Origin of the sequence: Amycolatopsis orientalis DSM 40040 = KCTC 9412 (assembly GCF_000478275.1) — a bacterium.
Taxonomy (GTDB): Bacteria; Actinomycetota; Actinomycetes; order Mycobacteriales; family Pseudonocardiaceae; genus Amycolatopsis; species Amycolatopsis orientalis.
On the sequence record NZ_ASJB01000017.1, the window covers coordinates 57,672 to 168,605 of the forward strand.

The following is a 110,934-nucleotide window of genomic DNA, read 5'->3' on the forward strand; positions in this document are numbered from 1 at the left end:
GCGGAGCTGGGCGAGCTGACCGCACGGGAACAGGAGATCACCGCGCTGGTCGGGGCCGGACTGTCCAATGTGGAGATCGCCGCCAAGCTGTTCATCAGCGCCGCGACAGCGAAGACGCACGTCAACCGCGCAATGATGAAGACCGGCGCCCGGGACCGGGCCCAGCTGGTCGTCTTCGCCTACGAGACCGGGCTCGTCGCCCCACGGAGCGCGCGGTGAGTCCGCCGCGGTGGTGGCACGTCGTGCTGCCCGCGGTGATCACCCTGCTGATCGGGGTGTTCCAGCTGGCCAGCCGGGACGACGCGGGGTGGGTCGCCCCGGACGGCTGGCAGGTCGTCGTGGCCGGCATGGGGAGTGCTGCGCTCCTGTGGCGCCACCGGTACCCGGTGCCGGTCGCGTGCGTGACCGCCGTGCTCGGTGGGCTGCTCCCGCTGATCCCGCCACACATCGTCGTGGTCGAGACAGCGTGCATCGTCGCGCTCTACACCGTGGCCAAGCAGGCCGACCGCCGGACGGCGTGGACCACGGCCGCGGTCACGACGGTGCTGCTCACCGTCAGTTCCGTGACCTGGCTGCCGGATCACCTGGCCGACCTCCGCGTCGTGCTGCCGGCCAACTACATCGTGATCGCGGTCGCCGTCGGTGAGTCGGTGCGCGCCAACCACGCGCTCCTGCGGCAGGCCCAGGAACGGGCCCGCGAAGCGGAACGAAGCCGGGAGGAGGAGGCGCGCCGCCGGGTGCGCGACGAGCGCGTCCGCATCGCCCGTGATCTGCACGACGTCGTCGCCCACCACATCACCCTGGTCAACGCCCAGGCCGGCGTCGCGCACCACCTGCTGGACCGGCAACCGGACAAGGCACGCGAGGCACTGTCCGGAATCAAGGACACCAGCCGCGCGGCCCTCGACGAGCTGCGCGCCACGGTGGGACTGCTGCGCCAAGACGACGACCCACCCGAATCCCTCCGGCCCACACCGGGATTCGCCGACCTCGGGGCGCTGGTGGAATCGTTCCGGTCGGCCGGGTTCGATGTCCGCGTGACCTCTCGGGGAACCGCCCTGCCCCTAGCCGGAGCCGCCGACCTCGCGGCTTACCGGATCGTGCAGGAAGCACTGACGAACGCCAGCAAGCACGGCACCGAGCGTCGCGCACACGTGGACCTGATCTACACCGGCGACGCCCTCCGGCTGACGGTGACCAACTCCGCGTCGCCCGGCCACCGCGGGCCCGGTACCGGGCACGGGCTGATCGGCATGCGCGAACGCGCCGGCAGCGCCGGTGGTTCGTGCACGGCGGGACTGCGTGCCGACGGGCAGTACGAGGTGCAAGCGGTGCTGCCGCTGCCCTAGTACCGCGGACGCGGTACGGTCCGATACCGCTCGGAGCCGACGTTTTCCGGCCCCGAACCGTCCACCATGGACTGGTGATCGAGAGTCGAAGCGACGCCCTCCCGTCCGTGAAACGCCGGACCGGGGCGAACACACTGATCCGCTGGGCGGCGGCGGTGGTCGTCGTGGTGGCGCTGGTGGCCTTCGTCCGCACGGCAGGCGCCGCCGACCTCGGAGCGGTCTTCGGGACCGCCGAGCCGCTGTGGGTCTTCGCGGCGGTGGTGGTCTTTCTCGTGCCGTTGCTGGGCAATGTGCTGGTGCTGCGGGCCGTCGCGCCGGTGCGGCTGCCGTGGGGGCTGACGACGGCCGCGCAACTGGCGGGCGCGGTCGGCAACCTGGCCGCGCCAGGGAATCTCGGCGGGATGGCGACCAACGTCCGCTTCCTGCACCGGCGCGGGGTGGCGACGACGGGAGCGGCGGGCGCGGTCGGGGCGGCCCAGGCCGCCGCGGTGGTCGTGACGGTGGCGCTGGCGCTGCCGGGGCTGATCGCCTCAGGCCGGCTCGCGGCCGCGGGTTCGGTGGTGTCCGGTCCGGTACTGCCGATCGCGGCGCTCGTGCTGCTCGCGGTCGGAGTGACGCTGCGGTGCACGGCGGCCGGCCGCCGGTGGGCGGGCCGGGTGCGTTCGGTCGCGGTGGCGACGCTCACGGCGTTCCGGCTCGCGCTGGCCGCCCCGGGCCGGGCCGGCCTCGCGGTGGCCGGGAACCTCCTGGTGACCCTCGGTTCGACCGCGGCACTGGCCGCGGCCGTCCGGGCATTCGGTGCCGCGGTGCCGTTCGGCGACCTCCTCCTCGTTGTGGCGGGCAGCGCGTTCGCCGGCCTCGTGCCCCTGCCCGGTGGGGCGGGCGGGGCCGAGGTGATCCTGGCAGCCCAGCTGACGGCGGTGGGGCTCCAGCCCCCGGTCGCCCTCGCGGCGGCCGTGCTTCACCGCGTGGTCACGTTCTGGTCCCGGGTGCCGGTGGGCTGGTTCGCCTTCGCATGGCTGCGCCGAGCCGGCCACCTCTGATCCAGGTTCTGTCGGGCGAAGAGGCGATGTGGTCGATCCAGTTTATCGACTGCGGGACCAAGCCGGCGGTGTTGAGCACGCGGTTGTGCCAGATAGCGGCGGCCATGGGGAGCGCAGGCGTTGTGCGATGAGGAGGTGACGCCGTCGGTGGAGTGGCCGCTGTGCAGTTCGAATCGGTGGTACTTCACCTCGGTCGTGTGATTGGCGGAATTCCCCTATAAGTTGAAGGCTTTTTCGAGCTGAATGACGGCGTTTTCGTGAGTTCCGTCTGCGGGTCCATGATCCACAGTTGGCTGGTGGTGGGGCGGAATCCGAGCGCGCTGCCCAGGTGCGGCGTACTTGCTGAGGGCCGGTTCGAAGGCCGAGTTGTCTTTGCGCAGGGCGCGGTCGAGGTCGATGGGGAACGGCAGCACAGCGACGAGTCGTGGGTCGTTGCAGACCCAGCGCAGCAGGCGGGCGGTGAGGAGCCGTCCGACTCCGCCGAGGCCGCGCCAGGCTGGTGCGAGCTGCACTCGATCGATGATGACGACTTTTGCGTAGTCTTCGCTGCGGGCATCGAGTGCGTCGTCGACGTGCTGGAGGTCGATGGTCAAACCGTTGGCTTCGAAGACCGTGACATCGGTGGATCCTCGTCGAGTTGTTTCGTCGAGAGTGCCGTGCCGTCGGCTTTGAACCAAGGTTCGATGCCGTCAGCTTCGTCCTCGTCCGGAAGGACCCGCACTGTGGCACTGGCCCGCCAGTCGCTGGTGCCGGGATCGGTCTCGTCGCTTCTGGCGAGGCTCGCCTGGCTGTCCAAATGAAGCTCAACCCTCTCAAGCTGAGCAAGTAACTGTCGCGAAAGGCCGGGGTCCCTGCGGAGTGCGGCCATGGCACCGTAGTGTTCGGATTTCTCTCTCTGCTCAAGATGAGATGTGTCGCAAACATTCCGGAGGCTGGTCGAGAAGGCTGATCTGCCGCCGGTGCGGTTCCACGACCTGCGTCACGGCGCGGCGACGCTATCCCTGGCCGCGGGCAACGACCTGAAGACCGTGCAGGCCCTGTTGGGCCAGCCAGCATCGTCCTGACGGCCGACACCTACACCAGCGTGCTCCCATCGCTGGCTCAGGTCTGCGCGGAGGCAACCGCGAGCCTGGTCCGCCGCGCCGGCTACGACCGACGCGGAAGATCTGCAGTTCAGGTGTTATGTCTACCCGGTAAGGGCGACGTCGAATCGTCGGACACAGCCCGCGCTTCAACCGTGCCGGCGGAACTCTGTGCCGGACCCACGACGGCCCCACCCCGGCCCCACAGATCAACAAAGCCCACCGACAGCGACCCTGAAACTGCAGGGAAACCGTTGGTGGGCTTTGATTCAGAACTGTGCGCCATCAGGGACTCGAACCCCGAACCCGCTGGTTAAGAGCCAGCTGCTCTGCCAATTGAGCTAATGGCGCCTGCTTGTTCCTGCCGCTTTGGTGTTCCCCTCGGCGACGTGGAAAACATTAACACAGGGTTGCTGGGGCCCGTTTCAGGGGGGTCCCCTTCGGTCGCCGTGGGCGTCGCGGGGACGGATTCGGCCATCCGGCCGCAGGCGTTGCGGCCGGTCAGGCAGACTATAGCCAGACGTTGGGGTTGGTACCACGCGAAACGGGCGGTGTGCATGAGGGTCTGGGGAGCGACGGGGCGGTCGCGGGTGGCTGTGGTGGCTGTGGTGGCCGGGTTCACACTCGCCGCGTGCAGCAGTACACCGTCGAGTGAATCGCCGTCGCCGGGTGGCGCTCCCGGAGGTTCGCAGCAGAGCAGTGCGGCCGCTCCGGCTCCGAAGCCCGCCGTGATGACGCTGACTCCGGCGCAGGGCGCGGCGGACGTGGCGCCCGGTGAGCCGGTCACGGTCGCCGTCGCCGACGGCAAGGTGGGCGAGGTCAAACTCGCCGGCGCCGACGGCAAGGTCGTCGCGGGCAAGCCGAAGGAAGACGGTTCGGGCTGGGAGTCGGCGGAGCCGCTCGGCTACGGCAAGACCTATACCGTCACCGCGGCCGCGACAGGGACCGACGGCAAACCGGTCACCGCGACCTCGACGTTCTCCACGGCCAAGCCGGGTCGCCAGATCGGTGTCTCGATCAACCTGGTCGAGGGCGAGACGGTCGGTGTCGGCCTGCCGTTGATCTTCACCTTCACCGCCAACGTGCCGGACAAGGCGGCGACCGAGAAGGCGCTGAAGATCGTCACCGAGCCGCAGGCCGAGGGCGCGTTCCACTGGTTCGGCGAGAAGACCGTGATGTGGCGGCCCAAGGAGTACTTCAAACCGGGCACCAAGATCTCCGTCAACGCGGCGATCTACGGCAAGAACCTCGGCAACAACACCTTCGGCCGTGAGGACAAGCCCGCCAAGGTGGTCGTCGGCGACAAACTGGTCGCGACCGCCGACGGTGGCACGCACCAGATGAAGGTCGTGGTGAACGACCAAGAGGTCAAGCAGATGCCGATCTCGATGGGCAAGCCGTCGAGCAGCACCCCGGCCGGGACCTACACCGTGATGAGCGAGCACACCGGCTACACGATGGACTCGAGCACCTACGGCGTCCCGACGGACAGCAAGGCGGGCTACCGGACCTTCGTGAAGTACGCGGTGCGGATGTCGAACAGCGGCATCTTCTACCACTCGGCGCCGTGGTCGGTCGGTTCGCAGGGCAAGCGGAACGTGAGCCACGGCTGCATCAACCTGTCGACCGAGAACGCGAAGTGGCTGATGGACATCTCGAAGAAGGGCGACATCATCACGGTCGCCAATTCGGGTCCGCAGGTGCTGGAGCCGACCGACGGCTGGTCGGTGTGGCAGATGTCGTGGGACGACTGGAAGACCGGCGGCGACCGGAACTGACCTGGCGTCATGAGGGGTCCCCATAGGACGGAATTCGTCCTATGGGGACCCCTCATGACGTTCCGGGCGGGAGAGGGCCGTTGAGGTACTCCCACTGCGTTTCGCCGCTGGTCTTGTAGCGGCACTTCTGCGTGGTGGTGTCCCAGATCTTCTCCGGGTCACGACGGCACTTCTGGTACTCCAGGTCGGCGAGGTACTTCTGCGATTGGGCCTTCGTGCAGTTCGGATAGCCGGGCTCGCATCGCCACGGTGACTTCGTGGCGGAGCTCTTGGCAGGCGGCGGAGCCGGGGTCACCGTGACCGTCACCGGCGGCGCCGTCGAGGTGGACGGTGGGGCGGTCACGGTCGTGACAGGTGCGGGCACTATCGGCGATGCGGGTGCTGGGTCCGGCGAGGAGGTCGTGCAGGCCCCGGCCAGCACACAGAGCCCGAAGACCCCCAAGATCGGCCAGCGTCCCATGGTGCCCTCCACGTGAGTTCGTCCTGAACTCGCGCCAGCACCACTCCGCGTTACCGATGACCCCGGAAAAAGCTAAACCCCAGCCTGTTGGGAGGGGCTCGCAAGAGCCCCGAACAGACTGGGGTGATGGGGTGAGCGACGGGTTTCGAACCCGCGACCTCCTGGACCACAACCAGGTGCTCTACCAGCTGAGCTACGCCCACCATCGCCGGGCTCGGGAAGCTTCCCCATCACCTCGGCCGCACTATATTAGCGTGCCCGTTTCCGGGGCCTGCAACGGGTTACGGTTAGTGGCGTTCCTGCACTTCAGCGGCCGCGGCCTTGGCCTGTTCGGTGGTCGGGCCGGGCTGCGGGACGAAGGCGACGCGGCGGTAGTAGTCGAGCTCGCCGATGGATTCCTTGATGTCGGCGAGCGCGCGGTGCGCGAGGCCCTTCTCGGGCTTGGCGTAGTAGATCCGCGGGTACCAGCGCCGGACGAGTTCCTTGATGGAGGACACGTCGACCATGCGGTAGTGCAGGTGGTCGTCGAGGGAGGGCATGTCGCGGGTGATGAAGCCGCGGTCGGTCCCGATGGAGTTGCCGGCGAGCGGGGCGACGTTGGCCTCGGGCACGTGGGCACGGATGTACTCGAGGACGCGCTGTTCGGCCTCTTCCAGGGTGACCGTGGAGCGCCGGACCTCTTCGGTGAGGCCGGAGCGCGCGTGCATTTTGCGGACGACCTCCGGCATACCGTCGAGGGTTTCGTCGTCGGTGTGGATGACGATGTCGACGCCTTCGCCGAGGACGTTGAGCTCGGCGTCGGTCACCAGCGCGGCTATTTCGATCAACGCGTCCTTGCCGAGGTCGAGCCCCGTCATCTCGCAGTCGATCCAGACTAGGCGGTCGTTCACCCCGGAACCCTAACCCGACCCGGGGATTCAGGGCGCGCGACGTGCGGGTCGGGCCGCTTACTGGCAGCGTGTGCATCCTCAGGTGAGCCGGATCACAGACCAGGGAGCGACAGTGGCCGAACAGGGTCCAGCCCAGGAGATCGCGCAGGGGTACGTGAGCGAGGGGGCGGCGGTCGAGCTCGGTGCCGTCGTGATCGACGGCAAGGCAGACGCCGGGGCGGCGGTCCGCCTGCCGCTGGCGACGCTGAACCGGCACGGCCTGGTCGCGGGCGCGACGGGCACCGGGAAGACGAAGACCCTGCAGCTGGTCGCCGAGCAGCTGTCGGCCGCCGGGGTGCCGGTGGTGCTGGCCGACGTGAAGGGTGACCTGTCGGGTCTGGCCGCGCAGGGCGAGAGCAACGACAAGATCGCCCGGCGTGCCGAAGAACTCGGTGACCAATGGGAGCCCGCCGCGTTCCCCGTGCAGTTCCTGTCGCTCGGCACGGGCGGGAAGGGCTCGCCGATCCGGGCGACGATCACGAGTTTCGGCCCGATCCTGCTGTCGAAGGTGCTGGGGCTCAACGAGACTCAGGAGTCGACGCTCGGCCTGATCTTCCACTGGGCCGATCAACGCGGCCTGGCGCTGCTGGACACGAAGGACCTCCGTTCGGTCATCACGCACCTGACCAGCGACGAGGGCAAAGAGGACTTGAAGGGCATCGGCGGCGTCTCGGCCGCGACGGCCGGGGTGATCCTGCGGGCGCTGTCCAATCTGGAGGCTCAGGGCGGGGAGGACTTCTTCGGCGAGCCCGAGCTGGACGTCCACGACCTGATGCGCCAGGTCGACGGCAAGGCCATGGTGACCTTGCTGGAGCTGGACAACCTCCAGTCGAAGCCCGCGCTGTTCTCGACGTTCCTGATGTGGCTGCTGGCCGAGTTGTTCGAGGAACTGCCCGAAGAGGGTGACCTCGACAAGCCGAAGCTGGTGTTCTTCTTCGACGAGGCGCATCTGCTCTTCAACGACGCGTCGAAGGCGTTCCTGGAACGGATCGAGCAGACCGTGAAGCTGATCCGGTCGAAGGGGGTCGGCGTCTTCTTCTGCACGCAGCTTCCGACGGACATCCCGAACAACGTCCTGTCGCAGCTGGGTGCGCGGATCCAGCACGCGTTGCGCGCCTTCACACCCGAGGATCAGGCGGCGCTGACGAAGACCGTGAAGACGTACCCGAAGACGAAGCACTACGAGCTGGACTCGGCCCTGACGTCGCTCGGTATCGGCGAAGCGATCGTCACCGTCCTTTCCGAACGCGGTGCGCCGACGCCGGTCGCGTGGACGCGGCTGCGGGCGCCGCGTTCGAAGATGGGGTCCATCGGCGCCGAAGCGATCTCAGCGGCGACGACGTCCTCGGAGCTGCACGCGAAGTACTCCGAGACGATCGACCGCGAGTCGGCCTATGAGAAGCTCGCCGCGAAGGTGGCCGTGCCGCCCGCCGGCGAAGCCCCGCCGGAAGCGCCTCCGGCTCCGAAACCGGAGAAGGAAGCACCGGGAATGGTCGAACAGGCCATGAAGAACCCGGCGGTGAAGTCGTTCCTCCGGTCCGCGGCGAGCGCGCTCGGACGGGAGATCACGCGAGGACTGTTCGGGAACCGGAGGCGCTGAGGAATACCTGACGGGTTCTGTCAGGTATCTCCGGCAGGGTGGGCGCCATGACCAACATCGCGACAGCGTCGTTCACCGTGGACGGCTGGGACCCGCAAGCCACCGAGAAGGCCGAGAACACCGAGTTCTCGCGGGTGCTGCTGACCAAGACCTTCACCGGCGGGGTCGAGGGCACCAGTGCCGTGGAGATGCTCACGGCGGTGAGCGGGACGTCGAGGGCGTACGTCGCCTTCGAGCGGCTTGCCGTGTCCGTCGACGGCCGCAAGGGTGGCTTCGTCCTGCACCACTCGGCGGGGGAGGACGGCCATCGCCTGATCGTCTTGCCGGGCTCCGGGCACGGCGAACTGTCCGGCACCACCGGCACCGCCACGATCACCCAGGACGACGAGGGGAACCACACCTTCACCCTCACCTATGAACTCTGAAAGTCCGTGAAGGCCTCCTTCCCTACCCTGAAGGTAGGCAAGGATGCCTTCACGGACAGTGCCGGCTGGGCCGCCCCCTGAATGCGGCCCAGACGGCCGGGTCAGCCGACGATCTGCTCGACGATCTTTTTCGCGTCGTTGATGGGGATCGCGAAACCGATGCCGATGCTGCCGGTCGAGGCCGGGTTGTACAGCGCCGAGTTGATGCCGATGACGTTCCCCTGCGCGTCCACCAGCGCCCCGCCCGAGTTGCCCTGGTTGATCGGGGCGTCGGTCTGGATCGCGGTGTAGCTCGGCCCGTTCTCGTTCGCGGTCCGGCTGTAGGGCGAACGCCGGTCCTGGCCACTGCTCAACTCGTCGAGCTTGCGGTTCAGCGCGCTCACGATCCCGGTGGTCACGGTGTTCTGCAGTCCGCCGGGAGAACCGATCGCGACGACCTGCTGGCCGGTGACGAGCTTGCTGGAGTCGCCGAGCGACGCGGGGGTCAGCCCGCTCGCGTCCTTCGCCTGCAAGACCGCGATGTCGGCCTTGGTGTCCGCGCCGACCACGCTCGCCTTGTACTGCTTGCCGTTCGACAGCGTGATGGTGACGTCGCCCTCGGCGTCGGCGACCACGTGGGCGTTGGTGAGGATGCGGCCGTCCGCCGTCAGGATGACGCCGGATCCGACGGCCTCGCCCTGCCCGGTGGTCACGTTCACCTGGACGACGCTCGGGGTCACCTTCGCGGCGACAGCGCTGACGTCACCCGAGGTGGTGTTCCCGACCAGTTGCCCGTTGGCGACCGCGGAGGCACCGGTACCGGACGCGGACGGCGTCGATCCGAGGCCGGCGATCGCCGCGCCACCGACCCCGCCGACGAGGGCGGCGCCGAGTGCCGTCGCGCTGACGAGGACGGCGACGCGGCTCGCCTTCTTGCGTGGCGCGGGAGCCGGGGCGGGCTGCGGGGTGAAGAGCGGATTCGGCGCGGCCTGCCAAGGGGTGCTGTATCCGGGGTGCTGCGGCGGCTGGTGCCCACCGGTGGAGGCGGGGCCGGGCCGACTCTCGTTCTCGGTCATGGCACCAGATTCGCGCCCGTACTTGTGAGCCGCCTGTGGAAATCCCCTCCGCTTTGCTGAGAAGAATCAGCTGAGAATTCTCAGTCGAAGAACGCCGGGACGTCCAACGCCCCGCCCGAAGCCTCGAACTCCTCGTGCACCGCCGCTCGGAGTTCCGCGTCGGCCAGGTAGTCGACGGCGGTCAGCGCCAGGCCGAGCGCACCGTCGACGACCGCGCGATCGCCGTCCGGGGAACCGGCCGCGGCCGCGAACTCCTTGGTGTGCAAGGCGGTCGTCGGCCCGGCGATGGCGATCATCGGGTGGATCGCTGGCATCCGGTAGGAAAGGTTGCCGAGATCGGTCGAGCCGGTGAGGAATTCGGGCACGATCCCCGGCGGCAGCGGTTTGCGGCCCGCGTCGACCTGGTGCACCGACCAGCGACCGGCGAGCGTGGTGTTGAACCGGATCGGCAGATACGCGGGCTGGGCGTCCCAGTGCAGTTCGACGCCGCAGCCGGTCATCTCCGCCGCGCCGCGCGCGACCGCCGAAACCCGTTCGGCCAGGTCTCGCAGCGTCTCCGGTCGAGCGGACCGCAGGTAGAACATCAGGGCCGCGCGTTCGGGGACGACGTTCGGCCGCGCGCCACCGTCGGTGAAGACGCCGTGGACACGGTCGCTGGAGGGCAGATGCTGCCGAAGCGCCGCGACGCCCTGGTACGCGGCGACGGCGGCGTCGAGCGCGTTGCGTCCCATGAACGGCTGAGCCGAGGCGTGCGCGCCGACGCCGTGGAACACCATCTCCAGCTGACGCCTGCCGAGGAACGGGTGCATGGCGATGTCGTGGCTGAAGGGGTGCAGCATGAGCACGGCGTCGACGTCGTCGAAGACACCGGCGCGGGCCAGGGTTTCCTTGCCGCCACCGCCTTCCTCTGCGGGCGTGCCGATCAGCGAGACCCGGCCGCCCAGGCGGTCGGCGACCGCTGCCGCGCCGAGGAAACCACCCGCGCCCGCGGTGCAGATGACGTTGTGCCCGCAGCCGTGGCCGAGTCCGGGAAGGGCGTCGTATTCGGAGAGGACCGCGATATGCGGGCCGCTGCCGGGAGTGGTCGCGACCAGGGCGGTGTCCAAGCCGCCCGCGCCGATCGTCACCTCGTGGCCATGGCGGGTGAGCAGCTCGCCGAGCGCGCGCACCGAGCGATGCTCGGCGAAACCCTCTTCGGGATGAGCGTGCAGGTCCTGGCTCAGGTCCACCAGTTCCGCCGTCAGCGCGCGGATCTCGGCGCCGACGGCGTCCCGCGTGGCGGCGTCCGCGCCGTCGTGCGGGGAACCGAGGGGCTCGGCCGCGGCGACGGCGTCGGCGGTCGCTTCGACCAGCGAACGGAGGTAGCCGTCGTCGGGGGGAATCGGCGAAGCGTGCTCAGAGCGGATCATGGCCGGATGTTAACCGGTAGCACTCCCGAGACGATCTGAGTGACACCGGAGAACCGCTCCTTCACGCGGTCGAATCCGCGCCGGGACAGCTTCGCCGCTATTTCCCCGCGGTCGAACATCCGTTGTCCGCTGAGGCCGCCGAGGACGGTGTCCGCCAGCCGCATCGGCTGGTCGTCGTGCCGGGCGCTGGTCAGCACCACCAGCGCGCCACCGGGTTTCAGCACGCGGGTGAACGAGTCCAGCGCCGCGTCCGGATCGGCGAACATGTGCAACGCGGCGAAGCAGCAGACAGCGTCCACAGTGGAATCCGCGAGGGGCAGGTCGACGGCGTCGGCACGCAGATAAGCCACCGAAGCCGGATTGGGCGCGGCGAGTGCCTTCTCCAGCATGGTGACCGAACCGTCGAGTCCGATCGAAAGCCCGTCCGGGCCGACCGCTTCGCCGAACGCGCGGGTGAACCGGCCGGTGCCGCAGGCGACGTCCAGCGCGATCTTGCCGGGGCTCAGACCGAGCGCTTCGATCGCGATGCGGACCTCGCCCGCCATGCTCGGACCGGTCAGTCCTTTCGCGACCCTGCCCAGCGCCGGACGCCAGTACCGCTCGTAGATCATCGGGACGGCGGACGTGCGCATCAGCCGTTGCGCGAGTCCGGTCGACGGCCCCGCCTGAGGGATTTCGCCCAGCAGATCGAGAAAACCGTCCCCTCCGCCGGTGGGTGCGGTGCCCGGCCGCAGCAGGCTCAGGAGACGTTCGCGTTGGTCAGGCATGGCTGCTCCCTTCACGTCCTCATCCGAGAATCTGCCATGACCGGCCCGTTCGCGACATTCCCGCCGCCGCGGCCCGAAACTGTCGGTGGCCGTCTCTAACGTCGGAGGGAGTCGCCGTTCCCAGCCGAAGGAGCCCGAAATGACCGGCTCGATCCTGCAGCAGACGACCACGCTCCGCATCCCGGTGCGCGGTCCGTTCGACCTCGAAAAGTCCATCCGGTTCCTGACCGATTTCCGGCCGGCGTGCCGCGCCGACGCCGCCGCCGAACCCGGCACCCTGCGCCTCGCCTTCCCGGCGGAAGCGGGCTGGGAACACGTCGGTGCGGCCGTCAGACAGAGATCACCCGGCTCGATCGAAGTGGAGGTCTTCGCCGAAGAAGCGCTCGCCGTCGAGGTCGGCGCCCAGGTGCGGCGGATCCTCTCGGTGGACATCGACGGCGTCGGGTTCGCCAAGATCGGCGCCGCGGATCCCGTGGTGCGCCGCCTTCAGCAGACGTTCCCCGGGCTGCGGCCCGTCCTGTTCCATTCGCCCTACGAAGCGGCCTGCTGGGCGATCCTGAGCCATCGGACCCGGATGTCGAACGCGGCCGTGGTGAAACGGCGGCTCGCGGAGGAACTCGGCAAGCCGGTGGACGTCGGCGGGCGGATCCTCAGGTCGTTCCCTGCGCCGGACGTTCTCGCCGGGGTGGAGGCCGGTCCGGGTCTCACGGAGTCGAAGGCCGAGCGGCTGCGCGCGGTGGCCAACGCCGCCAAGGACGGTCTGCTCGACGCTACGTACCTGCGCGCCATGCCGGTGCAGGAGGCCTTGCGCCGGTTGCAGCGACTGCCGGGGATCGGCCCGTTCTCGGCGCAACTGATCCTCATCAGGGGAGCCGGGCATCCGGACGTCTTCCCCGGTGACGAGCCCCGGGTGCAGGAGGCCATGCGGACCGCGTACGGCCTGCCGCGGGCGGAGACCGAGGAGCTGGAGGAAGTCGCCATGGCGTGGCGGCCGTTCCGCAGCTGGGTCGCCTTCGCGCTGCGCAACGACCGGGAGTTTCGCATGCGCGAGATCGGGGGTTCGATGACCGCCTGACACGGGACATATCCGGCTTGTGGTGAGCTGATGAGGTGAGCTCGTCTCCCGCCGAAACGGTTTCCGACATCGCCCAGTCCACCCCGCCCGGCACGATCACCCTGGTCACCGGTGGCCTCGCGCTGCTCGTGGTGCTGTCGGGCAGGCCATGGCGGATCGCCCGCAACCTGATCACGCTCGTCCACGAGGCCGGCCACGCGCTCGCGGCGGTGCTGGTCGGCAGGCGGCTGCAGGGCATCAAGCTGCATTCGGACACCTCCGGCGTCACCGTCTCCCGGGGCAAACCCGAGGGGCCGGGGATGGCGTTCACCGCGCTGGCCGGGTACCCGGCGGCCGCGGTACTCGGACTGGTGTTCGCCGGGCTGCTGTCGTCGGATCTGATCACCGTCGTGCTGATCGTGATGGCCCTGATGCTGCTGGGTGTGCTGGTGATGGTGCGCAACACCTACGGCGTGTTCGCGGTGGTCACCAGCTCGGTGGTGCTCGGCCTGGTCGCGCTGGTGGCGCCGTCGTGGTTCCAGGCGATCTTCGTCTACCTGCTGACCTGGTTCCTGCTCTTCGGCGGCGTCCGGCCGGTGTTCGAGCTGCAGATCAAGCGGCGCCGGGGCTCGGCGAGGGATTCCGACGCCGATCAGCTCGGCAGGCTCACCGGGATGCCCGCCGTGCTGTGGGTGCTGGTGATGGCCGTGCTGACGGTGAGCTGCCTCTTCGCGGGCGGGTTGTGGCTGCTGGAGCCGACCGTCGCCTGAGCGGGGCGGTACGGCAGACTGGTGGCTCGTTCCGCGCGGAAGGAGTCACCAGATGGACGAGGTCGCCAAGGCCGTCGAGGAATGCGCTCGATCGGCGAAACGGGCCGCGCCGTCGCTGGCCGCCGCGTCCGCGGAGGCGATCGACGCCGCGCTGAACGCCATGGCGGGCAAGCTGGTCGAGCACGCCGAAGCGGTACTGGAGGCGAACCAGGCCGACATCGCCAAGGCGCGCGAGGACGGGATGAGCGCGGGTCTGCTCGACAGGCTCACCATCACCCCCGAGCGGCTGACCGGCATGGCCGAACAGCTCCGTCTTCTGGCGGGTGCGCCGCACCAGGAGCGGTCCGTCGACGTGTCCACTTTGGACGGCGGGCTGAAACTGGTGGAACGGCGCCGTCCGGTCGGCGTGATCGGCGCGAACTACGAGGCGCGCCCGAACGTCACGGTGGACGTCGCCTCGCAGCTGGTGAAGTCGCGTAACGGCGGCGTTCTCCGCACGGGTTCCGCCGCGCTCGGCTCGGCCCAGCGGCTGCGGGAGACCGTGATCGCCCCCGCGCTCGTCGAAGCGGGTATCGACCCGGACGTCATCCAGCTCGTGCCTCGCGCGGAGCGCGAAGCGGCTTCCGCGCTGGTGCGTTTCCCCGCGCTCGTGCCGCTGGTGATCCTGCGGGGCAGTGGTGACAGCACCCGCGCGCTGGCCACCGAGGCGGCCGTCCACGGCGTCCGCACGCTGGCCCACGCCGACGGCGGGGGCGTGCTGTACGTCGACGAAGCGGCCGACACCGACAAGGTGCGCGACCTGGTCTTCAACAGCCTCGACCGGCTCGGTGTCTGCAACCGGCTGAACCTGCTGCTGATCCACGAGGGCGCCCACGATCGCGTCTGGCCCGCCATCTCCGGCGCGCTGGCCGAACGAGGCGTCACGCCGTCGCTCGCCCCGCACGAGCACGCCATCGGCTACGAATGGGCCCTCGACTCCGACCGCGAGGCGACCGTCACCGTGGCCAAGGTCGCGGACCTGCCCGAAGCGGCGGAGATCGCCAACGAGCGGACCTCGGGCCTGGCCGCCGGCATCGCCACCGAAAGCCGCGAAGCCGCCGACGCGTTCTTCGACGCCTACACCGGCACCGGTGTCTTCTGGAACGCTCCGACCCGGCTGCTCGACGGCTTCAAGCTCCTGGCCGTCCCCGAAACCGGCATCAACCTGGACAAGGTCCCCGGCCCGCGTGGCCCGGTCACCTACACCGACCTCTACGTGCGGCAGTACGCCGTGCTCCCTGCCTGACTTCCGCATCCAGAGGACTAAATGCGAGGTTGGCGCGAGAGCGTCAGCGCCGGCGGCGTCGCTTGGGGCGCGGCCGAGGCGGCAACGCGTCCGCCGTGGCGTCCTCGGCGCTCTCGGGCTCGGGAGCGTCCGAGGCGTCCGGAGCGGGAGGGATGCCGGGCACCAGTCCCAGCATCTCCGCGGCGAGCTGCTGCGAGGAGGCGAACATGCCGGAAGGCCGCTCCCGCGCTCGCCGCAGGGACGAAGGCCGCAGCCGGTTGTAGCCCCGCACCGACACCGGTCGCCGGGCCCGCACCTCGTACTCCTCGACCCCCGAAAGCTCGGTGGCCAGCTCCTTGTCGATCAGGATGGTGCCCGGCCGCGCGGTCGAGGTGAGGCGGGCGGCGAGGTTCACGACCGAGCCGTAGACGTCGCCGAACCGGCTGAGGATCCGGCCAGAAGCCATGCCCGCCCGCACACCGGGCAAGGTCTCGTCGGCCTCGGCGCGTTCGGACAGCGTCAGGGCGATCTCGGCGCCGTCGACGGCGGAATCGGCGACGAACAGCACCTCGTCACCGATCATTTTCACGATCCGCCCGTGGTGTTCGGCGACCACCTCGGTGGCGACGGATTCGAACCGGTCGAGGACGGCGCTCAGCTCGTCTTCGCCGATTTGCCTGGTCAGCCGGGTGTAGCCGACCATGTCGACGAAACCGACGACCTCGGTCCTCGCTTCGAGGTCTTCGTCGGGGAAGGCGAACGCCCGTCCCGCGTAGGCCGCGAGGTGCCGCCGCCAGACGAAGTTCTGCACCTTCTCCAGCTCGGGCAGCAGCCTGTCGACGAGCCGCGCGATCTGGCGTTCGCTGGTGCCGATGTCCTTGTTCTCGGTGATCATCGACCACAGCATGTGAACCTGCCACTCCGCGAGCCGCGAAAGGTGCTGGCCCAGCGCACGCGTCACCGCCAGCTCGATGCCGGGCTCGATCAGGCCCGAGTTCATCAGCTGGTCGGCGGTGCGGATCGCCTCGATGTCGGCGTCGGTGAAGACGACCTCGTCGTCATCGACGGTCGCGAAGCCCAGCGCACGCCAAAGCCGCCGAGAACGCTCTTCGGGAACGCCCGCCTTCTCGGCGACTTCGAGCCGGGTGTACTTGCGTCGGCCGCCGAGCAGGATCCGTTCGAGACGCTGCTGAAGCGCGTCGGGCTCGCCGGAATCGGTCATTAGGTGGTGTGGACGATGAGCACGTCCACACCCGACTTCCGGGCGACTTCGGACGGCACGGAACCCAGGATGCGGCCCGCGAGCGTGTTCAGCCCGCGGTTGCCGACCACCAGCAGGTCCGCGGAGCGGTCGGAGACGACCTTGCGCAGAGCGTCGACGGGATCGCCGACGACAGCGGCGGTATCGATGGCCTTCGCGCCGGCCTTGGCGGCCCGGTCCCGGGCGGAGAGCAGGGTGTCCTCGGCCGGTGCCGAGCCTACGACCTGGTACGCCTCGTCGCCGAGGACGTCCTGCGCCTTCTCCACGTCACCCTTGTTGGCGGGGTAGTAGGCGCACACGATGACCAGGGTCGCTCCGGAGTCCCCGGCGACGCTCGCCGCCCGGTCGACCGCGGCGAACGAGGAATCCGATCCGTCCGTGCCCACGACCACGGTCCGATATGCAGCCATCCGCAACCTCCACCGATCTGTCTGCCGCACCTGCGTGCGAGCAGCGACGATAACCGCTCGACGACCGGCCCGCAGGCCGTCGTGAGCACGGTCGGGTGAGAAGGTTACTCGCCAGTCGGTTTCTGCGCTGCCGCAGGTCGAGGTGAAGGCTTCGCGCCGGATGTGGCCTTCGGCACATCGGCCGTCCGCAGCTGCACGGTGGCCTCCGAGTCGGGGGACGGCTTCGCCTTCAGATCCGCCGGGACGTGCGGTTCGTCGCCGAGCACGTGCGTCGCCTCGGCGAGCGCGGTCCGCGCGGTGCGGACCTGCTCGGCCAGGCTGGAGCGCACCTTGCGGAGCGCTTCGACCCGTTCGGTGGCCTGGGTGATCCGCCGGTTGGACTCCTCGGTGGCCTGCCGGACGCGGCGGCGGGCCTCGTCGGCCGCTTCGGCGAGCCGGGCGTTGGCCTCGGTGATCGAGTCCTGCTTGCGCTTGTTGGCGTCGGCGACGGACTCGCGCTGGCGGCGTTCGATGTCGGCCTTGGCCGCTGTCTCCTCTTCGAGCACCTTCGCGCGGATGGCGGCGGCGTCCTCGGTGGCCTCGCGGACGCGGCGGGCGGCCTCGGCCTTGCTCGCGGCCTCCTGCTCGGCCAGCGCGTGCATGGCTTCGGTGCGCCGCGACGCCATCGCGATCTCGAAGTCCTCTTCGACCTGGGTGCGGCGCTGCTGCGACTCGGCGTCGAGCTTGTCGCGCTCGGCCTTCGCCTTGTCGGTGATCTCCTTGGCCTCGGCGCGGGCCTTCTCGAGCACGCCGCGGTGCTCGGCCTCCATCTCCTTGCGGCGGAGGTCGAGCTCGTTGAGCAGCTGCTCGTAACGGGCGCGCATGGCGCTCGCGTCGGTCTCCGCCTTGGCGCGGATGTGGCCGGCTTCGGCCTCGGCGCGCGCCTTGGTGTCGGCGGCCTCGTCCTGCGCGAGCCGCAGCATGCGCTGCAGGCGTTCGGAAAGACCTTCGACACTCGTCGGCGGCTGGGCCAGCCTGTCGACCTGGCCGCGCAGGTCCGCGATCTCGCCGCGCGCGATCTCCAGCTGCCGTGCCAGGTCGCCGGCTTGTCCGATGGCGGCATCGCGATCGGCGGTGAGCATCTTCAGATCGGCGTCCAGCCGCTCGAGATGTTCGTCGACCTGTGCACGGCTGTAACCGCGCTTCGCCACGTCGAAGCCGGCTCCCAGCGGCACTAGCTCCCGTTCCTCGCCAAGGCTCATCCTTCTACCGTAGTCGAGCTGGAGTCACGGAAGGGTGAGCACCCACTCCAACGCGGCGAAAGTGCGTTCTGGCGCGCTAAACGTTCCTGAACGCGTTGATCCCGTCGAGGTGCTTCTCGCGCAATTCGTGGTTCCGGACGCCCAAACCTTCTTCCGGCGCAAGGGCGAGCACGCCGACCTTGCCCTGATGGGCGTTGCGGTGCACGTCCAGCGCGGCCTGGCCGGTCTCTTCGAGTGAGTACGTCTTCGACAGCGTCGGGTGGATCAGACCTTTCGCGATCAGCCGGTTCGCCTCCCACGATTCGCGGTAGTTGGCGAAGTGGCTGCCGATGATCCGCTTGAGGTTCATCCACAAATAGCGGTTGTCGTACTGGTGCATGTAGCCCGACGTCGACGCGCACGTGACGATCGTGCCGCCCTTGCGCGCGGCGTAGACCGACGCGCCGAAGGTCTCCCGGCCCGGGTGCTCGAAGACGATGTCCGGGTCCTCGCCGCCGGTCAGTTCGCGGATCTTCTTGCCGAACCGCTGCCATTCCTTCGGGTCCTGGTTGTGCTCGTCCTTCCAGAATTTGTAACCCTCGGCGTTGCGGTCGATGATCAGCTCCGCGCCCAGCTTGCGGCAGATCTCCGCCTTTTCGGGGCTGGAGACCACGCACACCGGGATCGCGCCGCCGTTGAGCGCGTACTGCGTCGCGTAGGAACCGAGACCGCCCGAGGCGCCCCAGATCAGCACGACGTCGCCCTGCTTCATGTCGGCGCCGTTGCGCGAGACGAGCTGGCGGTAGGCCGTGGAGTTCACCAGTCCGGGGGAGGCGGCCTCCTCCCAGGTGAGGTGGCCCGGCTTCGGCATCAGCTGGTTCGCCTTGACCAGCGCGATCTCGGCGAGTCCGCCGAAGTTCGTCTCGAAGCCCCAGATCCGCTGCTCGGTGTCGAGCATCGTGTCGTTGTGCCCGTCCGGGCCTTCGAGTTCCACGTTGAGGCAGTGCGCGACGACCTCGTCGCCCGGCTTCCAGTTGTGCACGCCGGGGCCGGTGCGCAGCACTACGCCGGACAGATCGGAGCCGACGACGTGATAGGGCAGGTCGTGGCGCTTCGACAGCGGCGAAAGCCGTCCGTAGCGCTCCAGGAACTTGAAGGTCGAAACCGGCTCGAAGATCGAGGTCCAGACGGTGTTGTAGTTGATCGCGCTCGCCATGACCGCGACCAGCGCCTCGCCGGGGCCGAGTTCCGGTGTCGGGACCTCGTCCACGTGCAGCGACTTGCGCGGATCCTTGTCGCGGCTTTCGAGCCCCTGGAACATGTCGGCCTCGTCCTTGTGGACGGTCACGCCTCGGTAGGTCTCCGGCACGTCGAGCGACGCCACGGCGCCGAGGTCATCGTTCAGAATGGCCTGCTGGATCTCGCCGAGCTGCGACATCGGTACCTCCGCGAAAAGGGGGACGGCGTTAGCGGCACAAATTACTCACCGGTAACCAAGTCCACAACTGTACGAGACGTGGAGCACGTCCACATCCCGAAGTGTTATCGACCGGTCTTGACCGGCCGGCCAACCAAGCGGACCATCGACCTTGGAGATCTCTCCGACCTGCAGGTTTCGTCGATTCGCGGAGGTGAGCACGCATGAATGAACCCACGACGCGCCCCTGGACCCGTCCCCATGACTGGGCGGAGGTGGTCATCGGTGTCGTCGTCGCGCTTTCACCCCTCTGGATGACCACGGACAACACCGCCATGTGGACGCTCGTCATCCTCGGCGCGCTGGTCGCCCTCGACGGCCTCGCGTCGCTCGCGATGCCTGGCATGGTCTACGGCGAAGGCATCCAGATCGTGCTGGGCGCGCTGCTGTTCATTTCGCCATGGGTGATGGGCTACTCCGACCTCATGGGCGCGTCCTGGACCGCCTGGATCGGTGGCGTCCTGACCGTGGTGGCCGGGGCGGCGGCGATGCCGATCGCCCAGGCGACGCACAAGACGGCGAGACAGCACTGACCCAGGAGGAGACGGCGTGAAAGAGGATTCGGCGAAACAGCGCATCCTGCGAGCCGCGGAGGCGCTTTTCGCCGAATCCGGTTTCGACGCGACACCCACCTCGCGGATCGCGGAGCGGGCCGGTGTGCCCAAAGGGCTGGTGCACTACTACTTCCGGCGCAAGTCGGATCTGCTGGCCGCCCTGGTCGCCGAACTGCCCGACGCCCGGATCGAACCGGCCGTCGTGGTCGTCCCCGGCGACCTCGCGGGCAGCCTCCGCGGTCTCGTCATGGAACTCGACAGGCGGTTCAACCGGTCCTTGGCGCTGTCACACCTCTTGTGGCGCGAAGCCGACACGCATCGCGCGGTACGCGACGCGCTGGCCGAACGGTTCCAGCAGCTCGTCCGCCAGGTGAAGGCGGTGATCGTCGCCGCGAGCGGCGGCAAGCTCGCGGTCGCCGACATCGACTCGGCGTCGGGGCTGCTCGCGAGGGCGGTCAGCCACCGGCACGCGACGGCACGGCACAGCGAGGACGGGGACCCCGCCGAGATCGATCGCGAGGTCCTCTTCATCGCCGAGGCGCTGACGCGCGGTCAGTGACCGCCGGCAGCCGGTTCGACCAGCTCCACCAGCACACCACCGGCGTCCTTGGGGTGAACGAAGTTCACCCGGCTGTTGGACGTGCCGCGTTTGGCCTCGGCGTAGAGCAGCCGGAGTCCCTGCGCGCGCAGCGCGGCCGCGGCGGCGTCCACATCGGACACTCGATAGGCCAGCTGCTGCAGGCCGGGGCCGCTCTTCGCGAGGAACTTGCCGATCGCCGAGTCCTCGCGCAGCGGGGCGAGGAGCTGGATGGCGGTCTCGGTCCCGGCGGTGCCCGGTGCGCGCAGCATCGCCTCGCGGACGCCCTGCTCCTCGTTGACTTCCTCGTGCGCCACCTCCAGGCCGAAATGCTCGGCGTGGAAGGCGATCGCCGCGTCGAGGTCGGGTACCGCGATGCCGACGTGGTCGATGGCGGTCACGAACGGTTTCAGCGCCTGGTTCATGCAGAGCAGGATAGGTGCGCGGGCGGGCGGACCGGCGTGCGCCGCCTCACACTGGCTCCATCAAGAAGGCCGTGACGCGGGTATGGTCTCGAAGACCGCCTATTGCCCTTGCGCCGATGCTTGGAGGACGCCGTGTCCGGTTCCGTGATCCTGGGTGCCGCCCGTACACCGATCGGGCGATTGCTCGGTTCCTTGAAGGACTTCTCGGGTGCGCAACTGGGCGGATTCGCGATCAAGGCGGCACTCGAACAGGCCGGTGTCTCGCCGGACGCGGTCCAGTACACGATCATGGGCCAGGTGCTCACCGCGGGCGCGGGCCAGATCCCGGCCCGGCAGGCCGCGGTCGCCGGCGGCATCCCGATGACCGTCCCGGCGCTGACCATCAACAAGGTCTGCCTCTCCGGTCTCGACGCCATCGCGCTCGCCGACCAGCTCATCCGCGCCGGTGAGTTCGACCTGATCGTCGCGGGCGGCCAGGAATCGATGACCCAGGCGCCGCATCTGCTGCCGAAGTCCCGCGCGGGCTTCAAATACGGCGACACCACGCTGGTCGACCACATGGCCTACGACGGCCTGTTCTGCGCCTTCGACCAGGTCGCGATGGGCGCGTCGACGGAGAAGTACAACAGCCGCTACGGAATCACCCGTGAGCAGCAGGACGAGTTCTCCGCGCGCTCGCACCAGCGTGCCGCCGCCGCCATCGAGGCAGGCCGGTTCGACGCCGAGATCGCGCCGGTTTCGATCCCGCAGCGCAAGGGCGACCCGGTCGTCTTCTCCAAGGACGAGGGCGTCCGCGCCGACACCACCGTGGAAAGCCTCGCGAAGCTGCGCCCGGCGTTCGCCTCCGACGGCACCATCACCGCCGGTTCCGCGTCGCAGATCTCCGACGGCGCGGCCGCGGTCGTCGTGGCCAGCAAGGCCAAGGCCGAGGAACTGGGCCTGACCGCGCTCGCCGAGATCGGCGCGCACGGCGTGGTCTCCGGTCCGGACGCCAGCCTGCACGAGCAGCCGTCGAACGCGATCCTGGCCGCGCTGGCCAAGGAGAAGCTGACCGCCGACGCGCTCGACCTGATCGAGATCAACGAGGCGTTCGCCGCGGTCGGCCTGGTGTCGGCCGACAAGCTCGGCGTCGATGTGGACAAGGTCAACGTCGACGGCGGCGCCATCGCGCTCGGTCACCCGATCGGCGCCTCGGGCGCGCGGCTGGCCGTGCACCTGATCCACGAACTCCGCCGTCGTGGCGGTGGCCTCGGTGCCGCCGCGCTCTGCGGTGGCGGCGGCCAGGGCGACGCGCTCCTGCTCCGCGTCCCGTAGAGCCCTTGCCGGTACAGCTGGACATCGACGAACTGGTCGGTCGCGCGCGGGACGGCGTTCCCCGCGCGATCGCCCGGTTGCTGTCGCTGGTCGAGGACGCCCATCCGCGCTTGCCCGAGGTCGCGGCCAAGTTGTCGCCGCATACGGGCAACGCGCGGGTCATCGGCCTGACCGGACCACCCGGTGTCGGTAAGTCGACATCGACGTCCGCGCTGCTCACGGCCTTGCGGGCGCAGGGCCTGCGGGTCGGGGTGCTGGCGATCGACCCGTCGTCGCCGTTCTCCGGCGGGGCACTGCTGGGCGACCGGATCCGGATGACCGAGCACGCCACCGATCCCGGCGTGTTCATCCGGTCGATGGCCACCCGCGGGCATCTCGGCGGGCTGTCGTGGGCGACCCCGCAGGCGGTCCGCGTACTCGACGCGGCCGGTTTCGACGTCGTGCTGATCGAGACCGTCGGCGTCGGCCAGTCCGAAGTGGACGTCGTGAAACTGGCCGACACCACGGTGGTGCTGCTGGCGCCCGGGATGGGCGACGGTATCCAGGCCGCGAAGGCCGGGGTGCTGGAGATCGCGGACGTGTTCGTGGTCAACAAGGCCGACCGCGAGGGCGCGGACGCGACCGTGCACGACCTCAAGCAGATGATCTCCTTGGTGCGACGGGAGATCCGCGGCCCGAGCTGGCGTCAGCCGATCGTGCGAACGGTGGCCTCACGCGGTGAAGGCGTCGACGACGTCGTCCGCGCGCTGGCGGACCACCACGATTGGCTGGTCCAGCGGGAAGAACTGCCCCGGCGGCGCGCGGCACGGGCGCGGGACGAGGTCGAGGCGATCGCCGTCCAGCGGCTGCGCGCGGAGATCGTCGACCTGCGCTCCGGCGACCGGCTCGCCGAACTGGCCGAACGTGTCGTCGCGCGGAAGATCGACCCGTTCGCGGCGGCCGACGAACTGATAGCCGAACTCCGCTCGTGAGTGGTAATGACGGTTCTAACCATCATTACCACTCACGAGGTTTTCAGAGGATTTCGATGACGCGGACCTTCGGTGGACGATTCGGGAAACTGATATCGGTCCACCTGTTGATTCTCACGTCGGAACCGTTGCTGTCGTAGTAGATCAGATCGTTGTTGCCGGTGTAGATCCTGTCGATCCACCAGCCGCCGAAGCCGATCCTCCCGCGGTTGGCGTAGCAGTCGACGCTGGTGCTCCCGCCGAGGTGGGACCAGATCTTCAGGAAGTTCTCCCCGTCCCGGCACGGGATGTGGTCGATGGCGAACGAGGTGCCGGTCGGCACCAGCATGCTGAACGCGGCGGCAGCGGCGGCCGCCGCGGCCAGGACACGCCGGGCCGTCTTCTTGCTCGAGATCACAGAGTTCTCCTTTGAACGAAATGACGAAAGGAGTGTGCTTCGTGCGGAACCGAGCATCTCGATCAAGGGAGGACGGTGTCAATTTCCCGCGGTTTCACGGGTCCGTTGAGACAGGCAAGTCTGGCCGACCGGGCAGCTCTGTGCTCAGAATTCGACGTACATCTTGATGTCACCGAAGTCGCTGTCGAGGTTGTCCAGATGGGCGATGGCGTCCTCTTTCCAGACTTCGAGCTGGTTGGTCTCGCCGAAGGTGAGCTGTTCGCCGTCGGCGACCTTGTTGGCGTAGTTCGTGATCGTGACCGTCTGCCCCCGGCAGAACTCGACGCGCTCCAGGAACCTGTCCGCCATGTCGGGATCGAAGACGCGGCCCATCCGGACGTAGCCGTTGTTGATGTGCTCCTCGCAGTAGAAGTGGGCCGCGGCCGACGCGATCCACTCGGTCAGTGAAGGGTCGCGAGGCGGCCACTTCTCGCGGACGTGCGACTTGATCTCCCTGGCGAGCCGGATGACGCGGCGCCGTTCGAGATCGGTCAGCCCGTCCTCCTTGCGGAAGTCGAGGATCATGTCGTCGACGATCTTGGCCAGTCTGAGCACGCGCGGTTTGTCGAGTTCGGCCGGCTTGTCCGGCGGCAGCCCCGCCATGACCCTCTCGTGCACCAGGACGTACTGCGTGTACGCGTACAGGAAGGTCAGGGCGTTCAGCTGCCATTGGTGTCGTTCGGCGATCTCCACGACTCCGACCCTAACCGCGCACCTACTTCCGGACCTGTGGAAACGGCGGGGATTCACCCTATGCTCTCTTCTTCGTCCACGGCTGGGAGGCAGGAACCGTGCAGAGGATCGCGAAGGTCGTTGTGAGCGTGCTGGGTGCCGGGCTGATGCTGGCGGCCGGTACCGGGACGGCGTCGGCGGAGGCCGTGCCGCCGAAGGTCACGAAGGGGCCGTGCCAGTACACGGAGACTCCGGACGAGCCGGCCGCGCGGCCCGTCCCGCTGCCGCCGGACCCTCGGCACACGCCGAGCCGGGGCACAGTGCCGGTGCAGCTGAAGACGAACCAGGGCAAGATCGACCTGACCCTCGATCGGGCGAAGGCGCCGTGCACGGTGCAGAGTTTCCTGCATCTGGCGGTGCACCGGTTCTACGACCGCACGACCTGTCACCGGCTGACGGCGTATCCCACGCTGAAGGTGCTGCAGTGCGGTGACCCGAGCGGTACCGGCGAGGGCGGCCCCGGCTACAAGTACAAGGACGAACTGCCCGTCGGCCTGCCGCCCGCGCCGACCGACCCGACCGGCGCGCGGAAGGTGTACGCCCGCGGCGTGCTCGCGATGGCCAACGCGGGCCCGGCGACGAACGGCAGCCAGTTCTTCGTGGTGTACGGCGATTCCGCGCTGCGCCCGAACTACACGATCTTCGGCACCGTCGGCCCCGACGGCCTCGAAACCCTCGACAAGGTCGCCGCGGGCGGCATCCAGCCCACGCCGGAGAACCCCGCTCCGGTCGACGGTGCGCCCGCCCTGAAGACCGACATCCTGCGCGCCCGCCCCTGGTACTGCTAGGCCCCCATGCATTTCGTCCTCTGGATGCGGTGGTTGGCAGTGCGAACTAACGCATTCAGAGGACGAAATGCGGGTGGGGGGTGGGGGAGGGGCCGTCAGGTGACCTCGAAGATGGCTTCGCGCAGGGCTTGGGTGGCGCCGCTGAAGGCGTGCTTCGCGGCGGCTCCGTAGCCGATGATGAGCCCTTCGCGCTGGGGCTCGCCGATCCAATAGCCGCTGAGTCCTTCGAGTCCGATCGCGCGGCGGCGGCAGGCGGCCATCACCTCCATCTCCCTGGGCAGCTCGCCCGGGAACTGGAGCACCAGGTGCAACCCCGCCGAGATGCCCTGCGGCAGCACGGAATCCGGCAACGCCGCGAGCAGGCGGTCCCGCCGGGAGCGGTATTCGGCGCGGCAGCGGCGGATGTGCCGGTCGTAGGCACCCGACTCGATCAGTTCGGCCATCGCGAGCTGGTCCAGCAGCGGGGGTCGGGCCCCGCTCGCGGCCATCTCCGCGCGCACCGGTTCGACCAGGAACCGCGGCAGCACCATCCACCCCAGCCGTAGTGACGGCGCGAGCGTCTTGCTCGTCGTCCCCACGTACACGACCCGTTCCGGCGCCAGCGCCTGCAACGCGCCGACCTGCTGATGGTCGAACCGGAACTCGCCGTCGTAGTCGTCCTCGATGACGACGGCGCCGGTTTCCGCCGCCCAGCGGGTGAGTTCCGCCCGGCGCCCCGGCGCGAGGGTGACCCCCAGCGGGTACTGATGCGCCGGGGTGACCACCACCGCCGGACTGTCCAAAGCGGACACCGTGATCCCGTGATCGTCCACCGGGACACCGGTCACCCGGGGACCGTTGGCCGCGGCGATCTCCCGGTAGATGTGCAGTGACGGGTTTTCGAACGCGATCTCGTCCGCCCCGCGCGCGTGCAGGACCCGGGCCAGCACCGCGATCGCGTGCGAGAACCCGGCGCACACCAGGATGCGCTCGGGATCGGCGACGACGCCGCGGCTGCGGGCGAGATACGCGGCGAGCGTCTCCCGCAGTTCCGCCGCGCCGGACTCCGCCGTGTAGTCGAACGCCGACATCGGCGCCCGGTGCAGCGCCCGCCGGGTCGCCGCGAGCCAGGCCGCCCGGGGGAACGCGGACAGGTTCGGCCTGCCGGGACGCAGATCCCAGCGCGGCGCCGGATCGCGCGGGGCGGGCCTCGGTGGTGACGCGGGCAGCGCGCCCGCCGTCGCGACGCGGGTCGGCGCGCCCTGCGAAGTCCGCAGATAGCCCTCGGCGGCGAGGTCGGCGTAAACCCGGGTGACCGTTCCCCGCGCCACTCCGAGGTCCTGCGCCAAGGCCCTGGTCGAAGGCACCGCCGCGCCCGCCTGCCAGCGTCCTTCCCGGATGGCCGCGCGGATCGCCGCGGCGAGCCCGGTCCGGCCGCTTTCGGGACGCCAGTCCAGATGGACGTCTAATCCCGCACTGGACCATGATTCTGCCATGCGACTGGACCATACTCGTGGGCCAGTTGTCGCTAGATTCAAGGTCATGACCAAGCGAATCCACGTGGGCAAACGAGTGCCCGAGATCTACCAGGCCATGGCCAAACTGCAGGCCGAGGTCGAGAAGGCGGCCGCCAACGCCGGTGTCGACCAGAAGATCCTCGAACTGGTGAAGATGCGTTCCTCGCAGATCAACCACTGCGCGTTCTGCCTCGACATGCACTCCCACGACGCGCTGCAGATGGGCGAATCACCGCGGCGGCTGTTCGTGCTGCAGGGCTGGCGTGAGACCGAACTGTTCACCGAGCAGGAGCGGGCCGCGCTCGCGCTCACCGAGGCGATCACGAACGTGGCGACCCTGCACGAGGTCCCGGACGACGTCTACGAAGAGGCCACTCGCGTCTTCACCGAGGACCAGTACCGCGCGGTCGTGTGGGAGGCCATCGCGATCAACAGCTGGAACCGGATGTGCGTGACCAGCCACGCCCCGCTGCCCGAGCGCGCCGAATGACCGCGGCACGGCTCCGGGAACTGCACGTCGCGGGCACGCCGCTGCTCCTGCCGAACGCGTGGGACGCCGACACCGCGCGTCTCGTCGAAGCCGCCGGGTTCCCCGTCGTGGCGACGAGTTCCTTCGCCATCGCCAAGGTGCTCGGCTACGACGACGGCGAGAACGCGCCCGCCGCCGAGATGTTCGCGGCGGCCGCACGGATCGCGCGGGCGGTCTCGGTTCCGGTGACGGTCGACGTCGAATCCGGCTACGGGCTCGACGCGGACGAACTCGCGTCGCGGCTGGCCGAGGCGGGCGCCGTCGGCTGCAACTACGAGGACACCGATCACGCCACCGGAGGCCTTCGCGCGCTGGATGCGCAGGCCGAACGGATAGCGCGGCTGCGCAAGGCCGCGGGGGACGCGCTGGTGATCAACGCCCGCGTCGACGTCTTCCTGGGCGCGTCCGACGAGCGAGCGGTACTGGACGACGCGATCGCCCGGGCCAAGGCCTATCTCGAGGCTGGGGCGGAGTGCGTCTATCCGATCTTCGCGAAGTCGCCGGAGGTGCTGGGCGACTTCGTGAAGGCTGTCGCGCCCGGTGCGGTCAACGCCGCTCCGCTGCCCGGAGGCCCCGATCTCTCCGCGCTCGCCGAACTGGGGGTGGCGCGGATCTCGCTGGGCACCGGGCTGTGGAAGTCGGTCCGCGCCGATCTGCGGGCGAAACTCGCCGAGCTGACGGCGGGGAAGCTGCCGTACTGAGCCGGCTTTCCGGGGGTATGGAAACCGGGACGGTGCGGCCGGGGGGCGTAAAGGATGCCCGGCCGCACCGCCCCGGCGACTAGTGGGCGACCGCCTTTTCGGCGCCCGCACCGGTGAGGGAGCGGACCTCCATCTCGGCGTACTTCTTCTGGTTGTGCTCCTTCGACAGGACCGTGCCGAGCCAGCCGAGGAAGAACGCGACCGGGATCGAGACGAGGCCGGGGTTGTCGAGCGGGAACCAGTGGAAGTCGACGCCCTGGATCATGGAGGCGCTCTTGCCGGTCTTCGGGTCTACGGGCTTCCCGGAGACCGCGGGCGAGAAGACGATCAGCAGGACGCAGACCGCGAGGCCGCCGTAGATGCTCCACAGCGCGCCCTGGGTGTTGAACCGCTTCCAGAACAGCGAGTAGAGGATGGTCGGCAGGTTCGCCGAGGCCGCGACAGCGAACGCGAGCGCCACCAGGAAGGCGATGTTCTGCCCGTTGGCGAGGATGCCACCGAGGATCGCGACCGCGCCGATCACCAGCGCGGTGATCCGGGCGACCTTCACCTCCGAGGCCGGGGACGCCTTGCCCTTCTTGATCACGTTGGCGTAGACGTCGTGCGCGAACGACGCGGACGCCGTGATCGTCAGGCCCGCGACCACCGCGAGGATCGTCGCGAAGGCGATCGCCGCGATCAGGCCGAGCAGGATCGGCCCGCCGAGTTCGAGCGCCAGCAGCGGAGCGGCCGAGTTCACGCCACCCGGCGCCGCCTTGATCTTGTCCGCGCCGACGAGCGCGCCGGCGCCGTAGCCGAGCACGAGGGTGAACAGGTAGAAGACGCCGATCAGCGCGATCGCCCAGACCACCGAGCGACGGGCTTCCTTCGCCGTCGGCACGGTGTAGAAGCGCATCAGGACGTGCGGCAGACCCGCGGTACCGAGCACCAGCGCGATGCCGAGGGAGAGGAAGTCGAGTTTGGTCGTGCCGGTCTTCCCGTACTGGTTACCCGGTCCGAGCAGCGCTTCGCCGGCCTTGCCCGCCTTGTCCACGGCGCCCTGCAGCAGCCCGGAGAAGTTGAAGCCGTACAGCGCGAGCACCCAGACCGTCATCGCCAGCGCACCGGCGATCAGCAGCGCGGCCTTGATGATCTGCACCCACGTGGTGCCCTTCATGCCGCCGATGAGCACGTAGGCGATCATGATGATGCCGACGATCACGATGATCGCGGCCTGCCCGGCCTTGCTCTCGATCCCGAGCAGCAGCGCGACGAGGCCACCGGCACCCGCCATCTGCGCGAGCAGATAGAAGAACGAGACGGCCAGGGTGGACGTCGCCGCCGCGGCCCGAACCGGGCGCTGCTTCATCCGGAACGCCAGCACGTCGCCCATGGTGAACTTGCCGGTGTTGCGCAGCAGTTCCGCCACCAGTAGCAGCGCGATCAGCCACGCGACCAGGAAGCCGATGGAGTAAAGGAAACCGTCGTAGCCGTAGACGGCGATCGCACCCGCGATCCCGAGGAACGACGCGGCGGAAAGGTAGTCGCCCGCGATGGCGACGCCGTTCTGCGGACCGGTGAACGCGCGTCCGGCGGCGTAGTAATCCGACGCGGTCTTCGTGTTCCGGCTGGCCCGGAACACGACGAACAGCGTGACCAGGACGAAGAGACCGAAGATGGTGATGTTGAGCGCGGGGCTGCTGCCCTCGACTCCGGCGGCGAGGGTCATTTGGTCTCACTCTCGATGTCCGTGCGGATCTTCTCCGCGATGGGGTCGAGTTTCTTGTTCGCGTAGCGGACGTAGAGCCCGGTGATCAAGAAGGTCGATACGAACTGCAACAGGCCGAAGACGAGGCCGACGTTGATGTTGCCGAAGAGCTTCGTGCTCATGAAGCCGTGCGCGTAGTCGGCGAGCAGCACGTACAGCAGGTACCAGACGAGGAACAGCGCCGACACCGGGAACACGAACCGGCGCAGCCGTGAACGCAGCTCCTTGAACTCGGCGCTGTCGTGGGCCTTGTCCCAATCGGTCTCAGGCGGACTGGGTGCGTCCGTTTCGGTGCTCATGGTGGTCTCCTTGCTGTCCACGAGAACGAGCACGGCCGGGGGACCGGGGGAAGTCAGATGCATCCGTACGCACATCGCCTTCCCTTCGCCGCGCCGCGAATGTGTTCCGCGCCACGTTAAGGAGGGCTCAAGCCGACCGGAACCGTCAGCGGTTCAAACGCCTGCCGAGACGACGAACGGTCGACGAACGGTACTCAGACCACGACGAAGGGGTTTCGGCTGTGCGATCGTCCAGATGCAGCCGCAACATGGCGGCGGTTGACCAGGAAGGAGGCCTGCCCCGTAAGGAAACCACGAGCATTACGCCGAATGCCAGTGGAACCGACCACGGGGCGGGCTGCGACACCAGGATCGCGGGCAGGCCGCTCAGCGCGGGTCCGAACAGGGCCACGAGGATCGACCCGGACGACGCGACCAGTCCGGTGAGGACACCGCTGATCGCGCCCGCCGCGGTCAGCCGGTTCCACCAGATCCCGAGTACCAGCAAGGGACAGAACGTCGACGCGGCCACGGTGAAGCCCCAGGTGACGAGCACGCCCGCGTCCAATCTGGCCGAAGGCAGCGCGAGCAGGACCATCACCGCCGCCGCGCCGAGCACCGACCAGCGCAGCCGCCGCAGCCCACCGGGCATCAGGTCGTGCGCGACCGCGCCGGAGATCACCAGCAGGAGCCCGAGCGACGTCGCGAGGAACGCGGCGAACGCGCCCGCTGTCAGCAGCCCGGTGAACAGCGAACCGGCCCAGCCCTGGTCGACCTGCGACGGCAGCGCGACGACGACGAGGTCGGTCGCGCCGGAGACGTACAGCTCGGGCACGAGCACTCGGCCGAGCACTCCGTAAACCCCTGGGAACAGGTAGAAAACGCCGAGCAGGACGACGGTGATGGCCGCCGTCCGGCGGGCGGCGCGGCCGTCGGGGCTGGTGTGGAAACGCATCAGGACATGCGGCAGGCCCATGGTGCCGAGCATGGTCGCGATCAGGATCGCCCAGGTGCCGAGCAGCGGGTAGCCGTGGTCGCCGAGGTCGAGCAACGGCCGTTGCCAGTCCGGCCCGCCCAGCGGGGCGCCACCGCGGACGGCGGGAACCGGTGTGCCCTGGGCGAATTCCAGGACTTCACCGCTCCTGGCGGTCAGTTCTCCCGGCGGCACAACGCGTTTCTCCGGGCTGAGCAGGGTGGTCGGTTCGCGCAGGGTCAGCGTCACGTCGATCTCGAACGACAGCTGGGTATCGCGGGCGAAGTGGGTGAACTCCACCGGATGCACCGAAGCCGACCGCTCCTCGGGGGTCACCTGTGAGACCAGCCAGATCGCGGGAATGAGGAACAGCAGCAGTTTCAGCACGAACTGGAACGCCTGGACGTAGGTCGCCGCGCGCATCCCGCCGAGCGCCAGTGTCGCGCTGACCGCCGTGCCCGCGATGACGACGCCGACCCAGTACGGCGTCCCGCCCACCGCGGTGAGGACCAGCCCCGCGGTGCGGAACTGCGGTACCAGGTAAAGGGTTCCGATCACGAGGACGACGATGGCGGCGAGGCGGCGCAGCGCGGGCGAGGCGAGCCGCGCTTCGGCGAAGTCCGGCACGGTGAGCGCGCCGGACCGCCGCATCGGCGCCGCGACGAGCACCAGCATCGCGATGTAGCCCGCGGTGAACCCGACCGGATACCAGAGCGCGCCGATGCCGTCCTTCACCACCAGCCCGGCGACGCCGAGGAACGACGCCGCGGACAGGTATTCGCCGGAGACCGCGGCGGAGTTGACCAGCGGCGAGATCCGGCGGGAGGCGACGAGGAAGTCCGACGTCGTCCGCATGGCGGCGACCCCGCGCAACCCGATCAACAGGGTGATCAGGACGACGGGGGCCACCGACAGCACCGCGACCACTAGTCGTCCTCGATCTTTTCGGCCCGGCGCAGTTGCCACCACGACAGCAGCGCCATCGCCGGATACGGCAGGATCGCGATCATCAGCCAGGACAACGGGATGCCGGCCAGCCGCACCGAATCCAGCCCGGGGAAGACGCCGAACACCAGCGGGAGACCGAAGACCAGCCCGAACATCCCGGCCAGCGCGGGAAGCCCGCGACGGCGCTGGGCCCGGTAGAGCCTGTCCGCGCGTTCGGCGTCGTTCGCCGCCAGCCGGGGCACCCGCCAGCGGCCGCGCGACCGGCGCCGCGAATGCGCGAGCCGGGTCTGCGGGCTGGTGACGGCGACCCGTTTGACGCGGCTCACCGCCGGTTCCCCCGGCCCAGTTCACCGCGTTGCGCGGCGGCGAGCAGCCGGTCGCGCAGGTCACGCGCGTGGCGTCGGCTCACCGGCACGTCGCCTGCCTCGGTATGCGCGAGCAGTCCGCCGGTGGTGTCGCTGCGCAGTTCCAGCACCGCGTCGACGGCGACCAGGAAACCCCGGTGCACCCGCGTGAATCCGGTGCCCTCCCAATACTCTTCGAGCCGGGAGAGCGGCATCCGCGTGACGTGGACGCCGGATTTCGTGTGCAGCCGGACGTAGTCGCCGTGGGCCTCGACGAACTGGACGTCGTCGCGCCGGACGTACCGCGTGCGCCCGCCGGATTCCACCGGCAGCGCGGACATCGCGTCCGGTGCCGGTTTCGGCTCGTCGGCCTGGTTGCCCGCCATCCGGACCACTTTGGACAGTGCGGCGGACAGCCGTTCCGCGCGGACCGGTTTGAGCAGGTAGTCGACAGCGCCGATGCCGTAGGCGGTCACGGCGTGGCCGTCGTGCGCGGTGACGAACACGATCACCGGCGGCTCGTTCAGCCGGGCCAGCAGCGAGGCGAGTTCGAGCCCGTCGAGTCCCGGCATGGAGATGTCGAGGAAGACGGCGTCGAAATGACTGCCCTGCAACAGTTTGAGTGCGTTGAGCGCGTCACCGGCCGCGACCACCTCGGCGACTTCCGGTGCTTCGCGCAGCAGGCTGCACAGTTCGTCGAGGGCGGGCGGCACGTCGTCGACCGCCAGTACCCGGAGCCCGTTCGTCACGGCAGCACCCCCGGCTGGAAACGGGGCACGCGCACCACGACCCTGGTGCCCGCGCCGACCTCGGTTTCGACCGTCAGGCCGTACCACGGCCCGTAGACACTGCGCAGTCTCTTGTCCACATTGGCCAGTCCGACGCCGCCGTCGTCGCCGCGCCCGGCCAGGATCGCCGCCGCGCGGGCGGGGTCCATGCCGAGTCCGTCGTCCTCGACGCTGATCACGCAGTCGTTCCCTTCCGCCATTCCCTGTACCTGGATGAACCCCGCCTCGGAGCGCGGTTCGATCCCGTGCCGGATCGCGTTCTCCACCAACGGTTCCAGCACGAGATACGGCACCGCGACCGCCAGCACCTCCGGCGCCACCCGCACCTGGACCCGCAGCCGTTCCCCGAGTACCGCGCGCTGCAGCGCCAGGTAGGTCTCGATGGCGCGGAACTCCTCGGCGACCATCGTGTACTCGCCGTGCCGGGCGAGGCTGTACCGCGTGTACTCGGCGAAGTCGAGCATCAGGTCGCGGGCGCGATCCGGATCGGAGCGGACCAGCGAGGAGATCACGGTGAGCGCGTTGTAGACGAAATGCGGCGAGATCTCGGCCCGCAGCGCGCGCAGTTCCGCCTCCGCGGCCTGTTCGGCGGACGCCTCCAGCCGCCCGCGTTCGAGCGCGTGGACGACGAGTTCGGCGGCCTGGCGGGCGATGGCGTTCGTCCCGCCCGCGACCAGGAGGACCCCGGACAGTTCGTCGTGGACGTGCAGCGGCAGCGCCAGCAATCCGGGCTCGGACACCGGTGTCTCGGAGTGGAGGACCTCGTCGAGCGCCGCCACGACGACGTCGTCGGAGGCGGGACGGCCGGACCAGATCAGCGAACCGGAGAGGTCGGTCAGCCCGAGCCCGGGGACGCCGAACAGCCGCCGGAGACCGTGCGTCGCGTGGCGGACGCGGGGGCCGGCGAGACCGTCCATGAGATCGTCGGAGACCCGCTGGGCGGCGGCGAGTACCGGCACCGGATCGGCGGCCGGGGCGGTGCGCCAGGGCAGACGGGTGCTCATCGGCCACCTCCCTCCGCGACGTCGAGGGCTAGATCCTAACGTCGGTGCGTGGTTCCGGCGGTTACGCTCCGGGCATGGTCGTTGGGGATACCGTGGTGCTCCGGCTCGACGTCGTGATGCGACGGCTCGCGCTCGTCGGTTTCGTGGTCTTCGGCGGTGGCGGTGTGGCGGCCGTCGTCGTCTCGCTGACCGGGCTGGCGAGGCAGACCGGCTCGCAGGCGATGTACGGGGTGCTTTTCGGCCTGCTCAGCGTGGCTTTCGCCGGGCTGATCCTGCTCGGACTGCGGCGTTCGGCCGAGTTCCTGACGGTGTCCGCGGCCGGATTCGCCGTCGGGCGTCGTGAGGTGGACTTCGAGGTGCGGTGGACCGAGGTCACGCGGCTGCGGGTGTGGCGGGAGAAGCGGCGGGTGGGGCGGTGGATGCACTGGTGGCACTACCGGCTCGAATGGACCGGTTCCGGGCCGGACCTCCTGCTCGAGGGTGACGAGTACGTGTACGTGCTTGGGCACCTGGGTGGGGGCGCCAGGCTGTATGCGGCCCTCACGCTCTTCGCGCCTGCTGGAGTGGTCGAGCTCGCGGAGTGAGTGGGTCCCGAACGCCATGAAAGGTCCTTTCCTTGCAAAATTTGCAAGGAAAGGACCTTTCATGGCGTTACCGAAGCGCGTCAGCAGCTCTGCTTGTAGAAGTACTGCGCGTTGGCGTCCATGTTCGCCTTGGTGATCGAGTGCAGCGAAGCGGTCAGGTTGCGCGTGACCGGTTTACCCTCCAGCGCCGCGATGGCCTGCTGCACGCCCTGCTGTCCGATGGCGGCCGGGTCCTGCGCGATGAGGCCCTGGTACTCACCCTTGCGCAGCCCCTCGATCTCCGACGGCGAGGCGTCGAAGCCGATCAGGTTGACCGCGCCGATCTTGCCCGCGTTCCGCAGGCCGGTCGCGGCGCCCTCGCCGGTGTTGAGGTTCGTCGCGAAGATGCCGATCAGGTCCGGGGTGGACGCGAGCGCGGCGGTCACCTTGGACGCGGCCTGGTCCGGCTCGTTCTGGGTGAACTGCACGCCCGCCGACTTCAGGTTCGGGTAGTTCTTCAGCTCGTCCTCGAAGCCCTTCGCGCGGGTGTTCGTGGTCGAGGTGCCCGCGATGGTGTCGAGCACCAGCACCGAACCGGTCTTGCCCGCGGCCAGCTCCGACATCGTCTTGGCGGCGAGCTTGCCGCCCTCGGCGTTGTCCGAGGAGATGGACGACTCCGCCACGCTGGTGTCCTTCAGCGCGGTGTCGACCTCGATGATCTTCGCGCCACGCGACTTGACCTGCTGGATCGGGGCGAGCATCGCCTGCGCGTCGGTCGGCGCGATCAGCAGCGCGGCGGGCGGGTTGGAGCCCAGCGCGTTGACGAGCTGGGTCTGCATGGCCGCGTCGAACTTCTGCGGCGCCTGCGTGGTGAGCTCGTAGCCCGCCTTCTTGGCCTCGGCCTCGGCGCCGCACTGCATCGAGATGTAGAACGGCTCGGCCTGCACACCCGGGATCAGCGACAGTTTCTTGCTGGTGGTCTTGGCGCCGGAGTCGCCCGACGACGATCCGCCGACGGTGCCGCCGCCGCAGGCGGTCAAGAGGAGGGCCGCGGAAACGGCGGCACCGGTGACGAGCAGGGTCTTCTTCATGGTGATTGCACCTCTTTGTGCATGGATTCGGATTGACGTTGCGAAGCAGTTCCGTTGAGGGTGGTGGTGGGGCGGGGAGGGTCAACGAGAATTGCGGCGACGACGGCGCCGCTGGTCGAACCAGACCGCGGCGATCAGCACCGCGCCGACCGCGATCATCTGCCAGAAGTCCTGGACCTGCGTGATGTTGAAGCCCTTCTTCAGCACGGCCGGGATGAACACGCCGATCACCGTGCCCAGCACCGAACCGACACCGCCGAAGAGGCTCGTGCCACCCATCACCGTGGCGGCGATGGCGTTGAGGTTGTCCGTGGTGTGCGCCGAAATCGTCGTCGACGCGTAGTACGCCAGCGAGAGGAAACCGGCGATACCGGCGAGGAAACCGGTGAGCGTGTACACCTTCAGCAGATGCGCGGTCACCCCGATCCCCGCCCGGCGCGCGCCCTCGGCGTTGGAGCCGACGGCGAAGGTGTAGCGGCCGAATTTGGTGGTGTGCAACAGCCAGGCACCGATCAGGGTGATCACCACGGCCACCAGCACCAGGTTCGGCACCCCGCCGAACGAGGTCCCGTAGCCGAGCGTCTTGTTCAGCTCGGTCGGCACGCTGCGCACGTCGGACCCGTTGTTCAGCAGGTACGCGGCACCCAGTGCGGCACCCATCGTGCCGAGCGTGACGATCAGCGGCGGGATGTTGGCCACCGCGATCAGGAAACCGTTGATGAGGCCCCAGATCGTGCCCGCGACGACCGCCGCCACGAGCCCGGCGGTGATGACGCCCCAGCCTGCCTTCGTCGCGTCGCCGTCCGGGCTCAGCGCCTCCATCGTCTTGCCCGCCACCATGCCCGCGAAGATCAGCACGGAACCGACCGAGAGGTCGATCCCCGACGTGATGATCACGAACGTCATGCCGACCGAGAGCACCAGCAGTACCGAAGTCTCGATGAGCAGCGTCTGGAAGGTGAACAGCGTCGCGAACTCGGCGGGCGCGATCGCGGTGAACACGATGATGAGCGCCAGCAGCACCAGCGCGATCCAGAAGGTGTTGGCCCCGATCAGCCGCTGGCCGATCGATCGCTTGCCGAAGCCACCGTCCACAGAGGTCTGGATTTCGGGGTTCTTCTTCGTCGGAGTGGACACGGTCACGCCGCCTCCTCTTGTACGAGCGCCCCGGTCATGGCGGCGACCAGGTCTTCGAGTTTCGTGTCGGAGCCGGTGAACCGGGCGACGCGCTTGCCGAGCCGCAGTACCTCGATGCGGTCGGACACCGAAAGCACCTCGGGCATGTTGTGGCTGATCAGCACGACGGCGATGCCCTTGTCCCGCACCTTCTTGATCACGTCCAGCACGCGTTCGCGCTGCACCACGCCGAGCGCGGCCGTCGGCTCGTCCATGAACACGACCTTCGAGGCCCACACGACCGAGCGCGCGACCGCGACGCTCTGCCGCTGCCCACCGGACAGCGAGCCGATCGGGACGTCGGGACTCTGCAAGGTCACGCCGAGCCGCTGGAACTCGTCCACGGCCTGGCGGCGCATCTCCTTCTTGTCCAGCATCCCCAGTTTGCCGAGGATCCCCTTGCGGTGGATCTCCCTGCCGAGGAACAGGTTCGCGGCCGGGTCGAGTTCCGGTGCGACCGCGAGGTCCTGGTACACCGTCTCGATCCCCATCCGCCGGGCCGTGGTGGGGGAGTCCAGTACCACCTCGGAGCCGTCGAGCAGGATCTTGCCCGACGTCGGCTGCTCCGCGCCGGACAGGCATTTGACCAAAGTGGACTTCCCGGCGCCGTTGTCGCCGATCAGCGCGGTGACCTCACCGGCCCGCGCCTGGAACGACGCGCCGCGCAGCGCTTCCACCGAACCGTAGCGTTTGACCAGGTCCTGTGCGTCGAGCAGGAGTTCGCTCACGATCGCTCCCTCTTCTCCGGTGCCGGCGGCCTGCAGCGGATGACCGTGACGTCGCCCTCCACGCCTGCCTGACCGGCGTCGTACGGGACCACGTAGGTCTCGCCCTTGCTCAGTGCGTACTCGCCGCCGTGTTCGGTGCGGAGCGTCCCCGAGCCGTCCATGACGACCAGCACCGCGAACGACGGATCCAGTGACAACGTTGTCGACCTACCGGAAGCAGCGGGACGGAGCTGATCGGCGCGGAAGAACGCGTCACTGCCGTCGGCGAGCAGGTCCACAGTGGACGCTTCGTCACCGGCGGTGCGCTTGACGATCGAGCCGAGTCGTTCCTCGTCCCAGCCCGAGGTGTCCAGTGTCTCGATGGCGGTTTCGAATCCGATCCCGAGATGCGCCTTCTCCGGGTTCGCCAGGAAGTCGCGCCACTCCAGCGTCAGCGAGAAGTCGGTCGGCTGCTGGAGTTCGACGACGAACACGCCCTCGCCGATCGCGTGCGGCAGGCCCGCCGGGATGTAGACCGTGTCGCCGGGTGTGACCGCGACGCTGTTCAGGGCCCCGATCATGGCGGGCGCGTCCTGGGTGCGGGCCCATTCGTTGACCGTCGCTTTGTCGACGGTCTCCTGGAAACCGGGGTAGACGCGCGGGTCGTCGCCGTAGGTGCCGACCACGATCCACGCCTCGGTCTTGCCGAAGTGCGAGTCGAAGTGCCGCCGGGCGAACGCGTCCGACGGGTGGAAGTGCACCGGCAGCCGCTGGCCCGCGTCGAGCAGTTTCACCAGCAGTCCGGTCGAGTCGCCGAGTGCCTCGACGTGTTTGGCACCGAGCCAGGCGTTCGGGTTCTCGCGGACGGCGTCGCGCAGCCAGACCCCGCTCGGGAGCCTGGTCAGGCCGTTGGTCTCCTGGCCGAACATCGTGGTCGCCGAGCCGACCCAGTCTTCGGGGCCGAACTTGCTCTCGGAAGGGGCGCCCCGCAACGCGGCGATGGCGTCCCCGCCGCGGTAGAACTGCGGCGGCTGGTTCGCCGGCAGGCGGATCGGTTCGAGGTGGCCGCTCATGAAGGGGCGACCTCCCCGGAACCGCGGGCTACGAGATGCACGGGCAGAACTACCTTTCTCGGTGCGGATTGATCTCCCTGGACCCTGGCGAACAGCAGTTCCGCGGCCGCCCGGCCCAGCGCGCTCACGTCGTGCGCGATCACGGAGACCGGCGGATCCAGCAGATCCGCCAGTTCGAAGTCGTCGAAGCTGATCATCGCGGGACGCCGCCGCTCATGCGCCAGCGCGCGCAGCAGGTGCACGGCGACCCGGTTGTTGCCCGCGACCACCGCGGTGGCCGGATTCGGCCCGGTGAGCAGCCGCCGCACGGCGTCGCCGACGCTCTCGGCGGTCGGCGTCCGCATCACGACGAGGCTCTCGTCGTAGGGAATCCCGTTGCGGACGCAGCCTTCCCGGAATCCGCGCAGGCGTTCGCCCGCGGTGAAGATGTCCGGGCTGTCGGCGAGGAACGCGATCCGGCGGTGGCCGTGTTTCGCGAGATGGGCGACCGCTTCGATGGTGCCGCCGATGTTGTCGACCAGCACCGTGTCGGCCACGATGTCGCCGGCGGGCCGGTCGAGGAACACCACGGGCGTGCCCGCGCGCATCTCCGGGACCAGATAGCCGTGCTGCATCCCCGCCGGGACGACCAGGATGCCGTCGACGCGACGGGAACAGAACTCGAGGACCAGCTCGCGTTCGCGATCGGAGTTCTCCTCCGACGAACCGGTCAGCACCTGGCGCCCGAACGAGGTCGCGATCCGTTCGACGGCCCGGTTGAGTTCCGAGTAGAAGGGGTTCCCGACGTCCTCGACGATCAGGCCGATCGTGCCGGTGGTCGAACCGCGCCGCAGGTTCCGCGCGCCGAGGTTGCGCCGGAAGCCGAGCTGCTCGATCGCCGCCATGACCCGCTCGGCGGTGTCCGGATGGACGGCGGGCTCGTCGTTCACGACCCGCGAGACGGTCTTGATGCTCACTCCGGCGAGCCGGGCCACGTCGCTCATCGTGGCCCGTCGGCTGGTGGTGCGGTGGCCGTTGTCCGGGCCGCTGGAAGACAACGTTGTCATAGTGGCGGGAATTGAACGCCAGCGACGCGGTGATGTCAATGCCCGGTTCGCCGGGAAGACACTTTCCGAGTTCGAACCGTTATTGCCCACCTCGATACTGGCGTGATGAGCGAGTTCTACCGGCCGGTGTCCCCGGGGCCCGCGCTGGGCGAGCCCTTCGCGCCCGCGAGGCCGTCGGACTGGCCCGGCACGGAGTCCGCGACATGGGAGCCCCTGCTGCGCGCTTTCGTCACGCCGGGCCGGGTGCGGCTGATCGTCGAGACCGTCGCGGGTGCGGGAACCGTGGGCCGCGTGCGCCTGCTGATCGACGGCGATTCGCTGGCCACCGAGCTGGGTGCGGGCGAGGACGTCACCCGCGAGATGGTCGAACTGGACATCGAGGACGAGCCGACCGAGATCGTCCTGGAAGGGCTGCGGCAGTCGGGATCCGGCACGGTGCGGGTCGCGGCTTTCGTACTTCCGCTGTCCTGAATCGGACAGGGTTTGGCGGACCTCTTGACCAGGTGGTCTGTTCTTGTCGAAGGTGAGCAGGCAGCGACAACGTTGTCAGGAGGCGGCCTTTCCCATGCCTGCACGCACTTCGACCCGCGTCGCCGGGTTGCTCACCGCGCTCGTCGTCCCGGCCGGGCTTTTCACGCCCGTCGCGGCGGCGGCGCCCGGCGGCGACCCCGTGGACGCGGTCAACACCTTCATCGGCACCAAGGACGACGGGAACACCTTCCCCGGCGCTTCGGCGCCCTTCGGGATGACCTCGGTCAGTCCGATCTCGTCGCATTACGCCGGCTATCGCTACGACGACACCGCGATCCGCGGCTTCGGGCATTTCTTCCTGTCCGGCGCGGGCTGCTGGGAGCAGGGCGGCCTCGTGTCGACCTTGCCCACCACCGGCGCGGTCGGCCCCGGCGCGGCGTTCGACACGGGCAAGCCCGAGACCTTCGACCACAAGAAGTACGCGTCGCCCTACACCCACGAGGGCGAGGTCGGGAAACCCGGCTACTACAAGGTGCGGCTCACCGGCTACGGCGGCGTCGACGCGGAGACCACCGCGACCACGAGGACCGGCGTCGAGCGGTACACCTTCGCGAAATCCGGGGACGCCAACGTCTTCGTCAACGTCGGCCAGGCCAACGACAAGGAGCCGGTGACGGCGAGCCAGATCCGCGTCGTCGGGGACCGGACGGTCGAGGGAATGGTGGAGTCCCAGGCGTTCTGCGGCGGGAAGCCGTACAAGACCTGGTTCACCACGACGTTCGACAAGCCGTTCAAGTCGTTCGGGACCTGGTCGCCGACGGGCGGTACGCCGGGTTCGAAGGAGTCCGCCGGCGGCGAGGGCCTGCGCGGCGCTTGGCTGACCTTCGGCGGTGGCCAGGTCACCGCGACGACGGCGATCTCCCATGTGGACGCTTCCGGCGCCCGGCTCAACCTCGCGTCCGAGAAGAACCGGTCGTTCGACGCGGTCCGCGACGGCGCCCAGCGCGCCTGGCGCAAGGAACTGTCCTCAGTGGACATCCACGGCGCGGCCAAGGACGACCGCACGGTCTTCTACACCTCGCTCTATCACGCGCTGCTGCAGCCGTTGACCGGCAACGACGCCGACGGCCGCTACCGCGGTTTCGATGACAAGATCCATCGGGCGCTGGGTTGGACCTACTACGAGTTCTTCTCGCTGTGGGACACCTATCGCACACAGAACCAATTGCTCGCGCTGCTGCGGCCGTCGCGCGCGAAGGACGTCGCCAAATCCGTGCTCGCCATCCACGACCAGGGCGGCTGGCTGCCGCGCTGGGCGTACGCGAACCAGGAGACGAACACGATGACCGGCGACCCGGTCACACCGTTCCTGGTCGACCTGTGGCGGTTCGGCGCGCTGTCCGGGCAGGAACTGAAGGCGTACCAGGCGCTTCTGCAGAACTCGCGGGAGATCCCGCCCGCGTCGTCGCCGTTCCAGGGCCGTTCGGGTAACGCGAGCTACCAGAAGGACGGGTTCGTCCAGTACGACCCGGACTTCCCGAAGAAGGGTCAGGACACCGACCCGAACCACGGCGCTTCCGCCACCTTGGAGTACGCGCTCGCCGACTGCTCGCTGTCCATCATGGCCGCCGGCCTCGGCAAGACGGCGGACGCGAAAGCCCTGTCCGACAAGGCCCGCACCTATCGCACCCTGTGGGATTCCTCGGTGACCGACCGCGGTTTCACCGGGTTCTATCGGCCCAAGGTCTCCGGGGGAGACTGGTTCAGCCCGGTGGGCAAGCCGTTCGACCCGCAGAGCCAGGACGGATTCCACGAGGGCACGTCGTGGCAGTACCAGTGGCTGACCCAGCAGGACGTCCCCGGTCTCGTCGAACGCATGGGCGGCAAGGAGAACGTCGGCAAGCGGCTCGACGACTTCTTCGCCTACGGGGATCTGGTCAAGGATCCGGCGAAGACCGTGCGCGAGGAATGGGTCGTCGGCCCGTACAACTACTACAACCAGTTCCGCTACAACCCGAACAACGAGCCGGATCTGCACTCGCCCTGGATGTACACGCTGACCGGGCAGCCGTGGAAGACCTCGGCCGTGGTGCGCGCCGCGCACACGTTGTTCACCAACGCGCCGAACGGAGTCACCGGTAACGACGACCTCGGCACCATGTCCGCGTGGTACGTCTTCAGCGCGCTCGGCCTGTATCCGGCGGTGCCGGGGACCGGGCAGTTCGTGCTGAACGCGCCGAGGTTCGAGAAGTCGGTGGTGCATCTGGAGAACGGCCGCGACATCACGATCAAGGCCGACGGTGCCGACCCGGCGAAGCTCCAATACGTCCAAGGGCTGGGAGCCGGATCGCAGCGGGCGTATGTCGGTTTGGAACAGTTGACGCGAGGGACCACTTTGGACTTCAAGCTCACCGGAGACGCGGCGAAGGCCACCTGGGCGACCGGCCCCGAAGGTGCGCCGAAGTCGCCCTGCGCGGGGTGATCCGACTGGTTCAGACCGGTTCGCACCGGGGGTCGTGAGAAGCATCACGGCCCCCGGTGTTCCGGTGAGGGGCGTCACGCCTCACACTGGTATTACCACGTCCGACAGCGCTGTTGACGTTCTTGGCGAGTCCGCCTTGGACAGTGCTCGTCGGACGTAGTCATGTGCACACACATAGTGGTGAGACCCCACAGGAGGAGAAAGTGTCCAGCAAGGCCGCTCTAGTATTCCGCGTGGCCGCGGTAGCCGAAGCCCTCTCCTGGGCCGGGCTGCTGGTCGGGATGTTCCTCAAGTACGCCGTCAAGCTCGGCGAGGGCGGCGTTCCCGTCCTCGGCATGGTGCACGGTGTCGTGTTCGTCCTCTACGTGCTGGTCTCCCTGTCCGTGGCGAAGCCGCTCGGCTGGCGCCCGAAGACCCTGATCCTGGCGCTGCTCTCCAGCATCCCGCCGCTGTTCACCTGGCTGTTCGAGTCCTGGGCGCTGCGCAACGGCAAGCTCGACGGCCCGCAGCGGCTGTCGCACGGCGGTGTCGGCCTGTTCGCCAAGACCCCGGAAACCGTCGCGGCCTGATCTTCCTTTAAAGCGCGTGAAGGCCCCCTTCCCTCGGTTGAGCCGAGGGAAGGGGGCCTTCACGCGCTATTCGGTGAAGTCGCCGGTGGCCTTGCGGACCTTGGTGAGCAACTCGGTCAGCTGCTCGGTCTGCTTGCCGGTGAGCCCGGTCAGCCCGAAGTCGATTTCGGTGACCGCCTTGGTGGCCTCTTCGCGGCGTACGCGGCCTTCGTCGGTGATCTCGACCAAGGTGGTCCGGCGGTCGGTCGGATGCGGGACGCGCTTGACCAGCCCGTCCTTTTCGAGCCTGTCGACGATGTTGGTGACGCTCGTCGGGTGCAGCTGCAGCCGCTCGCCCATCACGCGCATCGGCAGATGGGACGCGCGCGCGAAGGTCAGCAGGACCAATGCCTCGTACCGGGCGAAGGTCAGCCCGTGTGGTTTGAGCGCGCCGTCCACCGCGGACTGGATGATCTGTTGCACGCGCATGATCCCGGTCACCGCGGCCATGGTCGAGGACGGCCCGATGCGGGCCTCCCACAGCTGCGCCGCGCGGGCGATCGGGTCGAACGGCAACGGACGGCTCATGGCGTTCGAAGTTACCAGCGGGTACCCGTGCCACGCCGCACGACCGGGTGTTATGCGTGGGAAAAGCGTCTGAACGAGGAGCAGAACATGATCGTCGCCTTCAGTGTCAGCCCGTCCGCGTCCGAGGAGGACGGTGGGGTCAGCGAAGCGGTCGCCCGTGCGGTGAAGGTGGTCCGCGAGTCCGGCCTGCCGAATTCGACCAACGCCATGTTCACCAACATCGAAGGCTCCTGGGACGAGGTCATGGACGTCGTCAAACGGGCCGTCGAAGCCGCGGGTGAAGGCTCGTCGCGGGTCGGGCTGGTGCTCAAGGCCGACATCCGGCCGGGTTACGAAGGCCAGCTGACCGCGAAGGTGGAGCGCGTCGAGAAGCACCTGAGCGAATAGGTCAGGGGAGTGGTGGGGTGAAGGAGACCAGCCACAGCTTGTCCTTGACCGCGATGGCGACCGGATAGCCGAAGGAACGGCCATCGCCCAGTTTCCCGCTGACGGTCGCCGAAGTCGGCGCGAGATCGTCCGGGGCGAACTTCACCGTGACGTCGTGGGCGCCGCGGTCGGTCAACGCGTCGATATAGGACTTCGCGAAGTCGCCCGCCGCCGCGGGCGGGTAGTCGATGAGCCCGGAGAGGGCCTCCACGTCGTGCCGGTTGAGCGCGGTGGTGAGGTCCTCCCGGAGCTGCCCCGGACTGTCGACGCCGGGGTCGGGCTGATGAGCGATCAGTACCGTGATCACCGCCACCCACGTGACGGCGATGGCGATCGCGACGGCCACGGTGGCCGTCCTGCGGGTCGGAATGTCGATCACCCCCTCCTGGCGAGCCTGCCGGAACGGGCCCGTCCTGCCAAGCGGGCAGCCGGGGGCACCTGCGGTGAAACGCTCGGAGATGCGTGCCAGGATGGAACCGTGACACACCCACGCGGATCAGCAGCGAAGACGGCGGCGATGTCCGCCGCGCTTTCCGGCGCGGTCGACCTTTCCGCGCTCAAGGCACGAGCAGAAGCGAGTCAGAAACAGCCCCCGGCGCCACCGCGGCCCTCGGCGGAGGGCGGCGCACCGGGCGGTCCGGCCGCGGGCGGCGCCGTGATCGACGTCACCGAGGAGACCTTCCAGGCCGAGGTCGTCGAGCGGTCCCTGCGGCAGCTGGTGGTCGTCGACCTGTGGGCCGAATGGTGCGGCCCGTGCAAGCAGCTCAGCCCGGTGCTGGAGCGCCTCGCCGCCGAATCCGGCGGTGCCTGGGTGCTCGCGAAGGTGGACGTCGACGCCAACCCGCGCATCGCGCAGCTCTTCGGCGCGCAGTCGATCCCGACGGTCATCGCCATCGGCGGCGGCCAGCCGGTCGACGCGTTCTCCGGCGCGCTGCCCGAACCCGAGATCCGCAAGTGGCTCGGTTCGCTCCTCGACGCGCTGCGGGACAAGCTCCCCGGCATCGCGGCCGCCGAGCAGAACGGCGGCGGCGTCGAACAGCCGGAAGACCCGCGGTTCACGGAGGCCGAAGAGGCCTTCGAACGCGGTGACTTCGCCGCGGCGCAGGCGGCCTACGAGCGCATTCTCGACGTCGAGCCGGCGAACGAGGAGGCCAAGACCGCGCTCGCCCAGGTCAAGTTCACCGCGCGCGCCGAAGCCGCGGGCCCGGACGCGATCGCGAAGGCCGACGCCGACCCGGCCGACCTCGACGCGCAGCTCGCCGCGGCCGACCTCGAGGTCGCCGGGCAGCAGCCCGAGGCGGGTTTCGCGCGGCTGATCGCGGCGGTGCGGCGGACGGCGGGCGACGACCGCAACAAGGTGCGGGAGCACCTGGTGGCGCTGTTCGAACTGTTCGACTCGGCGGACGAGCGGGTCATGAAGGCGCGACGGGATCTGGCGAGCGCCCTTTACTGAGGTATCGCAACCCCTGGATGAGATGAAAGGTCCTTTCCTTGCGAAATTTGCAAGGAAAGGACCTTTCATAGCACTTCAGGAAGCGACGACCGGACCGCTCACGATCAGCCGTACTGGGTCGAGCACACCGACGAGCTTTCCAGGTAGCCCTTCCGCAGTGCCTCGATCCGCTCGAAACCGTTCTCCACCCGCTTGCCGTTGACGTCGGCCGAGACCAGGCTTTCCGGGCTCAGCAGGTCGGAGATGGCCTCGTCGAGGTCACCGGCCGAAAGCCGCAGGGTCGCGCCCGGCACCGAGCTGGCCTTCGCCCACGCCCCGACCAGGCACGCGGTGCGCAGACCGGCGTTCGCGTTGTCGATCGACGCGCCGACACCCTTCTGGATGCCCATCGCGTAGCGGGACGCGATTTCCGAGAACGCGGCGAAGTCGCCCTTGCCCTCGCTGTGCCCGCTCTCCCATTCCGCCTGCTGATCGACCGGCTGGGCGAGTTCGCGCAGCTTGGCCATGTCGATGCTGACGGTGTTGTTCGACGCGCAGTACGACGCGGGCGGGGTGCTGACGCCGCCGGGGCAGCTGCCGTTGCCGTCCTCGGTGATCTCCGGGCCGGGGACACCGGCGCCCTTGAAGGCGTCGTCGAGGCTCTTCTTCAGGATCCCGATGATCTGGGCGTCGAGCTTCGAGTCGCCCTTGCCCTTGTCACCCTTGTCGAACGGGCGCTCGGTGATCCGCGCCTTGATGTTCTCCTCGTTCATCGCCGCGCATTCCTTCGGGCCCTTCTCGAACCCGACCTGGAACGCGTACGTGCGGTCGAACGCCGTGCCGTGCGCGCCCTGTTTGGTCGCGCTGGTGCCCGCCTGGTCGCGGATCAGGAACAGCGACGCCATGACCTGGTTCAGGCCCTCGGAGGTGGAGACGCGGTAGAACTTGCTCTTGTCCTCGGCGACCCAGCGGAAGTAGCCGCCGGCGAAGCAGTCGGCCTGCTGTTCCTTGACGATCGACGGGGTGTTCTTCTTGATGTTGGCCTTCTCGCCGAGCCGGTACTGCACGGCGTGGCCGAGTTCGTGCGCGAGCACGACGGCGCTCGCCATCTTCCCGAACCGTTCGCGCAGCATCGGCAGCAGCACGCCGCGGTCCCACGCCACCGAGTCGTCCGGCGGGCAGTAGAAGGCGTTGACCAGGCCCTTGACGCTGCCGCATTCGGTCTCTTCGGTGTCGGACCGCGCGCTGTAGGACAGCAGCGACTTCAGCGGCTCGTACTGCTGGCCGAAGTCACGCGGCATGACCTCGCTCCAGTAGGTCTGCGCGTCGGCGATCGCGGCGATGGCGAGCGTGTCGTCTTCGGAGCCGTCCTCGTTGCGGACCTGCAGGTCCGGCTTCGGGGCGTCCGGCTTCAGCCCGCTTTCGAAATGCGTGACCGGCAGTCCGGCGATGTCCCCGGCTCCCGGCTGGCTGCCGTCCTTGCCGGTTCCCGTGCCGCCCTTGTCGCTGCAGGCACTCAGCCCGAGGGCCAGCACCGCCACGACCGCGATCAGAGCCGGGCGCCGAAAGCCCAGCACTCCCCCTTGGATCATGTTCACTCGCTTGTCGTCAGGGCCCCGACCGGGCCGCGTACTCCGGCAAGCAGGGACCATACCCAGCGCTTATGGCGAGCGTGCAGGTAATCCCCGAAGTGGGTCTTGAGCGAGGTGGGGACTGTGGCGATATGGTCGCTCCTCATGAGAGCAGTCCGCCGGTTCACCGTCCGCGCGAGCCTGCCGGAGTCGCTCTCCGGCCTCGGTGACCTCGCCACGAATCTGCGCTGGACCTGGCATCCGCCCACCCGTGACCTGTTCGCGTCGATGGACGCGGAGCTGTTCAACCGGGTCCGCGACCCACTGCGGATGCTGACCGCCCTGCCACCGGCCAGGCTCGACGAGCTGGCCGTCGACGACGCCTTCCTCGCCCACGCGCGCGAGGCGGTCGCCGATCTGGACCGCTACCTCGCCGAGCCCCGCTGGTATCAGAAGCAGAACGACGCGGACCTGCCGTCCGCCGTCGCGTACTTCTCGATGGAGTTCGGTGTCACCGAGGCGCTGCCGAACTACTCCGGCGGCCTCGGCGTGCTCGCCGGTGACCACCTCAAGGCGGCGTCGGACCTCGGCGTGCCGATGGTCGGCGTCGGCCTGCTCTACCGCGCCGGGTACTTCCGGCAGGCGCTGTCGCTCGACGGCTGGCAGGTCGAGCACTACCCGGTCATCGACCCCAACGCCTTCCCGCTGGAACTGCTGACCGACGGCGGCAAGCCGGTGCTGGTCGACGTCGCGATGCCCGCCGGGCGCACGCTGCACGCGCAGATCTGGAAGGCCCGCGTCGGCCGGATCCCGTTGCTGCTGCTGGACACCGACACCGACGCCAACGACGAGGACCTGCGCGCGGTCACCGACCGGCTCTACGGCGGCGACGCCGACCATCGCATCCGGCAGGAGATCCTGGCGGGCATCGGCGGTTTCCGCGCGGTGCGGCGCTACTGCGAGCTGACCGGGCATCCGCAGCCGAAGGTGTTCCACACCAACGAAGGCCACGCCGGATTCCTCGGGCTGGAACGCGCGCGCGAGATCATCCAGGCCGACGGGCTGGCCTTCGACGAGGCGCTGCCCGCGGTCCGCGCCGGCACCGTGTTCACCACGCACACCCCGGTCAGCGCCGGGATCGACCGGTTCCCCGTCGACCTCGTCCAGCGGTATTTCACCGATGGCAGGCTCGTCCCGGACGTCGACCCACGCCGTGTGCTGGCGCTCGGCGCGGAGGACAACCCCGGTCTGTTCAACATGGCGCATATGGGATTGCGGCTCGCGCAGCGCGCGAACGGCGTCTCGGCGCTGCACGGCCGGGTGTCGCGGCGGATGTTCTCCCGGCTGTGGCCCGGGTTCGACTTCGACGAGGTACCCGTCTCGTCGGTCACCAACGGCGTCCACGGGCCGACCTGGGTGGCACGCGAACTGAGCGCGCTGCTCGGGCGCAACCACGAGGAGTGGGGTCTCGACGGCACCCAGGGCAGGCCGCTGCGCGACGGCGTCAGCGACGAGCAGCTGTGGGCGCTGCGACGGGAACTGCGGGAGAAGCTGGTCGCCGAGGTGCGGCGGCGGGTGCGGGCCGCGTGGATGCAGCGCGGAGCGTCCGCGCTCGAACTCGGGTGGACCGACACGGTCTTCGACTCCGACGTGCTGACCGTCGGCTTCGCACGCCGTGTACCGACGTACAAGCGGCTGACGCTCATGCTGCGCGACCCGGAGCGCCTGCGTGCGCTGCTGCTGGACGAGCGGCGCCCGATCCAGCTCGTCGTCGCGGGCAAATCGCATCCGGCCGACGAGGGCGGCAAGCAGCTGATCCAGCAGATCGTCCGGTTCGTCGACGATCCCGAGGTGCGGCGCCGGATCGTCTTCCTGCCGGACTACGACATGTCCATGGCCCGCTACCTCTACCGCGGCTGCGACGTCTGGCTGAACACGCCGGTACGCCCGCTGGAGGCGTGCGGGACCTCGGGGATGAAATCCGCGCTCAACGGCGGCCTCAACCTGTCCATCCGCGACGGCTGGTGGGACGAGTGCTACGACGGCAGCAACGGCTGGGCGATCCCGACCGCGGACGGCGTCACCGACCCGCTGCGCCGTGACGAACTGGAGGCCGCGGCGCTCTACGACCTGCTGGGCCACCAGATCGCACCGCTGTTCTACGACCGCGACGCCGACGGCGTGCCCGGCGGCTGGCTGTCGATGGTGTGGCACACGCTGGAGAGCCTGGGGCCGCGCGTGCAGGCGTCGCGGATGGTGCGGGAGTACGTCGAGTCCGGCTACCTGCCCGCGTCACGGATGGTCGCGGAGGCGACGGGCGACGGGTACCGCGGCGCGCTGTCGCTGGCCGACTACCGGACCAAACTCGACGTCTCCTGGCCGCGCGTGCGGGTCTTCGACACCGAACTGCTCGTCGAGGACAACGCGCCGATGGTCACCGGCACCGAGGTGACCATCCGGGCGCGGATCGATCTCGCCGGCCTCGATCCGTCCGAAGTGGACGTTCAGGCCGTGGTCGGGAAGGTGGGTGACGGGGACGAACTGAGCGACCCGGTCACCGTCGGGATGTCCGGCGACGGGATCGGCGCGTTCGCCGTCCGGCTGAAGCTGCCGCACCCCGGCTCGATCGGCTACACCGTCCGGGTGCTGCCCAAACACCGTCTGCTCGCGACTCCCGCCGAACTCGCCCGCGTCGTCCTGGCCTGACCCCCTCCCGCCTGCCGCATTTCGTGGGTTGTCAAGCCGGTGCCGAACAAAGGAAAACCCTGCTCTTCGCTTTCCATCGGACAATGGAGAAAACGCCGGTGAAATAGACTTTGCCGGGCCTGTCCTGAAACGCGGAGGAATGGTGGCTTCGGCGAAGGAAACGAAAGCGTCGCGCCGGGCCAAAGACCGGCTGCACCACATCCACGCCCGCGCCGGAATCCGGCAGGACGGGCTGGCCGAGGCACTCGGACCCGAACTGCGTGACATCTGGGGCATCGCCGAGGGCGCCGAACCCGGCAGGGTGCGCGAGATCGTCCTGTTGCGGCTGAACCGCGTCCTCGAACGGTTCGCCGACCCGCTCATGCCCGAGATCGTCTGGACCGCCTACAACCTCGGCGTGGATCCGGCGGACGGCGCGTCGGGCATGGTCGGCCGGATCCGCGCCATGGTGGGGCGCGGCCGGGTCGCGGTTTCCGAGCGCACCTGCACCCGGCGGTTTTACGAGTTCCTGGGGAACGTCAAGAACAGCCTCGACGGTTTCCAGGAGGACCTCACCGGCGAGGACTTCCGGCTCGCCGCACGGTGGATGGCCGGAAACGTCCGGCCGGAACGGGAGGCGCCCGCCCCCGGGCCCACGGCCATGCGGATGTTCCTCGACGGCACGGTGTGGGGCCCGGCGGACGAAGGGGGCGCACCGATCCCGGCCCGCCTCGGCGGGTACGGCGACTGGTTCTGCGTCTTCACCGACGAGCGCCTGCTCGCCGAGTACCGGGCGGCCACCGGCGCCGGCTGGGGCCGGGTCCGGCACCGGACCGGCCGCGAGGTCGTGCTCGCGGCCGCCAGACGGGGCATGTCGACCGGCGTCCTGGTCAACCCCAGTCCGGTGCCCGGTGCCGGGATCCAGGCGGCGCTTCCGCTTTCCCCGGACTCGATCGCGCGGCTGACGGTCCGCCGCTAGGGGACCGCGGGCGTGCCACCCTCCCGGACCGGAAGGCCCGCCGAGCGCCAGGCGCGGAACCCGCCTTCGAGGTCGGTCGCACCCGGCAGGCCGAGCCGCCGCAGGTCGGCGGCTGCCAGACTCGACGCGTACCCCTCGTTGCAGACGACGATCACCGTCGAATCGGCGTTCACCTCGGGCAGCCGCCACTCGCTGTCCGGCGCGAGGCGCCATTCGAGGTGGATCCGCTCGACGATCACCGAGCCCGGGATCTCGCCCTCTTCGGACCGGTTGACCTGCGGGCGGATGTCCACGATCAGGGCGCCGTCGCGTTGCAGCCGCGATGCCCGCTCGGGCTCCGGCCGGTCCACGCCGGACCGGGCGGAGGCCAGCAGTTCTTCGATCGAGCTCATGCGCCCAGTATCGGGGTCAGCGACGGGATCTCGGCGGGAACGTCGGCGAGGGTGACGTACTCACGCGTCGCCACCAGCGGCGGCGAGTACGCGTGGACACTGGCGGATGGCTCGGTGCCGATGCCGGTCACCTGGTGCGCGCGCCCCGCGCCGAAGCCGATGGCCTCGCCCGCGACATGCGTGCGGCGCCGGATCGGGCCGCCGGGGTAGCGGTACTCCTCGCCGAGTTCGCCCTGCAGCACGGTGAACGAACCGGACGCGCCGCCGTGGTCGTGCGGTTTGGTCTGCTGGCCGGGTAGCCAGGACAGCAGCCACAGTTCGACGCCGTCGGTCAGCGCGAGCCGCGCCCACCAGCGGCGTTCCTCGTCGAACCGCAGCAGGTCGCGCAGGCTCGTGGTCAGTTCGGTCACGACGGTGGAGGTCAGCTCGGCCAGCTCCCGGGGCGTCCAGAGCAGGCGTTCGGGACGCAGCAGGTCCGGGAGCAGCGGGTCGATCAGTCGAGGGTGGATCTCGAAGTCCTGGCGGGGCGTGATGGACGTGGTCAACGTAGGGCTCCTCGTGGAGGTTCGCGGGCTGGCGAAAGGGGGGCCGAACGCGGCGCGACACGGGACCACGGCACACGTGCCGTCGGAAGAAGAGGAAACTCAGCCGTGTCGCGCGGTGGTACACCCGCACGAGGCGACGAGGAGCAGGTCGATGGTCCGGCGGCGCCAGAAAGAGCCCCCGATGACGGGGAAGGCGGCGGACACGGACCTGATCACGATGCCGATGGTGCCACAGCCGCCGCGACCGGGTGGCCTCGTCCCACTCCCTGGACCAGCCGCTTTCCGCGGACCGGCGGCCCGGTGCACACGCGCGCGCGTGTGCGGACACAATGGGCGCGTGAGCGAGCCGATCCAGCCCAGCGAACTTGACGACCTCGTGGTGAGGATGACCGGTGTCGGGGTCCGCCGAACAGGCAACGACCTCCTCGCCGACCTCGACTGGACCGTGGAACTGGACGAGCGCTGGGTGGTGCTCGGCCCGAACGGCGCGGGCAAGACCACCCTGCTCCGGCTGGCCGCGGCCGAACTCCACCCGACCTCGGGAACGGTCGACCTGCTCGGCGACCGGATCGGCAAGGTCAACATCTTCGAGCTGCGCCCGCGGATCGGGTTCACCTCGGCCGCGATCGCCCAGCGGGTGCCAGGTGAGGAGCGCGTCCTCGACGTCGTGGTGAGCGCCGGATACGCCGTCGTCGGCCGCTGGCGTGAGGAATACGACAGCCTCGACACCGACCGCGCCCGCGAACTGCTGGCCGCGCTGGGCATCCCGCATCTGGCCGAGCGCACCTTCGGCACGCTGTCGGAGGGCGAGCGCAAGCGGACCCTGATCGCGCGGTCGCTGATGACCGACCCGGAGATGCTGCTGCTCGACGAGCCGGCCGCCGGACTCGACCTCGGCGGCCGCGAGGACCTGGTCGCGCGCCTTTCGGAGCTGGCGCTCGACCCGGAGGCCCCGGCCATGGTGCTCGTCACCCACCACGTGGAAGAAATCCCGCCCGGATTCACCCACGCGCTGCTGCTGCGCGACGGCCGCGCGGTCGCTTCCGGTCTCGTCGACGACGTCGTGACCAGCGACAACCTGTCCAAGACGTTCGACCAGGATCTGCTGCTCGAACGGTCCGGTGATCGCTTCTTCGCCCGTCGCCGCTGACGGGTCGTACTGACCGGTAGCCTGCACTCTGTCGTTGTGGACGGCCCGTTGAGGAGGACTGGCGTGGGAGAGTTCGTAAGCCTGGAGGTCGAAGGCGGGGTCGGTACGATCCGGCTGGACCGCCCGCCGGTCAACGCCCTGAACAACCAGGTGCAGGCCGAGCTGGCCGAGGCGGCCCGTGAGGCCTCCGAGCGCGACGACGTGCGTGCCGTGATCCTCTACGGCGGTGAGAAGACCTTCGCGGGCGGCGCGGACATCAAGGAGATGGCCGAGCGCACCTACCCCGAGATCGCGAAGTTCGGCGCGGCGCTGACCGCGTCGCTGGCCACCATCGCGAACATCCCGAAGCCGGTCGTCGCGGCCATCACCGGCTATGCGCTCGGCGGGGGCCTCGAACTCGCGCTGACCGCGGACCGCCGGATCGCCGGCGACAACGTCAAGGTCGGCCAGCCGGAGATCCAGCTCGGCGTCATCCCCGGTGCCGGTGGCACGCAGCGCCTCGCGCGGCTCATCGGCCCGAGCAAGACCAAGGACCTCGTGTTCACCGGCCGGTTCGTGAAGGCCGAAGAGGCGCTGGCCCTGGGCATCCTCGACGAGGTCGTGGCGCCGGACGACGTCTACGCCGCCGCGCACAAGTGGGCCTCGCAGTTCGCGAACGGCCCGGCCGTGGCGCTCCGCGCCGCGAAGGCCGCCATCGACGGCGGTCTCGACACCGACCTCGCGAACGGCCTCAAGCTCGAATCGCACCTCTTCGCCGCGCTGTGGGCGACCGAAGACCAGCGCAACGGCATGAAGTCGTTCATCGAGAACGGCCCTGGCAAAGCCACCTTCGAGGGGAAGTAGCGCGATGACCCAGGTCAACGATCCGGCGCCGAACCCGCACGCCACCGCCGAAGAGGTCAAGGCCGCCTTCGACGACCCCAAGCTCGCCAACGTGCTCTACCACGACTGGGAAGCCGGGACCTACGACGAAAAATGGTCCATCTCCTACGACGAGCGGTGCATCTCCTACGCGACCGACGTGTTCAACGCGGTCGCCGGTGAGGACGGCCAGCCGTACCCGACCGCGATGGAACTGGGCAGCGGCACCGGTTTCTTCCTGCTGAACCTGATGCAGGGCGGCGTGATCAAGAAGGGGTCGGTCACCGACCTCTCGCCGGGCATGGTCCAGGTCGCGCTGCGCAACGCCGAGAACCTCGGCCTCGACGTCGACGGCAGGGTCGCCGACGCGGAGCGGATCCCGTACGAGGACAACAGTTTCGACCTCGTGGTGGGGCACGCGGTGCTGCACCACATCCCGGACGTCCGTGCGGCGTTCGCCGAGGTGCTGCGGGTGCTGAAGCCGGGTGGCCGGTTCGTCTTCGCGGGGGAGCCGACCAAGGTCGGCGACTTCTACGCGCGCAAACTCGGCCAGATCACCTGGTACCTCACCACCAACCTGACCAAGCTCCCGGTGCTGAACGGCTGGCGCCGTCCGCAGGAGGAACTCGACGAGTCCTCCCGCGCGGCCGCGCTGGAGGCCGTGGTCGACATCCACACGTTCGACCCGTCCGAACTCGAGTCGATGGCCCGCGGCGCGGGCGCCCAGGACGTCCGCGCGGTCACCGAGGAGTTCGCCGCCGCGCTCGCGGGCTGGCCGATCCGGACCTTCGAGGCCGCCGTGCCGCAGGAGAAACTGACCTTGCGCTGGCGTCTGTTCGCGTACCGGCTCTGGTTGCGGCTGTCCGCTTTGGACAAGAAGCTGCTCGCCAAGGTGCTGCCGCGCGAGCTGTTCTACAACGTGATGATCACCGGTACCAAGCGGCCGTAGGTTGCCGTATCAGTTCACGCTCGACGACGTCGCCTTCCTGCGCTCCGGCGCGGGAAGCGCGGCGCTCGCCGAATGCTCGTCCCTGCCGCTGACCGACAAGACGCGTATCGCCGACGTCGCCGCCGTGCGCCGGATCGCCCCGGACCACGCGGCCGCGGTGCTGGAAACGGTGGTGCTGCGGCGGAAGTCGTCGTCCAAACTGGACTCGGCGACCTCGTGGCTGTTCACCGGCGACGCGCTCCAGCAGGCCAGCGCCACCGCGGTCGCCCGGCATCGGGCCGCGCGGCTGGCAGGCCGTGACGTCCACGACGTGACCTGTTCCGTCGGCGCGGACCTGATCGAGATCGCCCGCGTCGCCTCCCGGGCCCTGGGGTCGGATCTCGACGAGGTCCGGCTGGCGATGGCGCGGCACAACGCCACCGAGGCCGGGGTGTCGCCGGTCCTGGTGCGGGCCGACGCGCTGCGGCCGGTCAGCCGGTCTTCCGTCGTCGTCGCCGATCCCGCGCGCCGTGACTCCGCCGGACGCCGGGCGTGGAAGCCCGCCGATTTCCTGCCGCCGCTGGACGGCCTCGTCGAGGCGTACGCGGGCCGCGAGCTGTCGGTCAAATGCGCGCCGGGGCTCGATTTCTCCATCGCGCCCTGGGCGGACGAGGTCGAACTGGTCTCTTTGGACGGTCAGGTCCGCGAGGCGTGCCTGTGGCGCGGCGTGGGCTCGACGGTGTCGCGCCGGGCGACAGTGTTGCGTTCGGACGGTGCACAGTGGACGGTCACCGACGCCGACCCCGACGAGATCCCCCTGCGAGAGCCGGGTGAATGGATCGTCGACCCGGACGGTGCCGTCGTCCGGGCCGGACTCGTGCGGCATTACGCGGCCCGGCATGGGTTGTGGCAGCTCGACGAACGCATCGCGTACCTGACCGGGGACGTTCCGCCGCCGGGAATCCGGGCGTTCCGGGTATTCGAGTACGGACCGTACAGTGAGAAGAATCTTCGTGTACTGCTGAAAAAACACGATATCGGTCGGTTGGAGATCCTCGTCCGCGGTCTCGACATAGACCCGGATGCCTTGCGCCGCAAGCTGAAACCTCGCGGTGGTGAAGAAGCGACTTTGGTACTGACCAGAATCGGTCGTTCTGGAGTAGCGTTCCTTTGCCGCGCACAGCTGACGTGAGGAGCATTTCCATGAGCCGGTTCACCGGTCTGCTGAAACTGGCCGCCGCCGCGGCCGCCGGAGCCGTCCTCGCCGGCGGCGCCACCGCCGTCGCGAACACCGACGACGCCTCCTGGCGGCGTGGTCACGAGCCCGCCAACATCGGCCAGGTCAAACTCGACGTTAAGGCCTACTACGGCGATGTCGTCGGCAGCGACGGCAAGCACCGGTACTCCGACACCAGCCGGTTCGTCTCCGACACCAAGCGCCAGGTCGAGGACGCCGAACGCCACCTCGCCAGGCGGCTCGACCGCGGCGTCGAGAACCCCGCGATCGTGCTCGACGTCGACGACACCTCCGAGATCACCTACGGCTGGGAGGCCGACAACGACTTCGGCTTCGACCCGAAGAAGCAGCAGGAAGCGATCGACAAGGGCACCTTCGTCGCGAACAAGCCGGTGCTGGAACTGGCGAACTGGGCGGCGCAACGCGGCGTCAAGATCTACTTCCTGACCGGCCGCAACGAGTTCCAGGGCCCGCAGTCGCTCAAGAACCTCGCGAACGAGGGCTTCCCGGCGCCCGCGGGGGCGTTCTTCAAGCCGAAGACCACCGCGCCGGACTACCTGCCGTGCGGGCTCACCTGCACCACCGTGCAGTACAAGGCGGGCACGCGGAAGCACATCGCCGCGACGGGGGCGACCATCGTGCTCAACCTCGGCGACCAGTTCAGCGACCTCGAAGGCGGTTACGCGGAGTTCCCGGTGAAGCTGCCGAACCCGATGTACTACCTGCCCTGAGGGGAATATCCGCGCGGGCGCCGTCGCTGTGCCCGGTATCGGAAACCCCCGAGGGAGCTGATCCATGTCTGACAAGAAGGTGCTGAAGCCCAGCGCGGACCACCCGATCACGGTGGCGCCGAACAAGGCGCGGGTGGTCGTCACGGTCGGCGGGAAGGTCGTGGCGGACAGCGCGAACGCGCTGACACTGCAGGAGGCGAGCTACCCTCCGGTGCAGTACATCCCCCGCGCCGACGTCGACTTCGGCGTTCTGGAGCGGACGGAGCACTCGACGTATTGCCCGTTCAAGGGTGACGCGTCGTACTACAGCATCCGCGCCGGTGACGGCGTCGCCGAGAACGCCGTGTGGACCTACGAGGCGCCGCATGACGCGGTCGCCGAGATCAAGGACCACGTGGCGTTCTACCCGTCGAAGGTGGACGCGATCGAAGAGCGCTGACGCCGCGCCGCGCTGACGCCGCGCCGCGCTGACGCCCGCCGCGGCTGAAGGGCGCTGTGGGCTGAAGGGCGGCTGCGGGCTGAAGGGCGCTTTCCCCGCATGCGATGCGAGGAAAGCGCCCTTCGCCGCGTCGCATGCGGTGAAGGGCCCCTTCAGCCCTCTTTCGTCCTGGGTTTCGGGGGTCGTGAGTGTTAAGTGTCGTTAGAACGGCACTTGCCACTCACGACCAGGTCTTTCGGGAGCCGGTGACTTGGGCGCTCGTGCTGCACGCCGCTCCTGACCTCGCATTTAGTCGACTAAATGCGCCGGGCTTCACGCGTCGCATGCGGTGCGGGGAAAGCGCCCTTCGCCGCGTCGCATGCGGTGAAGGGCCCCTTCAGCCCCCTTCGTCCTGGGTTTCGGGGGTCGTGAGCGTTAAGTGTCGTTAGAACGGCACTTGTCACTCACGACCAGGTCTTTCGGGAGCCTGTGACTTGGGCGCTCGTGCTGCACGCCGCTCCTGACCTCGCATTTAGTCGACTAAATGCGCCGGGCTTCACGCGTCGCATGCGGTGCGGGGAAAGCGCCCTTCGCCGCGTCGCATGCGGTGAAGGGCCCCTTCAGCCCCGCCCGGGGGTCTTCTGGACTGCGGTCTGGGATCACTCCGCGTAGTCGTCAGGGGAGATGGTTGATCCGGTCGGCGTCCGCGGCGAGTGAGGTGTCGGGTTCGATGCGCCAGGCTTCCAGACTGGGTGCTTTGACGAGCGCGTCGATCAGGGCCTCCTCCCCGGCGACGAGGGTCGAGTCGAAGTCGACCTCGGTGGCCACGCACCACGCGCGGTCGTCCGGCCAGAAGAGGTTGGGCGACTGCGCCTCGAACCAGTTCGGCCGCGGCCGCCAGCCGAGTTCCGTCGCCGACGTCAGTGGTCCGGCGAACAGCAGGTAGTCGCGGCCGGGATGCCGCAGGCGTGGCGCTTCCAGCTGCTCGCGGGACAGGGTGGCCTCATCCGCCCAGCCGTAGCCTTCCCAAAGGCAGAACCAGGTGTCCGAAGTGGACGTATGGTCGCCGAGGACGGCCAGCAGGGCGGTGAGGCTGTGCGACGGCAGGCTGCCGCGACCGGGCGGGGAGCCTCGCCAGAGCGAGCCGGTGAGGTTCACCGGATCCGGGGAGCCCACGAGAGCGTGCCATTGCATGGTGCCGTGGACGCGCCGTCCGGTTTCGGCGGCGGCTTCGCTCCAGCTCGCCCAGCCACCGCGGTCGCGTTCGGCCGGATGGCAGATCCGGGCGTAGGCGGCATAGCCACGGGGGACCGTGCGGCTGGCCGCGCCGAACGTCCCGCCGAGCCTGGAGGATATCCACTCGGCGGGTGACGGGTCGAGGACGGGCCGCAGCACGCTGGGCAGTCTCCAGCAAGATCAAGTGACGCGCATCTTGTCGGTGGGCGGGGGCATACTGCCGGGCGTGGGTGTTCCGCTGCGTCGCCGTTCGGGTGGGTCGGTCTACCACGAGAGCATGCCGGTCGCGGTGGTCGCCGGGGTGGTCGAGAGCGCCTGGACGGGCCGGGTCGGCCGCGGCCGTCCGCTGCGGGTGTTCCCGGACGGCTGCGTGGATCTCGTCTGGGACGGGCGAGGGCTCACCGCGGTCACCACGGTGAGCGGTGTGCTGCGGCATGAGCTGCCGCCGGTCGACTGGACTGTCGGTCTCCGCCTGAGGTGCGGCGTCGGCGGCGCGGTGCTGGGGGTGCCGATGACGGATCTGGCGGCGGGAGCCACCCCTTTGCGCGAACTGTGGGCCGCGAGCGCCCGTCGCGCGGAATCAAGGCTGGCCGAATGCGCGACGCCCGCCGAGGCGCGGTCCGTGCTGGAGGTGCTGGTCGCCGAGCGGATCCGTGATATCGAGCTGGACGGCCTGCCGGTCGCGGCCGCTCGCGCGTTGCGTTCGCCCGGCGCTCGCACCGATCAGGTGGCGGCCGATCTGGGCGTCAGTGAACGTGGTCTTCGGCGGCACGTCCGGCACGAAGTCGGCGTCGGCCCGAAGGAACTGCAGCGGGTGCTGCGGTTCCATGGCTTCCTCAGGCGGGTCGAGGCAGTGGCACGGAAGCGTTCGTCGCTCGCCGACGTCGCCGCCGAGCTGGGCTACGCGGATCAGTCCCATCTCGGGCGCGAGTGTCGGCGCCTGTCCGGAGTGTCGCCTGGCGCGCTGGTGCGATCCTGGACTGGCCGAAACGTTCCAGACTGAGCAGGCGGCAGCGGCGAAGATCGTGCGGTGCTCGAACCTTTCCGCGTCACCATCGACATCCGCACGGACGACCTCGACATCAACGGTCACGTGCGTGGCCCCGCCTACCTCGCGTACGCGGATCACGCGCGCTGGGAATGTGTGTGGGCGGCCGGGGTGGATCCGTTGGCGCTCAAGGCCGCGAACCTCGGCCCGGTCAACCTCGAAACGACGATCCGGTTCCGTCGCGAGCTGCGCGCGCGGGCACGGATCGACATCCTGACCCGGTTCGACTGGGAGCCGGGCAAGGTGTCACGGGTCGTCCAGGACTTCCTCACGCCGGACGGTGTCGTGGTGGCCGAGGTGGAAAGTCTCTCCGGGCTGCTGGATCTCGAACGGCGGCGCCTGGTCCCGGACCCGGGACGGCATTGGCGAAAGTACGCGGTGCGGCCGGAAATCCTTGGCCTGGCACGGAGTTCCTGATCGGAGAACAGGAAACGTTTGACGAGGAGTGATTCCGGCGGTCAGATGGTCGTCGTGCACGCTGGACAGACGAATCCCGTCGACGAGCAGCTCGTCCGGAGGTTGATCGCGGCACAGTTCCCCCACTGGGACGGGCCGGCGGTCGAGCGGTGGCCGTCCGGAGGCACGGTCAATGCCATGTTCCGGCTGGGTGACGACCTCGTCGTGCGGCTGCCGCTCGGGAAGAGCGGTGCCGAGGACGTGGCGCTGGAGCAGAAGTGGTTGCCCCGTATCGCGTCCCTGTTGCCCGCCTCCATTCCCGAAGTGGTCGGGGAGGGAAATGCGGCCGAGGGCTACCCATGGCGGTGGTCGGTGTACCGCTGGTTGCCGGGGGAGAATCCTCGCGCGGGGGCGCTGAGCCGGCCCCGCCTGCTGGCCGAGGACCTGGCGGAGTTCGTGAACGCGATGCGACGGATCACTCTGCCGGGGGCACCACAGGCCTATCGCGGCGGGCCACCGGTGTGGTCGCTCGCCGATCTGATGCCGGGAAACCTCCTGGTGGACGACGGCAGGCTCGCCGCGGTGATCGACTTCGGCTGCCTTGGGGTGGGTGATCCGGCCTGTGACCTGTTTCCGGCATGGAATCTGCTGCCCGCCGAGGAGCGGAACGTCTTCCGCGATGCGTTGCGCGTGGACGACGCGACCTGGAGCCGAGGCCGGGGAAGGACGCTTTCGCAAGCGCTGATCGCCTTGCCGTACTACCGGAAGACCAACCCCACGATGGCGGACAACGCACGGCGGGTGATCCGGGCGGTGCTGGAAGAGGATGGCTAAAGGCCTCACTCCGGACACACCACCTGAGGACTGTTTCGCTGGCCACGACCTAAGGAATGCCTCGTAGTACGGGCCTCGTCGGGCAGGTGCGCGAGCAGTCGACCTTGTGCTAGCGTCGTCTTCGAGCCCCGTATGGGCCTATGCATGGAGGTAGCGGCTACTCAGCCACCCGGAGATCGGCACACACCGTCTCTCGTATTCCCCATCCCTTCGCGGTGGGAAGACGCCTCCATACGGTGTGCTCGAAAACCCCTGCGTACCAGTGGGTTCCTGTCGTCGTGCCCTTCTCGAGATGGCGGTGCCGCCCTCCTGTCGACACATCGACGGGAAAGGACCGCGTTGACCGGCTTCAACGATCAGGTGATCAAGGAATTCAGGCAGTACAAGGGAAAGCTCGGCGGGATGTTCGAGGGGCGGGAGCTGATCCTGCTCACCACCGTCGGCGCCAAGAGTGGCGAACGCCGCACGAATCCGTTGGGATACCTCGAAATCGACGGCGCGACCGTCGTCGTCGCTTCGAACATGGGTGCCCCGAAGAATCCTGGCTGGTACCACGACATCCGGCGCGACCACCGGGTCACGGTCGAGACGGGAACCGAGACCTACGAGGCGATCGCGGCCGTTCCGCCCGTGCAGGAGCGTGCCGCGTTGTTCGCGAAGGTCGTCGCCGCGGAGCCGGGATTCGCCGAGTACCAGGCGAAAACGTCGAGGGAACTGCCCGTCGTGATCCTGCACCGGATCGACGACCGGGTGCGGGGGATGGGGGACTTCGTGGTGGAGGTCCACGAGTGGCTGCGCGGGGAACTCGAGACGCTGCGCACCGGGATCGACGATGTCGTCGCCGGACGCACGGATTCGCTCAGTATGGGGAAAACCCTGCGAGCGCACTGTGTTTCGTTCTGCGAGGCACTGACCAAGCACCATACCGGCGAGGACATGGGCGCGTTTCCGATGCTGGCGCAACGGTTTCCGGCGCTCGCGCCGACGTTGACGAAGCTCGGCGAGGACCACGTCGTCGTCGCGACGCTGCAGAAGCGGATCCGTGACCTCGTCGAGGGGTACGTTCACGGCGAGAGTGACCCCGTCCGCTTGCGCGACGACTTCGACGCCCTCGCGAGCACGCTCGAAGCACACTTCGCCGCGGAGGAGGAAGCCATCGTCACCGCACTCAACGTGATGGTGCCCTCGAACGGCTGATCGGACGGACGCCCTGGGGTTTCGGCCCCGGGGCGTGTACCCTGGGAGTCGGCGCCGCTCTCGCAGCGTGACGCCGATCCGGCACGAGACGGGCGGAATTCGCCCCCGGCCTCGCCGAAGACCGCAGATGAGCGGTCCCCATTCGAAAGGTTTCACCGTCAAAACTCACAGCATGGACAGTGCGCTGTTCAGCCACCCGCTCGACACTCAGGTCGAGCGACACGACCAAGCCACTCCTCAGGGCGAGCGATACGTGGATCTTTTTCGCGAACCCTCTTATCCCGCACCGGAACCTTCGGCCGACGTCGTTCGTTGACCAGACGAGTCCAACGTTTTGGGTGTCGTGTTGACCAAGCACGCTCGCGCAGAATTCGTCGCGGGCGTCGCCTTCCCTGCGTCGCGCCGTGACACCGGCTGACACAGCCGGTAACAGTCCTGGCAATCGACAAGAAGCGACGAAATGACTTCAGTTCTAAGTACCCCGGACAGCGATGAGCGGCAGGCACCACAGCCCCTGTTGTCCGGGGAGCAGTCCAACACCGAAAACTTCCTCGTCAAGCTGTTCGCGGTGGTGCCGCTGCTGGCACTGGCCGCCTCGGTCCCCTTCGCGTGGGGCTGGGGGCTCGGCTGGGTGGACCTCGGCCTCGCCGCCGGGTTCTACTTCCTGACCGGCCTCGGCGTGACCATCGGCTTCCACCGCTACTTCACCCACGGTGCCTTCAAGGCCAACCGCGGCCTGCGGATCGCGCTCGCGGTCACCGGCAGCATGGCCATGCAGGGGCCGGTCATCGGCTGGGTGGCCGACCACCGGCGCCACCACGCCTTCGCCGACCGCGAGGGCGACCCGCACTCCCCGTGGCGCTTCGGCACCAGCCCGGCCGCGCTGGCCCGCGGCTTCTGGCACGCCCATATGGGCTGGCTGTTCGATCGCGAGAAGACCAACGCGCGACGCTTCGCCCCGGATCTGCTCGCCGATCGCGACATCGCCCGCGTCGACCGCCTGTTCCCGCTGCTCACCGTCGTGACACTGCTCGCGCCCGCCGTCCTCGGCGGCGTGATCACGCTGTCGTGGTGGGGTGCGGTCACCGCGTTCTTCTGGGCCAGCCTGGTCCGCGTTGCGCTGCTGCACCACGTGACGTGGTCGGTGAATTCGCTGTGTCACCTGATCGGCGACCGCCCGTTCGCCGCCCGTGACAAATCCGCGAACTTCTGGCCGCTCGCCATCGCTTCGATGGGCGAGTCCTGGCACAACTCCCACCACGCCGACCCCACCGGCGCCCGGCACGGCGTCCGTCGCGGGCAGCTCGACATCTCCGCGCGGCTGATCTGGCTGTTCGAGAAGGCGGGCTGGGCGACCGAAGTCCGCTGGCCGAAGGCCGACCGTCTCGGCCGCAAGCTCAACCCCGGTCACTCCTTGTCACTGCGGCGGAGCGCGCGGCAGGCCTGAGCCGCCTGTCAGCGGGCCGCTTCCACGATGGCGTCGACCAGCTCCGGCCCCTCGGAGAGCACCAGGTCGTTGTGGTCGGCGCCGGGGATTTCGATCACCCTGGCGCCGGCCGCTTTCGCCACTTCGCGGCTCTGCCCGGCCGGGACGATCGAGTCCGCGGCGCCGTAGACGACGGTGACCGGGGACTTCACGCGCGTGACGGTGTCCCTGGTCGGGAACTCGTCCCGCAGCAGCCATCGGACCGGCAGGAATGGGTAGTGCCGCTGCCCGACCGCCGCGAGGTCGGTGAACGGCGAGCGCAGGACGAGCGCGGTCGGCGGATGTTCGGTGGCGAGTTCGGTGACGACCGCCGAACCGAGGCTTTCGCCGAAGTACACCAACGGCGTCCCGGCCTCGCGTGCCAGGAAGTCCCGTGCGGCGCGGACGTCGAGCGCCAGCCCGTCTTCGGACGGTTCACCGGGGTTGCCGCCGTAGCCGCGATAGTCCAGGAGCAGCACCGAAAGCCCGCGCCCGGTCAGCGCGCGGGCGAGCGGTGCGCGGAACGACCGGTTCCCGGCGTTGCCCGGCGCGACGAGCACGGCCGCCTTCGCACCTGGCACGGGGAAGTACCAGCTCGCGAGGTTCAGCCCGTCCGACGTGGTGAATGTGACGTCCCGGCCGCCGGGCAGGATGACGGCGGCGGCGGGAAGCGGACCGCCCGTCGGCAGGTAGATCAGCTTGCGCTGGAAGGCGAACACGCCACCGAAGACCACACCGACGAGGGTGACGGCCACCGCCAGCCTGATCAACACCTTCGCGCGCATCCCTCCATCATGCTCATCCGGCGTCCGGTTTGCCGTTTTCGGTGATCGCGCCGGTCACCACCGCCACGACGACGCACAGCGCGATGACGACCTCCGCCCACAGGAAGGCCGTGTAGTCCAGCAGCGAGCCGATCGGTGGCGAACCCGGGGCGAGATTGCGGAATCCGGCGAGCGCGAACAGCGTCGCGGCCATGAACCCGAACGACGGCCAGACCAGGCCACGCCGTCGCGTGATCAGATGCCGCGTGCCGAAGAACACCGCGATGGCCAGTCCCCACATGGTGATCATCATGAAGACGGCGAAGACCAGCACGCTGGTGGAGCGGGCGAACCGGACGTCGAGTCCGCCTTGTGCGTCTGAGGCGCGGTAATCCTTGACGGAGAACGAGAACAGACTGTCCACTTTGTCCAGTGTGAACAGCACCGGGGCGGCTTCCCCGTTGTGGAGGGCGGCGAACTCGATCCGCGCCTCGTAGCCGTCGAAGGGGTAGTCGGTGACGGCTCCGCCGGTCAGCGCGATCGGAAGATCGAGGCTGGAAATCCGCTGATGCGCGGGGAAGACGTGGTCGCCGCGGAGGCTGGAGGAGTTCAGCAGCCGCAGCTCGCCCGCCGGGGCGACACCGTCGTCCTCGCCGAACCTGCCCACCGGGACGACCAGTACGCGCAGTACCGCCTCCCGTGCGGCGGCGTCCACCTTGAGCACGGACGCGTTGACCTCGATCCGGTCCGGGGTGCGCGAGCCCGCCCAGTGCCCGGTGTCGCCGGCGGTCCGGTCGGCGGCGTGCAACCACAGGCCGAGCCCGGCGGCGATCGCCACGGCCAGCACGGTGGCGACGGCCTTGACCACTGGATTGATCTTCAGCATGGCGGCCATCGTGGCAGTTCGGGCCCGGTCCGGCCGTCGTTGTCATGCTGAGGAGTGATCAGGGCTTCGTCAGCGGGAGGCCGAACGCCGGGAACAGGGCCGGGTCGAGGAACGAGGTGATCTCGCGGATCCGCTCGTCCCGGAGGGCGAGCACGTTGATCGACCAGGCCCGGTGCGTGGCGTCGGCCGACTCGCCGACGTAACAGGCGACGGCGGGCTGGCCGTTGGCGCTGATGATCTCGTTGCGCCAGCTCGGGCACCGGCCGATCGGGACCTCGACGGCGAAGTCGACGACGGCCTCGATGCCGCGGTACCAGTGCGTGAGCGGCGGCATGGACCAGGTGACGTCCTCGGTCAGCAACGCCACGAGCGCGTCGGCGTCGCCGCGGTCCAGCGCCGAGGTGAAGTCCGCGGCGATCTCGCGGATCCTGGCGTCCTCGAGTTTCCGCAGCGTCCGCTGCTGGCTGGGCGAGGGCACCTTCTCGGCCACGATCGCCCGCGCGCGCTGCAGTGCGCTGTTCACCGCCGCGACCGAGGTGGCCATTGTGGACGCGATTTCGGCGGCGGTGAAGCCGAGGACGTCGAAGAGCAGCAACGCGGCCCGCTGGTTGCCGGGCAGATGCTGCAGCGCGGCGACGAAGGCCAGCTCGACGGCCTCGCGCTGCTCGTACCGGGTGTCGGGGCCGGCCGGGCCGGGGCCGAGCGCCCCGTCGGGGTACGGGCCGAGCCACGCGACCTCGGTCACCGGGGCGTGTTCGAGGATGGCGTGTTCACTCGACGGGCCGAGGTCCATCGGCAGGGCGCGTTTGCCGCGCGCGGCGGCGGTGTCGAGGCAGGTGCGGGTGGCGACCGTGTAGAGCCAGGTGCGCATCGAGCTGCGGCCCTCGAACCGTTCCAGTCCCCGCCAGGCCCGCAGGAGCGCGTCCTGCAGGGCGTCGTCGGCGTCGTGGGTCGAGCCGAGCATGCGGTAGCAGTGGGCGTGCAACTCGCGGCGCAGCGGCTCTACCAGGCGGTTGAACGCCGCGTCGTCCCCGTTGCGGGCTTCGGCGACGTCCGGATCCTCGGCCCGCAAAATATCTTCGCTCACAATCGATGATTGTGCCCTTACTCGGAGCGAAGCGCGGTCACGGCCGGGGTGAACATCGTGGTCTTGATCGCGGTGAGGGTGCCGCGGTCCTTGCCCGCGAGCGGACGGACCACGTCGGCGGCGTACTCGAGCAGGGCGGATTCCTCGGCGACGGCGTCCACGAGCCCGAGATCCCGCGCGTCCGTGCCGCCGAAGCGGCGTCCCGTGGTCATCGAGGCGACCGCGGCGGCCGGCGTGACCTTGCCCTGGATCAGCGCGGCCATCCCCGGTGTGAACGGGATGTTGATATCCGCCTCGGGGAAGCAGAAGTACCCGCGATCGGCGCGCATCACCCGGAAGTCGTGCGCTATCGCCAGCATCGCCCCGGCGCCGAACGCGTGCCCGTTGATCGCGGCGACCGTGTGCACGCCGAGGGTGAGCACGCGGGCCAGCAGTTCGTGGACGTCGGCGACGTATTTCCCGGCCTGGTCACTGTGGGCGGTGAGCCATTCGAGGTCGAGCCCGTTCGAATAGAACTTCCCGGAGCCCGTGGTGACCAGCACCGCCGGGTCCGGATGTGCGACGACGGTGTCCAGCAGGGAGTGGACGGTCTCCAGCCACGACGGCGAGAAGCGGTTCTCGTCGTCGCCGAGGTCGAGTACGAACACCGGGGCTTCAGTGCGCAGCGTGGGCATCATCGTGGTCCTTTCGGGGTGGGAGCAGGAGTACTGCACGGACCGCGGCGGCGAGCCGGGCACGCGAGTCTTCGGAGATCGGCTCACCCGCGGTGAACGCGCGGCGGAACAGGGCCGTCGGCAGGTCGACCACGCAGGTGGTGAGGACGTCGACGGCCTGGGCGTCCCGCCGGTCCCACAGCCTCTCGGCGAGCCTGATCAGGAGGGCGACCAGGCGTTTGTCGAGGGCCAGGAGATCGCCGGCGAGGTCGTCGGGGACCTGCGGGCCGAGCAGGTCCTCCTTCTTGACGGTGAGGAGCAGCCAGGCCGCTTCCGGCCTCCGGTCGGCGAACTCGGCCGGTGCGCCCGCGGCGGCCACGACCGCCGAGACGGGATCTTCCGCCTCGTCCACCAGCTCGGTCTGGAGGTCGAGGAAGCCGCCCGCCGCGCGGAGCCAGACGCGGGCCAGCAGTGCGCCGAGGGAGCCGAAGGCGTGGTAGATCGTGCCGTTGGGGACGCCCGCCGCGGCCGCGAGGGACCGGACGGTGACCCTGGGGGCGCCGACCTCGACGACGAGCCGCTCGGCGGCGTCGAGCAGCCGGTCCAGGTCGTGCACACGGGGGCGGGCCATGGGGCGAGAGTAACAGAGCGTTTGCTCCAAAACTTGCTCACGAGGTTGTGAGCTGGTTCACGCGCTGTGCTGTCACATCGTTCCGGCGGCCGGGGTCAACCCGACGAAGCACCGGAAACCAAGGGAGAAAACGAAATGTCCACCGCTTACGTCATCGTCACCCTCGTCGGAGCGTTCATGGCCGCCTTCTCGGCCGCCTCGATCTTCTTCCGCGCCAAGTGGGTCGTGCAGCCGCTGGCCGACTACAGCGTTCCGCGGACCTGGTGGAACCGGCTCGGCGTCGCGAAGGCCGCGGGCGCGCTCGGCCTGGTCGTCGGCCTGTGGGTGCCCGCGATCGGGGTCTCGGCCGGGATCGGACTGGTGCTGTACTTCGCGGGCGCCGTGATCACCGTGCTCCGCGCGCACTGGCCTTCGCACGTCGCGTTCCCGCTGATGTACCTGGCCCCGGTGGCCGCGTCGCTGGTGCTCGGATCCGTCGCTTGAGACCGCGGCCGGAAGTCACTCCGGCCGCGGCGGAAACCTCAAACGCTGCGCAGTACCGAGACCACGACACCCAGTACGGCCGCGCGATCCCCGTCGATGACGTCGTAGGCGGGGTTGCGCGGTTCGAGGTACACGTGGCCGTCGCGGCGGCGGTACACCTTGACCGTGGCCTCCTCGTCGATCATCGCGGCGACGATCTGGCCGGAGTGCGCCTCCTGCTGTTGTTTCACCACGACGATGTCGCCGTCGCAGATCGCCGCGTCGATCATCGAATCCCCGCGCACCCGCAGCCCGAAGACGTTGCCCCGGCCGGTGAGTTCCCGCGGCAGGGTCATCACGTCGTCGACGTGCTCGACGGCCGAGATCGGCGTTCCCGCGGCGATGTCACCGACGACCGGGACCGGCACGGAGTCCTCTGTGGATTCTCGCGACGTGGTGCCGTGCAAGAACGCGCGTACGTCGATGGGGCGGGAGATCGAACTGCTGCGGCGGAGAAAACCCTTCTCCTCCAAGGCGGCCAGATGCTTCGACACCGAGGACGTCGACCGCAGGCCGACCGCTTCGCCGATCTCGCGCGTGCTCGGCGAGTACCCGTGCTCGACCACCCATTCGCGGATGGTCAGCAGGATCTTCTGCTGCCGCTCCGGCAGGGAAGCGGCTTCCTCGAACAGGTCAAGATCGTGGTAGGCGGTCATCCGCGGAATGGTAGTTCGTGCAGGCCGCCGCGATCGCCGCGGTGTCCCAGTAGAACGGCCGCACCTCGGTGATGCGCCCGGCTTCGACGGTGATCGTCTGCAGGATCGGGAAGTCCAGTTCGCGGCCGGTCGCCCTGGCCCGGACGTGCACGTGGGTCAGGACGACCAGTGGGCTGTGCTCGCTCAGGAAGCTCTGCTCCACCATGTCGAAGACTTCCCAGGTCTCGCTCATGGCGAGGAAGAATCGCTCCATTCCCTCGTGGCCGCGCCAGGTTCCGGCGTACGGCAGGCCGTCCGCCTGATGCAGCACCACATCGGGGGAGAAGAACGGGGCGAGCGGGGCGAAGGACGATTTGCTGGGACCGCCCGCGGCGAAGTAGCCGGTTTCCGCCGCGTACATGCCTTTGAGGACGGACAGGGCATCACTTGTTCGGGTCACGATCACACTTTCGGGGAAGGCGGGCCGCGGACGCTGGCGGGTATCCGCCGTGAAGATCGGCCGGATGGCCGCCCGGCGGGAACCGAAAGACCGATCCTCAGGCCGCTCGCACACGCTTGACTCGACCGTATGAACACGAAGAGCACCGCGGCGATACTCGCCGCCGCGACGGCGACGGTCGCGCTGACCGGATGCGGACTCAAAGAGGGCCTGACCGAAAAGGCGAACGGACACGTCAAGACCGTCGGCTACACGACCGGCGCGGAAGGCAAGCGGGACAAGGACGCCCGGCTGCCGGAGTGGGTGCCGGACGAGGCGGCGTCGATCACGGAGGTCATCCGGACCACGGGTTCGGAGCGGCTCCTGCGCTTCACCGGCGGGAACCTGCCCGCCATCTGCGCACCGGGCCCCGCCGCGACGCAGGCGGCCACGCTGGTCGCCCATTGGTGGCCGAAGGGCCAGGAAAGCCGGACGGACAAGGTCTGCGGTGAATGGCATGTCCTCGTCCAGGGCGGCGACGTCTACGCGTTCAAGCCGGAGACGCTGGTGAGTCCGAGGTCGTGAGCCGCGCCGGTCACTCGGTGTCCTGGGGCGTGAGCGCGTCGGCGCAAGCGATGAGATCTTGCAGCAGCCTGTCTCGCTCGTCGGCTGAAAACGGTTCGAGCATCCGGTTCTGGACCGCTCGCACGAGGCCACTGGCGGTGCGGAGCTGGGCTTGCCCGGCGGGGGTGAGCGTGCTGGGCAGGGCGCGGCCCTGGGGCGCGGTCGCCGGACGGGTGACCAGTCCGCGGTCCTGTAATCCGCGCAGCACCAGGTTCATCGACTGCCGGGTGACGAAGACGGCCCGCGCCAGTTCCGCGTTGCTCAGCCCCGGTCGCTGCGAGAGCACTTCGAGGCAGGAGTACTGCGGCACGGTGAGATCGAGCGGGCGCAAGGCGGTCTCCATGGCCACGCGCAGCGCCGTCGCCGCTCGTTTCAGCATGTACCCCACCGCCTGGTCCAGTGGGCCGACCGTCTCGTCTTGACTCATGTCAGCATCATGACATACGTTGTCGATGTCAACACACTGACATTGATGGAGGACGACATGACCGTGACCGGACCCGATTTCCTTTCGCTGCAGGTACGCGACCTCGACCGTGCGGCCGCGTTCTACGAAACGCACCTCGGCTTGCGGAGACTGCCCGTCGCGCCGCCGCACGCGGTGGTGTTCGGCACCGGGACGATCCCGTTCGCGGTGCGGGAACCCATGCCGGGGATGGATCTCGACGCCATCTCGCCGGGGCCGGGGGCCGGAGTCGCGCTCTGGCTCCACGCCGACGACGCGCAGGCGGTGCACGACCGGCTCGTCGCGGCCGGCGTCGCCATCCTCACCGAACCGTTCGACGGGCCGTTCGGCCGTACGTTCGCCTTCACGGATCCGGACGGCTACGCGGTCACCGTGCACGACAAGGCCTGACTCGCCTGACTCGCCTGCCGGAGCAGTGCGAGGGCCCGCGCGTCGGAGGAGTCCGCGGGGGTCGTGCACACGATCAGCAACTGGTCCGGTGACCTGGCGATCGACAACGTCTGCTGAGTGACCGTCACCGTGCCGACGATCGGATGACGTAGTTCGTACGCCGCGGCGTCGCAGGGCTGCACGCGGTGGTCGCCCCAGAGCGCGACGAACTCGGGGCTCTTCATCGTCAGCTCGCCGATCAGCTCCGCGAGCAGCGGATCGTCGGGATGCCTGCCGACGGTGATCCGCAGATTCCCGACCACCGCGCGGATCTTCCGCTTCCAGTCGGCGTACAGCTCCCGGCAGTGCGGGTCGAGGAACAGCAGTTTGCTCATGTTCGGCCGTCGCGCCGGGTCGTCCGGGGAGTGGAAGTCCAGATGCCCGCCCAGCAGGGCGTGCCCGAGGGCGTTCCACGCCAGTACGTCCGAGCGACGGCCGAGCACCAGGGCTGGAGCGTCGACGGTGCCGAGGAGATCCCGTGTCTCCTCGTGGAGCCTTTCGGGCCGTGGTCGGCGCGCCCGCGGGGTGCGGCGCGCGCTGCCGGCGAGCCGGTCGAGATGCTCGCGTTCGTGGTCGTCGAGCCGCAGCGCGCGGGCGATGGCGTCGAGCACCTCGGCCGAGGCTCCACGTGACATGCCCTGTTCCAGCCGCGCGTAGTACGAGACGCTGACCCCCGCGAGCTGGGCCAGTTCTTCGCGGCGCAGCCCGGCCACCCGGCGTCGCGGCCCGAAGTCGCGCAGGCCGACGTCTTCGGGCCGCAGCTGAGCCCGTCGAGCCTGCAGGAAGTCGCCGAGCGGGCCAGGTCCGTCCATGAACCCGAGTATCCAGAGCGCGGTGGACGTCAGCCACACCCTGTCGGTGGGAGGAAGAGCGGGGCGTGGTTCGCGCGCACTCGCGCGACCAGGCTCGTTCGAATGGAAGAGATCACCATCGGAGACGTCACGGTCACCCGCGTCAAGGAGTTCTACGGCTCGCTCGGCATGACACCGGCCGAGTTCCTGCCGGACAGCCCCGAAGGCTCGTGGGACGAAAACCGCGACTGGCTGGCGCCCGACTTCTGGAACACCGAGACGAACGAATGCCGCGCGGCGCTTCAATCGTGGCTTCTGCGCAGCGAAGGACGCACGATCCTCGTCGACACCGGGGCCGGCAACCACAAGGACCGGCCCTACGCGGCGGTGTGGAACCGCCTCGACACCGCCTACCTCGACAACCTCGCGGCAGCCGGGGTCCGGCCCGAGGACGTCGACGTCGTGGTCAACACCCATCTGCACATCGACCACGTCGGCTGGAACACCCGCCTCGACGGCCGCACCTGGGTGCCGACCTTCCCGAACGCCACCTACCTGATGCCGCGGCCGGACTTCGACTTCTGGAATCCCGCCGAGGAGCACGATTCCGTGCTGGGACGCGGAAATCAGAACGTCTTCGAGGACAGCGTCGCGCCGGTCCACGAGGCGGGACTGACGCGGCTGTGGGACGGCACCCACCGGATCGACCGGAACCTGCGTCTCGATCTCGCGCCCGGCCATACCCCCGGCTCGTCCGTGCTGACCCTGGAATCGAGCGGGGAGCGGGCGTTGTTCGTGGGCGACCTCGTGCACACCGCGCTGCAGATCGTGGAGCCGGACACCAATTCGCCCTATTGCGAGGACCCGGCCGGATCGAGGGCGACCCGGCACAAGCTGCTCGGCCAGGCCGCCGATACCGGCGCGCTCGTCTTCCCGGCGCATTTCGGCGCGCAGGGCGCGGTACGGGTCGAGCGCCGGGGTTCGAAGTTCGCGATCGCGCGGTGGGCGGGCTTCTCCCACCTTTCTTGAGGAGTGTTTCGTGTACGTGCAAGCAGAAACCCCGGCGGGCGCGGTCCTCGGCCGCCGCGATTCCTTCGGCGAGCTTTACCGGGCCATCCCGTACGCGGCGGCTCCGGCCGGTCCCGCCCGCTTCCGCGCGCCGGCCCCGCATCCCGGCTGGTCCGGCGTCCGCGACGCGACCCGGCCTTCGCCGACGGCTCCCCAGCCGGTGCGGGACTTCGGCGCGCTCGACATGAGCCCGTACTTCGGACCGGGCTGGGTGCGGGGCGAGGAGTACCTGACCGTCGACGTCCGGACGCCCGCCGCGGACGACGGCAGGCGGCCTGTGCTGGTCTTCGTGCACGGCGGCGGCTTCGTCACCGGCTCGACCCGCGCCGCGCTCTACGACGGGAGGGCGTTCGCCCGCGACGGTGTCGTCCTGGTGACGGTGAACTACCGCCTCGGCGTCCCCGGTTTCCTCGACATCGACGGCGTTCCGCCCAACCGGGGCCTGCTCGACGTACTCGCCGCGCTCGGCTGGGTTCGCGACACGATCGCGGTGTTCGGGGGTGATCCGGACGAGGTCACCGTCTTCGGGCAGTCCGCGGGAGCCACGCTCACCGGGGCTTTGCTGGCGACGCCGGAGGCCAGCGGGTTGTTCCGGCGGGCGATCGTCCAGAGCGGCAGCGGAACCGGGGCCTTCACGCCGGAGCAGGCGGGCCGGGTCACGGTCGCGGCGGCTTCGGCGCTCGGCGTCGAACCGACCGCGGAAGCGTTCGGAAAGGTGCCGGACGAGCGGTTCCTGGCGATCCTGCCCGCGCTGGCCGGTCTGGATCTGCGGACGGAGACCGCGTCGGATCCCTTGGCCGGGCTGAGCCCGTTCAGCCTGGTGCTGCCGGTCCAGCCCGCGGACTCGCTCGTCGCCAGGGATGTCGATCTGCTCATCGGCACCAACACCGAGGAAGGAAACCTTTACGGCGTGGCGAATTCCGACGAACTCGGCCACACGCTGTTCGGCGCGGGAACGGCACGGATGGCTCAGGCGCACGCGCGGATCCCGGGCGGCCGCACGTATGCCTACTCGTTCGGCTACCGCTCGACGGCGCTGGGCGGACGGCTCGGCGCCGCACACACCGTCGAGCTGCCGTTCGTCTTCGACGTCGCCGGCGAGCCGTGGCTGCACGGCGACGCGGGGCTCCTCGGCCCCGATCCCGCTCCGGAAGGCCTCGCGGCCAGGATGCACGGCGCATGGGTCGCGTTCGCGAAGACCGGTAGCCCCGGCTGGGCCGAGTACGACGCCGTCGAGTTCTTCGGCTGACAGGGCGTGCCAGGCCGGTGTCAGCGCCGTGTGCGCTGTCTGCCAGTGGCCGTCGGCAGTCTCTGGAATGTCATTCCAGTACTGACCGAGGAGCCACCATGTACACCCCTGTCACGATCATCGGCGCCGGTCTCGGCGGCCTCACGCTGGCCCGCGTCCTGCACGTCCACGGGATCCCGTCCGAGGTCTACGAGGCGGAAGCGTCGCCCACCTCGCGGCTGCAGGGCGGGATGCTGGACATCCACGACTACAACGGTCAGCTGGCCCTCGAGGCGGCGGGACTGATGGACGAGTTCCGCGGCATCGTCCTCGAAGGCCGCCAGGCTCTGCGGGTCTTGGACTTCGACGGCAGCGTCCTGTTCGAGCGAGGCGACGACGGTACGGGCGGCCGTCCCGAGGCGCAGCGCGGCGATCTGCGGCGGATGCTGCTCGACTCGCTCCCCGAAGGCACCGTCCGCTGGGGACGCAAGGTCGTCGGTGCCCGGACGCTCGGGGACGGCCGCCACGAGGTGACCTTCGCCGACGGCGGCACCGTGGTCACCGGGCTCCTGGTCGGCGCGGACGGCGCGTGGTCGCGGGTCCGGCCGTTGCTCACCGACGCGGTCCCCGAGTACAGCGGCACGTCGATCATCGAGACCTACCTGTACGACGCCGACACACGGCACACCGCCGTGGCGAAGACGGTCGGCGGCGGATCGTTGTTCGGCGCCGGGACCACGGCGGGCCGGAGCATCAACGCCCACCGCGAAAGCGGCGACACCCTGCACGCGTACGTGGAACTCACCAAGCCGCTGGACTGGTTCGACGACATCGACTTCGCCGACGCCGACGCGGCCAAGGCGCGGATCGCGGCGGAGTTCGACGGCTGGACACCGGAGCTGACCGCGCTGATCACCGAAAGCGACGGCGCGCCGATCCACCGCCCCGCCTTCGCCCTGCCGTCCGGGTGCCGGTGGGAGCGCGTTCCCGGCGTGACCCTGCTCGGCGACGCCGCCCATCTCGCGCTGGCCAACGGGGAGGGCGCCAACCTGGCGATGCTCGACGGCGCCGAACTCGGAAAAGCCCTCGCCGCGCGTCCCGACGACGTCGAAGCCGCACTCGCCGAGTACGAACTGGCCATGTTCGTCCGCGGTGAAACGCCCGTCCAGGAGGACTTCCTGATCGAGAGCATCTTCGGCGACGAGGTCCCCGAGCGGCTGCTCGCCATGTTCGAGAACGCGCAGCGGAAGTCCTGAGTCAGGCCCAGCCTGCCTTTTCGTAGAACGGCGTGATCCACGCGCGGAAGCGCTCCCCGTAAATCTCCTGAGCGGCGGCCACGACGCCGTCCGGATCCTCGGACGGCGTCAGGCCGCGTTCCCGAAGCCACTCGACGAAGTCCTCATGCGAGCCGCTGTGGCCGTCGTTCTCGTCCCGGTAGTAGTAGGCCGAGTCGTGGTCGACCGTGATCTCGGCGTCGAAACCCAGCAGCCGCAGGAACTCCCGGAAATCGCGGGCGACGACCTGTTCACCGCCCTCGTCGCCGAAGACCACCACGGGCAGCAGGGCGAGGTCCGGCTCGTCGGAGGACCGCCAGATCGCGTAGGTCGAGCCACTCCCGTTCGCCTGGGCGAACGGGATGACCCGCGACAGGAACTCCGGGTCGCTCAGTTCCGCGGGGAACCGGCCCTTGTCGTCGTAGTCGTACAGCTCGAAGCCGTCGGCGAGGAAGTCACCGGCCGAGTCGTGGAGGTCCTTCAGCTCGTTCAGGACGGGGATCGGTGAATACACGCGGCCACCCTACGGCCGATCAAGCCGTCGGGCGGCCCGCTCCGGCGTAATCGTCGCCCTGCTTCCGGTAGGTGTGCACCTGCACCGCCTGCCCGGTCTGCGGGGCGTCGATCATCTGCTGGTTCCCGATGTACAGCCCGACGTGGTGGATCTTCGTGTTCGGCTCGCCGTAGAAGATCAGGTCGCCCAGCTGGGGATCGGTCACCTTGTTCACGCTGTGGTACTGCGTGTGGGCGGTGCGCATGAGCTTGACGCCGGCACTCGCGTACGCGGCCGTCGTCAGCCCGGAGCAGTCGAAGCCGGGGTCGCCGCCGCCGGTGCCGTTGCCGCCCCAGACGTAGGGAAGGCCGATCTTGTCGATGGCGAAGTTGACCGCGCTGAGCGCCGCCGCGTTCGGCGGCTGCGGGCTCTGGCCGACCGTGCCGTAGACGTTCACCGTCGCGAGCGTGCGGTGCATCAGCAGCGGCGCCGGCTGCAGCGTGCTCACCGCGTTCCACCACGTCTGGCCCTGGCCGAGATCGCGTCCGCCCGCGCACAGGGCGCGTCCGGCGGTGAGGGTGGCGTCGTCGATGTTCTGCGGGTTCGGCTTCCCGCCGCTCGCCGAGGCCTGGAACCGGCTCCACACGGCAGGTGTCAGCTGCAGCGGGCCGCTCGCGTTCGCGGACGAGACGACCTTGTTGTAGAAGTCGCGGACCTCGACCGCGCCGAGCGGCGCGGTCATCACGCCGTCGGCGCCGAGGCCCGAACCGGTGACCCGGCCGTGGTCCGAAGCGATCTTCCCGAGCGCCGCCAGCGTCACCCAGGACAGGCGGCAGCCCGGCGTTTCCTTGCTCAGCGCCACGGTGGTCTTCGCGTAACCCGTCATCGCGCGCAGCGGGATGTCGAGCCAGCCGCTCGTCTTCGACACCCAGGCGTCGAATTCCTGGCCCATCTGCTGCGGGACCTTCGGCTGTTCCTTCGGCATTTCCGCGGGCGCGGACGATGTCGGCGGCGCGGGCGGTACCGACGACTGGACGGCGGCGGCTTCCGGTTTCGGCCCGTCCTTCGGTGCGAAGGTGATGGCCGCGACCAGCGCGGCGCCCGCGACGACGACGGCGGCGATGATCACCGGCAGTCTGCGGCGGCGGGAGGGAGCCTCTTCCATCAGAGACCCCCGGTGATGCGAGCGAGGACGAAGTCGCGGACGGCTTCGACATCGGCGGTCAGCGCGACGTCGATGGTGCGGCCCGGCACGGCCTGCGGATCGGTGCTTCGCAGCCTTCGCCGGTCCACGAGGGTCGCGCCGCGAGCGGGGCCGAAGCCGCATTCGACGTCCACCGGGTACGCCTCGGTGTCGAGGATGCCCGGCCGGATCGCCTCCGCGACCGCGACCGCGTCGTGCATGACCATCCCCGGGAAACCGAGGATCGGGCTGTAATGCTTGACGTAGGTCGGGGTGAGCGCTTCGAGTGCCGCGCCGAGCGGGCCGGACGCGGCGAGCTTGGCCAGCCAGGTGGTGTCGATCGAGCACTGGTGCGTGATGTCGAGCGGCACCAGCACCGTCGGGATGTCCTCGTCCGCGAGCACCCGGCGCGCGGCCTCGGGGTCGCTCCAGATGTTGAACTCGGCGGCCGTGGTGGAGTTCCCCCTGGTCACGCCGCCGCCCATGATGACGATGCGGCCGATCTTCTCGCGGAGTTCCGGATGGGCGGCCAGCAGCAGCGCGATATTCGTGAGCGGGCCGATCGGGGCGATGGTCACCGGCTCGTCGGCGGCTTCGAGCAGATCCGCCAGCAGGCGGACGGCGCCGCGTTCGTCGAGCGGGCGCGTCGGCTCCGGCAGCGTGCCGGCGTGGCCGGAAAGGCCGTCCTCGCCGTGGACGAAGCCGGCGGGTTTGGCGTTGTCGTAGACCAGCGGCCGCGCCGCACCGGCGGCGACGGGTACGTCGTCACGGCCGAAAAGCCGCAGCAGACGCCGCGCGTTGGCGGTGGTGTGGCTCAGCGGGACGTTGCCGAACACCGTGGTCACGCCCAGCAGGTCGACGTCTTCGGACTGCGTGGCCAGAGCCAGCGCGAAGGCGTCGTCGACCCCCGGGTCGGTGTCGATGATCAGCTTGGTGCCCATGCGCGTGCTCCCCTTTGCGGTCGGCGGCCTGATCACAGGTTACGGTCACCGGTATGACGTCCATGTGGGGTGCGCCCGCGTTGTCGAGGCTCCGCGCCTGGGGCCAGGCCCGTCGCGACCCGAGGCAGGCGAAGTTCCTGACCGCGGATTCGCTGCGCTGGGTGCTGCGAAACCGCGCGTACACACCTTGGTACCTGGTCCGGTACTGGCGGCTGCTGAAGTTCCGGATCGCGCATCCGCACATCATCCTGCGCGGCATGGTGTTCCTCGGCAAGGACGTCGAGATCCACTGCCGTCCCGGCTACGGGCGCCTGGAGATCGGCCGCTGGGTGCACATCGGCGACGGCAACGCGATCCGCTGCCACGAAGGTTCGCTGCGCATCGGGGACAAGGCGGTGTTCGGCCGCCAGAACGTGCTCAACGGCTACCTCGACATCGAACTCGGCGCGGCCACGCTCGTCGCGGACTGGGTGTACATCTGCGATTTCGACCATGTCACCACCGACATCACCGTCCCGATCAAGGATCAGGGCATCGTGAAGTCGCCGGTGCGGATCGGGCCCGACACCTGGATCGGCACCAAGGTGTCCGTGCTCAAGGGCACGCGGGTCGGCCGCGGCTGCGTCCTCGGCGCGCACGCCGTGGTGCGGGGCGACATCCCGGACTACTCGATCGCCGTCGGCTCGCCTGCCCGCGTGGTGCGGAACCGGCAAGACGACTACGCCGCCGACGCCGCGCGTCGCGAGGCTGTCGCGGACATGGCGCGTAAGGCGAACAAGGCGCTTCAGAAGACCCTGGGCGTCGATTCCTGACAGCGCGTCAGCCGGCCAGTGTCTCCAATGTGGCATTGGGGACACTGAGCGTCTCCAATGCCACATTGGAGACACTGGTCCGCGACTAGCCGCGCAGCTGCTCGCGGACCTCCATGAGCGCGAAGCCCAGCAGGTTCTGCCCGCGCCAGTAGTCGGGGCGCGTGGCGTTCTTGTCGTCGCGGGCGACGCCGCTGCCCCAGACCAGGTCCATCTTCGAGGCCTCGACGATCACCTTGTCGCCCGTGCTCAGCAGGAACTCACGCAGTTCGGCGTGCTGGCGGAACTTCTCCAGATTGCCGTCGACGACGATGTCGTAGCGGTGCCGTTCCCATTTCTCCGCGTCGAAGTTCGCGACCTCACGGCCGAGGATCTTGGCGGTCTTGGGATCCGGCGCCTGACGAATGGTCTCCGCGGCCTCGTAATCGCCGAACAGTTCGGCCTTGCTCGCCATCATGTAGTGCTCGGCCGTCGGGTACCGCTCGCCGCCCGCGACGAACGGCGCGAGCCACCACTGGCTCAGGCAGGCCGCGTTGACCCGGCCGCTCTTCAGCGGGGTGTGGCCGTAGAAGAGCTGGTACTCGGGCTCCGCGCCACTGTGGACCAGCTCGCGCAACGCATCGAGACTCCGGACTCCGTCGACCTTGCTCACCATGGCGACCAGTGGACCACAGACCACCGACATCCTTGCGCACCGGTCCTCGGAGCCTCCCGCTCAGACCACTCTCCGTCGTGGGCCGGGGCGGTCAGTACATTCAGCATCCGTGCAAGGGATCGAAACGGTGAGCGCCCGAACGGTCGAAGAAGCCGCGAAACGACTGGCCGGGGTGGTGACCCGCACACCGCTGGAACCGAACGAGCGGCTCTCGGCGCGGGTCGACGCCCGGGTCTGGCTCAAACGCGAAGATCTCCAGACCGTGCGCTCGTACAAGATCCGGGGCGCGTACAACTTCATCGTCCAGCTCGACGCGGACCGGCGGGAGCGCGGCGTCGTCTGCGCGAGCGCGGGCAACCACGCGCAGGGCGTCGCGTACGCGTGCCGCCGTCTCGGCGCGAACGGCCGCGTCTACGTCCCCGGCACGACTCCCCGGCAGAAGCGCGAGCGGATCGCGACCCTGGGCGGTTCGCATATCGAGGTCATCGTCGTCGGCGAGACGTACGAAGACGCCTTCACGGCCGCGAAGCAGGACTCGGAGCGCACCGGCGCGACGCTGGTCCCCGCGTTCGACGCGCCGGAGACGGTCGCCGGACAGGGCACGGTCGCGATGGAGGTCGTCGCGCAGCTCGGGTTCATCCCGGACGTCATGGTGGTGCCGGTCGGCGGTGGCGGGCTGCTCGCGGGTATCGCCGCGTGGGCCGCGGAACGCGCGCCGGAGATGCGGATCGTCGGCGTCGAACCGGCGGGCGCGACCTGTATGGCGGCCGCGCTGGCCGCCGGTGAGCCGGTGCGGCTCGAAACCGTCGACACCTTCGTCGACGGCGCGGCGGTCGCGCTGGCCGGATCGGTCACGTATCCGCTGGTCCGCGACGGCGGCGTCGAACTCACCGACGTCGCCGAGGGTGCGATCTGCACGGAAATGCTCGCGATGTACCAGTCCGACGGCGTGATCGCCGAACCCGCGGGCGCGCTCGCGACCGCGGCGCTGGGCACGACGGTGAAGATCGACCCAGGGCAGATCGTGGTGTGCGTCGTCTCCGGCGGCAACAACGACGTCAGCCGCTACGGCGAGGTGCTCGAACGGTCGCTGATCCACGAAGGACTGAAGCACTACTTCCTCGTGGGGTTCCCGCAGGAGCCCGGCGCGCTGCGGCGGTTCCTCGACGAGGTCCTCGGGCCGGACGACGACATCACGCGGTTCGAGTACGTGAAGCGCAACAGCCGTGAGACCGGTCCGGCGCTGATCGGCATCGAACTCGCGCGGGCCGGTGACCTCGAAGGGCTGCTGCACCGGCTGGAGGTGAGCCCGCTGCAGGTGGAGCGGGTGGAACCGGGCAGCCCGCTCTTCCACTTCCTGGTCTGACCTGGTCTGGTGTCCCCGCATTTCGTCCTCTGGATGCGGTAGTTACGTAACGCAAGTACCGCATCCAGAGGACTAAACGCGGTACTTGCGTGGGCGACCCCCGCATCCAGAGGACTAAACGCGGTACTTGCATGGGCGACCACCGCATCCAGAGGACTAAATGCGGGGGGGGGCGATCAGCGGAAGGCGGCCAGGTGCGCTCGCGCCCAGTCCGCGAACGGACGCGGCTCCCGGCCGGTGAGGTCCCGGACGGCGGAAGTCACCTCGGAGTCGTCGAACTCGCCCTCGGCGAAGAAGCGGAAGAAGGCGTCGACGTACTTCTCCGGCATCTCCGCGCTCATCGTCACCCGGGCTTCCTCGTCCGAGAGCGGCGACAGCCGCAGCTCGCGTCCCAGCAGCTCGCCCAGGATCCGCAGCCGCTCGGCCGGCCGGAGGGCCTCCGGTCCGGTGATCGCGTAGGCCCGGCCTTCGTGCCCCGGCGTGGTCAGCGACTCCGCCGCGACGGCCGCGATGTCGTACGGGTCGATGGTCGCCACCGGCACGTTCGCGAACGGCTCGCGGACGACGTCGCCCTCCTTCAGCTGCGGGATCCACTGCAGCGTGTTCGACATGAACCCGCTCGCCCGCAGGAACGTCCAGGCCAGCTCCGACGCGCGCACCGACGCCTCGGCCGCCATGTGCATCCCGGCGACGGCGTTGTCCGCGTGCCCGCCGACGACCGAACGTGACGAGAGCAGCGTGACCTGCTCCACGCCCGCGTCCCGCATCACCGCGAGCGCGCCCGGCATGTCGTCGTAGCCGCCGAGCAGGAAGACCGCCCGGACGCCGTCCAGGGCGGTCTTCAGGCTCGCTGGTTCGTTGAGATCGCCCGGCACGCCTTCGACGCCGTCGGGCAGCGGCCGCGGTGTGCGGACCAGCGCCCGCACAGGATGTCCGTCGCGGGCCAATATTCCGGTCAGTTCCGAGCCGACGTTCCCGCCTGCCCCGGTCACCAAGATCATGTTGTTCTCCCCAGTGCGGTGGCCGCCGTCGCAGGCGGCCGTCGTCGGCAACCCTGCCAGGGAGATCAAGGTGGCTCAAGGTGTCTTGGGCACCGCCGGGTACGGGACGAAGGTGCTCGTGTTCTCGTCCACGGTCAGCTGCTTGCCGATAGTGGGGAACGCGCGCTGCGTGCACGCCGGGCGTTCGCAGACTTTGCAACCCATGCCGATCGGGGTGGCCGCGGCGCGGTCGTCGAGGTCGAGGCCGGTCGAATAGACGAGCCGTTTCGCGTGCCGTAGCTCGCAGCCGAGTCCGACGGTGAACGTCTTCCCCGGACTGCCGTAGCCACCGATGTTGCGGGACACCGTCCGCGCGATCCAGAAGTAGCTCTTGCCGTCCGGCAGGGTCGCGATCTGGGAGAGGATCTTGCCCGGCTGGGTGAACGCCTCGTAGATGTTCCACAGTGGACAGGCGCCGCCGACGCGGGAGAAGTGGAAACCGGCCGCGGACTGGCGTTTCGACATGTTCCCCGCCCGGTCGACGCGCACGAACGAGAACGGCACGCCGCGGTTCTTCGGCCGCTGCAACGTCGAGAGCCGGTGGCAGACGGTCTCGAAGCCGACGCCGAAGTGATCACAGAGCCGCTCGATGTCGTAGCGGAAACGCTCCGCCGTGGCCAGGAACGGTCCATAGGGGAGGATCAGGGCGCCCGCGAAGTAGTTCGCCAGCCCGACCCTCGCCAGCGAACGCGCGGCGGGCCCGGAGAACGCCCACGAGTCGGCGAGTTCGGTGATCAGGTCGTCGTATTCGAGCAGCGCGATCTGCGAGGCCATCCGGAACGCCTGCTGCCCGACGCGCAGGCTCGGCGCCAGCCGCAGCACCCGCGGCCCCGGTTCGTACCGGTGCTGTTCGCCGTTGGCCTCGTCGATGCCTTCGCTCGTGACGTCGACGCCGTAGCGCTGGATCAGCGTCTCCTTCAGCGCCGCGAGCACCTGGCCGCGTTGCAGCGGGATGTCGTGCGCCATCCGCTCGGCGCGTTCGTCCAGCTCGGCGACGTAGTTCTCCCGTTCGTAGAAGAAGTCACGGACCTCCTCGTGCGGCAGGGCGGTCGCCGCGCTGCCGTGCAGGCCGAGGCCGTTCTCCGTGGTCAGCGCGGCGGTGTTCTCGACGGCGTTGCGGTAGCTGCGATGCAGTTTGACCAGGGCCTGGGCGATCGTCGGCAGGTTCGTGGCGAGGTCGTTCAGCTCGCTGGTGGTGACGTCCACGCCGACGACCTCGTCGAGCAGCGCTTCCTTCACGTCCGCGACCAGCCGGGCGGTGTCGTTGTTCGCGAAGAACTCGGTGTCCACTCCGAACGCCTGCGTGATGCGAAGGAGCACGGGAACGGTCAGCGGACGCGAGTTGTGCTCGATCTGATTGAGGTAACTGGGTGAGATCTCCAGCACACGGGCGAGATCCGCCTGGCTCATCGACCGGCTTTCGCGCAGATGCCGAAGCTTCGCTCCGGCGAAGGTTTTGTCCACGCATGCCTCTCTGTCCGCAAGGTTTCCGGGCCTGAACGATTCAGTGAACGGTCAAGCCCGTGGATTTTCGCTCAGCTTGCGAACCGGTGATTCGCAACCTTTGCAAGATGCTACGGAAGCTTCGCAGAAATTGGCAAATTGGAGACCTGGATCGGATTTCCCCTGTCGTGTCAGGGTCTGGTCAGGCAAGGCGATCAATCGCAAACTTCGCAACACCGGGAGAATCCGATGACTGAGCACGCGCAGCAGCTGGAGCAGGCGGCCGCCGAACTGACCAAGCAGTGGGAGACCGACCCCCGCTGGGCGGGCGTGCAGCGGTCGTACTCCGCGGCTGACGTGGTCAAGCTGCGCGGCAGCGTGGTCGAGGAGCACACGCTGGCCCGTCGCGGCGCCGAGAAGCTGTGGGACCTCCTGCACAACGAGGACTACATCCACGCGCTGGGCGCCCTGACCGGTAACCAGGCCGTGCAGCAGGTCCGCGCCGGCCTCAAGGCCATCTACCTGTCCGGCTGGCAGGTCGCCGCCGACGCCAACCTCTCCGGCCAGACCTACCCGGACCAGAGCCTCTACCCGGCCAACTCGGTGCCCGCCGTCGTCCGCCGCATCAACAACGCGCTGGGCCGCGCCGACCAGATCAACTGGGCCGAGGGCAACACCGACACCGACTGGTACGCCCCGATCGTCGCCGACGCCGAGGCAGGCTTCGGTGGCCCGCTCAACGCGTTCGAGCTGATGAAGGGCATGATCGCCGCCGGTGCCGCGGGTGTGCACTGGGAGGACCAGCTCGCGTCCGAGAAGAAGTGCGGCCACCTCGGCGGCAAGGTGCTCATCCCGACCAAGCAGCACGAGCGCACGCTGAACGCCGCCCGCCTCGCCGCGGACGTGCTGAACGTGCCGTCGCTGATCGTCGCCCGCACCGACGCCCAGGCCGCGACCCTGCTGACCAGCGACGTCGACGAGCGCGACCAGAAGTACACCACCGGTGAGCGCACCGCGGAGGGCTTCTACACCGTCACCAACGGCATCGACCCCTGCATCGACCGCGGCCTGGCCTACGCGCAGTACGCCGACCTGCTGTGGATGGAGACCTCCAAGCCGGACCTCGAGGTCGCCCGCCAGTTCGCCGAGGCCATCAAGGCGAAGTACCCGGACCAGATGCTGGCCTACAACTGCTCGCCGTCGTTCAACTGGAAGAAGCACCTGGACGACGCGACGATCGCGAAGTTCCAGCGCGAACTCGGCCACATGGGCTACAAGTTCCAGTTCATCACCCTGGCGGGCTTCCACGCGCTGAACTACTCGATGTTCGACCTGGCGCACGGCTACGCCCGCGAAGGCATGACCGCCTACGTCGACCTGCAGGAGCGCGAGTTCGCTTCGGAGGACCGCGGTTACACCGCCACGAAGCACCAGCGCGAGGTCGGCACCGGCTGGTTCGACAACGTCGCGACCGCGCTGAACCCGGCCAGCTCGACCACCGCGCTCGCCGGCTCCACCGAGGCCGAACAGTTCTGATCCGGTTCTGATCCCTCGCAAGCAGGTGCCAGGTGGCGGTCTCCCGACCCCCAGCGGGAGACCGCCACCCCCCTTCCCCCTCCTCACTCTCGCGAAGCCCAGCGGAGGCACACCATGGTTGAGAAGCTGAACTACCGGATCGACGTCTGCGGACCCACCGGTGACCGGTTCGACGAGATCCTCACCCCGGCCGCACTGGACTTCGTGGCCAAGCTCGACAACGCGTTCGCCGGCCGCCGCCGCGAGCTGCTCGACGCCCGCCGCACCCGCCGCGAGGAGCTGCAGTCCGGTGAGAAGCCGCTGGGCTTCCTGCCCGAGACGCGTTCCGTCCGCGACGACAGCAGCTGGTCGGTCGCCCCGGCCGCGCCCGGTCTCGAAGACCGCCGCGTCGAGATCACCGGCCCGACCGACCGCAAGATGACGGTCAACGCGCTCAACTCCGGCGCGAAGGTCTGGCTCGCCGACTTCGAGGACGCGACCTCGCCGACCTGGCACAACGTGATCGACGGACAGCTCAACCTGTTCGACGCGATCCGCCGCAACATCGACTTCACCACCGAGGCGGGCAAGCGCTACACGATCGGCGACGAACCCGCGACGATCGTCGCCCGCCCCCGCGGCTGGCACCTGGTGGAGAAGCACATCCGCATCGACGGCCGCCCGGTTTCGGCGAGCCTGGTCGACTTCGGCCTGTACTTCTTCCACAACGCGCGCCAGCTGCTGGCCCGCGGCAGCGGCCCGTACTTCTACCTGCCGAAGCTCGAAAACCACCTCGAAGCGCGACTGTGGAACGACGTCTTCCTGCTGGCGCAACGGGAACTCGGTATCCCGCGCGGCACCATCCGGGCCACCGTGCTGATCGAGACGATCACCGCCGCGTTCGAGATGGAGGAGATCCTCTACGAACTGCGCGAGCACGTCGCCGGGCTGAACGCCGGCCGCTGGGACTACATCTTCAGCGTCATCAAGAACTTTTCGTCGCACGGCGCGGACTTCGTGCTCCCGGACCGCGCCCAGGTGACGATGACCGTCCCGTTCATGCGGGCCTACACCGAACTGCTGGTGCGCACCTGCCACAAGCGCGGGGCGCACGCCATCGGCGGCATGGCCGCGTTCATCCCGAGCAAGGACCCGGAGATCAACGCGACCGCGCTGGAGAAGGTCCGCCAGGACAAGGAACGCGAGGCGAACGACGGGTTCGACGGCTCCTGGGTCGCCCACCCCGGTCTCGTCCCGGTCTGCCGTGAGGTGTTCGACGGCGTGCTCGGCGGCTGGCCCAACCAGCTCGGCAAGCTCCGTGAGGACGTCGTCGTCACGGCCGAGGACCTGCTCGACGTGGCCAGCGCGGGCGGCGAGGTCACCGAAGCCGGTGTCCGCGCCAACATCAACGTCGCGCTGCGCTACATCGACGCCTGGCTGCGCGGTACCGGGGCGGCGGCGATCCACAACCTGATGGAGGACGCCGCCACCGCGGAGATCGCCCGCTGCCAGATCTGGCAGTGGATCCGCAACGGCACGAAGCTCGAAGACGGCACCGCGCTCACCCACGAACTCGCCGTGTCCTATTTGGACGAAGAGCTGGCGTCGATTCGTACCGAACTGGGCGAGGGCAACCGGCTCGGCGACGCCTACGAGATCTTCACCGAGACCGCGCTGGGCGAGAAGCTGCCGAGCTTCCTCACCACCGGCGCGTACGCGCGGTACCTGACCACGCACTGACACCAGGCTCCGGCCGCCCCTACCTGACGCGGGGCGGCCGGGTTCCACACCGGTTTTGGGACGGTGTGGCCCATCGGGTCCGGCGGCGGAGGCTCCCCGCCGCCGGACCCGCTTCACGCGCGCTCTTCCGGTGGCGCTGTCGGGCGCGCGAGTGTCATGAGGGGTCCCCATAGGACGAAATTGGTCCTATGGGGACCCCTTATGACGTGTGGGCACTCGCCACCGGCCGCCACCGGTCTCCGCGCGGGACCAGGACGAACCGGTCACGGACCGCGAATAGGTACGGGTACCTAGTGATACCCCCGTTGTTTCGCGGACGGCTCGCGCGGATGCTCTGCCCCGGGTGCACTTTCCGCCCGGATTCCCGAGGAGCCACCATGAAGAAGCAGTTGAGAACCGTCTTGGCCGCAGCCTTCGCCGTCCTCGCCCTCGGCGTCGCCGCACCGGCGGTGTCCGCCTCGGTGACGGTTTCGGCGCAGCCGGACTGCGTCCGGCCCTGCCACTTCTGATCTTCGTCACCTAGAGCAGCCCCGGGGTCGCGCCCCTCGCGACCCGCGGGTGCCTGCGCCCGCCCCGCCGCCCGCGTTCAGTCCTCTGGATGCGGAGAAACGCATCCAGAGGACTAAACGCGGGAGGGCCGATCACGGCTCGAAGGCGTTCCCCGTCGCGATCTTCGGACGGCCCAGCTCCACCGGTTCCCCGACGCGAGCCCGCCGGTAGACCGCGACGGTCGCCTCCGCGATCCGGCCCCAGTCGAAGTCCGCGGCGAGGCGCGATTGCGCGGTCAGCGCCCGCCGGGCCGCGGCGACCTCGTCGTCCAGTACGGCCTCGACGGCGTCCCCGAGGGCGTCGACGTCGCCGGGGCTGAACGCCAGGCCGGTCTCGCCGTCGACGACGACCTCGCCGAGCCCGCCCGCGGTCGAAGCCACCAGCGGCGCCTTCGCGGCGGCGGCCTCCAGCGCGACGATCCCGAACGGTTCGTACCGGCTGGGCAGCACGACGGCGTCGGCGGCGGCCAGTACGGCGCGCAGCTCGCGATCGGACAGATGCCCGACGAAGTCCACCGCGCGGCGGACGCGCAGCTTGCGCGCCTGTTCGATGAGTTCCTCCAGATGCCTGCCCTTGCCGGCGACGACCAGCCGGGTCCCGGGTTTGGCGCGGCGGATCCGGGGGAGCGCGGCGAGCAGGTCCTGCACGCCCTTCTCCCACTCCAGCCGTCCGAAGTAGAGCAGCAGCGGCGCGCCGGACGGGCTGTAGGCCTCACGCGCGTGCGCGACCTCGTCCGCGGGCACCTGCCAGCTGCGTTCCTCGATGCCGTTGTGGATCACGGTGACCGCGTCGCCGTCGACCTCGAACAGGTGCGCCACCTCGCGGCGCATGGCCTGCGAACAGGTGATCAGCGCGTCCGAGCGGTTCGCGAGCCACCATTCGACCGAGTGAACCTGCTGGTTGAGCGGATGCGAGAGCCAGCCGGAGTGCCGTCCGGCCTCGGTGGCGTGGATCGTGCCGACCAGCGGTACCCGCGCGGCCTCGGTGATCGCGATCGCGGGGTGGGTGACCAGCCAGTCGTGCGCGTGCACGACGTCCGGCTGCCAGGTCCGCAGCAGATCGGTCGCGGCGCGGATCATCGCGTGCCCCATGGCCAGCGTCCACGCGACGAGGTCGCGTTCGAAGGTCACGTGCATCGGGTCCTCGGCGACCCGGATGATCCGCACGCCCTCGACCACGCGATCGGTCCGCGGATGGGTCTCGGCGTCGGTACCGGCCGTGTGACGGCACAGGACGACCACGTCGTGCCCCTGCCGGGCGAGGTGCCTGGCCAGGGCGTGGACGTGCCGTGCGAGTCCGCCGACGACCACGGGTGGGTACTCCCACGACAACATCAGCACGCGCATGGGTGGAGGTTACTCGTGAGTCGGTCTTCGCCGGGACGGGGCGATCACCCACGGCGGTAAAGTCGATCATGGTCTTCGTGAGGACGACAGCGACGGCGATCTTTGCCACCATCGGGCTGATGACGTCCTCGGTGAACGCGGCCGGACCGGCCTTCGAACCCGTCGAACCGGTGCTGTCGACCCCGTGGTCCGCGCAGGTCGGACCCGGTAACGCCCTGCCGGAATATCCGCGCCCGCGGCTGGTCCGCGAACGCTGGCTGAACCTCAACGGCGTCTGGGAGTACGCGGGGAGCCGCTCGCCCGGCCGCGACGGGTACGGCGAACGGATCCTCGTGCCGTATCCGCCGGAGTCGGCCCTGTCCGGTATCGGGCGGCACGACGAAACCCTCTGGTACCGCAAGGTTTTCCAGGTTCCGTCCGGATGGGACGGTCAGCGCGTGATGCTCCGGTTCGGCGCCGTCGACCAGTCCGCGACGGTCTGGGTCAACAACCAGGAGGTGGCCGTGCACGAAGGTGGGTATACCGCCTTCAGCGCGGACATCACCGACGCGCTGCGCCCGTCCGGATCACAGGAACTGACCGTCCGCGCGAAGGACCGCACCGACGCCTCGACGCACGCCGTCGGCAAGCAGCGCAACGACCCGAAAGGGATCTTCTACACCGCCGCGTCGGGGATCTGGCAGACCGTCTGGCTGGAGCCGGTGCCGTCCGCGCGCGTCGAAGATCTCCGGCTGACCCCGGACCTCACCGGGGTGACGGTTGTGCCCAAGGTCACAGGCGGCGCGCGGGCGGAGGTGATCGTCAGCGAGCCCGGCGGCCGCGAGGTGACGCGCGTCGCGGGGGATGCGGGACACCCTCTGCGCGCGGAGGTGCCTTCGCCGCGTCTTTGGACGCCCGACGACCCGTACCTGTACGACATCGAGGTCCGCCTGCTCGACGAAGACGGCACCGTCCTCGACGTCGTCGAGTCCTACACCGGCCTGCGCACGATCGGGACGATCACCGATGCCGAAGGCAGGCCTCGGATCGCGCTCAACGGCCGGATCACCTTCCTCCACGGCCCGCTCGACCAGGGCTACTGGCCGGACGGGATCTACACCGCGCCCACCGACGAGGCCCTGCGCTACGACCTGGAGAAGACGAAGGAACTCGGCTTCAACTTCGTCCGCAAGCACGTCAAGGTCGAGCCGGAGCGCTGGTATCACTGGGCGGACAGGCTGGGCCTGCTCGTCTGGCAGGACATGCCGTCGCTCACCGTCTCCTTCGACGGCCCGCCCGGGCCCGCGCCCGACCCGGTGCCGGAAGCGAAGGCGCGGTTCGAAGCCGAACTGACCGAGATGATCGAGCAGTTGCGCGGGGTGACCTCGATCGTCGGCTGGGTGCCGTTCAACGAGGGCTGGGGCGAGTTCGACACCGCCCGCGTCGCCGCGCTGGTGAAGGAACTCGATCCCACCAGGCTCGTCGTCGCGAACAGCGGGGTGAACTGCTGTTTCTCCCGGCCGGACAGCGGGGCGGGCGACGTCTACGACGACCACACCTACGTCGGGCCGGGCAAACCCGTGGTGAAGGACCATCGGGTGCTCGTCGACGGCGAGTACGGCGGTCTCGGCCTGGTCCTCGACGGCCACCGCTGGCCGGGGAATCCGCAGGCCTACGAGATGACGCTGACCCCGGCACAGCTGACCAAGCGCTATGCCGAGGTCAGCGAGACCCTCGAACGACTCATCACCCGGAACGGGCTCTCCGGTGCGATCTACACACAGACCACCGACGTCGAGAACGAGGTCAACGGCCTGCTCACCTACGACCGGCGGGTGGTGAAGGCGGATCCGGCGGTCGTGGCCGCCAGATCCGCCGCCGTGCTCGAAGCGGGCGCGAAGTAGATCAGCCGCCCGCCTCGACCGGACCGCCGGAGTCCCGGACCCGGACGGGCACCCCGAGCAGCTGAGAAGGCAGCTGCCCGGGGTCGTGACCGGGGGTCATCCACACGTCGATCGTGGGTGCCCCCTCGGCCTCGCCCTGCCCGACCCCGACCACCCCGGGGACATCGTCGAGCCACCGCGCCGCGGCGACGAGCGCGGCTTCGACATCGGAATCGTCCGCCACTACGGGTGCACCCTGATCCCGAGCGACGCCTCGACCAGCGTGATCCGGTTGAGGACGGTGACCACCGGCGAACCCGCGAACAGCAGGCCGACGGCGTTCTCGCTCAGGTCCGCCACGAGGCTGCCCGAATCGCCGCCCGCGGACATGTCGGTGGTCAGCAGCTGCTGCGCGAACCGCGCCACCCGGCCGCCGCCGTAGTTGACGTCCACGGTGGCGTTGATGTTCGTGATCCGCCCGGTCGTCCAGTTCGTCGTCCGGCCGGTCTTCTGCACGACGGTGCCGACGCCGGGTGCGACGTTCGTGCCCTTGAGGTCCCCGACCCAGAAGATCCGCCGGTCGAGGTCGTGGAACTGGGCTTCCGCGATGGCGGCGTCGACGAAGTTCAGCGGTACCGGCTGCCCGGGGCTGATGAACTTGATCGGCACGAACCGGCTCAGCCTGGCGATGACGTCGGTGGGGACGACACCGCCGTCGAACGGGCCGGGCTGCAGGATCGGGTCGCCGATGGCGGCGGCGTTCGAGTTCGCCAGCACGTGGTTGTTGCTCAGGATGTAGTACTTCGACGGTTTCCCGGGCAGCGCGGTGGCGTCGTAGACGGCGGTGCCGTACGTGCCGGCGGTGATCTTGAAGTGGCCGACGCTCAGCCCGCCGAAGGCCGGGCGGAACCGCTTGGCCAGCGTGAACGGGCCGACCTGTTCACGGGCGAGTTCGTCGGGGCGGGCCAGCGACGGTGACGCGGGCTCGTCGAGCATCGTGGCGGCACCGTTCGCCTTCGGCGGCGCGATGCTCCGGCCCGCCTGCAGTACGCCGACCTCCTGGACGTCGGTGGGCACCCCGGCCAGCGTCGCGGGGACGAGGTCGTCGTCACGCAGCATTTCGTGGGGCATCTTCGTGTCGACCAGGACGGTGATCGCCTTCTCGCCGGTGTCCCTTCCTCCCGACCATTTGGTGCCGAGCGCGACGCCCACCACGTTCTGTCTGGAGAGCAGTGCGTCCTCCTCGGCCGCCTGTACGCTCGCCAGCGAAAGGAATTCGTCCGGGATCATATTGTTTTCGATCATGGCGACCACGCTTTCCCGCTGTTTCGGAGTAGTGCAGGGAACCCCGCCGAGCGAGTCTTCTCCTGCGGACGCGGTGACGCCATAGTGCAATCGGGTAGACCGGTTCAGGATATCTTTTCGAGATTTTCCTTGCTGCACAAGGGTTTGTGATCGATCCACCGGCCACTGCGGGAAATGGCGAGGCCTTTTAGGGACTTAGGTCCCTTCTTTCGCGGAAAAGGAAACGGGCGGTCGATCGGATCGCTCCGATGAACCGCCCGTCGTCGGGAAAAGCGCGATTCAGGCGCCGATCACGGCGTCGATCGCCTTGGTGATCTCGGCGTCTTCGGGTTCGGTGCGCGGGCGGAACCGGCCCACCACCTCGCCGGACGGGGCGACGAGGAACTTCTCGAAGTTCCACTGCACGTCCCCGGCGGCGCCTTCCGCGTCGGCCGCCTTGGTCAGTTCGGCGTAGAGCGGGTGACGGTCTTCCCCGTTGACGTCGAGCTTTTCGAACAGCGGGAACGAAACCCCGTACGTCGTCGAGCAGAAGGTCTGGATCTCCTCGGCGGTACCCGGTTCCTGGCCCGCGAACTGGTTGCACGGGAACCCGACGACGGAGAAACCCTTGTCCGCGTAGCGTTCCTGCAGCTTCTCCAGACCGGTGTACTGCGGCGTCAGCCCGCACTTCGAGGCGACGTTCACCACCAGCAGGGCCTTGCCGTCGAGCGCGCCGAGCGTGGTGTCCTCGCCCGCCAGCGTCTTCAGTGGAATGTCGTGGATCCCCATGGTTCCCCTTTCGTCATTTCCTCAGCAGGTCACGCGCGTCGACATGCCCGAACGGGCCGTCGTCGCGCCGGAACGCGGCCGCGGTCTCCCTGGCCCGCTCGTGCGCGCCTTCCCGGAGCAGCGCGGCGAGCGTGTCGAACCGGTCGGTGTGCACCTTCGCCCGACGGCGCGCGTAGTCGGCGGCGGAATCCTTGGTGACCATGAACGCCCAGTCGCTCGAAAGCGCCAGCATCGCCTCGGCGACGGCCTGATCGCGGACGGCGTCACGAGTCATGGCAGCTGCGGCGTCCATCCCGGCGACCATGTCGAGCATCCGGTGCTGCAGCGCGGTGTTGTCCCGCACCATGTCCGCGACCTGTTCGCCGTCCCAGACCCGCCAGTCCTTGCCCGAACCCCACGACGAGGCCGGGAGGTCGACCTTCCCGCCGAGGTGGCCCGCTTCGAGCGCGCCCTTGAGTGTCGTGACGCGGACCCCGGCTTCGGGAAGCGCGCGCAGGACGCCTTCGAGCCAGGCGGGGCCCTCGTGCCACCAGTGCCCGAACAGTTCCGTGTCGTACGCGGCGACGACGAGTGACTCGCGGCCGTGCTCGGCCTTCAGCGAGCGCAGCCGCGCGACGACGGTGTCGACGAAGTCCTGGACGTGGCCGCCGAGTGTGCCCGCCGCCATCGCCGGGTCGTACGGGGCCTTGTCCGGCGGCTCGATGGTCTTGCCGGTCACCCGGGACGGCTTGAGGCCGACCTCGTGTGCCCAGGTGTGGAAGTCGCGGTAGGCGGCATGGCCGGGGTAGCCGGCCTTCGGCGACCAGACGCGGTAGGTGACTTCGAGATCCCGGCCGAAGCAGACGACGTCGGAATCGCCGACGGTGCGCGCCGTCGAGGTGTCGCCGTGCAACGACGGGCCGTCGACCATGAAGCGCTGGACGCCGGCGGCGGCGTAGCCGGTCTCCATGCCCGGCGCGTAACCGCATTCCGGGGCCCAAATGCCTTCGGGGCGCCGTCCGATCCGCAGTGCGGTGTCGGTCAGGCCGCCGCGCAGCATGAAGTCGCGGACCGACGGGTCGAGCAGCGGCTGGAACGGATGCGCCAGCGGGCCGCCGAGCAGCTCGATCGTCCCGGAGTCCACAAAGGACCGTAGAATCGGCGAGAAACCGTGGCGCCAGCGGGTTTCGAGTGCTTCCGACGCCCTGGTCGCGGTCCGGTACTCACTCGCGGCGAGTTCGCGGAGCAGGGGGTCGCCGCGCCAGAGTGTGGACGCGTGCCAGGCGCGCAGCTGCCAGTGCCCTAGCCAATGGTGGAAGGTGTCGATGCAGTAGGGGTCGTCGAGCTGCGCGGCGAGGATCGGTGTCATGCCGAGGGTGAGGACGTCCTCACGGCCCTCGTCGGCGAAACGGTCCAGGAGATCGACCATCGGGAGATAGGAATGCGCCCACGCCTGGTAGAGCCATTCCTCGCCGACCGGCCAGGAACCGTGGTGCGGCAGCCACGGCAGATGGCTGTGCACGACGAGGCAGAAGGTGCCCTCGTACTCCGTCATCGGCGCACCGCCACGGCCACGAGGTCGAGGCTGGAGTCGAGGTCTTCGCCGTGGATGGCGAAGTCCGACGCCTGGATGCCTTCGACGTCGGCGAGCAGTTGCGGTGGCCAGGTCGCCTGGCCGGGCAGCTGCCCCATGACGACGTCGAGCTGGGCGTCGATGATGGAGCCGCCGTACTTGGCGTCGAGTCGCCGTACGCCTTCGCCGTGGTGGAGACCGTGCAGCGTCTCGACCTCGAAACCGGCCGCGCGCAGCAATTCGTCCAATTCGGACGGTGCGAGTTCCCTGGTGTGGAACGGGTTGAGCGGGGTGTCGCTGTCCGGGGTGAAGGTCAGGCGGTTGGGGGTGGTGACGATCAGCCGTCCGCCCGGCGCCAGCACGCGGTGGCATTCGGCGAGGAAGGCGCCCTGGTCCCACAGGTGCTCGATCACCTGGAAGTTCGCGACGACGTCGACCGAGGCGTCCCGCAGCGGCAGGAACACCAGGTTCGCCCTGGTCACCCCGATGCCGGGGTAGCGGCGGGCGACGTGCTCGGTGGTCGGCACGTCGTAGTCGAGGGCGAGCACCCGTTCGGCGACGGTGGCGATGAGCCCGGCGCCGTAGCCCTCGCCGCAGCCCGCCTCCAGGACGGTCTTGCCCGCACACAGCGGCAGGAGCTGGCGATACGCCGCTTCATGGCGGCGATACCAATAGTTCTCCTCGGCGATGCCGGGCACGGTGCGCTCACCGGTGAGGTGGAGCGCTTCGGCCCTGGTGGCTGGGGTGGTCACGCCGCGACCCTACCGGCCGGTCACTTCCCGCTCCGCCGCAGTTCGTCCTCTGGATGCGGTCCTTGCGCGTGCAACTACCGCATCCAGAGGACGAAACGCATGGGGGCGAAACGCATCCAGAGGACGAAACGCGTGTCACGTTTCGTGGCGCCGCGTTGTCCAGGGGGTATGCAACGGACCATCACCCGCGTACTGCTCGTCGTCTTCGGCCTCATCGAACTGCCGGTCGGGCTGTGGCCACTGCTCAGTCCCAGTGGCTTCTACCAGGACTTTCCCGGCTTCCGCACCGGCTGGGTGGCGATGGACGGCCCCTTCAACGAACACCTGCTCCGCGACTTCGGCGGGCTCAACCTGGCGCTTTCCGCCATCCTGCTCGGCGCCGCCGTGATCGGGACGACCGCCGTGGCCAGGCTCGCGGCGCTCGCGACCTTCCTCTTCGGACTGCCGCATTTCCTCTACCACCTCGGCCACGTCTCGCACTTCGAGCCGGTGGACCAGGTGCTGATCATCGTGACGACCGCGCTGGGCGTGGTGCTCCCGCTGGTAGTGGCCCTGATCCCGGGCAAGCGGGCTACACCGGCGACACCGTGATGCCGATGGCGCCGGGACCGAGGTGGGCGCCGAGGATCATGCTCGCGTCGACCAGGGTGCTGTCGACCATATGCGGCAGCCGTGCCCGCAGCCGCCCGCCGATCTCGAGGTCGCGTTCGTCCGGGCCGAACCGGGTGATGGCGACCTCGACCTCCTGGTCGCCCGCGCATTCCACGGCGAGGTCGACGAGTTTGTTGAGCGCCCGCCGCTGACCCGGCACCCTGGTCAGCGGCGCGACTTCGCCGTTCTTCAACGTCAGCAGCGGCTTGATCGAGAACGCGGAGCCGAGGAACGCCTGCGCCGCGCCGATCCGGCCACCGCGCCGCAGGAACTCCAGGGTGTCGACGTAGAGGATCTCCCGGCTGGCGCGGAACCGGCGCTCGGCCGCGTCGATGACGCGGGTGGCCTGACCGCCGGCGGCGGCGACCTTGGCCGCCGAAGTCGCCGCGAAGCCGAGGCTCATCCCGGTGGTCCCGCTGTCGAGGACGTGGACGGGCACGCTCACTTGCTGGGCGGCCTCGCGGGCGGCGTTCACCGTCTCCGACATCCGCCCCGAGATGTGGATGCTGACGATCGCCGAGGCACCCTTGCTCGCGGCGTCCTGGAACGCCCAGAAGAACGCGGCGACCTCGGGAGGCGCCGTCTTCACCGGCGTCCCGGCGCGCAGTTCGCGGATGATGTCTTCGCGGTCGCAGCGGTTCTCGTCTTCGAACTGGTCTCCGACCTGCAATTGGACCTGAACGATCCGGATCCCCCAGCGTTCGGCGACCGAAGTGGGAAGGCAGGCGGTCGAGTCCGTGATCACGGCGACAGGGCCGGGAATGGAACGCATGGTGCGGCAGGCTATCCGGTCGCCCCCGCCGGGAGTACCCCGGAATACGGCCGTTCGGGTTAGTCGGCCGGTTACACTCACTTCCGGGTGAACTATCTGGACGATGGTCCCAGTAAAACGTGCATCCAGGTGAATGAGGTCACCTCGGCGGGCCGCGGCGGTGAAATGGCCCTAATCTACCGGCCAGTAGAGCTGTTGCCCCGTGGCCGACGCCGGCCACTAACGGGAGGTCGAAGTAGACCCATGACGAACATCGTTGTCCTGGTCAAGCAGGTACCGGACACCTACTCGGAGCGGAAGCTCTCCGGTGCCGACAACACTCTTGACCGCGAATCCGCCGACGCCGTGCTCGACGAGATCAACGAGAAGGCCGTCGAAGAAGCCCTGAAGATCAAGGAAGCCGGCGAGGGCGAGGTCACCGTCGTCTCGGTGGGTCCCGACCGCGCGACCGACGCGATCCGCAAGGCGCTGTCCATGGGTGCCGACAAGGCCATCCACGTCTCGGACGAGGCCCTCCACGGCTCCGACGCGATCGCCACCGCCAAGGTGCTGGCCGCCGCGATCGCCAAGGTCGAAGGCTTCGACCTGGTCATCACCGGTAACGAGGCCTCCGACGGCCGCGGTGGCGCCGTGCCGGCGATCATCGCCGAGCTGCTCGGCCTGCCGCAGCTGACCCACGTGAACGAGCTGACCGTCGACGGCACCTCGATCAAGGCCGACCGCTACACCGAGGACGGCGTCACGCACCTCGAGGCGAACCTCCCCGCGGTGGTGAGCGTCGGCGAGAAGATCAACGAGCCGCGCTACCCCTCCTTCAAGGGGATCATGGCCGCCAAGAAGAAGCCGGTCGAGACGCTGACCGTCGCGGACCTCGGCCTGGACGCGGGCGAGGTCGGCCTCGGCAACGCCTGGTCGTCGGTGCTCGAAGCCTCCCCGAAGCCGCCGCGCACCGCCGGTGAGCGCGTCGAGGACGAGGGTGACGGCGGCAGCAAGGTGGCCGCCTACCTGGTCGCGCAGAAGCTCATCTGAGACAGGTTTCGAGGAGGAATAGGGAAATGGCTGAAGTACTCGTCCTCGTCGACCACGTCGACGGTGAAGTCAAGAAGGTCACGCTCGAGCTGCTGACCGCCGCTCGTGAGCTGGGTGAGCCGTCCGCGGTCGTCGTCGGCCCGACCGGCACCGCCGCCAAGGCGAAGGAAGCCCTCGCCGCGCACGGCGCCGCGAAGGTGTACGTCGCCGAGGGCGACAACGCCACCGGCTTCCTGGTCACCCCGAAGGTGGACGTCCTCACCGCGCTCGCGGAGCGGACCTCCCCGGCCGCCGTGCTCGTCGCGGCCAGCGCCGAGGGCAAGGAGGTGTCCGCCCGGGTCGCGGTCCGCCTCGGCTCCGGTCTGCTGTACGACGCCGTCGGCGTGAACAGCGACGGCAGTGTCGACCAGTCCATCTTCGGTGGCGCGTTCTCGGTGAAGTCCAAGTCCACCAAGGGTGTCCCGGTCATCTCGGTCCGCCCGGGCGCGGTCGAGGCGACCCCGGCCGAAGGTGCCGCCGCCGAGGAGACCGTCGAGGTCCCCGCGGGCGACCCGGCGAAGTCCGCCAAGATCACCGGCGTCGAGCCGATCGTCGGTGGCGACCGGCCGGAGCTGACCGAGGCTTCGGTCGTCGTCTCCGGTGGCCGCGGTGTCGGCTCGGCCGACAAGTTCGACGTCGTCGAGTCGCTGGCCGACTCGCTCGGCGCGGCCGTCGGTGCCTCCCGCGCCGCCGTCGACTCGGGCTACTACCCGGCGCAGTTCCAGGTCGGTCAGACCGGTAAGACGGTCTCGCCGCAGCTGTACATCGCGCTGGGCATCTCCGGTGCGATCCAGCACCGGGCCGGCATGCAGACCTCGAAGACCATCATCGCGGTCAACAAGGACGCCGAAGCGCCGATCTTCGAGATCGCCGACTTCGGTGTGGTGGGCGACCTGTTCAACGTCGCGCCGCAGCTGACCGAAGAGGTCCAGAAGCGCAAGGGCTGACCTTCCGCTCGAAGAGGGCCGTCCGGGATTCGTCCCGGACGGCCCTTTTTTCTGTTACCCGGAAGTGATCTTCCATCCTGAGAGAAGCCTGAGAACCCGCAATTAACTGAACGTGCACTAATCGGCCATCGGGCGCATTGTCGTTGGTACCAACCAAGGAGTAGACCTTGGTTATGACGACGTCACAGCTCCTCGTCAGTACTGACCAGGCAGGTGCCGCACTCCCGGCCGACGCGCCGCGGTACTCCCTTCTGGTGGCCAACGGAAACGAAGAAGTCGTTGCCGCGCAACGTCTCCGTCACCAGGTGTTCGCCGAGGAAATGGGGGCGAAGCTCAATTCGCCCGAACCCGGCCTCGACGTCGACTACTTCGACGAGTTCTGCGATCACCTGGTCGTGCGGGACGACGACACCGGCGAGATCGTGGGCACGTACCGGATGCTGCCGCCCGATCGGGCCGCACTGGCGGGAAAGCTGTACTCCGACAGTGAATTCGATCTGACGGCGCTGGATTCACTGCGGCCTTCGCTGGTCGAAACGGGCCGCTCGTGCGTGCATCCCGACCACCGCAGCGGCGCCGTGGTGAGCCTCGTCTGGGCGGGGATCGGGCGCTACATGCTGCTGGCCGGGCACCGCTACCTCGCGGGCTGCGCGTCCGTGCCGCTGACCGACGGCGGTGCCTACGCGGCGGGTGTCTGGGATGTCCTGCGCACCAAGCATTACGCGGACGAATCGCACCGGGTGACGCCGCTGAACCCGTGGCGGTACGAGGACGTCGAGCGGCCGTCGCGGGCGATCCTCCCGCCGCTCATCAAGGGCTACACGCGCCTGGGCGCGAAAACCTACGGCCCGCCCGCGCTGGACGCCGATTTCGGCGTCGCGGACTTCTTCGTCGTGCTGGATCTGCACAACGTCGACGAGCGGTACCTCAAGTTCTTCCTGGGAGTACAGGGATGAGCCACGCCTGGATGCCGAAATCGCCCTGCGGCGACGGCTGCCTGAGCGAAGGGGCGCCGACGGTCGCGTTCCCGCGCCGCGTCCTGCGGTTCACCGCCGCGATCGGCGTCATCTTCGGCGCCTTCCTGACCGCGCCGCTGGTGCTCGTCCTGCGCGGCATGCCCCGGGAACGGCTGGTGCGCCTGCTGTTCACGGGAATCCTTCGCTCGTTCGGGGTGAAGCTGCGCGTACTCGGTGACGAAGGTTTCCGCGCGGTGCCCGGCCGTGGCGCGCTGGTGGTGAACAACCACATCTCGTGGCTGGACATCATCGCGATCAACGCGATCCAGCCCATGCGGGCGCTGGCGAAGCGGGAAGTCGGCACCTGGCCGGTACTCGGCCTGCTGGTCCGCCGCGGCGGCAGCATCTTCCTCGACCGGGAGAACCTGCGGACCCTGCCCGCCACGATGGCCGAACTGGCCGACGCGATGCGCGGCGGATCACTCGTCAGCGTGACGCCGGAGGGCACCACCTGGTGCGGTCTGGGCTCGGGCCGGTTCCGCCCGGCGACCTTCCAGGCCGCGATCGACGGCGGCGTCCCGGTGCGGCCGCTCGCGCTGCGCTTCCGGCTCGCCGACGGGCGGGAGACGACGCAGCCGGCGTTCATCGGACCGGAGTCGCTGATCGCCTCGCTGCGGCGGGTCGCGGCCTTGCGCGGTCTGGTGCTGGAGGTGCACGTGTGCCCGGAGATCGCGCCGGGCCGCGCCGCGGACCGGCGGGAACTGGCCGCGCTGGCGGAATCCGCGGTACAGGCGGCGCTCGGGCGGGTGCAGATCCCGGCGCAGCGGCGGCGTCGCGTCGCTTCCGCTCCTGCGCCGGTCGTGAAAGTGCCCTCTCAGTAACCAGCGCGCGCTAGGAAAGGTCCTTTCCTCGCAAAATTTGCAAGGAAAGGACCTTTCATGGCGCGTGGGGTTGACAAAGCTCAGCGTCACCCCACGGTCAAGGTGATCTTCCCGCCCGCGTGCCCCGTCTCGCTCTCCCGGTGCGCCGCGGCGGCGTCGTCGAGCGCGTAACCGCGCCCCAGCTTGATCTTCAGCTCACGGGAGACGAGGTCTTCGAGCACCGCGGCGCTTTCCTCCCCGCCCGCCGAGAACTTCAGCCCCTGGGCGAACGCCGACGGGTCGGCGATGGTGATCAGCCGGTCGGGTGACCCGAGCAGCTCGACGGAGTCACCCAAGACACCGAAGCCCGCCGCGTCGAACACCGCGTCGACACCGTCCGGCGCGGCCGAGCGAACCCGCGAAACCCAGCCCTCGCCGTACTGCACCGGGATCGCCCCGAGCGCCTTCACCTCGTCCTGCGACGAAGCCCCGGCGAGGCCGATGACCGTGGCGCCCAGCGCGACGGCGGCCTGCGTCGCGAACCGGCCGACCTGGCCGCTCGCCCCGTGGATCACGACCGTCTCGCCCGGCTTGACCTCGAGTTCGCCCAGCACCCGCAACGCCGTCTCCCCGGCGATGGGCAGCGCGGTGGCTTCGGCCCACGAGAGCCCGGCGGGTTTGCGGATGACCTTGGTGGCCAGCGAGTACTCCGCGTACGTCCCGGTGTCGGACCAGCCGAAGACCTCGTCGCCGACGGCGAATCCGGCGCCCTCGCCCACCGCGTCCACCACGCCGGCCAGCTCCAGGCCCAGGATGTGCGGGAACTCGACCGGGCGGACCTCCGCCATGCCACCGGACCGGATCTTCCAGTCGATCGGGTTGACGCCCGCCGCCTTGACCGCGACCCGCACCTGACCCGGGCCGGGCTCCGGCACCGGGACCTCGGCGGACCGCAGGACGTCCGTGTCGCCGTACTCGGTGATGGTGATCGCTCGCATGTTCACTCCTTGTCGGATTTCTTCGCTGACGATCAGTCAACCGGTGCGCGCGTCCCGCCCGAACCGCTCGGACGAGCAGTGTTCACTAGCCGGGAGAGCAGCGTCGCCCGCGCCGGGACGCGCCTAATGTGGAGTCATGGATCCGCTGTCCGTGCTGGGCCAGGTCGAGTACATGCTCGCCGCCCCGCGCCCCGAACTGCTGCCGCGCTTCTCCGGGACCGCCGGGGCCGTCCTGCCGCATCGCGCCGCCGCGATGGAGACCGGTGACTGCTCCCGCCTGCCGATCAAGGTCCACGGCGATCCGGAGATCACCGGCGCGGTCACGAGTGCCGAGCTGCGCGGGCTCGCCGCGTTGGGCGTGCCCGGCCAGGCGGTCGTGGCCGACGGGACGCTCGGCGGGAAGCGGCGGAAACTCGTCGTCCTGACCTCGGCCCCGGTGATCGGCAAGGGGGCGATGATCGCGCTCGTCCCGGCCGAGGACGACATCGAGGGCGGTGCGCTCGAATTCGTCGCCAAGCTGTGGGACATCGTCAGTGTGAACGCCGCCCAGCGCGCCACCGACCCCGAGCCGGCCGTCCTGGAGAGCAACATCGCGGCGGCGACCGCGCGGGCCAGGGCGATCACGGATCTGGGGCAGACCCACGCGACCACCTTGGCGTCCCTGCTTTCGGTGCTGCGGTCCCGTCGGCTCGGTGACGCCGTCGCCCGGCAGACCGCGACCGACCTCGCCGCCGCCGCGCTCGTCGAACTGCGCTCGACCGCCGACCGGGATCAGGAACTCTCGGCGGAGCCGGCGTCCTCGGCGTTCGACACCCTCGCCGCGCAGCTGGATCCCTTGGTACGCCACAACGACGTGACCGTCGACCTCGCCGGGCCCGGTGACGAGCGGCCGCTGCCGCAGGACGTCGCGCATACCGCGCGCACCGTCACGCGCGGCCTCGTGCTCACCGCGCTGGAACGCGAAAGCACACGCGTGCGGGCGTCCTGGCAGCTCGACGGCCAGACCCTCCGGATCACCGTGCGCGACGACGGCCCGGACGTCGCCGACGCCGTGCCCGCCACCGGCCTCACCGAACGGATCACCCCGCTCGGCGGCCGCTGGGAGATCGACGCCGTACCCGGCTGGGGCGCCACGATCACCGCCGTCCTGCCGCTGGGCGTCCAGGAAACGCCGGACCTGCGCCCACTGGACCGGCTGAACCCGCGTGAACTCGAAGTCCTCGCCGGGATCGCGCGCGGGAAACGGAACCGGCAGATCGCCGAAGAGCTGACGCTGACCGAGCACACGGTGAAGTTCCACGTGCGGAAGATCCTCGGGAAGCTCGAAGTCACGTCGCGGGGCGAAGCCGCGATCCTGGCGCGGGAGCTGCGCCTGGAGTCCGTCGGCGCTTGACCTCCACCGAACTGGAGGTAGCAGGCTGGCGGCATGACGATCACTGGGGACAAGGCGAAGCCGAAGGGTGTGCTCTGGACACCGGAGCACCGGGTGACCACGATCGGGCTGCTGCTCATGGTCACGCTCATCGCGTTCGAAAGCATGGGCGTCGCCACCGCGATGCCGACGATGGTGGCCGACCTCGACGGCCTCGCGCTGTACGCGTGGCCCTTCACCACGTTCCTGGTCGCCAGCGTGGTCGCGACCGTCCTTTCCGGACGGATCGGCGACCGCAGGGGCCCGGCGCCCGCGCTGCTCGCTGGTACCGCGCTGTTCGCCGCCGGGCTGCTGGTCGCGGGACTCGCGCACGACATGCCGCTGCTCCTGCTCGGCCGCGGGCTGCAGGGCTTCGGCTCCGGTCTCCTGCTGGTCTCGGTGTCCCTGCTGATCGCGCTCACCTTCAGCGACCGCGAACGCCCGGTGATCTACGCCGCCAACGCCGCCGCGTGGGTGCTGCCCGCGGTGATCGGGCCTTCGATCGCCGGAGTGGTGACGGTGAGCCTCGGCTGGCGCTGGGTGTTCCTCGGGCTGATCCCGCTGACCGGGATCGGGCTCGCCCTGCTGGTCCTGGTCACCCGGAAACTGCCGCGGCACGTGCCGGGAACGTCCGCGAACCGCGCCGGGGTGGTGCCCGCGGTGGTCGCGGCCCTCGGCGTCGCCGCGCTCACCTGGGCGGCGCAGCATCCGTCGCTTCCGGCGCTGGCCTACGGCTCCGCGGGGCTGATCGCCCTGGCGTACGCGCTCCGCAAACTCCTGCCCGCCGGCACGCTGACGTCGCGGCCGGGGTTGCCGACGGTGATCGCCTCCCGCGCGCTGATCGCGGGCGCGTACGCGGGGATGGAGGCCTACCTGCCGCTCACGATGAGCGAGGTCCACGGCTACAGCCCCGCGCTGGCCGGCCTGCCGCTGACGGTGACCGCGCTGGGCTGGTCGGCGGGGTCACTGGTGCAGGGCCGTTTCCTCGACTGGTCTCGCGAGGCGTCGCTGCGGGTCGGGTTCGCGCTGGTGGCGGCCGGTCTGGCGATCTTCGCCTTCGTACCGTTGCCCTCGTTCCCCGGCTGGATGGCGTTCGTGGCGTCGGCGGTCGGCGGCGCCGGGATGGGCATCGCGATGCCCGCCATCTCGGTCCTGCTGCTGCGTTACTCACCCGAGGCCGAACGCGGGTTCAACACCTCGGCGCTGCAGCTCGGGGACTGGGTCGGCTCGGCGCTGACCATCGGGTTGGGCGGTGTTCTGCTCGCCTCGATCGCTTCGGCGAAGGAGCCTTCGGTGGCGATCTTGGTGCTCTCGGTGCTGCTGACCGGGCTCGCGCTGCTCGGTGTGCGGCTGACCGGCCGATGGCCGTCGGGGATGACCGTCGCTTGATTGCGGAGCTGATCTTGCGAACCCGCTCCGGCCGCAGGCCCCGTGATCGCGGGGGCAGGGCGCCCGGTCCGCGTTCAGGTCGGTGAAGTCGTTGACGAGCGCCCTGTCGACGCGATCACGGACGCGGGTTCCTATGAGCGCCGCCACCACCAGGTGAGGGTGGGCTTGGTCACGGCCCGGAGCGGTCTACCCTGGTGGGTGCGATGACCTATCTCGACCACGCGGCGACCACCCCGATGTTGCCCGAAGCCGTAGCGGCGATGTCCGAGGCGCTGTCCACTGTGGGCAACGCCTCGGCACTGCATTCCTCGGGACGCCGGGCCCGCCGCCGGGTCGAAGAGGCCCGCGAGGTGATCGCGGAGGCGCTGGGCGCCCGGCCGTCCGAGGTGATCTTCACCGGCGGCGGCACGGAGAGCGACAACCTCGCGGTCAAGGGCATTTTCTGGGCCCGGAACGGCGAAGACCAGCGGCGGCGCCGGGTGCTGTGCAGCGCCGTCGAGCATCATGCCGTCCTCGATTCCGTCGAATGGCTGGAGCAGCACGCGGGCGCCGAGGTGGTCTGGGTCGAGGTCGACGAGGCGGGCCGCGTCCTGCCGGAGACGCTGCGCGAAGCCATCGGCGACAGCCCGGAGACGGTCGCGCTGGCCACCGTGATGTGGGCGAACAACGAGGTCGGCACGGTCAACCCGATCGGCGAGCTGGCCGCCGTCTGCGCCGAGCACGAGATCCCGCTGCACACCGACGCCGTCCAGGCCGTCGGCGCGGTACCCGTCGATTTCGCCGGGAGCGGGGCCGCGGCGCTGACCCTGACCGCGCACAAACTGGGCGGCCCCTACGGCGTCGGCGCGCTGCTGCTCGGCCGCGACACCGCGTGCGTGCCGGTCCTGCACGGCGGTGGCCAGGAGCGCAGCGTGCGTTCGGGCACCCTCGACGTCCCCGCGGTGATCGCCTTCGCGACGGCGGTGAAGGCCACGGTCGAAGGCCGTGAGGAGTACGCCAAACGCGTCGCCGAACTGCGGGACGACCTGATCGAGGCCGTCCGGCGCGAGGTGCCGGACGCGGTGCTCAACGGCGGCGAGGGCGAGCGCCTGCCGGGGCACGCCCACTTCACCTTCCCCGGTTGCGCCGGTGACAGCCTGTTAATGCTCTTGGACGCCAAGGGCATCGAATGTTCCACTGGATCGGCGTGCACGGCGGGGGTCGCGCAGCCGAGTCACGTGCTGCTGGCCATGGGTGCCGATCCGGCTGCCGCGCGCGGTTCGCTGCGGTTCTCGTTCGGGCACACGTCGACGCCGGAAGACGTCGAAGCGGTTTCGAGGGAGATCGCGGGCGTCGTCGACAGGGCGAGGCAGGCGGGACTCGCCGGAATGCGCAAGCAGACGCAGAAGCAAGAGGTGTGAGGAAGATGCGCGTACTGGCCGCGATGAGCGGGGGAGTGGACTCGGCGGTGGCCGCCGCGCGCGCCGTGGACGCCGGGCACGAGGTCGTCGGGGTGCACCTGGCGCTGTCGGCGAAGCCCGGCACGCTGCGCACCGGATCCCGTGGCTGCTGCACGATCGAGGACTCGGGTGACGCGCGGCGCGCCGCGGACATCCTCGGCATCCCGTTCTACATCTGGGACTTCGCCGAGCGTTTCACCGAAGAGGTCATCGAGACCTTCGTCGGCGAGTACGCCGCCGGCCGGACGCCGAATCCGTGCGTCACCTGCAACGAGAAGATCAAGTTCGAGGCGTTGCTGGACAAGGCGATGGCGCTCGGGTTCGACGCCGTCGCCACCGGGCACTACGCCCGGCTGTCCCTTGTGGACGGTGTCCCGGAGCTGCGGCGCAGCGTCGACTCCGGCAAGGACCAGTCCTACGTCCTGGCTTCGCTCACCCCGGAACAGCTGCGGCATTCGCTGTTCCCGCTGGGTGATTCGTGGAAGACCGATGTCCGCGCCGAGGCCGAGAGCCGCGGCCTCTCGGTGGCGAACAAGCCGGACAGCCACGACATCTGCTTCATCCCGGACGGGGACACCAAGAGCTTCCTGGAGAAGCGGCTCGGCCGGCGTCCCGGGCAGCTCGTCGACGCCGAGACCGGCGCGGTGCTCGGTGAGCACACCGGCGTGCACGGGTTCACCGTCGGCCAGCGCAAGGGCCTCGGCATCGAGGCGCCGGCGCCGGACGGGCGGCCGCGTTACGTGCTTTCGCTGGAGCCGGTTTCGGGCACCGTGAAGGTCGGTTCCGCGCGTGACCTCGGCGTGAACGTGATCGAGGCGGACCGCCCGATCTGGCCGAGCGAGCGCCCGCTGGACGGGCCCACCGAATGCGTCGTCCAGGTGCGCGCGCACGGCGGGATCGTCGAGGCCGTCGCGGAGGTTTCCGGTGACTCGGGCGACTCGGTGACCGTCCAGCTCCGGGAGCCGCTGCGCGGGGTCGCGCCCGGCCAGGTCGTCGTGCTGTACCGCCCGGACGCGGCCGAAGGCGACCTCGTCCTGGGCAGCGCGAAGATCTCGGGCACCCGTTAGAGCTTCAGCTTGAAGCCGGTGTGGCTCGCCACGAAACCGAGGCGCTCGTAGAACCGGTGCGCGTCCTCGCGGGTGACGTCCGACGTCAGTTGGACGAGCGCGCAGCCGCGCCGCCGGGATTCGTCGATCGCCCACCGCATCAGCTCGCCGCCCAGCCCGGACCCGCGATGGCTCGCCCGGACCCGGACCGCCTCGATCTGCCCGCGCAGCGCGCCCTTCCTGGCCAGGCCGGGAATGATCGACAACTGGAGCGTGCCGACAGACTCCCCGGCGTCGTCGGCGACGATCAGCAGCTCCCCGGGATCGGCGTCGATCTCCTCGAAGGCCTTGAGATACGGCGTGAGATCGTCGGCGGAATCCCGGGTGGACCCGAGCTGGTCATCGGCGAGCATCGCGACGATCGCCGCGACGTCCTCGCGGCGTGCTTGACGGATGATCATGCGGCGTAGTGTCGCACGCCCTCGGTCTCGGTCGCGGTGAGTTTCCCTTGCGCCACCAGCAGATCCAGATGCGAACCGGTCTCGAGGACGGCGAGCATCTGGTTGAACGGGTCCATCTCGCCGAGCTTGCGCCGCCTGCGCGTCCAGCCCAGCCGCAGTGCGACCTCGTATGCCGTCGTGACGTCCGCGGTGATCTCGGCGCCCATGACCTCGAGCCGGTCGCGGTGGTGTTCCAGCAGTTCGTCCACGCGGGCGTGGACGCTGTCGGTGACCCTGCCGTGCGCGGGGAGCATGCGCCGGTCCGGCATCTCGCGGACCAGGCGCAGGGAATCGAGGTAGTCGCTCAGCGGCAGGGCGACCGGCACCGGCTGGAACCCGATGGACGGCGTGATGTGCGGCAGTACGTGGTCGCCGGAGAACACCAGCCCCGCCTCGTCGTCGACGAAGACGACGTGCCCGGCCGTGTGGCCCGGCGTGGGCACGATGTCGATTTCGCGGCCGGGCACGATCGTGCGCTTGCCGGGGGAGAGCCATTCGTCGGGCTGTTCCCACAGATGCGCCTCGGTGTGCCGGACGCCGCCGAAGGCCTTGGCGAGCTCCTCGACCACCGGGCCCGCGCCACACCGTTCGAGCAGGCCGACCTGCGCCTCCATCGGGAACCGGTCCGGATCGCCCGAGCGCACCAGGGAAGCCTCCTCCGGCTTCCCGAGCCCGACCTTGCCGCCGAACTCGCGGCGCAGCTCCACGGCCAGCGTGTAGTGATCGCGATGGACGTGGGTGATCAGGAATTCGTCGATGTCACCGAGGTCGGCGCCGAGCGCCTTCAACCCGCGCGAAAGCCGCTCGCGGGCCGATTCCAGCGCCCAGCCGGAGTCGATGAGGACCAGGCGGGTGCCGTCGGTGACGACGTAGACGTTGACCGCGCGCAACGCGTCGTGCGGCAGGGGCAGCGGGATCCGGTGAACCCCCGGCGAAACCGTGTAGACGCCTGGCTCGGCCCAGTCCCGTTCGCCGTCTTCGGGCAACGGCTCCATGGTGACCTCCGTCCCGGACGCACTCCAGCGTGCCGCCCAGTTCTTCCACCTTGAGCCGCCGGAAGCCGAGTGTCCACTTGCGCGGGGTGAGACCCGTGTCACTCGCCCCCGATGCATTTAGTCCTCTGGATGCGGTCCTTGCGCGGGCAACTACCGCATCCAGAGGACGAAATGCAAAGTCCTCGACATGCAGGGGTGTCAGCGATCGTCCTGCTTCAGCGCCGTGTCGATGGTCAGTGCCGAAGCGACCACCATCGAGGCGAGCGGATCCCGCAGCGGCCGGTGGATCTCGACGACGTAGTTGTCGGCCGTGGTGAACGCGGCCTTCACGAAACCACCCCAGGTCTTGGTGATCCGCGCGATCTCGACGTCGGCGTGGTCCTTGATCGCGAAGTTCCACGCCCGCCAGTTCTCCGCGAAGATCCCGCCGACCTTCTGGCCGTCGACCAGGAAACCCAGCCGGATCTTCCCGAAGACGTTCTCCTGCACGATCTCCCCGATCGGCGAGTCGTCGGCCTTCGTCACCAGGAACCGGGATTTGAACACCTTCGCCGGGCGCTTCACCTTCAGCACCGTGCTGTGGTTCGCGTCGCGGATCTCGAAGCGATGCGTCAGGAACTGGTCGTAGTTCGTCAGCAGCCGGATGGCCTTCTTCAACGTGCTCTGCCCGACCTGGACGACGCCGCCGAGCCGGTTGCCGTTCTGGTCGAAGACCCCGAACTCGTTGGACATCTCGATGAGTTTCGCGCGCTGGTTGACCACCAGCACCGGTTCCGAGAACAGGGTCCCGCCGCCGGTGACCCCACCACCCCGGCCCTGGGTGCCCTTCGCGACCTGTGCCCGGATCTTGTCCGGGGCATGCGCGCCTTCGATGTCCAGCTCGATCATCTCGGCGTCGTGGGACGGCCGCGTGTCGGCCGTCCAGGCCTGCCCGTCCCACCACCGGTAGACCCGGGGGTTCTGCTGGTCGGGATACCAGCCGGCGGGCTGGGGAGAGCTTGTCATGGCAGGTCAGCGTAATGCGCCCGGCGCTCCCGCGGGTCCGCCGACGGCAATTGCGTCGAATGTCCGTGTCTCGGCGTGCCCCGCCTCCCCGCCGGACGGGAGGAAGGGGAGAATCCGGGTGTGAACGAACGACCTTGGCCTCTGGGCGCGGCGACCGCGATCGGTTCCCTGCCGGGAACCGATCCGGTCGAGGCGGCGTCCATCGTTTTCGGTGAACTGCCCGAATTCCCGTGTCTGCCCGAGCTTCCCGCGCGCGGCGTCGGCGCCGACGTGATCGGCCGGACGGCGGCGCTGCTGGTCGATCTCGCCGTCGAGGTGGTGCCGAGCGGCTACCGGGTCGCGGCCCGGCCCGGGCACGACCACCGCCGTGCCGTCGACCTGATGAACTGGGATCTCGACGCCGTCCAGGAGGCCAGGGAGAAGGCGGGTGCCGCGCCGCCGGTCTTCAAGGTCCAGGTCGCCGGGCCCTGGACGCTCGCCGCGAACGTCGAACTCCCGCGCGGGCACCGGATCCTGACCGACAAGGGCGCGCTGCGCGACTTCACCGCGTCGTTGCTGGACGGTCTGGCCGAACACGTCGCGGAACTGAAGTCGCGCGTCGGCGCGCCGGTGGTCGTGCAGTTCGACGAGCCGTCGCTGGCCGCTGTCCTCGGCGGCGATCTGCCGACGGCGTCCGGATACGGCACCGTCCCCGCGGTCCCGGCGCCCGAGGCCCGTGAGCTGCTCTCGACGGTGATCGCCGGGGCGGAGCGCGTCACCGGGCAGCCGGTCGCGGTGCACTGCTGTGCCGAAAAGCCGCCGATCTCGTTGCTGCGCGCGGCGGGTGCCCACGCGATCGCGTTCGACTTCTCCCTTTTGAAGGGCGCTTCGCCCGCCCAGCTCGACGAAATCGGCGAGGCCCTGGACTCCGGGACGACGCTGATGCTCGGCCTCGTCCCCACGACCGAGCCCGGCGTTCCGGTGGTCCTGCGTGACCTGGTCGCGCCCGTGTTCAAGCTTTTCGACCGGCTCGGGTTCTCCCGCGAGATCCTCGCGGAGCGCGTCGTGCCGACCCCGGCCTGCGGCCTGGCCGGTGCCACCCCCGAGTGGATGCGCCGCGCGCTGACGCTCAGCCGGGAGGCGGGCAAGGCTTTCGTCGAACCCCCTGAAGGCTGGTGACCGGCGCGGTAGCGTGCCCTCCATGCGTTTGTTCCGCCGCTCCCGCAAGTCCGAGGACGTTCCCGACCCCCGCACCGCCTGGCCGGAGCAGCCGATCCCCGAGGACGCGGCCGCCGCGGCGGTGAGGTTCTGGGAGGCGTGGTCCGAACTCCTGCCGGAGGTCAGCGCCGCACTCGGCGACCGCGAGCCGCACCGGGTGGAACACGACCTCTGCACGATCGTCGAGGCGCTGCACCCGCGGCTGCACTTTTCCCTCGATCGGGGGCATCGCGCGATCTACTCGCTGGTGCTCACCGGTCAGGAGGATCCGGAACTGCGCCCGTACACCGACGCGTGGAAGGCCGCCGCGCCGCCGGAGGACGCGATCTGGGAGTACCACGACTCGGTGCCGCCGGTCCCCGATCCGAGTGAGGTCACCGTCAATCTCGGCGAGACCCGGATCGCGCTCGCCGACGTCCGGGTGACCGCGAAGGTGGACGATTCAGCCGGACGGGTGGACGTCACGGTGTTCCATCCGCTGATCGGGGAGCTCCGGCCGGAGACCCGGACGACCATGACCTTCCTGCCGCTGGACGCCACGCTGGGTGAGCGCGTCGCGGCCGAACGGCTGGGCCGGGTCGAGCTGGTGACCGAGGCACAGGAGGGGCAGCTGACGTTGCTGGAACTGCGCGAAGTGGTCGGCCGACTCGGCGGCGGGACGTCCGGAAATGTCGGTGCCGACGACTAGGCTCAGTACCGTGAGCAGCGAACTTACCCACTCAGACCTCGAAACGGCCGATGTCGCGCAGGACGTCACCGACGTTCCGGCGGAGGTCCGCGAACGGCACGCCGAGCTGGCGGAGGAGATCCGCGGGCATCAGTTCCGGTACTACGTGCTGGATTCACCGATCGTGTCCGACGGCCAGTTCGACGCCCTGCTCAACGAACTCCAGGCCATCGAGGACGAGCATCCGGGACTGGTGACGCCGGAGTCGCCCACGCAGAACGTCGGCGGCACGTTCTCCACCGAGTTCGTCGCGCACGACCATCTCGAGCGCATGCTCAGCCTGGACAACGTCTTCGACACCGGGGAGTTCGAGACCTGGGTCGAGCGGGTCCAGAAGGAGATCGGCGCGACGAAGTACCTCGCCGAGCTGAAGATCGACGGGCTCGCCATCAACCTGCTGTACGAGAACGGCCGCCTGACCCGCGCGCTGACCCGGGGCGACGGCCGCACCGGCGAGGACGTCACGCTCAACGTCCGCACCCTGGAGCAGGTGCCCGAGCGGCTGACGGGCACCGACGAGTTCCCGGTGCCCGCGCTGGTCGAGGTCCGCGGCGAGGTGTACTTCCGGGTCGAGGACTTCCTGGCGCTCAACGCGAAGATGGTCGAGGCGGGCAAGGACCCGTACGCGAATCCGCGCAACACCGCCGCCGGATCGTTGCGGCAGAAGGATCCGAAGATCACGAAGTCCCGGAATCTGCGGCTGATCTGCCACGGGCTCGGCAAACGCGACGGGTTCGAGCCGAAGCGCCAGTCCGAGGCCTACGACGCGCTCGCCGCGTGGGGGCTGCCCGTCTCGCCGCACAGCAAGGTGCTCGGCTCGGGAAAGGAGCTGCTGGAGCACATCGAATACTGGGGCGAGCATCGCCACGACGCCGAGCACGAGATCGACGGTGTCGTCATCAAGGTCGACGAGGTCGCCCTGC

At 69.3% G+C, this 110,934-nt stretch carries 118 protein-coding genes and 2 tRNA genes (2 of these 120 running past the window's edge); 60 read left to right on the top strand and 60 right to left on the bottom strand.

Translation table 11 applies throughout. From position 1 onward, the window contains the following. The 3 genes from L324_RS05160 to L324_RS05170 all read left to right on the top strand — a co-directional run. Positions 1-219 carry the final stretch of a response regulator gene (locus L324_RS05160; protein ID WP_037304586.1) on the top strand. It extends 453 nt beyond the left edge of the window, so 219 of the gene's 672 nt are visible here — the last part of the coding sequence; the start codon falls outside the window, past its left edge; the stop codon is at positions 217-219. Beyond that, positions 216-1,349 carry a sensor histidine kinase gene (locus L324_RS05165; protein ID WP_037304587.1) on the top strand — a complete coding sequence of 378 codons (1,134 nt, stop codon included), beginning with the start codon at positions 216-218 and terminating at the stop codon, positions 1,347-1,349. Before L324_RS05160 ends, L324_RS05165 begins: the two co-directional genes overlap by 4 nt. A 74-nt stretch (positions 1,350-1,423) precedes the next feature. Beyond that, positions 1,424-2,392, top strand: coding sequence for a lysylphosphatidylglycerol synthase transmembrane domain-containing protein (locus L324_RS05170; RefSeq protein ID WP_037304588.1), 969 nt, complete (start codon positions 1,424-1,426; stop codon positions 2,390-2,392). Between the two features lie 215 nt (positions 2,393-2,607). On the opposite strand, the gene L324_RS42075 is transcribed toward L324_RS05170, so the two are convergent. Together L324_RS42075 and L324_RS42080 are read right to left on the bottom strand one after the other, a co-directional pair. Further along, entirely contained in the window at positions 2,608-2,985 is a 378-nt protein-coding gene (locus tag L324_RS42075) for a hypothetical protein (RefSeq protein WP_152546698.1), read from the bottom strand. Next, entirely contained in the window at positions 2,982-3,260 is a 279-nt protein-coding gene (locus tag L324_RS42080; RefSeq protein ID WP_152546699.1) for a hypothetical protein, read from the bottom strand. The genes L324_RS42075 and L324_RS42080 overlap by 4 nt, the downstream gene beginning before the upstream one ends. Before the next feature lie 43 nt (positions 3,261-3,303). Here L324_RS42080 and L324_RS43425 point away from each other — a divergent pair, with 43 nt between their 5' ends. Then, positions 3,304-3,456, top strand: coding sequence for a tyrosine-type recombinase/integrase (locus L324_RS43425; RefSeq protein ID WP_235783403.1), 153 nt, complete (start codon positions 3,304-3,306; stop codon positions 3,454-3,456). Positions 3,457-3,752: 296 nt separating this feature from the next. Here L324_RS43425 and L324_RS05185 read toward each other — a convergent pair. After that, positions 3,753-3,825, bottom strand: a tRNA-Lys gene (locus L324_RS05185). Positions 3,826-4,031: 206 nt separating this feature from the next. On the opposite strand from L324_RS05185, the gene L324_RS05190 reads away from it, so the two are divergent. After that, positions 4,032-5,252 carry a L,D-transpeptidase gene (locus tag L324_RS05190; RefSeq protein ID WP_201769634.1) on the top strand — a complete coding sequence of 407 codons (1,221 nt, stop codon included), beginning with the start codon at positions 4,032-4,034 and terminating at the stop codon, positions 5,250-5,252. Positions 5,253-5,304: 52 nt separating this feature from the next. On the opposite strand, the gene L324_RS42085 is transcribed toward L324_RS05190, so the two are convergent. From L324_RS42085 to orn, 3 genes are all read right to left on the bottom strand, one after another. Further along, positions 5,305-5,712, bottom strand: a complete 408-nt coding sequence (locus tag L324_RS42085; RefSeq protein WP_152546700.1) for a hypothetical protein — start codon at positions 5,710-5,712, stop codon at positions 5,305-5,307. Positions 5,713-5,839: 127 nt separating this feature from the next. After that, positions 5,840-5,915, bottom strand: a tRNA-His gene (locus tag L324_RS05205). A gap of 84 nt (positions 5,916-5,999) precedes the next feature. Beyond that, positions 6,000-6,602 (bottom strand): oligoribonuclease, encoded by a 603-nt coding sequence (gene orn, locus L324_RS05210; RefSeq protein ID WP_081736195.1) that lies wholly within the window; start codon positions 6,600-6,602, stop codon positions 6,000-6,002. 112 nt (positions 6,603-6,714) lie between these two features. Here orn and L324_RS05215 point away from each other — a divergent pair, with 112 nt between their 5' ends. Together L324_RS05215 and L324_RS05220 are read left to right on the top strand one after the other, a co-directional pair. Next, positions 6,715-8,241: a helicase HerA-like domain-containing protein gene (locus L324_RS05215; RefSeq protein ID WP_037304595.1), complete on the top strand. Its 1,527-nt coding sequence runs from the start codon at positions 6,715-6,717 to the stop codon at positions 8,239-8,241. Between the two features lie 47 nt (positions 8,242-8,288). Next, the gene (locus tag L324_RS05220; RefSeq protein ID WP_037304857.1) at positions 8,289-8,666 is read left to right on the top strand and encodes a DUF3224 domain-containing protein; all 378 of its coding nucleotides are present in this window, start codon (positions 8,289-8,291) and stop codon (positions 8,664-8,666) included. 101 nt (positions 8,667-8,767) lie between these two features. Here the strand turns inward: L324_RS05220 and L324_RS05225 are convergent, their stop codons facing one another. The 3 genes from L324_RS05225 to L324_RS05235 form a co-directional block, all read right to left on the bottom strand. Next, a complete protein-coding gene (locus tag L324_RS05225) occupies positions 8,768-9,721 on the bottom strand; it encodes a S1C family serine protease (protein WP_037304597.1) in 954 nt (317 codons plus the stop codon). An 80-nt stretch (positions 9,722-9,801) separates the two neighbouring features. Next, entirely contained in the window at positions 9,802-11,130 is a 1,329-nt protein-coding gene (locus tag L324_RS05230) for a M20 family metallopeptidase (protein WP_037304601.1), read from the bottom strand. Further along, positions 11,127-11,897 (bottom strand): class I SAM-dependent methyltransferase, encoded by a 771-nt coding sequence (locus L324_RS05235; protein WP_037304603.1) that lies wholly within the window; start codon positions 11,895-11,897, stop codon positions 11,127-11,129. Before L324_RS05235 ends, L324_RS05230 begins: the two co-directional genes overlap by 4 nt. A gap of 139 nt (positions 11,898-12,036) precedes the next feature. On the opposite strand from L324_RS05235, the gene L324_RS05240 reads away from it, so the two are divergent. From L324_RS05240 to L324_RS05250, 3 genes are read left to right on the top strand one after another with little or no spacing between them, the layout of a single operon-like run. Then, positions 12,037-12,972, top strand: a complete 936-nt coding sequence (locus L324_RS05240; protein WP_051173648.1) for a DNA-3-methyladenine glycosylase family protein — start codon at positions 12,037-12,039, stop codon at positions 12,970-12,972. A 35-nt stretch (positions 12,973-13,007) separates the two neighbouring features. Beyond that, positions 13,008-13,721 (top strand): M50 family metallopeptidase, encoded by a 714-nt coding sequence (locus L324_RS05245; RefSeq protein WP_037304605.1) that lies wholly within the window; start codon positions 13,008-13,010, stop codon positions 13,719-13,721. Positions 13,722-13,773: 52 nt separating this feature from the next. Next, the gene (locus L324_RS05250; protein ID WP_037304606.1) at positions 13,774-15,006 is read left to right on the top strand and encodes an aldehyde dehydrogenase family protein; all 1,233 of its coding nucleotides are present in this window, start codon (positions 13,774-13,776) and stop codon (positions 15,004-15,006) included. Between the two features lie 43 nt (positions 15,007-15,049). Here the strand turns inward: L324_RS05250 and L324_RS05255 are convergent, their stop codons facing one another. The 4 genes from L324_RS05255 to ccrA all read right to left on the bottom strand — a co-directional run bounded on the left by L324_RS05255 (position 15,050) and on the right by ccrA (position 19,314). Next, entirely contained in the window at positions 15,050-16,207 is a 1,158-nt protein-coding gene (locus L324_RS05255; RefSeq protein WP_037304607.1) for an adenylate/guanylate cyclase domain-containing protein, read from the bottom strand. Further along, the gene (locus L324_RS05260) at positions 16,207-16,656 is read right to left on the bottom strand and encodes a universal stress protein (protein ID WP_037304609.1); all 450 of its coding nucleotides are present in this window, start codon (positions 16,654-16,656) and stop codon (positions 16,207-16,209) included. Before L324_RS05260 ends, L324_RS05255 begins: the two co-directional genes overlap by 1 nt. 104 nt (positions 16,657-16,760) lie before the next feature. Further along, complete coding sequence (locus L324_RS05265; protein WP_037304611.1) at positions 16,761-17,870, bottom strand: coiled-coil domain-containing protein; 1,110 nt, start codon at positions 17,868-17,870, stop codon at positions 16,761-16,763. A gap of 103 nt (positions 17,871-17,973) precedes the next feature. Continuing rightward, complete coding sequence (ccrA, locus tag L324_RS05270; RefSeq protein ID WP_037304616.1) at positions 17,974-19,314, bottom strand: crotonyl-CoA carboxylase/reductase; 1,341 nt, start codon at positions 19,312-19,314, stop codon at positions 17,974-17,976. Positions 19,315-19,517: 203 nt separating this feature from the next. Between ccrA and L324_RS05275 the strand changes: the two genes are divergently transcribed. Beyond that, positions 19,518-19,886, top strand: coding sequence for an SPW repeat protein (locus L324_RS05275; RefSeq protein ID WP_037304618.1), 369 nt, complete (start codon positions 19,518-19,520; stop codon positions 19,884-19,886). Between the two features lie 16 nt (positions 19,887-19,902). Then, on the top strand, positions 19,903-20,466 hold the full coding sequence (locus L324_RS05280; RefSeq protein ID WP_037304619.1) for a TetR/AcrR family transcriptional regulator: 564 nt from the start codon (positions 19,903-19,905) through the stop codon (positions 20,464-20,466). On the opposite strand, the gene mce is transcribed toward L324_RS05280, so the two are convergent. Beyond that, a complete protein-coding gene (gene mce, locus L324_RS05285; protein ID WP_037304620.1) occupies positions 20,460-20,909 on the bottom strand; it encodes a methylmalonyl-CoA epimerase in 450 nt (149 codons plus the stop codon). The genes L324_RS05280 and mce overlap by 7 nt on opposite strands. 132 nt (positions 20,910-21,041) lie before the next feature. Between mce and L324_RS05290 the strand changes: the two genes are divergently transcribed. Together L324_RS05290 and meaB are read left to right on the top strand one after the other, a co-directional pair. Beyond that, complete coding sequence (locus L324_RS05290; protein ID WP_037304860.1) at positions 21,042-22,223, top strand: acetyl-CoA C-acetyltransferase; 1,182 nt, start codon at positions 21,042-21,044, stop codon at positions 22,221-22,223. 5 nt (positions 22,224-22,228) lie between these two features. After that, positions 22,229-23,194 carry a methylmalonyl Co-A mutase-associated GTPase MeaB gene (gene meaB / locus L324_RS05295; RefSeq protein ID WP_037304623.1) on the top strand — a complete coding sequence of 322 codons (966 nt, stop codon included), beginning with the start codon at positions 22,229-22,231 and terminating at the stop codon, positions 23,192-23,194. A 43-nt stretch (positions 23,195-23,237) separates the two neighbouring features. On the opposite strand, the gene L324_RS05300 is transcribed toward meaB, so the two are convergent. Further along, positions 23,238-23,591: a beta/gamma crystallin domain-containing protein gene (locus L324_RS05300; protein ID WP_037304624.1), complete on the bottom strand. Its 354-nt coding sequence runs from the start codon at positions 23,589-23,591 to the stop codon at positions 23,238-23,240. A gap of 144 nt (positions 23,592-23,735) precedes the next feature. Then, a complete protein-coding gene (locus L324_RS05305) occupies positions 23,736-24,323 on the bottom strand; it encodes a hypothetical protein (protein WP_037304628.1) in 588 nt (195 codons plus the stop codon). Positions 24,324-24,469: 146 nt separating this feature from the next. Between L324_RS05305 and L324_RS05310 the strand changes: the two genes are divergently transcribed. Beyond that, the gene (locus L324_RS05310) at positions 24,470-25,150 is read left to right on the top strand and encodes a peptidylprolyl isomerase (RefSeq protein WP_173426351.1); all 681 of its coding nucleotides are present in this window, start codon (positions 24,470-24,472) and stop codon (positions 25,148-25,150) included. 95 nt (positions 25,151-25,245) lie between these two features. On the opposite strand, the gene pdxR is transcribed toward L324_RS05310, so the two are convergent. Continuing rightward, on the bottom strand, positions 25,246-26,625 hold the full coding sequence (gene pdxR, locus L324_RS05315; RefSeq protein ID WP_037304631.1) for a MocR-like pyridoxine biosynthesis transcription factor PdxR: 1,380 nt from the start codon (positions 26,623-26,625) through the stop codon (positions 25,246-25,248). 46 nt (positions 26,626-26,671) lie between these two features. Between pdxR and L324_RS05320 the strand changes: the two genes are divergently transcribed. Both L324_RS05320 and L324_RS05325 read left to right on the top strand, forming a co-directional pair. Then, positions 26,672-27,136: a carboxymuconolactone decarboxylase family protein gene (locus L324_RS05320; RefSeq protein ID WP_037304632.1), complete on the top strand. Its 465-nt coding sequence runs from the start codon at positions 26,672-26,674 to the stop codon at positions 27,134-27,136. Further along, entirely contained in the window at positions 27,133-27,876 is a 744-nt protein-coding gene (locus tag L324_RS05325) for an isocitrate lyase/PEP mutase family protein (RefSeq protein ID WP_037304633.1), read from the top strand. Before L324_RS05320 ends, L324_RS05325 begins: the two co-directional genes overlap by 4 nt. 79 nt (positions 27,877-27,955) lie before the next feature. Here the strand turns inward: L324_RS05325 and L324_RS05330 are convergent, their stop codons facing one another. The 6 genes from L324_RS05330 to L324_RS05355 all read right to left on the bottom strand — a co-directional run bounded on the left by L324_RS05330 (position 27,956) and on the right by L324_RS05355 (position 33,958). Continuing rightward, complete coding sequence (locus L324_RS05330; RefSeq protein WP_037304634.1) at positions 27,956-29,584, bottom strand: monocarboxylic acid transporter; 1,629 nt, start codon at positions 29,582-29,584, stop codon at positions 27,956-27,958. Beyond that, positions 29,581-29,922, bottom strand: coding sequence for a DUF485 domain-containing protein (locus L324_RS05335; RefSeq protein WP_037304862.1), 342 nt, complete (start codon positions 29,920-29,922; stop codon positions 29,581-29,583). The genes L324_RS05330 and L324_RS05335 overlap by 4 nt, the downstream gene beginning before the upstream one ends. A gap of 145 nt (positions 29,923-30,067) precedes the next feature. Then, positions 30,068-31,801 carry a sodium/solute symporter gene (locus L324_RS05340; protein ID WP_037304637.1) on the bottom strand — a complete coding sequence of 578 codons (1,734 nt, stop codon included), beginning with the start codon at positions 31,799-31,801 and terminating at the stop codon, positions 30,068-30,070. Next, positions 31,801-32,148: a membrane protein gene (locus tag L324_RS05345; protein WP_037304639.1), complete on the bottom strand. Its 348-nt coding sequence runs from the start codon at positions 32,146-32,148 to the stop codon at positions 31,801-31,803. Before L324_RS05345 ends, L324_RS05340 begins: the two co-directional genes overlap by 1 nt. Next, on the bottom strand, positions 32,145-32,915 hold the full coding sequence (locus tag L324_RS05350) for a LytR/AlgR family response regulator transcription factor (RefSeq protein ID WP_037304641.1): 771 nt from the start codon (positions 32,913-32,915) through the stop codon (positions 32,145-32,147). Before L324_RS05350 ends, L324_RS05345 begins: the two co-directional genes overlap by 4 nt. Beyond that, the gene (locus L324_RS05355; protein WP_037304642.1) at positions 32,912-33,958 is read right to left on the bottom strand and encodes a sensor histidine kinase; all 1,047 of its coding nucleotides are present in this window, start codon (positions 33,956-33,958) and stop codon (positions 32,912-32,914) included. The genes L324_RS05350 and L324_RS05355 overlap by 4 nt, the downstream gene beginning before the upstream one ends. A gap of 74 nt (positions 33,959-34,032) precedes the next feature. On the opposite strand from L324_RS05355, the gene L324_RS05360 reads away from it, so the two are divergent. After that, positions 34,033-34,542, top strand: a complete 510-nt coding sequence (locus L324_RS05360) for a hypothetical protein (protein ID WP_235783405.1) — start codon at positions 34,033-34,035, stop codon at positions 34,540-34,542. Between the two features lie 80 nt (positions 34,543-34,622). Here L324_RS05360 and L324_RS05365 read toward each other — a convergent pair whose 3' ends face one another. From L324_RS05365 to L324_RS05385, 5 genes are all read right to left on the bottom strand, one after another. Then, positions 34,623-35,612, bottom strand: a complete 990-nt coding sequence (locus L324_RS05365) for an ABC transporter substrate-binding protein (protein WP_037304645.1) — start codon at positions 35,610-35,612, stop codon at positions 34,623-34,625. An 81-nt stretch (positions 35,613-35,693) separates the two neighbouring features. Further along, positions 35,694-36,755: an ABC transporter permease gene (locus L324_RS05370; RefSeq protein WP_051173650.1), complete on the bottom strand. Its 1,062-nt coding sequence runs from the start codon at positions 36,753-36,755 to the stop codon at positions 35,694-35,696. Continuing rightward, positions 36,752-37,516: an ATP-binding cassette domain-containing protein gene (locus L324_RS05375; protein WP_037304646.1), complete on the bottom strand. Its 765-nt coding sequence runs from the start codon at positions 37,514-37,516 to the stop codon at positions 36,752-36,754. The genes L324_RS05370 and L324_RS05375 overlap by 4 nt, the downstream gene beginning before the upstream one ends. Continuing rightward, positions 37,513-38,568 (bottom strand): class I mannose-6-phosphate isomerase, encoded by a 1,056-nt coding sequence (locus L324_RS05380; RefSeq protein WP_037304647.1) that lies wholly within the window; start codon positions 38,566-38,568, stop codon positions 37,513-37,515. The genes L324_RS05375 and L324_RS05380 overlap by 4 nt, the downstream gene beginning before the upstream one ends. Then, the gene (locus tag L324_RS05385; RefSeq protein ID WP_037304649.1) at positions 38,565-39,551 is read right to left on the bottom strand and encodes a LacI family DNA-binding transcriptional regulator; all 987 of its coding nucleotides are present in this window, start codon (positions 39,549-39,551) and stop codon (positions 38,565-38,567) included. Before L324_RS05385 ends, L324_RS05380 begins: the two co-directional genes overlap by 4 nt. A 168-nt stretch (positions 39,552-39,719) precedes the next feature. Here L324_RS05385 and L324_RS05390 point away from each other — a divergent pair, with 168 nt between their 5' ends. The 3 genes from L324_RS05390 to L324_RS05400 all read left to right on the top strand — a co-directional run bounded on the left by L324_RS05390 (position 39,720) and on the right by L324_RS05400 (position 43,136). Then, on the top strand, positions 39,720-40,085 hold the full coding sequence (locus L324_RS05390; protein ID WP_037304651.1) for a hypothetical protein: 366 nt from the start codon (positions 39,720-39,722) through the stop codon (positions 40,083-40,085). A gap of 94 nt (positions 40,086-40,179) precedes the next feature. Continuing rightward, positions 40,180-42,567 carry a GH92 family glycosyl hydrolase gene (locus tag L324_RS05395; protein ID WP_037304652.1) on the top strand — a complete coding sequence of 796 codons (2,388 nt, stop codon included), beginning with the start codon at positions 40,180-40,182 and terminating at the stop codon, positions 42,565-42,567. A 203-nt stretch (positions 42,568-42,770) separates the two neighbouring features. Further along, entirely contained in the window at positions 42,771-43,136 is a 366-nt protein-coding gene (locus L324_RS05400; protein WP_037304653.1) for a DUF3817 domain-containing protein, read from the top strand. A 66-nt stretch (positions 43,137-43,202) separates the two neighbouring features. Here the strand turns inward: L324_RS05400 and L324_RS05405 are convergent, their stop codons facing one another. Beyond that, on the bottom strand, positions 43,203-43,703 hold the full coding sequence (locus L324_RS05405; protein WP_037304656.1) for a MarR family winged helix-turn-helix transcriptional regulator: 501 nt from the start codon (positions 43,701-43,703) through the stop codon (positions 43,203-43,205). Between the two features lie 87 nt (positions 43,704-43,790). On the opposite strand from L324_RS05405, the gene L324_RS05410 reads away from it, so the two are divergent. After that, entirely contained in the window at positions 43,791-44,090 is a 300-nt protein-coding gene (locus L324_RS05410) for a thiamine-binding protein (protein ID WP_037304658.1), read from the top strand. Position 44,091: 1 nt separating this feature from the next. On the opposite strand, the gene L324_RS05415 is transcribed toward L324_RS05410, so the two are convergent. Further along, the gene (locus L324_RS05415; RefSeq protein ID WP_037304660.1) at positions 44,092-44,508 is read right to left on the bottom strand and encodes a hypothetical protein; all 417 of its coding nucleotides are present in this window, start codon (positions 44,506-44,508) and stop codon (positions 44,092-44,094) included. Positions 44,509-44,607: 99 nt separating this feature from the next. Between L324_RS05415 and L324_RS05420 the strand changes: the two genes are divergently transcribed. Beyond that, on the top strand, positions 44,608-45,582 hold the full coding sequence (locus L324_RS05420) for a tetratricopeptide repeat protein (protein ID WP_037304662.1): 975 nt from the start codon (positions 44,608-44,610) through the stop codon (positions 45,580-45,582). A 104-nt stretch (positions 45,583-45,686) separates the two neighbouring features. Here L324_RS05420 and L324_RS05425 read toward each other — a convergent pair whose 3' ends face one another. Beyond that, positions 45,687-47,153, bottom strand: a complete 1,467-nt coding sequence (locus L324_RS05425; RefSeq protein WP_037304867.1) for a neutral zinc metallopeptidase — start codon at positions 47,151-47,153, stop codon at positions 45,687-45,689. Positions 47,154-47,297: 144 nt separating this feature from the next. Between L324_RS05425 and glgP the strand changes: the two genes are divergently transcribed. Both glgP and L324_RS05435 read left to right on the top strand, forming a co-directional pair. After that, positions 47,298-49,838 (top strand): alpha-glucan family phosphorylase, encoded by a 2,541-nt coding sequence (gene glgP / locus L324_RS05430; RefSeq protein WP_037304664.1) that lies wholly within the window; start codon positions 47,298-47,300, stop codon positions 49,836-49,838. A gap of 139 nt (positions 49,839-49,977) precedes the next feature. After that, the gene (locus L324_RS05435) at positions 49,978-50,796 is read left to right on the top strand and encodes a hypothetical protein (protein WP_037304665.1); all 819 of its coding nucleotides are present in this window, start codon (positions 49,978-49,980) and stop codon (positions 50,794-50,796) included. Here the strand turns inward: L324_RS05435 and L324_RS05440 are convergent. Beyond that, positions 50,793-51,188, bottom strand: coding sequence for a rhodanese-like domain-containing protein (locus tag L324_RS05440; protein ID WP_037304667.1), 396 nt, complete (start codon positions 51,186-51,188; stop codon positions 50,793-50,795). The two genes, L324_RS05435 and L324_RS05440, sit on opposite strands and share 4 nt — an antisense overlap. Continuing rightward, positions 51,185-51,733, bottom strand: coding sequence for a cysteine dioxygenase (locus L324_RS05445; protein ID WP_037304669.1), 549 nt, complete (start codon positions 51,731-51,733; stop codon positions 51,185-51,187). Before L324_RS05445 ends, L324_RS05440 begins: the two co-directional genes overlap by 4 nt. A gap of 337 nt (positions 51,734-52,070) precedes the next feature. Here L324_RS05445 and L324_RS05450 point away from each other — a divergent pair, with 337 nt between their 5' ends. The 6 genes from L324_RS05450 (at position 52,071) to L324_RS05475 (ending at position 57,079) form a co-directional block, all read left to right on the top strand. Continuing rightward, complete coding sequence (locus L324_RS05450) at positions 52,071-52,883, top strand: ABC transporter ATP-binding protein (protein ID WP_020630953.1); 813 nt, start codon at positions 52,071-52,073, stop codon at positions 52,881-52,883. 63 nt (positions 52,884-52,946) lie between these two features. Then, positions 52,947-53,726: an enoyl-CoA hydratase/isomerase family protein gene (locus tag L324_RS05455; RefSeq protein ID WP_037304671.1), complete on the top strand. Its 780-nt coding sequence runs from the start codon at positions 52,947-52,949 to the stop codon at positions 53,724-53,726. 4 nt (positions 53,727-53,730) lie between these two features. Continuing rightward, a complete protein-coding gene (locus L324_RS05460; RefSeq protein ID WP_037304672.1) occupies positions 53,731-54,693 on the top strand; it encodes a class I SAM-dependent methyltransferase in 963 nt (320 codons plus the stop codon). A gap of 1 nt (position 54,694) precedes the next feature. Then, the gene (locus tag L324_RS05465; RefSeq protein ID WP_037304674.1) at positions 54,695-55,864 is read left to right on the top strand and encodes a class I SAM-dependent methyltransferase; all 1,170 of its coding nucleotides are present in this window, start codon (positions 54,695-54,697) and stop codon (positions 55,862-55,864) included. 11 nt (positions 55,865-55,875) lie between these two features. Beyond that, positions 55,876-56,640: an HAD family acid phosphatase gene (locus tag L324_RS05470; protein ID WP_037304677.1), complete on the top strand. Its 765-nt coding sequence runs from the start codon at positions 55,876-55,878 to the stop codon at positions 56,638-56,640. Between the two features lie 64 nt (positions 56,641-56,704). Beyond that, positions 56,705-57,079, top strand: a complete 375-nt coding sequence (locus L324_RS05475; RefSeq protein WP_037304680.1) for a DUF427 domain-containing protein — start codon at positions 56,705-56,707, stop codon at positions 57,077-57,079. 654 nt (positions 57,080-57,733) lie between these two features. On the opposite strand, the gene L324_RS05480 is transcribed toward L324_RS05475, so the two are convergent. After that, on the bottom strand, positions 57,734-58,453 hold the full coding sequence (locus tag L324_RS05480; RefSeq protein ID WP_037304682.1) for a hypothetical protein: 720 nt from the start codon (positions 58,451-58,453) through the stop codon (positions 57,734-57,736). A 67-nt stretch (positions 58,454-58,520) separates the two neighbouring features. Between L324_RS05480 and L324_RS05485 the strand changes: the two genes are divergently transcribed. From L324_RS05485 to L324_RS05505, 5 genes are all read left to right on the top strand, one after another. Next, complete coding sequence (locus tag L324_RS05485; RefSeq protein WP_037304869.1) at positions 58,521-59,297, top strand: helix-turn-helix domain-containing protein; 777 nt, start codon at positions 58,521-58,523, stop codon at positions 59,295-59,297. A gap of 27 nt (positions 59,298-59,324) precedes the next feature. After that, positions 59,325-59,759, top strand: coding sequence for an acyl-CoA thioesterase (locus tag L324_RS05490; protein ID WP_037304683.1), 435 nt, complete (start codon positions 59,325-59,327; stop codon positions 59,757-59,759). A 45-nt stretch (positions 59,760-59,804) separates the two neighbouring features. Further along, entirely contained in the window at positions 59,805-60,572 is a 768-nt protein-coding gene (locus L324_RS05495; RefSeq protein WP_173426352.1) for an aminoglycoside phosphotransferase family protein, read from the top strand. Between the two features lie 339 nt (positions 60,573-60,911). Then, positions 60,912-61,769 (top strand): nitroreductase/quinone reductase family protein, encoded by an 858-nt coding sequence (locus tag L324_RS05500; protein ID WP_037304684.1) that lies wholly within the window; start codon positions 60,912-60,914, stop codon positions 61,767-61,769. Positions 61,770-62,229: 460 nt separating this feature from the next. Then, on the top strand, positions 62,230-63,216 hold the full coding sequence (locus L324_RS05505) for an acyl-CoA desaturase (protein WP_173426349.1): 987 nt from the start codon (positions 62,230-62,232) through the stop codon (positions 63,214-63,216). An 8-nt stretch (positions 63,217-63,224) separates the two neighbouring features. On the opposite strand, the gene L324_RS05510 is transcribed toward L324_RS05505, so the two are convergent. The 5 genes from L324_RS05510 to L324_RS05530 are packed head-to-tail and all read right to left on the bottom strand — an operon-like array spanning position 63,225 to position 67,255. After that, positions 63,225-64,019, bottom strand: coding sequence for an alpha/beta hydrolase (locus L324_RS05510; RefSeq protein ID WP_037304686.1), 795 nt, complete (start codon positions 64,017-64,019; stop codon positions 63,225-63,227). A gap of 13 nt (positions 64,020-64,032) precedes the next feature. Beyond that, positions 64,033-64,884: a DUF4436 family protein gene (locus tag L324_RS05515; RefSeq protein ID WP_235783406.1), complete on the bottom strand. Its 852-nt coding sequence runs from the start codon at positions 64,882-64,884 to the stop codon at positions 64,033-64,035. A gap of 58 nt (positions 64,885-64,942) precedes the next feature. Then, a complete protein-coding gene (locus tag L324_RS05520) occupies positions 64,943-65,971 on the bottom strand; it encodes a sigma-70 family RNA polymerase sigma factor (protein WP_037304689.1) in 1,029 nt (342 codons plus the stop codon). 17 nt (positions 65,972-65,988) lie between these two features. Next, positions 65,989-66,645 carry an enoyl-CoA hydratase/isomerase family protein gene (locus L324_RS05525; protein WP_037304691.1) on the bottom strand — a complete coding sequence of 219 codons (657 nt, stop codon included), beginning with the start codon at positions 66,643-66,645 and terminating at the stop codon, positions 65,989-65,991. Then, positions 66,626-67,255 (bottom strand): TetR/AcrR family transcriptional regulator, encoded by a 630-nt coding sequence (locus L324_RS05530; RefSeq protein ID WP_037304692.1) that lies wholly within the window; start codon positions 67,253-67,255, stop codon positions 66,626-66,628. Before L324_RS05530 ends, L324_RS05525 begins: the two co-directional genes overlap by 20 nt. A gap of 135 nt (positions 67,256-67,390) precedes the next feature. On the opposite strand from L324_RS05530, the gene L324_RS05535 reads away from it, so the two are divergent. Further along, positions 67,391-67,738: a DoxX family protein gene (locus L324_RS05535; protein ID WP_037304693.1), complete on the top strand. Its 348-nt coding sequence runs from the start codon at positions 67,391-67,393 to the stop codon at positions 67,736-67,738. A gap of 38 nt (positions 67,739-67,776) precedes the next feature. On the opposite strand, the gene lexA is transcribed toward L324_RS05535, so the two are convergent. Both lexA and L324_RS05545 read right to left on the bottom strand, forming a co-directional pair. Continuing rightward, a complete protein-coding gene (gene lexA, locus L324_RS05540) occupies positions 67,777-68,433 on the bottom strand; it encodes a transcriptional repressor LexA (protein ID WP_020630933.1) in 657 nt (218 codons plus the stop codon). Beyond that, the gene (locus tag L324_RS05545) at positions 68,411-68,872 is read right to left on the bottom strand and encodes a nuclear transport factor 2 family protein (protein WP_235783407.1); all 462 of its coding nucleotides are present in this window, start codon (positions 68,870-68,872) and stop codon (positions 68,411-68,413) included. The genes lexA and L324_RS05545 overlap by 23 nt, the downstream gene beginning before the upstream one ends. A gap of 129 nt (positions 68,873-69,001) precedes the next feature. Between L324_RS05545 and L324_RS05550 the strand changes: the two genes are divergently transcribed. After that, the gene (locus L324_RS05550) at positions 69,002-69,436 is read left to right on the top strand and encodes a hypothetical protein (protein WP_037304696.1); all 435 of its coding nucleotides are present in this window, start codon (positions 69,002-69,004) and stop codon (positions 69,434-69,436) included. A gap of 10 nt (positions 69,437-69,446) precedes the next feature. On the opposite strand, the gene L324_RS05555 is transcribed toward L324_RS05550, so the two are convergent. Beyond that, positions 69,447-69,902 carry a MarR family winged helix-turn-helix transcriptional regulator gene (locus tag L324_RS05555; protein ID WP_037304697.1) on the bottom strand — a complete coding sequence of 152 codons (456 nt, stop codon included), beginning with the start codon at positions 69,900-69,902 and terminating at the stop codon, positions 69,447-69,449. Positions 69,903-69,959: 57 nt separating this feature from the next. On the opposite strand from L324_RS05555, the gene L324_RS05560 reads away from it, so the two are divergent. Beyond that, complete coding sequence (locus L324_RS05560; protein ID WP_037304874.1) at positions 69,960-70,331, top strand: VOC family protein; 372 nt, start codon at positions 69,960-69,962, stop codon at positions 70,329-70,331. Here L324_RS05560 and L324_RS05565 read toward each other — a convergent pair. After that, positions 70,301-71,182 (bottom strand): helix-turn-helix domain-containing protein, encoded by an 882-nt coding sequence (locus tag L324_RS05565; RefSeq protein ID WP_037304875.1) that lies wholly within the window; start codon positions 71,180-71,182, stop codon positions 70,301-70,303. The genes L324_RS05560 and L324_RS05565 overlap by 31 nt on opposite strands. Positions 71,183-71,284: 102 nt before the next feature. On the opposite strand from L324_RS05565, the gene L324_RS05570 reads away from it, so the two are divergent. The 3 genes from L324_RS05570 (at position 71,285) to L324_RS05580 (ending at position 74,713) form a co-directional block, all read left to right on the top strand. Beyond that, the gene (locus tag L324_RS05570; protein ID WP_037304699.1) at positions 71,285-72,190 is read left to right on the top strand and encodes an MBL fold metallo-hydrolase; all 906 of its coding nucleotides are present in this window, start codon (positions 71,285-71,287) and stop codon (positions 72,188-72,190) included. A 10-nt stretch (positions 72,191-72,200) separates the two neighbouring features. After that, on the top strand, positions 72,201-73,478 hold the full coding sequence (locus tag L324_RS05575; RefSeq protein WP_037304703.1) for a carboxylesterase/lipase family protein: 1,278 nt from the start codon (positions 72,201-72,203) through the stop codon (positions 73,476-73,478). Positions 73,479-73,576: 98 nt separating this feature from the next. Next, positions 73,577-74,713 (top strand): FAD-dependent oxidoreductase, encoded by a 1,137-nt coding sequence (locus L324_RS05580; protein WP_037304704.1) that lies wholly within the window; start codon positions 73,577-73,579, stop codon positions 74,711-74,713. A 1-nt stretch (position 74,714) separates the two neighbouring features. Here L324_RS05580 and L324_RS05585 read toward each other — a convergent pair whose 3' ends face one another. The 3 genes from L324_RS05585 to L324_RS05595 are packed head-to-tail and all read right to left on the bottom strand — an operon-like array spanning position 74,715 to position 77,348. Beyond that, entirely contained in the window at positions 74,715-75,245 is a 531-nt protein-coding gene (locus tag L324_RS05585; RefSeq protein ID WP_037304706.1) for a hypothetical protein, read from the bottom strand. A 19-nt stretch (positions 75,246-75,264) separates the two neighbouring features. Further along, positions 75,265-76,389 carry a C40 family peptidase gene (locus L324_RS05590; protein ID WP_037304709.1) on the bottom strand — a complete coding sequence of 375 codons (1,125 nt, stop codon included), beginning with the start codon at positions 76,387-76,389 and terminating at the stop codon, positions 75,265-75,267. Continuing rightward, positions 76,389-77,348 carry a nucleoside hydrolase gene (locus L324_RS05595; RefSeq protein ID WP_037304711.1) on the bottom strand — a complete coding sequence of 320 codons (960 nt, stop codon included), beginning with the start codon at positions 77,346-77,348 and terminating at the stop codon, positions 76,389-76,391. Before L324_RS05595 ends, L324_RS05590 begins: the two co-directional genes overlap by 1 nt. 53 nt (positions 77,349-77,401) lie before the next feature. On the opposite strand from L324_RS05595, the gene L324_RS05600 reads away from it, so the two are divergent. Then, entirely contained in the window at positions 77,402-78,160 is a 759-nt protein-coding gene (locus L324_RS05600) for an acyltransferase (protein WP_037304713.1), read from the top strand. A gap of 85 nt (positions 78,161-78,245) precedes the next feature. Here L324_RS05600 and ybiA read toward each other — a convergent pair whose 3' ends face one another. Continuing rightward, a complete protein-coding gene (gene ybiA, locus L324_RS05605) occupies positions 78,246-78,812 on the bottom strand; it encodes a riboflavin biosynthesis intermediates N-glycosidase (RefSeq protein ID WP_173426350.1) in 567 nt (188 codons plus the stop codon). 109 nt (positions 78,813-78,921) lie between these two features. Here ybiA and ilvA point away from each other — a divergent pair, with 109 nt between their 5' ends. After that, complete coding sequence (gene ilvA, locus L324_RS05610) at positions 78,922-80,178, top strand: threonine ammonia-lyase IlvA (protein WP_037304716.1); 1,257 nt, start codon at positions 78,922-78,924, stop codon at positions 80,176-80,178. A 176-nt stretch (positions 80,179-80,354) separates the two neighbouring features. Here the strand turns inward: ilvA and L324_RS05615 are convergent, their stop codons facing one another. After that, positions 80,355-81,179, bottom strand: coding sequence for an NAD(P)H-binding protein (locus L324_RS05615; RefSeq protein ID WP_037304719.1), 825 nt, complete (start codon positions 81,177-81,179; stop codon positions 80,355-80,357). A gap of 75 nt (positions 81,180-81,254) precedes the next feature. Further along, positions 81,255-82,682: a short-chain fatty acyl-CoA regulator family protein gene (locus L324_RS05620; RefSeq protein WP_037304720.1), complete on the bottom strand. Its 1,428-nt coding sequence runs from the start codon at positions 82,680-82,682 to the stop codon at positions 81,255-81,257. Positions 82,683-82,910: 228 nt separating this feature from the next. Here L324_RS05620 and aceA point away from each other — a divergent pair, with 228 nt between their 5' ends. From aceA to L324_RS43835, 3 genes are all read left to right on the top strand, one after another. Beyond that, positions 82,911-84,197, top strand: a complete 1,287-nt coding sequence (aceA, locus tag L324_RS05625; RefSeq protein ID WP_037304722.1) for an isocitrate lyase — start codon at positions 82,911-82,913, stop codon at positions 84,195-84,197. 114 nt (positions 84,198-84,311) lie between these two features. After that, positions 84,312-85,916, top strand: coding sequence for a malate synthase A (gene aceB / locus L324_RS05630; protein ID WP_037304724.1), 1,605 nt, complete (start codon positions 84,312-84,314; stop codon positions 85,914-85,916). Positions 85,917-86,293: 377 nt separating this feature from the next. Beyond that, positions 86,294-86,425 (top strand): hypothetical protein, encoded by a 132-nt coding sequence (locus L324_RS43835; protein ID WP_268871841.1) that lies wholly within the window; start codon positions 86,294-86,296, stop codon positions 86,423-86,425. 132 nt (positions 86,426-86,557) lie between these two features. Here the strand turns inward: L324_RS43835 and L324_RS05635 are convergent, their stop codons facing one another. After that, positions 86,558-87,811 (bottom strand): glycosyltransferase family 4 protein, encoded by a 1,254-nt coding sequence (locus L324_RS05635; RefSeq protein ID WP_037304725.1) that lies wholly within the window; start codon positions 87,809-87,811, stop codon positions 86,558-86,560. 119 nt (positions 87,812-87,930) lie between these two features. Here L324_RS05635 and L324_RS05640 point away from each other — a divergent pair, with 119 nt between their 5' ends. Continuing rightward, the gene (locus tag L324_RS05640; RefSeq protein ID WP_037304878.1) at positions 87,931-89,694 is read left to right on the top strand and encodes a glycoside hydrolase family 2 protein; all 1,764 of its coding nucleotides are present in this window, start codon (positions 87,931-87,933) and stop codon (positions 89,692-89,694) included. A 1-nt stretch (position 89,695) separates the two neighbouring features. Here L324_RS05640 and L324_RS05645 read toward each other — a convergent pair whose 3' ends face one another. The 5 genes from L324_RS05645 to L324_RS05665 all read right to left on the bottom strand — a co-directional run bounded on the left by L324_RS05645 (position 89,696) and on the right by L324_RS05665 (position 94,050). Continuing rightward, positions 89,696-89,917, bottom strand: a complete 222-nt coding sequence (locus L324_RS05645; protein WP_037304726.1) for a hypothetical protein — start codon at positions 89,915-89,917, stop codon at positions 89,696-89,698. Then, positions 89,917-90,978, bottom strand: coding sequence for a chymotrypsin family serine protease (locus L324_RS05650; protein ID WP_037304880.1), 1,062 nt, complete (start codon positions 90,976-90,978; stop codon positions 89,917-89,919). The genes L324_RS05645 and L324_RS05650 overlap by 1 nt, the downstream gene beginning before the upstream one ends. 279 nt (positions 90,979-91,257) lie before the next feature. After that, positions 91,258-91,746, bottom strand: coding sequence for a glutathione peroxidase (locus tag L324_RS05655; RefSeq protein WP_037304728.1), 489 nt, complete (start codon positions 91,744-91,746; stop codon positions 91,258-91,260). Positions 91,747-91,759: 13 nt separating this feature from the next. Next, positions 91,760-93,280 (bottom strand): 1,4-alpha-glucan branching protein domain-containing protein, encoded by a 1,521-nt coding sequence (locus L324_RS05660; protein WP_037304731.1) that lies wholly within the window; start codon positions 93,278-93,280, stop codon positions 91,760-91,762. Beyond that, a complete protein-coding gene (locus L324_RS05665) occupies positions 93,277-94,050 on the bottom strand; it encodes a class I SAM-dependent methyltransferase (protein ID WP_037304734.1) in 774 nt (257 codons plus the stop codon). The genes L324_RS05660 and L324_RS05665 overlap by 4 nt, the downstream gene beginning before the upstream one ends. A 168-nt stretch (positions 94,051-94,218) precedes the next feature. Between L324_RS05665 and L324_RS05670 the strand changes: the two genes are divergently transcribed. Next, positions 94,219-94,641 carry a hypothetical protein gene (locus tag L324_RS05670; protein WP_037304737.1) on the top strand — a complete coding sequence of 141 codons (423 nt, stop codon included), beginning with the start codon at positions 94,219-94,221 and terminating at the stop codon, positions 94,639-94,641. Here L324_RS05670 and L324_RS05675 read toward each other — a convergent pair. Beyond that, positions 94,622-95,473: a DegV family protein gene (locus L324_RS05675; protein WP_081736197.1), complete on the bottom strand. Its 852-nt coding sequence runs from the start codon at positions 95,471-95,473 to the stop codon at positions 94,622-94,624. The genes L324_RS05670 and L324_RS05675 overlap by 20 nt on opposite strands. 243 nt (positions 95,474-95,716) lie before the next feature. Between L324_RS05675 and L324_RS05680 the strand changes: the two genes are divergently transcribed. From L324_RS05680 to L324_RS05695, 4 genes are all read left to right on the top strand, one after another. Further along, entirely contained in the window at positions 95,717-96,502 is a 786-nt protein-coding gene (locus L324_RS05680; RefSeq protein WP_037304739.1) for an electron transfer flavoprotein subunit beta/FixA family protein, read from the top strand. Between the two features lie 26 nt (positions 96,503-96,528). Further along, positions 96,529-97,488, top strand: a complete 960-nt coding sequence (locus L324_RS05685; protein WP_037304740.1) for an electron transfer flavoprotein subunit alpha/FixB family protein — start codon at positions 96,529-96,531, stop codon at positions 97,486-97,488. Between the two features lie 173 nt (positions 97,489-97,661). Continuing rightward, on the top strand, positions 97,662-98,444 hold the full coding sequence (locus tag L324_RS05690) for a GNAT family N-acetyltransferase (protein ID WP_037304741.1): 783 nt from the start codon (positions 97,662-97,664) through the stop codon (positions 98,442-98,444). Beyond that, positions 98,441-99,325, top strand: a complete 885-nt coding sequence (locus L324_RS05695) for a lysophospholipid acyltransferase family protein (RefSeq protein WP_037304743.1) — start codon at positions 98,441-98,443, stop codon at positions 99,323-99,325. Before L324_RS05690 ends, L324_RS05695 begins: the two co-directional genes overlap by 4 nt. 86 nt (positions 99,326-99,411) lie before the next feature. Here L324_RS05695 and L324_RS05700 read toward each other — a convergent pair whose 3' ends face one another. Continuing rightward, the gene (locus tag L324_RS05700; protein ID WP_037304744.1) at positions 99,412-100,302 is read right to left on the bottom strand and encodes an NADP-dependent oxidoreductase; all 891 of its coding nucleotides are present in this window, start codon (positions 100,300-100,302) and stop codon (positions 99,412-99,414) included. Between the two features lie 136 nt (positions 100,303-100,438). On the opposite strand from L324_RS05700, the gene L324_RS05705 reads away from it, so the two are divergent. The 4 genes from L324_RS05705 (at position 100,439) to mnmA (ending at position 105,608) form a co-directional block, all read left to right on the top strand. Continuing rightward, the gene (locus L324_RS05705) at positions 100,439-101,695 is read left to right on the top strand and encodes a helix-turn-helix transcriptional regulator (RefSeq protein ID WP_037304747.1); all 1,257 of its coding nucleotides are present in this window, start codon (positions 100,439-100,441) and stop codon (positions 101,693-101,695) included. Between the two features lie 33 nt (positions 101,696-101,728). Continuing rightward, positions 101,729-103,102: an MFS transporter gene (locus tag L324_RS05710; RefSeq protein WP_037304755.1), complete on the top strand. Its 1,374-nt coding sequence runs from the start codon at positions 101,729-101,731 to the stop codon at positions 103,100-103,102. Between the two features lie 203 nt (positions 103,103-103,305). Further along, positions 103,306-104,502 carry a cysteine desulfurase family protein gene (locus L324_RS05715; protein WP_037304759.1) on the top strand — a complete coding sequence of 399 codons (1,197 nt, stop codon included), beginning with the start codon at positions 103,306-103,308 and terminating at the stop codon, positions 104,500-104,502. 5 nt (positions 104,503-104,507) lie between these two features. Beyond that, positions 104,508-105,608 carry a tRNA 2-thiouridine(34) synthase MnmA gene (gene mnmA / locus L324_RS05720; RefSeq protein WP_037304883.1) on the top strand — a complete coding sequence of 367 codons (1,101 nt, stop codon included), beginning with the start codon at positions 104,508-104,510 and terminating at the stop codon, positions 105,606-105,608. Here mnmA and L324_RS05725 read toward each other — a convergent pair. The 3 genes from L324_RS05725 to L324_RS05735 all read right to left on the bottom strand — a co-directional run bounded on the left by L324_RS05725 (position 105,605) and on the right by L324_RS05735 (position 108,087). Next, positions 105,605-106,048 (bottom strand): GNAT family N-acetyltransferase, encoded by a 444-nt coding sequence (locus tag L324_RS05725; protein ID WP_037304761.1) that lies wholly within the window; start codon positions 106,046-106,048, stop codon positions 105,605-105,607. The two genes, mnmA and L324_RS05725, sit on opposite strands and share 4 nt — an antisense overlap. Continuing rightward, entirely contained in the window at positions 106,045-107,082 is a 1,038-nt protein-coding gene (locus L324_RS05730; protein WP_037304763.1) for an MBL fold metallo-hydrolase, read from the bottom strand. The genes L324_RS05725 and L324_RS05730 overlap by 4 nt, the downstream gene beginning before the upstream one ends. A 198-nt stretch (positions 107,083-107,280) precedes the next feature. Beyond that, on the bottom strand, positions 107,281-108,087 hold the full coding sequence (locus L324_RS05735; protein ID WP_037304765.1) for an LURP-one-related family protein: 807 nt from the start codon (positions 108,085-108,087) through the stop codon (positions 107,281-107,283). A 120-nt stretch (positions 108,088-108,207) separates the two neighbouring features. On the opposite strand from L324_RS05735, the gene L324_RS05740 reads away from it, so the two are divergent. The 3 genes in view from L324_RS05740 to ligA are tightly spaced (at most 22 nt apart) and all read left to right on the top strand, a layout consistent with a single transcriptional unit that may run on beyond the window. Continuing rightward, positions 108,208-109,245, top strand: coding sequence for a methionine synthase (locus L324_RS05740; RefSeq protein WP_037304766.1), 1,038 nt, complete (start codon positions 108,208-108,210; stop codon positions 109,243-109,245). Positions 109,246-109,267: 22 nt separating this feature from the next. Then, a complete protein-coding gene (locus tag L324_RS05745; RefSeq protein ID WP_037304767.1) occupies positions 109,268-109,972 on the top strand; it encodes a hypothetical protein in 705 nt (234 codons plus the stop codon). Further along, positions 109,953-110,934, top strand: partial view of an NAD-dependent DNA ligase LigA gene (gene ligA / locus L324_RS05750; protein WP_438938439.1) — the 5' portion only. The gene runs 1,196 nt beyond the window's last position; the window shows 982 of its 2,178 coding nt (coding positions 1-982); the start codon lies at positions 109,953-109,955; its stop codon lies beyond the right edge, outside the window. Before L324_RS05745 ends, ligA begins: the two co-directional genes overlap by 20 nt.

Coding starts and splice junctions, on each gene's coding strand:
- L324_RS05250 (WP_037304606.1), top strand. CDS start 13,774: ATGGACGAGGTCGCCAAGGCCGTCGAGGAATGCGCTCGATCGGCGAAA.
- L324_RS05390 (WP_037304651.1), top strand. CDS start 39,720: ATGAGCGAGTTCTACCGGCCGGTGTCCCCGGGGCCCGCGCTGGGCGAG.
- L324_RS05405 (WP_037304656.1), bottom strand. CDS start 43,703: ATGAGCCGTCCGTTGCCGTTCGACCCGATCGCCCGCGCGGCGCAGCTG.
- L324_RS05335 (WP_037304862.1), bottom strand. CDS start 29,922: ATGAGCACCGAAACGGACGCACCCAGTCCGCCTGAGACCGATTGGGAC.
- L324_RS05550 (WP_037304696.1), top strand. CDS start 69,002: ATGAACACGAAGAGCACCGCGGCGATACTCGCCGCCGCGACGGCGACG.
- L324_RS05675 (WP_081736197.1), bottom strand. CDS start 95,473: ATGCGTTCCATTCCCGGCCCTGTCGCCGTGATCACGGACTCGACCGCC.
- L324_RS05580 (WP_037304704.1), top strand. CDS start 73,577: ATGTACACCCCTGTCACGATCATCGGCGCCGGTCTCGGCGGCCTCACG.
- L324_RS05240 (WP_051173648.1), top strand. CDS start 12,037: ATGACCGGCTCGATCCTGCAGCAGACGACCACGCTCCGCATCCCGGTG.
- L324_RS05715 (WP_037304759.1), top strand. CDS start 103,306: ATGACCTATCTCGACCACGCGGCGACCACCCCGATGTTGCCCGAAGCC.
- glgP (WP_037304664.1), top strand. CDS start 47,298: ATGAGAGCAGTCCGCCGGTTCACCGTCCGCGCGAGCCTGCCGGAGTCG.
- L324_RS05435 (WP_037304665.1), top strand. CDS start 49,978: ATGGTGGCTTCGGCGAAGGAAACGAAAGCGTCGCGCCGGGCCAAAGAC.
- ybiA (WP_173426350.1), bottom strand. CDS start 78,812: ATGGTGAGCAAGGTCGACGGAGTCCGGAGTCTCGATGCGTTGCGCGAG.
- L324_RS05360 (WP_235783405.1), top strand. CDS start 34,033: ATGGTCGTTGGGGATACCGTGGTGCTCCGGCTCGACGTCGTGATGCGA.
- L324_RS05635 (WP_037304725.1), bottom strand. CDS start 87,811: ATGCGCGTGCTGATGTTGTCGTGGGAGTACCCACCCGTGGTCGTCGGC.
- L324_RS05425 (WP_037304867.1), bottom strand. CDS start 47,153: ATGATCCAAGGGGGAGTGCTGGGCTTTCGGCGCCCGGCTCTGATCGCG.
- aceB (WP_037304724.1), top strand. CDS start 84,312: ATGGTTGAGAAGCTGAACTACCGGATCGACGTCTGCGGACCCACCGGT.
- L324_RS05510 (WP_037304686.1), bottom strand. CDS start 64,019: ATGCGCGCGAAGGTGTTGATCAGGCTGGCGGTGGCCGTCACCCTCGTC.
- L324_RS05535 (WP_037304693.1), top strand. CDS start 67,391: ATGTCCACCGCTTACGTCATCGTCACCCTCGTCGGAGCGTTCATGGCC.
- L324_RS05190 (WP_201769634.1), top strand. CDS start 4,032: ATGAGGGTCTGGGGAGCGACGGGGCGGTCGCGGGTGGCTGTGGTGGCT.
- L324_RS05565 (WP_037304875.1), bottom strand. CDS start 71,182: ATGGACGGACCTGGCCCGCTCGGCGACTTCCTGCAGGCTCGACGGGCT.
- mnmA (WP_037304883.1), top strand. CDS start 104,508: ATGCGCGTACTGGCCGCGATGAGCGGGGGAGTGGACTCGGCGGTGGCC.
- L324_RS05355 (WP_037304642.1), bottom strand. CDS start 33,958: ATGAGCACCCGTCTGCCCTGGCGCACCGCCCCGGCCGCCGATCCGGTG.
- L324_RS05470 (WP_037304677.1), top strand. CDS start 55,876: ATGAGCCGGTTCACCGGTCTGCTGAAACTGGCCGCCGCCGCGGCCGCC.
- L324_RS05690 (WP_037304741.1), top strand. CDS start 97,662: ATGACGACGTCACAGCTCCTCGTCAGTACTGACCAGGCAGGTGCCGCA.
- L324_RS05260 (WP_037304609.1), bottom strand. CDS start 16,656: ATGGCTGCATATCGGACCGTGGTCGTGGGCACGGACGGATCGGATTCC.
- lexA (WP_020630933.1), bottom strand. CDS start 68,433: ATGACCGCCTACCACGATCTTGACCTGTTCGAGGAAGCCGCTTCCCTG.
- L324_RS05440 (WP_037304667.1), bottom strand. CDS start 51,188: ATGAGCTCGATCGAAGAACTGCTGGCCTCCGCCCGGTCCGGCGTGGAC.
- L324_RS05505 (WP_173426349.1), top strand. CDS start 62,230: ATGACTTCAGTTCTAAGTACCCCGGACAGCGATGAGCGGCAGGCACCA.
- L324_RS05255 (WP_037304607.1), bottom strand. CDS start 16,207: ATGACCGATTCCGGCGAGCCCGACGCGCTTCAGCAGCGTCTCGAACGG.
- L324_RS05670 (WP_037304737.1), top strand. CDS start 94,219: ATGCAACGGACCATCACCCGCGTACTGCTCGTCGTCTTCGGCCTCATC.
- L324_RS05380 (WP_037304647.1), bottom strand. CDS start 38,568: ATGAGCGGCCACCTCGAACCGATCCGCCTGCCGGCGAACCAGCCGCCG.
- L324_RS05320 (WP_037304632.1), top strand. CDS start 26,672: ATGACCAAGCGAATCCACGTGGGCAAACGAGTGCCCGAGATCTACCAG.
- L324_RS05730 (WP_037304763.1), bottom strand. CDS start 107,082: ATGGAGCCGTTGCCCGAAGACGGCGAACGGGACTGGGCCGAGCCAGGC.
- L324_RS05235 (WP_037304603.1), bottom strand. CDS start 11,897: ATGCCTGACCAACGCGAACGTCTCCTGAGCCTGCTGCGGCCGGGCACC.
- L324_RS05590 (WP_037304709.1), bottom strand. CDS start 76,389: ATGGAAGAGGCTCCCTCCCGCCGCCGCAGACTGCCGGTGATCATCGCC.
- L324_RS05735 (WP_037304765.1), bottom strand. CDS start 108,087: ATGACAAGCTCTCCCCAGCCCGCCGGCTGGTATCCCGACCAGCAGAAC.
- L324_RS05330 (WP_037304634.1), bottom strand. CDS start 29,584: ATGACCCTCGCCGCCGGAGTCGAGGGCAGCAGCCCCGCGCTCAACATC.
- L324_RS05745 (WP_037304767.1), top strand. CDS start 109,268: ATGCGTTTGTTCCGCCGCTCCCGCAAGTCCGAGGACGTTCCCGACCCC.
- ccrA (WP_037304616.1), bottom strand. CDS start 19,314: ATGTCGCAGCTCGGCGAGATCCAGCAGGCCATTCTGAACGATGACCTC.
- L324_RS05650 (WP_037304880.1), bottom strand. CDS start 90,978: ATGATCGAAAACAATATGATCCCGGACGAATTCCTTTCGCTGGCGAGC.
- L324_RS05395 (WP_037304652.1), top strand. CDS start 40,180: ATGCCTGCACGCACTTCGACCCGCGTCGCCGGGTTGCTCACCGCGCTC.
- L324_RS05325 (WP_037304633.1), top strand. CDS start 27,133: ATGACCGCGGCACGGCTCCGGGAACTGCACGTCGCGGGCACGCCGCTG.
- L324_RS05595 (WP_037304711.1), bottom strand. CDS start 77,348: ATGGGCACCAAGCTGATCATCGACACCGACCCGGGGGTCGACGACGCC.
- L324_RS05655 (WP_037304728.1), bottom strand. CDS start 91,746: ATGGGGATCCACGACATTCCACTGAAGACGCTGGCGGGCGAGGACACC.
- L324_RS05705 (WP_037304747.1), top strand. CDS start 100,439: ATGGATCCGCTGTCCGTGCTGGGCCAGGTCGAGTACATGCTCGCCGCC.
- L324_RS05695 (WP_037304743.1), top strand. CDS start 98,441: ATGAGCCACGCCTGGATGCCGAAATCGCCCTGCGGCGACGGCTGCCTG.
- L324_RS05220 (WP_037304857.1), top strand. CDS start 8,289: ATGACCAACATCGCGACAGCGTCGTTCACCGTGGACGGCTGGGACCCG.
- L324_RS43835 (WP_268871841.1), top strand. CDS start 86,294: ATGAAGAAGCAGTTGAGAACCGTCTTGGCCGCAGCCTTCGCCGTCCTC.
- pdxR (WP_037304631.1), bottom strand. CDS start 26,625: ATGGCAGAATCATGGTCCAGTGCGGGATTAGACGTCCATCTGGACTGG.
- L324_RS05460 (WP_037304672.1), top strand. CDS start 53,731: ATGACCCAGGTCAACGATCCGGCGCCGAACCCGCACGCCACCGCCGAA.
- L324_RS05230 (WP_037304601.1), bottom strand. CDS start 11,130: ATGATCCGCTCTGAGCACGCTTCGCCGATTCCCCCCGACGACGGCTAC.
- L324_RS05685 (WP_037304740.1), top strand. CDS start 96,529: ATGGCTGAAGTACTCGTCCTCGTCGACCACGTCGACGGTGAAGTCAAG.
- L324_RS05700 (WP_037304744.1), bottom strand. CDS start 100,302: ATGCGAGCGATCACCATCACCGAGTACGGCGACACGGACGTCCTGCGG.
- L324_RS05475 (WP_037304680.1), top strand. CDS start 56,705: ATGTCTGACAAGAAGGTGCTGAAGCCCAGCGCGGACCACCCGATCACG.
- L324_RS05515 (WP_235783406.1), bottom strand. CDS start 64,884: ATGCTGAAGATCAATCCAGTGGTCAAGGCCGTCGCCACCGTGCTGGCC.
- aceA (WP_037304722.1), top strand. CDS start 82,911: ATGACTGAGCACGCGCAGCAGCTGGAGCAGGCGGCCGCCGAACTGACC.
- L324_RS05525 (WP_037304691.1), bottom strand. CDS start 66,645: ATGCCCACGCTGCGCACTGAAGCCCCGGTGTTCGTACTCGACCTCGGC.
- L324_RS05640 (WP_037304878.1), top strand. CDS start 87,931: ATGACGTCCTCGGTGAACGCGGCCGGACCGGCCTTCGAACCCGTCGAA.
- L324_RS05495 (WP_173426352.1), top strand. CDS start 59,805: ATGGTCGTCGTGCACGCTGGACAGACGAATCCCGTCGACGAGCAGCTC.
- L324_RS42080 (WP_152546699.1), bottom strand. CDS start 3,260: ATGGCCGCACTCCGCAGGGACCCCGGCCTTTCGCGACAGTTACTTGCT.
- L324_RS42085 (WP_152546700.1), bottom strand. CDS start 5,712: ATGGGACGCTGGCCGATCTTGGGGGTCTTCGGGCTCTGTGTGCTGGCC.
- L324_RS05275 (WP_037304618.1), top strand. CDS start 19,518: ATGAATGAACCCACGACGCGCCCCTGGACCCGTCCCCATGACTGGGCG.
- L324_RS05560 (WP_037304874.1), top strand. CDS start 69,960: ATGACCGTGACCGGACCCGATTTCCTTTCGCTGCAGGTACGCGACCTC.
- L324_RS05570 (WP_037304699.1), top strand. CDS start 71,285: ATGGAAGAGATCACCATCGGAGACGTCACGGTCACCCGCGTCAAGGAG.
- L324_RS05385 (WP_037304649.1), bottom strand. CDS start 39,551: ATGAGCGACGTGGCCCGGCTCGCCGGAGTGAGCATCAAGACCGTCTCG.
- L324_RS05225 (WP_037304597.1), bottom strand. CDS start 9,721: ATGACCGAGAACGAGAGTCGGCCCGGCCCCGCCTCCACCGGTGGGCAC.
- L324_RS05555 (WP_037304697.1), bottom strand. CDS start 69,902: ATGAGTCAAGACGAGACGGTCGGCCCACTGGACCAGGCGGTGGGGTAC.
- L324_RS05660 (WP_037304731.1), bottom strand. CDS start 93,280: ATGACGGAGTACGAGGGCACCTTCTGCCTCGTCGTGCACAGCCATCTG.
- L324_RS05600 (WP_037304713.1), top strand. CDS start 77,402: ATGACGTCCATGTGGGGTGCGCCCGCGTTGTCGAGGCTCCGCGCCTGG.
- L324_RS05710 (WP_037304755.1), top strand. CDS start 101,729: ATGACGATCACTGGGGACAAGGCGAAGCCGAAGGGTGTGCTCTGGACA.
- mce (WP_037304620.1), bottom strand. CDS start 20,909: ATGAACCAGGCGCTGAAACCGTTCGTGACCGCCATCGACCACGTCGGC.
- L324_RS05615 (WP_037304719.1), bottom strand. CDS start 81,179: ATGATCTTGGTGACCGGGGCAGGCGGGAACGTCGGCTCGGAACTGACC.
- L324_RS05725 (WP_037304761.1), bottom strand. CDS start 106,048: ATGATCATCCGTCAAGCACGCCGCGAGGACGTCGCGGCGATCGTCGCG.
- L324_RS05365 (WP_037304645.1), bottom strand. CDS start 35,612: ATGAAGAAGACCCTGCTCGTCACCGGTGCCGCCGTTTCCGCGGCCCTC.
- L324_RS05410 (WP_037304658.1), top strand. CDS start 43,791: ATGATCGTCGCCTTCAGTGTCAGCCCGTCCGCGTCCGAGGAGGACGGT.
- L324_RS05530 (WP_037304692.1), bottom strand. CDS start 67,255: ATGGCCCGCCCCCGTGTGCACGACCTGGACCGGCTGCTCGACGCCGCC.
- L324_RS05680 (WP_037304739.1), top strand. CDS start 95,717: ATGACGAACATCGTTGTCCTGGTCAAGCAGGTACCGGACACCTACTCG.
- L324_RS05310 (WP_173426351.1), top strand. CDS start 24,470: ATGCTGGCGGCCGGTACCGGGACGGCGTCGGCGGAGGCCGTGCCGCCG.